Here is a 110,144-nt window from a genome sequence, read left to right on the forward strand (position 1 = left end):
CCCCCGCGGCCCGCCGGCCAGCCCGTTTCCGAGCGAGGCGGCTCTATACGGAGAGGCGGATTTGTCAGCAAGCGGATTCTGACACGACAGGGGAAGTTTCTCGCAGACTCATGATCGTCGATCAGGAATCGCAGTCCTCGAGCCTGTTCGGGGCCCGCAAATCCGGGCGTTTCGCCTTTTCAGGCCCCACCGAGACGCGACATCAGCTCTGGATCCTGCTCGGAGGCCGCGACCTCATCATCGAAGGCGCGTTGGGCGTCCGCCTCTTCCGAGAAAGTCGCCGGGTCGGACAGCCGCAGGCTTGAGACCCTATAGACATCGTCCTTCTGCTCGAGCGTGACGCCGCTGCGGGCGTGGAGGATGCGGGCGTCCATCGTCATTGGGCTGGTCTCCTGTTCCGATGCAGAACGCATCAATCGGCCGGATGGCTCTCCTCAATCGCCAGAAAGACCGTCGACGAGGCGCGAGCGCAGCTCTTCGTCATCCAGTCCCTGCACGACGATCATTTTCGAGCGCGACTGTCCGCCGCGTCCCACGCTGATCGACGACTTCGGCACGCCAAGGCTTTTGGCCAGCATCCGGATTAGGGCGTCGTTGGCCTCTCCCTCGATCGGACGGGCGCGGACGCGCACCTTGAGCACGGGTCGTCCCTCGGCGTCGGTCGCCCAGCCATCAATGCGATCGGCCGCAGCGCCAGGCTGCAGCCTTATGGGCAAGTTCGCCATGCCGTCCTCTACGGGCAAGAAAAAGGGCGCGGCTCCGATCGGCGCCGCGCCCCCTTCAGATCGATTCGACCTGGGCCTAGCCCAAGGCGGCCATCAGTTCCGGCACCACCGTCTTGTAGTCGCCGACCAGACCATAGTCCGCGACCTGGAAGATCGGGGCGTCCGCGTCCTTGTTGATGGCGACGATGGTCTTGGAGTCCTTCATCCCGGCCAGGTGCTGAATGGCGCCCGAGATGCCGATGGCGATGTAGAGCGCCGGGGCGACCACCTTGCCGGTCTGACCGACCTGATAGTCGTTGGGCGCATAGCCGGCGTCGACCGCCGCCCGCGAGGCGCCGATGGCGGCGCCCAGCTTGTCGGCGAGCGGCTCCATCACGGCATGGAACTCGTCCGCCGAGCCCAGGGCGCGACCGCCCGAGACGATGATCTTGGCGGCGCCCAGTTCGGGCCGGTCCGACTTGACCATTTCCTCGGACACGAAGGCCGTCTTGGGCGCATCGGCGCCGGCGACGCTCTCGACCGGGGCCGAACCGCCCTCAGCCGCGGCGGCGAAGGCGGTCGGGCGCACCGTGATCACCTTCTTGGCGTCGGCCGACTGGATCGTCTCCAGCGCATTGCCGGCATAGATGGGGCGCACGAAGGTGTCGGCCGACACCACCTCAATGATGTCCGAGATCGGCGCGACGTCCAGCTTGGCGGCCAGACGCGGGGCGAAGTTCTTTCCGTCCGTGGTGGCCGGCGTCAGGATGGCGTCGTAGCTCCCGGCCAGCGGCAGGACGGTCGCCTCGACCGCCTCAGCCAGCATCTTGCCCAGACCAGCGCTCTCGGCCAGCAGCACCTTGCGGACACCCGCGATCTTGGCGGCGCTATCGGCGGCGGCCTGCGCCCCCTGCCCCAGGACCAGGACGTCCACGTCGGACGACAGGCCCAGCGCGGCGGTCACGGTCTTGTGGGTGGTGTCGCGAACGGTCGAACCGTCGTGATCGGCGATGACGAGGACAGCCATATTACAGCGCTCCCGCAGACTTGAGCTTGGAAACCAGTTCGGCCGCATCGGCCACCTTGACGCCGGCCGACCGCTTGGGCGGCTCGGTGACCTTGATGACCTTGAGGCGGTCGGCGACATCGACGCCGTAGTGGGCAACCGCCTTCATGGCGATCTCCTTCTTCTTGGCCTTCATGATGTTCGGCAGGGAGGCATAGCGCGGCGTGTTCAGCCGCAGGTCCACCGTGACCACCGCCGGCAGTTCGGCAGCAATCGTCTGCAGGCCGCCGTCGACCTCGCGCGTGACCGTGGCCTTGCCGGCATCGATCACCAGCTTGCCGGCGAAAGTCGTCTGGGGCCAGTCCAGCAGGGCGGCCAGCATCTGGCCCACGGCATTGTTGTCGCCGTCGATCGACTGTTTGCCCATCAGGACCAGGTCGGGCTTTTCTTCCTCGACCACCGCCTTCAGCAGCTTGGCGACCGCCAGCGGCTCAAGATCCGTATCCGATTGGATCAGCAGCCCCCGATCCGCGCCCATAGCCAGCGCCGTGCGGATGGTTTCCTGGGCCTGGGTGACGCCGATGGAGACCACGACGATTTCCGTCGCGGTGCCGGCGGCATGGTGTTCCTTGCCTTCCTTCAGACGAACCGCCTCTTCGACGGCGATCTCGTCGAAGGGGTTCATGCTCATCTTGACGTTGGCCAGATCGACGCCCGACTGATCCGCCTTGACGCGGGCCTTGACGTTATAGTCGATCACCCGTTTGACGGGGACGAGTACCTTCATGGGTCTATCCGTGAAATCGCCTGAATGTGTGGGCAGGACATGGAGCGGTCGCGAAGGCCTGTCAACGTAACGTGGGGTCAAGCTGTGGCTTCGATCCCTATCCAACGGACCACGAGATGAAGCGTTTCCTGACCTTTCCCCGCCTGGCGATGATCTTCTTCGGCCTGTTCGGCATCACGGTCGTCGGGATTTTCGCCCTGCAGGACTACTGGGTCGCGCCCGGCAAACGCTGCGAGGCGGCGGGCAAATGGTACGACATGGAAAGCCGCATCTGCGCCCAGCCCATCTCCATCGCGCAGATCACCGGCCGCCCCAATGGCGTGTCGCGCGCCGAGGCTTCGGCCGAGAAGAACCGGGAGCTGGTTCGGATCGAACAGGATCTCGCCGCCCAGAGCCGCGCCCGCGCCGCAGAGGCCGAGCGTCAGAAAGCCGCACTGGCGGCGGCGCGTCCCGCCGCCTGACCGGTTTCGCCTAGCGGGTCGCGCCGGGCTTCCATTTGATGTCGCTAGCGCCGTTGGCGTTGGCGCGTCGCGCAGCCACGAACAGATGGTCGGACAGGCGGTTCAGATATTTGACCGCCTCGACGTTCACGGCCTCGCCGTTTTCGATCAGACGCACCGCCTCGCGTTCGGCCCGTCGGCAGACGGTGCGCGCGACATGCAAATGGGCCGACAAGGGCGCGCCGCCCGGCAGGATGAAGCTGTCGAGCGCCTTCAGGCTCTCGTTCATCCAGTCGATTTCCTGCTCAAGGCGCGCAACCTGGCTCTCGACGATGCGCAAGGCCTCCCAGGCCGGCGGCGGGTCTAGAGGCGTGGCCAGATCGGCGCCCAGATCGAACAGCTCATTCTGGATCCGGCCCAGCATGGCGTCGATCCGGTCGTTCTGGCCGCTGTTCAGCCGGGCGACCCCGATCACCGCGTTCAGCTCATCCACCGCGCCATAGGCCTCGACCCGGGCATCGCTCTTGGACACAGGCGCGCCGGACGCCAGCCGCGTGCGACCGTCATCGCCCGTGCGGGTGTAGATCTTGTTCAGCGTTACCATGATCAGGCTCCCTGCGTCGCCTTCCACATCATGCCGACGACCAGCAGAATGACGGCGACCGCCTGAAGCCCGACGCGCAGCCGCATCAGCTTGTTGGAATGGCTGCGCGCATAGTCCCCGCCCCGGAACAGCGAATAGAGGCCGAAGCCCAGAGTGATGGTCACGGCCAGGATCGCGAGGATGATCAGAATGTCGAAAATCTGCATGCCGTCGTTCTAGACCCGGATCGCCGTCACGCGCCAGCACAGCGCTCAAAGCCGTTGTCCGGCGCGCAGGATCGAACGGCAGAAATTCGCCGACCGCAGATATTTTATTTCCCGAGCTAAGCCATTTGGTGACGATTGTTGGCGTAACGTCAGCGCCATGACTGATCGCGCCGTCCGCAACCTGGAGCACCTCAAGAGCTCGGCCTCCACAGCTCGCGTGCTGAATCTGCTGCGCGTGTGGGAGGAGAACGGCGACAGCGCGCCCGACGGCGCCGTTCGCAATCCCGACTGGGCGGCGCGTCCGATCTTCCGTACAGTGGCGCTGAACCGCGCCCTCATCATCAAGCATCGTCTTCGACGCAATGAGACCGATCTGTTCACCGGCCGACGCCAGGTCGCGACCAAGGTCGTCATTCCCATCGACGATGGAGATTTGAAGACCGGCGGCCGATACGTCTTCGTCAATCAGATCGGCTTTGAGCGGATGATGATGGAGGCGTTCGGCGTTGCGCCCAACCATCCCGATATCGAGACCCTGCGCCTGATCGACAAACTGCCGTCGCTGGATCCCTTCCTGCTGCGCGAGCAGTTGCGGCGCGGCGGCCTGGACCCCTCGCCCTGCTACTTCTCGATCAGCGACAGTGATCTTCAGCGCATGCTGGCCTTCGTTCGCAGCGAGATCGAGCCGCTGGTGACGCTCAGCCTGGGCGCGGACACGATCGCAGTGAACTCGGATTCGGCCGGGCGGATGGCGTCAAAGATCCTGTCGAACACGCCCGGCGATCAGCTGGACGCCCTGCGACTGACGCTGCGCCTGGCGCCCGAACAGTATCAGGAGGGCGTCTTCTGCTGGAAAGGCTTCCTCTATTACAAGTGGACGCTCGCCGCCCTGCTGGGCGAAGTCGCCGGCGTCGCCGAGGCCGTGCGCACCATCAAGCCCGTCGGCAAGGTCGATCGCGCCGCCAAGGAATATCTGGCGCGCAGCCGCGATGTCCTGCGCGGCCGCATCATCAAGACGTGCGACGAGGTCAGTCGCACTCTGCGCGTCTATGACGACGCCTACGCCAAACTGACCCAGGAAGGCCGCCCGATCGCCTTCCGCGACTTCCTGCTGGACGCCCCCTCCATGTTCGCCAAGCTGGGCGACCAGCTGGGCGCCGTCCAGCACATCGTCAGCTACTGGCGTTTCCGCTTCGGTCCCTCCGCCGCTCCGGTGAACGTCGAGGAGTTGATGGACATCTTCATGGACTTCGAAACCGGCCTGCTCGGCCGCGGCGAACTCCCCGACGACATCGGCATGATCGCCGCCTAGCCCGTTCCTAGTGCGCCGCGTCCCAGTTCGACGCCGCGCGGGCATCCACTACGAGGGGTACGGTCAGGGCCACGGCTGGGTCCGACGCGTTTTCCATCACGCGTTTAATGACGGCGATGGCGCGGTCGGCCTCGGCTTCCGGCGCCTCGAACACCAGTTCGTCGTGGACCTGAAGCAGCATGCGCGTAGCAAGACCGGCTTCGGTCAGGGCGGCGGGCATGCGGATCATGGCGCGGCGGATGATGTCGGCGGCCGCGCCTTGGATCGGGGCGTTGATGGCGGCGCGCTCGCCGAACTGGCGCTCGGCTCCGGACTTGGAATGGATGGCCGGGATGTGGATTCGGCGGCCGAAGACGGTCGAGACGAAGCCGGTCTGGCGCACCTCGGCCTTGGTCTTGTCCATATAGGCGCGGATGCCGGGGAACCGTTCGAAATAGGTCTTGATATAGGCCCCCGCCTCGCCCTGATCGATGCCCAGCTGATTGGCCAGGCCGAAGGCCGAAATGCCGTAGACGATGCCGAAGTTGATCGCCTTGGCGCGGCGCCGCGTCTCGGACGGCATGCCCTCGACCGGCACGCCGAACATCTCCGAGGCCGTCGCCGCGTGAATATCCAGCCCCGCTTTGAAGGCGCGCTTCAGTTCGGGAATATCGCCGATATGGGCCAAAAGGCGCAGCTCAATCTGGCTGTAGTCGGCGCTGATCAGGACATTGCCCGGCGCAGCGATGAAGGCCTGGCGGATTTCGCGGCCCGTCTCGGTGCGGATGGGGATGTTCTGCAGGTTGGGATCGCTGGATGCCAGACGGCCCGTGGTGGCGGCGGCCAGTTGATAGCTGGTGTGAACGCGGTCCGTCTTGGGATCGGCCGCCGCGGTCAGGGCGTCCGTATAGGTGCCCTTCAGCTTCGACAGCTGGCGCCAGTCCAGGATGGCGCGCGGCAGATCGTGGCTGAGCGCCAGTTCCTCCAACACGCTGGCGTCGGTGCCCCACTGGCCCGAGGCGGTCTTCTTGCCGCCCGGCAGGTTCAGTTCGCCGAACAGGATCTCTCCGATCTGGCGCGGCGAACCGATGTTGAAGGGCCGCCCGGCGATCTCATGGGCCTGGGCCTCCAGCTCGGCCATGCGCAGGCCGAACTCGCTGGATAGGCGCTTCAGTCGGTCGGGATCGATGCGAACGCCGTTCAGCTCCATGTCCGCCAGCACCGTTGGCATGCCGCGCTCGAGCGTCTCATAGACGGTGGACAGGCCCTCACGCGCCAGACGGGGTTTCAGAATACGCCACAGCCGCAGCGTCACATCCGCATCCTCGGCAGCATATTCCGAGGCCGGTTTCAGCGCGACGTGCTTGAAAGATTTCTGGCTCTTGCCGGCGCCCGCCACGCTCTTGAATGCGATCGGCTCGTGGCCCAGGTGCAGGCGCGCCAGCTCGTCCATTCCGTGCCCGTGCAGTCCGCCCTCCAGCACATAGGAGACCAGCATGGTGTCGTCATAGGGCGCGACGCGGATGCCCCGACGCGCCATGACGGCGACGTCGTATTTGGCGTTCTGAAGCACCTTCAGGACCGACGGGTCTTCCAGAAGCGTCTTCAGCTTCGCCAGGGTCGTGGGCTTGTCCAGCTGATGGATCGGCTCGGGCGCCTCGCCCGTTTTGCCAAATAGTCCGCCCTCGCCGGACTGCGGCTCGTGCTCGTGCGTCAGGGGGATGTAGCAGGCCTCGTTCGGCCCCACCGCCAACGACACGCCGCACAGACCCGCGTGGGTCGCCGACAGCGTGTCGGTCTCGGTGTCGAAGCCGACTACGCCGACCTCGGTCGCGCGCGCGATCCAGCGATCCAGCGCCTCTTCGGTCTGGACGCATTCGTAAGCCGCGTGATCGAAGGTCTGAACCTCGGCCGGGCCTTCGACGACCTGGCCGTAGCGAGGGGTCGCGACCGGCGCGTTCAGGTTCGTCGCGCGCTTGGGCGCAAAGGCCGAGACGTCGCTGGGCCCGGCCTTGCCGTCGCCGACGCGGCGCTGCAGCGAGCGGAACTCCATCGTCTCCAGAAAGGCCGACAGGATCGCGGGATCGGGATCGCGCACAGCGAAATCGTCGATCGCCTCGGGCGCCGGCGCATCGCAGGTCAGGCGCACCAGCTCGCGCGACAGACGGATCTGGTCGGCGAAGTCGATCAGAGTCTGGCGGCGCTTGGGCTGTTTGATCTCACCGGCATTGGCCAACAGGGTGTCCAGATCGCCATATTCGTCCAGCAGCTGCGCCGCCGTCTTCGGTCCGATGCCTGGCGCGCCGGGGACGTTGTCCACGCTGTCGCCGATCAGGGCCTGCAGGTCGACCATCTTCTCAGGCGCAACCCCGAACTTTTCGAAGACCTCAGGCTCGGCCAGACGCCGGTCCTTCATTGGATCCCACATCACGACGCCGCCGCCGATCAGCTGCATCAGATCCTTGTCGGACGAGACGATTACCGCCTCGCCGCCTGCATCGCGCGCCTTGCAGGCGTAGGTGGCGATCAGGTCGTCGGCCTCGTAGCCGGGCAGTTCGACGCAATGCACGCCGAACGCCGCCGTCGCCTCGCGCACCAGCGGAAACTGCGGGACCAGATCCTCGGGCGGCGGCGGGCGATGGGCCTTGTACTGATCGTACAGGGTGTTGCGGAACGTCTTTTCCGAGTGGTCGAAGATGGCCACCAGATGCGTCGGGCCATCCGCGCCCTTCATGTCCTTCAGCAGCTTCCACAACATGTTGCAGTAGCCCTGGACCGCGCCGACCGGCAGGCCGTCGGACTTTCTCGTTAATGGCGGCAGGGCGTGATAGGCGCGAAAGATGTAGGCCGAGGCGTCGATCATCCACAGCCGCAGCGCAGGGCCGTCCTGCGTCATCTGGCGTTCGGTTTCTGGATTTTCGAGCGCAGTCGTGTCGGTCATGGCGGGAACATAGGGCTCCAAAGCCCCCGCGTCAGCGTCAGAATTCGGTCCAGCTCGATCCCGGATCGCGTTGACCCGGCTGGGCCTGCTGCTGGCCCCAGGACACGACCATGAAGGCCTTGTGGCTGCGGATGCGATAGGTGCCGATCATCGGCACCACCGCGCCCAGCGGCGCACCGGTCTTGGCTTCGTAGAGGAAGCCGGAAAACTCGGCGACCCCGACCCGGTCGCGGTGACTATAGACCGACAGTTCCGGCAGAGAGACGACGTTGAAGGTCTCGTTGATCGGAATCCGCATCTCGGGAATGCCGAAGACTCGCCGCATCTGTTCCAGCGACAGGGCGCCGGCGCGGATCTCGAACACGGCGTTCGCCTCGTCCTTGTTGCGGGCCAGGCTGAAACCGGCGTCCGAGATCGCGCCGCGGATCGCGCTGACGGCGTAGCGGGTGCCCTCTCCCTGGAAGTAGGCGTCGTCGATGAAGACCGAAGCGCCCGTCGGCAATGGCAGGACCAGGCCCTCGACCGCCCGGTCCGAGGCGCGCGCCAACAGCAGCTGCTCCGTCGCCGTGCGGCCTGTGTTGCTCTCGGTGGTCGAGGCGCAGGCTGACAGCACGACCGCCGCAACCGTCAGCAGAGCGGCCGTCCGCGCCGTCATCACCAGGCGCCGACGTTCGGCATGGAGGCCCAGGGCTCGGCCGGCGCCAACGGCGCGCCTTCCTGAAGCAGTTCGATGGAGATGCCGTCAGGCGAGCGGACGAAGGCCATGTTGCCGTCGCGCGGCGGACGGTTAATCGTCACCCCGCCGTCCATCAGCGTCTGGCAGGCGGCGTAGATGTCATCGACCTTATAGGCCAGGTGACCGAAGTTGCGGCCGCCTTGATACTCTTCCGGATCCCAGTTGAAGGTCAGCTCGACCTCGGGGCAGCGTTCCGCCGCCGACTGTTCCAGATTCTTGGGCGCGGCGAGAAACACGAGCGTGAACCGGCCCGCCTCGTTCTCGATGCGGCGCACCTCCTGCAGACCCAGAAGGTCGCAATAGAAGTGCAGCGAAGCGTCGATGTCCTTTACCCGGACCATGGTGTGCAGATATCGCAAGGCTCGTCTCCGTCCGAACAGCGTGTCAGCCGTCTATAGACCCAACCGCCGCAACACCGCGACTGAACTGAGGTTACGGTCTCAGTGGGCCTCGGGCGCGCGGGCCGCGGGGCTCAGATATTCGTTCTCGTCGTGGGACTGGGCCGACAGGACGAAACGCCGGTCGCAATAGCCGCACTCGATGAAGTCGTCCTCGCCCATGTCCATATAGACCAGCGGATGGCCCAGGGCCCCGCCGCCGCCGTCGCAGGCCACGCGTTTGGTCGAGACGACGATCTCTTCGGGCGGCGGGATGATGGCGTCGGAATGGCGGGGAGGCATGGTCCGGTCCGGGTCTGAAAGGCTTGCGCGCTTCCTAGGCGGCGCAGGCCGGAAGGTCAAACCTCGGCGATCCGGCGACCCAGCAGCCGGTTCAGCATCGCCTTGCGCTTCTTGAACAGGGTCAGGCCCAGACAGGCCGCGCCGACCCACAGACCGATCTCGCCGATCAGCAACAGGGCAGCGCCGGCGATGGCGGCATGCGTCATCTCGATCTGATCGGTCTTGCCCGCCAGCAGCGCCAGTCCGCCGCCGATGTAACCGATGGCGCAGACCGCCATCGCGACGAAGCCGATCAGGCGGGTGCGGGTCAGAGGCGTTTTGCCTTTTTGAACGGCGGTCACGTCGATCTCCATCAAGTTTGGTTGTCTTAATGACAAGCAAGCTAGACACGCGAAATGCTTAAGTCAAGCACCATTGACACATAGACAGGTCTGCTTGTCTGATGCTGTCGGCAAGACAGGTTGGCGATTGCGATCGTGCGCCCTACCTATGCCGCTCGCCGTCCCGTCCGAGTGAATAGCCGACCATGTCAGAGACCCCCGCCCTGCCCGACAACGCCATCGAGGTGCGGGGACTGAAGAAGACCTATGCCGGGTCCAAGAAGGCCGTCCCCAAGACGGCTCTGCGCGGCGTCGATCTGGTCATTCCGCGCGGCTCGGTCTTCGGCCTGCTGGGCCCGAACGGCGCCGGCAAATCGACCCTGATCAACATCCTGGCAGGGGTGGTGAAGAAGTCCGAGGGCTCGGTGACCATCTGGGGCCGCGACATCGACAAGGAGCCGCGCGACGCCGCCGCCGCTCTGGGCGTCGTGCCGCAGGAGATCGTCGCCGACGTCTTCTTCACCCCGCGCGAATCGCTGGAGGTGCAGGCGGGCTTTTACGGCGTGCCCAAGGACGAGCGCCGGTCCGACGAACTGCTGGCCGCGCTGGGCCTGTCGGACAAGGCCAACGCCTATGTCCGCGCCCTGTCCGGCGGCATGAAGCGCCGTCTGATGGTGGCCAAGGCCTTGGTCCACAATCCGCCCATCCTGATCCTGGACGAGCCGACGGCCGGCGTGGACGTCGAACTGCGTCGCCAGCTGTGGGCCTATGTCCGCCGCATCAACGAGGAGGGGGTGACGATCGTCCTGACCACCCACTATCTCGAAGAGGCCCAGGAGCTTTGCGACACCATCGCCATCGTCAACCGGGGCGAGGTGGTGGCCTGCGAGCCGACGCCGCAGCTTCTACGCCGTCTGGACAGCCGCAATGTCGTCGTGACCCCGGAAACGCCCCAGGCGACGCCGCCGGTGCTGGCCGGTTTCGAGGTTACGCCCCGTCCGGGCGGCGCCTTCGCGGTCGCCTATAAAAAGGGGCAGTCGTCGGTCGAGCAGGTCATCAACGCCGTGCGCGCCGCCGGCGTCACCATCGCCGACATCACCACCGAAGATCCGGACCTGGAGGACGTCTTCCTGGCCCTGACCTACGGCGATACGTCACGGGTCGACCCGACCAGGGACTAATCGACCTCGGCCAGGAATTCGAAGATCGCCGCCTTGGCCTCGGCCTCGTCCAACATGGGCGCGTGGCCGATGCCGGGAACCTCGACATAGGCCATGGTTGGAGCCGCCCTCTTCATCCGCGCGGCGATGTCGGCGCTCAGCAGATCCGAGGCAGCGCCCCGCACCAGCAGCGTCGGCTTCTTCTTCGCCAGCCGCCGGAACATGGGCCACAGGTTCGGAACCAGCGCCTTGGCCCCCGCCGCGCGGATCGGCACGGCGATGTCGGGATCGTAGTCCAGCGCGATCTCGCCGTCGGGCTGCTGGCGGAAAATGCGCCGCGCGAAGGCGTCCCAGTCCGCATCCATATAGTGCGGAAACGCCACCGCATTGATCCGCTTCGCATAGGCCGCCGCATCGGCCCAGGAGCCGATCTCCACCGGCTGACCGCTGTAGGCGGCGATGCGCGCCAGACCTTCCGGCGCCACCTCCGGCCCGATGTCGTTCAGGATCGCCGCGACAACCGCCTTCGGCCGCATCGCCGTCAGCGCCATGGTGATCAGCCCGCCCATCGAGGTGCCCACGAAGACCGCTTTATCGATCCCGGCCTGCTCCATCAGGGCCAGCACGTCGCGCGCATAGACGTCGGGCATATAGGTCATGGGGTCGGGCGCACGGTCCGACAGGCCACGTCCACGCACATCCACGGCCAGCACCCGACGCCCGCTCTGGGCCAAAAGCGGCGCGATGGCTTCAAAATCGGCGCTGTTGCGGGTCAGCCCGTGGATGGCGATCACCGGCGGCCGCGCGACACCGGGACCGGGCGCATAATCCCGCGCAAAGAGCGTGAGCCCATCCGGCGAGGTCCAGCGGCGTTCAACGAATGGATAGGGCGCGCTCATTGGCGATTTCCTCGGATTTTAGACCAGAGTAATTCACCAGGCGAGGAAATGCGACGCCCGGTCTTAGAGACCGACCACATCGCGTACGAAAGCGTCCAGATCGCCGCCTTCGAAGAGGTAGCCCGCCACCCCGGCCCGCTCTCCGGCCTGCAGATCGCGCTTCTGATCGCCGATGATGAAGGACTGCGTCGGGTCCAGATCGTGCTCTTTGATGGCGCGCAGCAACATGCCCGGATTGGGCTTGCGATCAGGGTGGTCGGGATGGCGGTAACGCGCCTCGATCGCCTCGGGGTGGAAGGGCGCGGAATAGACGGCGTCGATGATCGCGCCCTCTTCGGCCAGTCGCGCGACCAGCAGATCGTTGAAGGCGTTCATCGTCTCTTCGCTGAACAGGCCCCGCGCCACGCCCGACTGGTTCGTCACGATCACGGTGCGATAGCCGGCCTGATTCATCCGCCGCACCGCCGCCGCCGCGCCCGGAATCAGCTTCAGATGCTCCGGACGATGCGGATAACCTCTGTCCTCGATCAGCACCCCGTCTCGATCCAAAAAGGCGGCGGTCCGGCCGGTCATGCGTCGCTCCGAAGCAGTTCAGAAAAGGCGGTCATCAGGTGATAGAGGCTGGACGCAGGCGCCGCCGCATCGTGCGAGCGGCCTTGGGCATCGTAGCTGTCCACCCATAGGCCCGGCACAGCGGTCGCCAGATGCGTGTCGAACACGGCGGCGATCAGTGCCGAAACGCCGGCGTCGCCAAAACTTAACCCCGTGCGAATGGCCTCGGTTTGGGCCCACAGACGCCGCCCGCCATCCAGCACCTCTCCCGCCGGGCCGATCTCGCGGATGGCGAATCCGTCGCGATAACCCTGGGCTGCCGCTCGACGATGCAGCGCCGTGGCCAGATCTGAATCGTCCCCGCTCTGTTTCAACAGCCAGGCCCATTCTTCGAGGTGGCCCGGCTCGATCACATGACCCGTCGCTGGATCGGCGGACCAATCCTCGGTGAAATATTCGCGGATCGCGCCGTCGACCAGGAAGCGGCGTTTGCACAGGTCAAGCGACACCCGCGCCGCCACCTCGAACGCCGGATCGGGCGCAACCGCATGCCAGGCCAGCATCGCCTCCAGCATATGCATGTGGGGATTTTGACGCCGCGGCAGGCGTGGCGGCAGCGCCTCCTCCCATCCCCTATGCGAAGACGCCATCAACCGATCGATCGCAGCCAGCGTCTGTAGCGCCAAAGGCCGCGCTCGCGCATCACCCAGGACGCGGTGCGCCGCCGCGAGCGCGAACAGAACGAAGGCCAAATCATAGAGATCCGGCGTCTCATCGACCACCACGCCGTCGTCATCGGTTGCCGAGACCCAAAGGCCGTCATCACGTCGGCGGTCGGCTATCAGTTGATCCAGCCCGGCCTTGGCCACCGCGCGGCCCTGCGCCCATCCCAAGGCGGCCGCTTCGCAGAACACATAGACCTGACGCGCCTGAACCCGCGTGCGACGACGAAGACCAGTCACCGGACGGCCGTCGAAGTCCAGTTGCTCGAAGAAACGCCCATCGGCGTCCACGCCCCGCTCGGCCCACAGCGGCAGGGCATGGTCGAACAGCCAGTTCGAAACCCCGGTCCGGGCGGCGGAAAGCGTCGTCATGGCGCTGGCTTACGGCGCAAGCCGACGGGCGCCAAGACCTGTGTGCGGTAGCAAAGGGCAACGCGATGTGACGCCGCGCGATTTGGCCCGCGCGCCCGATCTTGCTAGGACGACCCGACATTCGCGGCCCGCCTGTCCGGCCGCCGCCCCCGATTCCCCCGTGGAGAGCGTCCCCCATGATCCCCTTCATCGACCTTCAGGCCCAGCGCCAACGCCTCGGCGGCAAGATCGAGGCCGCCGTTCAGGAAGCCGTCGTCGGCGGCGCCTGGGTCATGGGTCCGCAGGTCCGCCAGTTCGAGGCCGACCTCGCCGCCTTCGGTCAGGCCAAACACGCCTTGGGCTGCGGCAACGGCACCGACGCCCTGATCCTGCCGTTGATTGCCTGGGGCGTCCGCACCGGCGACGCCGTCTTCTGCCCCAGCTTCACCTTCACGGCCACGGCCGAGGTTGTGCCGTGGCTGGGCGCCTCGCCTGTGTTCGTGGACGTCGACGCCCACACTTACAATATGGACCCGGCCAAGCTTGAGGCGGCCATCGAAGCGGTCAAGGCCGAAGGTCGCCTGACGCCCAAGGTGGTCATCGCCGTCGATCTGTTTGGTCAGCCGGCCGACTATCCCGCCATCCGCGCGATCTGCGACCGCCACGGGCTCAAGCTGATCTCGGATTCGGCGCAGGGCTTCGGATGCACCCTGAACGGCGACCATCCGCTGAAGTGGGCCGATGTCACCACGACCAGCTTCTTCCCGGCCAAGCCTTTGGGCTGCTACGGCGACGGCGGGGCGGTGCTGACCGACGACGACGATCTGGCGCAGGAAATGGATTCCCTTCGCGTGCACGGCAAGGTCGTCGCCAAGGACCTGGAGGCCGGCGCCGCCGCCTTCGCCCACGACCCCAAATATCTGGCCATGCGCATCGGCATGAACAGCCGGCTGGACACCATCCAGGCCGCCATCCTGATCGAGAAGCTGAAGGTCTTCGGTCAGGAGATCGAGTGGCGCAACCGGATCGCCGCCCGCTACAACGAACACCTCGCGCCCCATGTCTCGGCCGTGCCCCACGTCATCGACGGCGGCGTTTCCATCTGGGCGCAATACACGATCGAGCATGAGGACCGCGACGGGCTGGCCGCGCACCTGAAGGATCAGGGCGTGCCCACCGCCGTCTATTATCCGGTGCCCATGCACATGCAGCCGGCCTATCAGCGCTTCCCTCAGGGTGCGGGCGGCCTGCCCGTCACCGAACGGCTGAGGGACCGGGTCCTCAGCCTGCCGATGCACGCCGATCTGGACGAGGCGACCCAGGACAAGGTCGTCGCCGCCGTCGCCAGCTACAAGGGCTAAGCCTATGCCGAACACCCCCGCCCTCAAGATCGGCGTCGCCGGCGTCGGCGTCATGGGCCGCAACCATGCGCGCGTCGCCTCCGAGATGCGCGAGTTCGACCTGACCACCGTCTTCGATCCCGATGCGGTGACGGCCGAGGGCGTCGCCGCCGCCTATGGCGCATCGCCTGTCACGACGGCCCAGGCCTTCGTCGACGCCGGCTTGGACGCCGCCATCGTCGCCACGCCCAACCGGTTCCACGCCGAGATTGGCGTCGCCCTGCTGGAAAAGGGCGTCCACGTCCTGGTGGAAAAGCCGATCGCCGCCAGCGTCGCCGACGCCCAGCGCATGATCGATGCAGCCAAGGCCAATGACCGCGTTCTGATGGTCGGTCAGGTCGAGCGCTTCAATCCGGCGGTCGAAACCGTCAAGCGGGCCGTGACTGACGACGACATCATCTCGATCCAGATCACCCGCGTCGGTCCGTTCCCGCCCCGCATGGGCGAGGTCGGCGTGGTCATCGATCTGGCCGTACACGACATCGATATCATCCGCCACCTGACGGGTTCCGAGATCGTCGAGGTCCAGCCGCAACTGGCCCGCACCCGCGCGGACCGCGAGGACACGGCCCTGCTTCAATTCCGCCTGGACAGCGGCGTGATCGCCCATATCACCACCAACTGGGTCACCCCCTACAAGACCCGCACCCTGCAGGTCGCGACCAAGACCAAGTTCATCGTCGCTGATCTGATCACGCGCCAGGTCACCGAATATTTCGGCCAGCAGCCGGACGGCTCCTATTCGACCCGGATGCTGAACAGCTGGCCGGCCGAACCGCTGAAGAAGGAGCTGGAGGCCTTCGCCCGCGCCATCACGACCGGCGAAACGCCGGCCGTCACCGGCGAAGACGGCCTGCGCAATCTCGAGGTCGCGCTGCGCTGCCTCGGCGAACGCTGATCGGATCAGGCCCCGTTCTCGCCGCAAAACCTGAGGAAGAGAAACGTATGCGCCGTATCACCGCCACCGCTCTCGCCCTGATCGCCGTCGGTTCGGCGGCGGCGCCCGCCCATGCGGACACCCGCTACCTGGCCTATAATGCGTCGGACCGGATCACCCAGGCGCTGACCAAGGGCGTCACCTTGCAGGTGCGGCGCGGCCTTTTCGGCGCGGTGCAGGTGGAGCGTCTGTTCTCCACCACCGCGCGCGGGACAGCAGGCTTCACGCGCGGCGGGCCGGACGCCGCGCGACGCGTCCTGCCCCAAGGCGCCGAGGAAAACGACATCTACGCCATCGATCAGGACGGCGACGGCCGCGGCCTGTCGCGCGCCCTGTGTCCCGGCGCCGACGAGGTCTGGCTGATCATGGGCCGCGTGCGTGCGCCCCGTCCCCTGACCATGCAGGCGGTGGGTCGGTGGTCGGACGGCGCCTATCGGCACTGCGTAACGCTCAGCTACGACTGGCGCGGCGAATGGGCGACGGCCCCGCAAGCGCAAACGCCGCGAGACTGATCCGCTGCCGGACTGTTTCATAATCAGCACGCGCAAGCGGGTAATTATGACGATTTGACTTTTATAATCGTTAGTGACACTTTTAGCACAGGAACGGCGGCGGCCGTTCTGCCGCCCTGGAATATCCCCTCCCCGGCGGCGAGAGAGACGAACCTCCCAAAGCCCGGCCCGTCGCGGCCGGGCTTTTTTTACGCGGCGCGCCTGCTAGACGGGGGCATGACCCTTCGCCTCGCCACCTGGAACATCAACTCCGTCCGCCTGCGCATCGATCAGGTGGCCCGCTTCGTCGCCGAACGCGCGCCCGATGTCCTGATGCTTCAGGAGATCAAATGCACCACGGACCAGTTCCCGCGCGGCGCCTTTGAGGACATGGGCATGCCCCACCTTCGCGTGGCGGGCCAGAAGGGCTGGCACGGCGTCGCCATCGCCAGTCGCCTGCCGCTTGAGGACAGTGACACCTTCCAGGTGTGCAAACTGGGTCACGCGCGCTGCGTCTCGGCCCGCGTGTCCGGCATCGACGTGCAGAACTTCTACATCCCGGCCGGCGGCGACGTTCCCGACCGGGCGCTGAACCCCAAGTTCGATCACAAGATGGACTTCTATGAACAGCTGACCGCCATCGTGGCCCATCAGGACAAGTCTCGTCCCCTGGTCATGGCCGGCGATTTCAATATCGCCCCCGGCGAAGGCGATGTTTGGAACCACCGCTACATGTCCAAGATCGTCAGCCACACGCCGATCGAGGTCGACACCCTGAACCGGCTTCAGGAGACGGGCGGTTTCGCCGATGTGCTGCGCGACCGCTTCCCCGAGCCCCAGAAACTGGCCAGCTGGTGGAGCTACCGCGCCGCGGACTTTCGCAAATCAAATCGCGGTCTGCGCCTGGATCACATCTGGACGTCGCCCGGCCTGACCCCCGCCGTGGTCAAGGACACCGCCCGCATCCACGACGACGTCCGCGAATGGGATCGTCCCAGCGACCACGCGCCGGTGACGGTCGATCTGGATGTCTGATCCTCAATAGACGGCGACCGGCTTGACCGACGCCGGCGCCTTTCGACCCCGGCCGACCTTTCTGGCCGCGCGCCCGAGCCGGACCACCGCCTCGTCCAGCTGATCTTCCGGCAGGGTATAGGGCAGGCGCAGCCGGCGTTCGAAGGCGCCGTCGACGCCGAATCGCGGACCGGCGGCGAGGCGCAGGCCTTCGGCCTCGGCCGCGATCGTGAGAGCGGAACTGATCGGCCCCGGCAGGCGCGCCCACAGGGACAATCCCCCAGCCGGGCGGGGACAGACCCAGTCAGGCAGTTTTTCAGCGAGCCGCGCCCGCAGATGATCCCGCCGGGCGCGCAAGAGGGGCCGGCGCGCCGCCAGGGCCTTGCCGCCGTCGTTCAACAGTTCGACCGCCGCCAGCTGCTCCAGGATCGGGACACCCAGATCAAAGCTGGCGCGACTTTGGGCCAGACGCTGGATCACCGCCCGGTCCGCGCGGATCCAGCCTATTCGCAAACCGCCCCAGACGCTCTTGGACATCGATCCCAATCTGACCATCCGCGGCGCATCGACGGCCGAGGCGCTGAGCGCCGGAGGTCCGCTCAAGGTCAGTTCGACCAGAGTCTCGTCCAGCACCAGTAAGGTTTCCGACCCCTTCAGCCCCGCCAGAAAGCGCGTCCGGTCCGCCGCCCGCATCATCCGTCCCGTAGGATTGTTGTGGTCCAGCACCAGATAGGCCATCGCCGCGTTGCTGCTGCGGCAGGCCGCAATCAGACCCTCGACATCCCAACCCTCCTCGCCCTCGCCGTCCGGCAAGGCGACGGGCACGGCGCGACCGCCCGCCGCCAGGATGGCGTCGATCGCCTGCGGATAGGTGGGATGGTCGAACACCACCGGGGCGCCGGGGCGCGTCGTCAGGCGCAGAAGATGAACCAGGCCGTTATGCGCGCCGTGCGTGATCAAAATCTGACCCGAAGAGGTCGCCAGGCCGCGCCGCCGATAGCCAGCCGCCACCGCTTCGCGCAACTCCTCCAGCCCCGCCGTCTCATAACCGTGTCCGGGCAGGTTCGCCGGCAATCGCTCCAGCGCCCGCACATAGGCTGCATGCACATTGGCATCGGCCGGCAGGACGGCGGCGGTCAGGTCGATTAGACCGGGCTTGTCCGTTTGCGTCGCCTCATGACGCGGCGCCGGTCCGTTCGGCAGGCTGGTGCGTGCGGCGGCGCCCTGCCCGCCGGTGAGAAACCCGTCATCCCGCAAGCGTCCGTAGGCGGCCGAGACGGTCGTTCGGCTCAGGCCCAGCGCCTGGGCCAGTTCCCGTTCGCCGGGCAAACGCGCCGCCAAGGGCAGTCGGCCATCCAGAATCAGCAGTCGTATCGCGCCTGAAAGCTGCCGATAGGCTGCGCCTGCGCCCGGCGACCGCCAGGCGCCGAGGTGGCGCGTCAGAGAAACAAGACCGATCGACCGCGACGACATGGGGCCAGAATGGCATAACTGGCTCTGTTTTTGATAGCCAGTTTGGCGCATCGGATCGATTTATGACCCGTCGCCTGATCCAGCTCTTCGCCGGCCTGTTTCTCTACGGCCTATCTATCGCCCTGATCGTCCGCGCCGATCTCGGTCTGGATCCATGGGACGTGCTGAACCAAGGGGTGTTCGAGCGGTTCGCGAAACCCGCCGGGATCAGCTTCGGTTTGGTGGTCAATCTGATCGGTATGGCCGTGTTGCTGCTATGGATTCCCCTGCGCCAGAAACCAGGGATCGGGACCTTCGCCAATGTTCTGGTCATCGGCACGGTCGCCAATTTTGGTCTGGACTGGATCCCGTCCGACCTGGGCCTACCGCTCCGGGCCGGCCTGCTCATCGCCGGCATCGTCCTGAACGGCGTGGCCAGCGGGGCCTATATCGGCGCCGGGCTCGGTCCCGGTCCCCGCGACGGCTTGATGACCGGCATCGTCGCGCGCACCGGCTGGCCGGTGAAATGGGTGCGGACGGCCATTGAACTGACCCTTATCGCCGTCGGCTGGCTGTTGGGCGGTTCGGTCGGTCTGGGCACGTTGCTCTACGCCCTGACCATCGGCCCGCTGGTCCACATCTTCCTGCCGCTATTCAAGGTCCGCCCGAAGACGGCCGACTGAGCTCTTAAGGCTGCAGCCGGTATCCGCCCGCGTCGGTCAGCAGCAGACGCGCATGGCCCGGTTCCGGCTCGATCTTCTGACGCAGACGGTAGATGTGGGTTTCCAACGTATGGGTCGTGACCCCGGCGTTGTAGCCCCAAACCTCGGTCAGCAACTCTTCGCGCGACACCGGCTTGGCCCCGGCGCGATAGAGGTATTTGAGGATATTGGTTTCCTTTTCGGTCAACCGCACTTTCTTGCCCTTGGCGTCCATCAGCACCTTGGCGGCGGGCCGGAACTCGTAGGGGCCGATGGTGAAGACGGCGTCCTCGGATTGTTCATGGCTGCGCAGATGGGCGCGGATGCGCGCCAGCAGCACGGCGAATCGGAAGGGCTTGGTGACATAGTCGTTGGCTCCGGCGTCCAGACCCAAGATGGCGTCGGCGTCCGCCGATTGCGCCGTCAGCATGATCACCGGTGTCGAAACCCCGTCCTTGCGCAACAGGCGACAGGCTTCGCGGCCATCCATGTCGGGCAGATCGACATCCAGCAGGATCAGGTCGGCGCGGATCTCGCGCCCCATTCGCACGCCATCGGTCGCGGTCGCGGCCTGCTGGGTCCTGAACTCCTCGTGCAGATTCAACTGCTCGGCCAAAGCCTCGCGCAGGTCGTCGTCGTCGTCAATGATCAGAATGGTCTTGGGCGTAGGCATGGGACAGACAATGGCGAGGCTTGGCCCCCGCGCCAAGGCTTGGGGGTGCGAATATTCACATCGGGTTACGAGCTAGAGGGCGTTTCGGGTCGATTTCGTTCCCCGAACAAGGCCGTTCCGACCCTGACGTGCGTCGCGCCGCATCGGATGGCAGTTTCATAATCGCCGCTCATGCCCATCGACAGGACCGGCAAACCGTTTCGTTCGGCCATGTCCCGCAACATCTGAAAATGCGGCCCTGCGTCCTGATCCGCCGGTGGAATGCACATCAGACCCTCGAGCGTCAGCCCATAGGTGTCGCGGGCCGCCGCAATCAGGGCGTCGGTGGCGTCGGGCAGGACCCCGGCTTTCTGAGGCTCCGCGCCCGTGTTCACCTGGACCAGGACGCGCGGCGATCGGCCGCGCTTTTCGCCCGCCTGCGCCAAGGCGCGCGCCAGTTTTTCACGGTCTAGGGTTTCGATCACGTCGAACAGGGCGACTGCATCCTCGGCCTTGTTGGTCTGCAACGGGCCGATCAGCCGCAGTTCCAGACCCGGCAGTTCCCCGCGACGGTCAGCCCAACGGCCCTGCGCCTCCTGCACCCGGTTCTCGCCGAAGATCCGCTGACCCGTCGCCAGTATGGCGTCGATGGCCTCGGGGGCTTGCGTCTTGGAGACGGCGGTCAGGGTCACATCCGCTGGATCCCGACCGGCCGCATGGCAGGCGGCATCGATACGCGCCTGCACCTCGGCGACCCTTTCGGCGATGGACGGGGCGGAAAAAGCGGAGGAAGAAGAGGTCATGATCCTGCCGGCCGGTTACAGCGACGATGCGCGCGCGCTCTGGAACGCCGCGACCGCTCTAAACCGCGCAGCCGCCGCTGTCAGCCCGGCCGCAGCGACCTTGCCGCCGATGCTGTTCTTCACCGACCCGGATCGCACGACCAGACCGTGGGAGACAGCGGCGCGCCTGCCCGCCGGCTCGGCCGTGGTCTATCGCGCCTTTGGCGCCTCCGACGCCGTCGAGACGGGGCATCGGCTTCGGGAAGCGACGGCCGGTCGGGGTGTGAAACTGCTGATCGGGCTGGACTTGGATCTTGCCGAGGCGATCGACGCCGACGGGCTCCACCTGCCCGAACGTGCTGTGGAGCATGCCCCGCGCATTCGCTCGGACCGACCCGGCTGGATTCTGACGGCGGCCTGGCATGGCGTATCCCCGCCGCTTGGCGATTTGGACGCCTTGATCCTGTCGCCGGTGTTTCCGGCGGGCGGCGCGTCAGCCGGCAAACCCGCTTTGGGCGTCGCGGCATTCGAACGGCATGTGAAAGCCGCCGGTCTGCCGGTCTATGCGCTGGGCGGCGTCACGCCGGAAAACGCCGCAACGCTCGCACACACAGGCGCCTGCGGCCTGGCGGCGGTGAATGCGATCCAGTCAGCGTTTCGCTGACCAGTCAAAATCAGAACTTGAAGATTGTTTCCAGACGGACGCGGGGCTGGGCCCGGCCGTTGGTTTCGGGTGCGCGGGCCGGATCGGCTTCCGGCGTGCTGACGGCGGCGGCGGCGCCGACACGCAGGCGGTCGTTCAGGCGATAATAGGCGCCGGCCTCGACATCACCCCAGTCGGTCTCGCGACCCACGGGCTGGTTCAGGTTGAAATCCAGACCCCAGCGGCCACGGTCGTTCAGGCGCAGGCCGCGACGCTGCGGCGCCGGCGCATTGCGCTGCGCCGCCTGAGCTTCCGAAAGGGAAACGGTGGACGTGCTTTGGGCAAGCGCCGACGTCGACGTGGCCATCGCCGTCGTCGCCATCACCACAGCCAGGAAACCACCGAACCGCATACCAAACCCTTCGAACCCCGCCATGAGGCGGCGTTTCAACCCTGAACCGACCTTATATGGTCGTGAGCCCCGCGATTAGACACCGGGTGTCTGCGCGGTCAACGCAATGAGCCGGCGATAACAAGGTTCCCGCACATTGTTGTCGGCGTATGTGGCTCAAGCGTCACGGGATTCGGGCGGATTCCGGCGAAATCTCACATGCCCTTCACAAAACACCGCGACGCGCGATGCGACGGGAAACCGACTTCGCCTTGTCATCGCCCCTTTTCGCCGTGTTATAGAGCCTGGTAATCGGCATTCCCCATGCCGTGCGCGCGTGCGGGCGAGGGCTCTCACGTCCCTGAGTTTACGGAGACTTCTCTTGATGAGCCTCAACAAGGCCCTGGTTCGGAACGTCGCGGTCGTGCTGGTCTCGGGTGTGGCCCTGGGCGCGTCCCTGTCGGCCTGCTCGAGCATTCCCTTCGTCGGCGGCAAGAAGTCTGCGCCCAAGACGAACGTGCAACAGGGCATCGGCGTCAACGCCTTCCTGTGGCGCGCCTCGCTGGACACCCTCAGCTTCATGCCGCTGCTGACCGCCGATCCGTGGGGCGGAGTCATCAACTATGACTGGTACATCAACCCCCAGACGCCGAACGAGCGCTTCAAGGCGACCGTCTTCATCCTGGACACCCGTCTGCGCGCCGACGCGCTGAACGTCACGGTGACCAAGGAAGTGAAGGGCGCCGATGGTCAGTGGACCGCCGCCCCGGTTGCCGCCCAGACCGAGGCCGATCTGGAAAACGCCATCCTGACCAAGGCGCGACAGCTGAACCTGTCGAACGCCGGCTAAAGCCGGCGCTCGCTTTATTTCTAGGCGCTACCGCCCTTCGGGCTGCTTGAGCGCGACGCGTCCAAGAGTTTTTAGGACGCATTACTTCTTGGGCGCTGTCGTCCTTCGGGCTAGTTGAGCCGGGAGGGCGTCAGCGCCCTTTCGACTTTCAGGACGACCGTGGCCCGTTACGAACCCAAGACCGCCGAACCCCGCCAGCAGGCCCGATGGGCTAAGGCGTCCGCCTTCGTCACGAAGGACACCGGCCGGCCGAAATACTATGTGCTGGAGATGTTCCCATATCCGTCGGGCAACATCCACATGGGTCACGCCCGCAACTATGTGATGGGTGATGTGGTGGCGCGGTCCAAGCGCGCGCAAGGGTACGACGTTCTGCACCCGATGGGCTGGGACGCCTTCGGCATGCCGGCCGAGAACGCGGCCATGGAGCGCGGCATCCATCCCAAGGGTTGGACCTATTCCAACATCGCCAACATGCGCGAGCAGCTCAAGCTGCTGGGCCTTTCGCTGGACTGGTCGCGTGAGTTCGCCACCTGCGACCCGGAATACTACGGCAAGCAGCAGGCCTGGTTCCTGGAGCTGTATCGGCGCGGTCTGGTCTATCGCAAGGATGCGGTGGTCAACTGGGATCCCGTCGACAACACGGTCCTGGCCAACGAACAGGTGATCGACGGCCGCGGCTGGCGTTCCGGCGCCGTCGTCGAGAAGCGCAAGCTGAACCAGTGGTTCCTGCGCATCACCGACTATGCGGACGACCTGATCGACGGCCTGAAGACCTTGGACCGCTGGCCCGAAAAGGTCCGGCTGATGCAGGAGAACTGGATCGGCAAGTCCAAGGGTGCGACCCTGTGGTGGGACATCGCCGAGGCGCCGGCCTTCCTGCCCGCCTCTCCCGAGGGCGAACCCAATCACGCCCGCGACCCCATCGAGGTCTATACGACCCGCCCCGACACCCTGTTCGGGGCCAGCTTCCTGGCCCTGGCCCCCGACCATCCCCTGGCCAAGGCCATCGCGGAGCACCGGCCGGACGTGGCGGACTTCATCAAGGCCTGCGCCCAAAGCGGCACCAGCGAAGCCGAGATCGAAAAGGCCGAGAAGCTGGGCGTCGATCTGGGCGTCCGCGTCCGCCACCCCTTCGATCCGGACAAGACCCTGCCGGTCTGGGCCGCTAACTTCGTGCTGTCGACCTATGGCTCGGGCGCCATCTTCGGCTGCCCGGCCCACGACCAGCGCGACCTGGATTTCGCCCGCAAATACGATCTGCCGGTGACGCCGGTGGTCAAGCCCGACGACGCCGAGACCATCGAGATCGGAACCGAGGCCTATGTCGGTCCCGGCCGCATCTTCAACTCCGACTTCCTGGACGGAATGGACGTCGAGGCCGCCAAGGCCGCCGCCATCGCCAAGGTCGAGGCCGCCGGCCAGGGTCGCGCCGAGACCATCTATCGCCTGCGCGACTGGGGCGTCTCGCGCCAGCGCTACTGGGGTTGCCCGATCCCGATCATCCACTGTCCGTCTTGCGGCGTCGTCGAGGTTCCCGCCGATCAGTTGCCGGTCATCCTGCCTGATGATGTGACCTTCGACGTGCCCGGCAACCCGTTGGCGCGTCACGCGACCTGGAAGCACGTCAAATGCCCCTCGTGCGGCGCGGATGCGACGCGCGAGACCGACACGCTCGACACCTTCGTCGATTCCAGCTGGTATTTTGCGCGGTTCACCGATCCGACGGCCGAGGCGCCGATCGACAAGGCCGCCGCCGACCGCTGGCTAGCTGTCGATCAATATATCGGCGGGGTCGAGCACGCGGTCCTGCACCTGCTGTACGCCCGCTTCATCACCCGCGCCCTGTCCGACGCCGGCATGTTGTCGGTGAAGGAGCCGTTCGCCGGCCTGTTCACCCAAGGCATGGTCGTCCACGAGACCTATCGCCGGGCCGACGGCGCCTGGGTCGAGCCGACTGACGTCGAGCTCAAGAACGACAACGGCGTCCGCTCGGCCCGCCAGCTGTCGACCGGCGAGACCTTGGTCATCGGCGACATCGAAAAGATGTCCAAATCCAAGAAGAACGTCGTCGCTCCGGCCGAGATACTGGAAAGCCACGGCGTGGACGCCGGTCGCCTGTTCGTCCTGTCCGACAGCCCGCCCGAGCGGGACGTGCAGTGGACCCCTGGCGGCGTGGAGGGCGCCAGCCGCTTCGTCCAGCGCGCCTGGACCCTGTTCGACACCTATGACGCCGGTTTCGCGGGCGAAGACAAGGCCAACGCCGATCTGCTGCGCGAGACGCACAAGGCCATCAAGGCCGTGTCCGAAGGGGTCGAAGGCTTCCGCTTCAACTCGGCTATCGCCAAGCTCTACGCCTTCGTCGCCACCATTCGCGACAACGCCCATGCCGGCGGCGACGCCAAGCGTCAGGCCCTTTCGGCGCTGGCCCGTCTGATCGCCCCATTCACCCCGCACCTGGCCGAAGAAGCCTGGATGCGGCTGGGTGAAGACGGGATGGTTCTGGACGCGCCTTGGCCCGTGTGGGACGCTGCGCTCGCGGCCGACGACGAGGTGGTCCTGCCCATCCAGATCAACGGCAAGCGTCGCGCGGAAATCCGCGTGCCGCGCGGCATGGAGCCGTCCGAGGTCGAAGCCCTGGTCCTGGCCGACGAAACGGTCAAGGCGCGGCTGGAGGGTCTGAGCGTGAAGAAGATCGTCGTGGTCAAAGACCGCATCGTCAATCTGGTGGCTGGCTGATGCGTATTGCGGCGACTTCTGCGGTTCTCGCGTCTCTGGCGGTTTCCGCCTGCGGCTTCACGCCCATGTACGCCGAGCCGGCCGTGGGTTCATCCCTGCGCCGGATCGCCGTCACGACCCAGGACGACCGCTTGGGCTATCGCCTGCGCGAGCAGCTGGAAGACGTCCTGGCCTGGGATCGCGGCGCGACGCCGCTTTATCGCCTGACGACAGAGGTCCAGCAGAACCGCCGCTCGCTGGGTCGCCGCATCGACGACACCGCCACCCGCTATGAACTGACGGTCAAGGCGACCTGGACCCTGACCCCGGCTGCCGGAGGAACGCCTGTCAGCGGCACGGAAACGGTCACCACGACCTACGCCACCGCCGACCAGCCCTATGCCGCCATCGCCGCCCAGCAGGACGGCGAGGAGCGCGCCGCAGCCGAACTGGCTCGCCTGATCCGACTGGATCTGATGCAGGCGCTGTCGAACCCGTGATCCTGGCCAAACGCCCCGAGATCGATCGCTTTCTGAAGGCGCCCGATCCGGCGATCCGGGCGGCGGTGATCCACGGCAAGGACCGGTCCGGCGTAGCCGAACGGGCCGAGGTGCTGTGCCGGACCGTCACCCCCGACCTGAACGACCCCTTCAACGTCACCGTCCTGACCGACAGCGACATCGACGGCGATGAGACGAAACTGGAAGAGGCCCTGACGGCCATGTCCCTGATGGGCGGCCGTCGTCTGGTGCGCATCCGTCTGTCGGCGCTGAAGCCCGGCGTGGACAAGGCTGTCGCCGCCGCGCTGAAGATCCACGCCGACGGCGGCTACAATCCCGACGCCATGATGGTGGTCGAGGCCGACCAACTGGGCCGCGAATCCGCGCTCAGAAAGGCGGCCGAGAAGGAAAACGGCGCGGTCGGCATCGTCTGCTACGAGGACGAGACCGGCGATGTCGCCCGCATGGTCCGTGAAGCCCTGGCCGCCGACAAGGTGGGCCTGACGTCCGACGCCCTGGACCGTTTCGTCGCGCGCTTGCCGCGCGAGCGGGGCTTGATGCGGCAGGAGATCGAGCGGCTGGCCCTGTTCATCGGCCCCGGCTCCGGCAAGACGCTGGATATGGATGTGCTGGAGCATCATCTTGGCGTCGAGCCGGACGCCTCCCTGTCGGACGCGGCGCTTCAGGCTTTCGGCGCGCGGCCCGGTCCGGCGCAAGCGGGACTCAGGCGCGCCTTCGCCGAGGGCGAATCGTCGGTGCTGGCCGTTCGCTCCGCTGCGATCCATCTTGGAAAGCTACGCCGGATCAATATCTTGCAGGCCAACGGCGCAAACGCCAAGGAGGCCGCCAAGGCCGCTGGCGTCTTCTGGAAACAGGAGGCGGAAATGCTGCGTCAGGCGCGCTCCTGGCGGCTCGAAGCCCTGGACGAGGTCTTGGACAGCATCAACACGGCCGATGTCGCCACCAAGACGACCGGAATGCCGGACCAACTGATCGCCGAACGCCTGCTGCTGGAAATCGCAGGTCGCGCCAGACGGCTGGGACTGTAGCCCTAGCCGCGCTTAGACGCCTTGCGGAAGGCGGGCTGGGCCATGGCGACGTTGCGCGCTGACACAGCCTTCTCTTCGGCCTTGGCGCCCGGCTGGGCGTTGAACCCATGACCCGCCTTGGCCTTCTTGGCGGCGAGCGCCTGTTTCAGCTTGTCGGCGGCGGTGGGTGTCGTGTCTTCAGTCATATCGACACCCTAGCACAGGCTAGCGGTCAGCCGCGCATCAAACGGCGGCACAGGTCGTCGAGCTGCTCCAGCGAGCCGTAGCCGATCGTCAGCTCGCCCTTGCCGCCCTTGTCCGACAACTGGACCTTCAGGCCCAGCGCATCGGCCAGATCCTGCTGCAGGGCGGCGACATCGGCCGCCCCTTCCCCGCCGACGGCCGCCGACGCCGACTTGGTCTTCGTCGGCTTCGGCCCCTCGACCGCACGGCGCGCCAGGGCCTCTGTCTCACGGACGCTGAGACCATCCACGAAGGCGATGTCCGCCAACTGACCCGGATCGGGCGTATTGATCAGGGCCCGGGCGTGACCCGCGGACAGTTTGCCTTCGCGCACATAGAACAGCACCCGCTCGGGCAGTTGCAGCAGGCGCATGGTGTTGGCCACATGGCTGCGGCTCTTGCCGACCACGCCCGCCACCGCATCCTGCGTCCGCCCGAAGCGCTCCATCAGAACGCGGTATGCCTCGGCCTCCTCCAGAGGATTCAGGTCCGCGCGCTGGACGTTTTCGACGATCGCGACTTCGAACACCTCCACATCGTCCATCTCGTGGACCACGATCGGCACTTCGGTCAAGCGCGCCGCCTGTGAGGCGCGCCAGCGGCGTTCGCCGGCGATGATCTGCCAGACGCCGTCCTCACCGGGTTGAGTCCGCACGAGGATCGGCTGCAGCACACCCTTGTCGCGGATCGAGGCGGTGAGCTCCTCCAGATCCTCTTGGCGGAAGGTCTTGCGGGGTTGGTCCGGATTCGGCTTCAGGCTTTCGATCGGTACGCGTTGCACACCGGCGGGCACGGGCGCGTCGGATGCGACCGGCGCCTCGGCGTCCTGTCCCATCAACGCCGACAGGCCGCGGCCCAGACCTCTTTGTCGTTCAGCCAAGATACTGTTCCGTTTCTAATAAACTCAGGCGGCCAGCTTCAGGCGCTGGCGTTCGCGCTTCACCACTTCCTTGGCCAGCCGCAGATAGGCCTGGCTGCCCGCGCACTTCAGATCATAGATCAGCGCGGGCTTGCCGAACGACGGCGCCTCCGCGACTCGGACGTTGCGCGGGATCACGCTCTCATAGACCTTGTCGCCGAAGTGGGCGCGGACGTCGTTCGCCACTTGGCCCGACAAGGCGCTGCGACGATCGAACATCGTCAGGACCAGGCCCTGGATTTCCAACGACGGGTTGAGGCTGTGCTTGACCATGTCGATGGTGCGCATCAGCTGGCTCAGGCCTTCCAAGGCGAAGAACTCGCATTGTAGCGGCACCAGCACCGCGTCCGCAGCCGCCATCGCATTCAGCGTCAGCAGGTTCAGCGACGGCGGACAGTCGATCAGCACATAGTCATACGCGGTAGGGCCGTCGTCATGTGCCCGCAGGGCATCGCGCAGCCGATAAGACCGGCGATCCGCTTGGCTGAGTTCGATCTCAACGCCCGACATATCGGCGTCGGCGGGCACGATCCACAGACCCGGGACCGTCGTCTGGACCGAGGCATCGGCGATGGAGCGCTGATCAACGACGACGTCATAGATGGTGACGCGTCGTGTTTCACGTGGAACACCCAGGCCCGTCGAGGCATTTCCCTGCGGGTCCATATCCACGATCAGCACCCGCTCACCAATGGCGGCCAGGGCAGTGCCCAGGTTAATCGCCGTTGTCGTCTTGCCGACCCCGCCCTTCTGGTTGGACACGGCGAGGACGCGGGCGGGCTTTCTAGCGCGTTGAGCGGGCACGGCGGAGGCTCCGGATTGTCACGATGCGGCCGCGCACGTCGCTTTGCGACGGGGCCAGTTCAGCCTCGAAATGCCAGGATTTGCGCGCTTCGATCAACTCGGATTCGGCACGCTCCCCCTTCAGGAACAGACCTTGTGCACCCCTTTGGAAGTAGGGCTGTGCATAACCCAGCAGTTTCTCCATTGGCGCGACGGCTCGGGCGGTGACGATGTCACACGTCACAGTCTGCGCCTCAGCCCGACCGACGATGACCGTCGCCGGCAATGACAATGCATTCACAACCTCCTGAAGGAATCGGCAGCGCTTGGCCAGGCTATCGATCAGCCAGACATGGGCCCCATCCCGCCCCTTCAGCATGGTGGAAAGCACTAGCCCGGGAAAGCCGGCCCCTGCCCCCAGATCCGCCCAGGTCTTCGCGTCCGGCGCCAGATCAAGCAGTTGCGCACTGTCCCAGACATGGCGGTTCCAGAAGTCTGGCAGACTGTCCGGGCCGACTAGATTCATCACCGCATTGGCCTCGACCAATCGCAGTCGAAAGGCTTCGAGGTCGGCGATCTGTTCCGCTGACGCATTGGCGCGTGCACGGAACGCCTCTTGTTCAGCCTCCAACATCAGGCCGCGACCGATGCCTTGGGCGCGCGCTTCACATAGGCCAGCAGCGCCGTCAAAGCGCCGGGCGTCATGCCCTCGATCCGGCCAGCCTGGCCCAGGGTCCGAGGTTGCACGCGAGCCAACTTCTCCTTCACCTCGTTCGACAGACCGCCGACGGCGCCGTAGTCGAGATCGGTCGGAAGCATCAGCCCCTCCTCCACCTTCAGAGCGTCCGCATCCTGCGATTGGCGATCCAAATAGTTGGCATAGGCCGCGTCGATCTGGACCTGCTCGCGGACTTCATTGGTCCAATCGGCAATGACGGGCACTGCCAAGAGGAATTGATCCAAAGTCACATCGGGGAAGGCCAACAGTTCGCGCATCGACCGTCGACGACCATCAGCATTTACAGATATGCCGAGTGCGCTGGCTTGGTTGGGGGTGAACAGTGTTTCACGTGAAACAGCACTCGCTGCCGCAAGCGCCGAGGCCTTGCCTTCAAAACGAATGCGCCGCTCGTCACCAACGATACCCAGCTCGATTGCAAGGGGTGTGAGCCGAAGGTCGGCATTGTCGGCTCGCAGCGTCAGCCGATATTCCGCCCGGCTGGTGAACATCCGGTACGGTTCGGTGACACCGCGTGTCACCAGATCGTCGATCATGACGCCGATATAGGCCTGATCACGCCCCAGGATCACCGGCTCCTGGCCGGCCGCTGAACGCGCGGCGTTCAGCCCCGCCATCAGCCCCTGCGCCGCGGCCTCCTCATAACCGGTCGTCCCGTTGATCTGTCCGGCCAAATACAGTCCGGGACGCTTCTTCACCTCCAGCGCCGCCGTCAGCTCGCGCGGGTCGACATAGTCGTATTCGATGGCGTAGCCGTATCGAAACACCTCGACCGCTTCCAATCCCGGGATAGTTCGCAGGAAGGCGAGCTGCGTCGGCTCCGATACCGAGGTCGAAATCCCATTTGGATAGACCGTGGGATCGTCCAGCCCTTCCGGCTCCAGGAAAATCTGATGGCTCGTCTTGTCGGCGAACCGAACGACCTTGTCCTCGATCGACGGACAATAGCGCGGCCCCCGGCCCGACAGCTTGCCGCCATAGACGGCGCTCTCGCCGAGATTCTCTGCGATGATCCGATGGGTCTCCTCTGTCGTGTGCGTCACGCCACAGGCGATCTGGGGCACGTCTATACGGTCAGTCAGGAAGGAAAAGGCCGACGGCGCCTCATCCGCCTGCTGCATTTCCAGACGATCCCAGTCAATGGTCCGCCCGTCCAGGCGTGCGGGCGTGCCCGTCTTCAAACGCCCCATCATCAGGTCGGCCGCATGAAGATCGGCGGCCAGACCGGTCGAGGGCTCCTCACCATGCCGCCCCGCCGGGATGCGTTCATCGCCGCGATGGATGACGCCGTTCAGGAAGGTGCCGGTCGTCAGGACGACTGCCCCAGCGCGAACCGTCTCTCCCGCGCCGGTCACGACGCCGACCACACGGTCGCCTTCGAGGACAAGCCGCTCGGCCGTCCCCGCCATCAGGGTCAGGTTGGGCGTCCCCTTCAGTTCGGCCTGCATGGCCTCGCGATAGAGGCGGCGGTCGATCTGGCTGCGCGGGCCCCGAACAGCGGCGCCCTTGGACCGGTTCAGGAGGCGGAATTGGATGCCGGACACATCGGCCAGCCGCCCCATCACGCCGTCCATGGCGTCGATCTCTCGAACCAGATGCCCCTTCCCCAGCCCCCCGATAGCTGGGTTGCACGACATCTCGCCGATCGTCTCCAGCTTCTGGGTCAGCAAGACGGTGCGGGCACCCGCCCGCGCGGAGGCCGCCGCCGCTTCACAGCCGGCGTGGCCGCCGCCGATGACAACGACGTCGAACACGAAATCTAAGGGAGAAATCATCGCCGCCACATAGGGCAAAACGGGTTTGACCGCCAGAGGCAGGCCAAGCCCGTCAGACTAAGATGGCCCTCCGTTTCACGTGAAACACCGGTATGGCTAGACCTACTTTCCGATGCAGAAGGTCGAAAAGACTTCGCCCAGAATGTCCTCAACACCGATCGCACCTGTCACGCGCGCCATAGCGTCGGCAGCCCGTCTCAGATCGTCGCCAGCCATTTCCGGCGCCACATTCAGTGCAGCCCGCGCCGCATCCACGCTTTCCAACGCCTCAAGCAAACGCAGCCGATGCCGTTCCTGAGTCACGGCGGGGAAGTCGGCGCCTGATAGATCCTGGGCAAGACGGGCAGCAATCCAGTCCCGAAGCTCGGCCAGGCCGGCGCCGGTCACGGTGCTCACCGCCAAAGTCTCATACTCGCCTTCGCCTAAGCCGGCGCCTAGGTCGGACTTGGTCGCCACGATCAGATCGCCATCCTTGACGTAAGCCGCAGCCACCCCGTCCGGGTCGTCAGGCGCGCGAACCCAAAGACGTAAGTCGGCTTGCTCGGCGCGCATCCGGGCGCGGCGCACGCCCTCGGCCTCGACCGGGTCGTCGCTGTCTCTCAAGCCGGCCGTATCCGACAATGTCACGGCATAGCCGCCGATTATCAGATCGGCGTCCAGCACATCCCGCGTGGTGCCGGCGATCGACGTGACGATGGCCGCCTCACGCGCAACGAGAGCATTGAACAGCGACGACTTCCCGGCGTTCGTCTCTCCGACCAGGACGATGCGGTAACCGTCCCTAACCCGTTCGCCACGCCGCCCGGTATCGACCGCGCGTCGCAGGTCGGCGCCAAGTCGGTCCAACACCGGCGCTGCCGTGCGAGCCAGATTATCCGGCACCTCTTCATCCGGAAAATCAATCTCGGCCTCGACCAGAGCCAAGGCGTGAAGAAGATCACGGCGGAAACCGGCATAGGTCTCGCTGAGCTTGCCGTCCAACTGACCCAAGGCCTGCTTGGCCTGGGCGCTGGTCTCCGCGTCTATCAGATCGGCGACCGCCTCGGCTTGCGCCAGATCCATGCGGCCATTCTGAAAGGCGCGGCGCGTGAACTCTCCAGGATCCGCCGGGCGCAAGTCCAATTCGATCAAGGCGCGGCTGGCGGCCTCAACGACCGCGCGACCGCCATGCAGATGTAATTCGGCGGCGTCCTCACCCGTGTAGCTGTTTGGCGCCACAAAACGCAGCACCAAGGCTTGATCGATGTGATCGCCGGCATGGCTGAGGTCACGCACCGAGGCCATGCGCGGCTTCAAGCGGGTTGCGCCCAGCGCCGTCAACGCGGCCTCGACGCCGGGGCCCGACAGACGGACAACCGCAATGGCGCCTCGGCCGGGCGGCGTCGCCAAGGCGAAGATGGTGTCGATCATCAACTCAGACCAAGCGGCTCCGGAGTGGGCGGATGCTCACTTTACCGCCGCTTCCATCAGGCGTCGGAACTGGTCCTGAGCCTGGAGGCCGAAGCTGGTCCAGGTCTTCATCAGTTCCTCGGGCTGCATCGCGGCGACATTAGCCTCCATCCGCTTCTGCATCTCCGCGACCATGGCCTCGTTCAGCGGCGTTACGTCCGGCAGGCCGAGAAAGGCGCGCGCCTCCGCCGGCGTGCAATCGACTTCAACATTGACCTTCATCGCATGGCTTCCTGTTTCACGTGAAACGTCCGAAGACAGATTACGTGTTCATCGACTGGAAGAAGTCCGAGTTGTTCTTGGACTGACGCAGCTTGTCGAGCAGGAACTCGATCGCGTCCTGCGGACCCATTGGATTCAGGATGCGGCGCAGGACATAAGTCTTGGCCAACTGATCCTTCGGCGTGATCAGGTCCTCCTTGCGGGTGCCGGACTTCAGCACGTCGATGGCGGGGAAGATGCGCTTGTCTGCGACCTTGCGGTCCAGCACGATTTCCGAGTTGCCGGTGCCCTTGAACTCTTCGAAGATGACCTCGTCCATGCGGCTGCCCGTGTCGATCAAGGCCGTGGCGATGATGGTAAGCGAACCGCCCTGCTCCACGTTACGCGCGGCGCCGAAGAAGCGCTTGGGCCGTTGCAGAGCGTTGGCGTCGACGCCGCCGGTCAGCACCTTGCCCGACGAGGGGACGGTGGCGTTGTAGGCCCGGCCCAGACGCGTGATGGAGTCCAGCAGGATCACCACATCCTTTTTGTGTTCGACCAAACGCTTGGCCTTTTCGATCACCATTTCGGCGACGGCGACGTGGCGGGTGGCGGGCTCGTCGAAGGTCGAGGCGACAACCTCGCCCTTCACCGTGCGCTGCATGTCCGTCACTTCTTCGGGGCGTTCGTCGATCAACAGGACGATCAGGAAGACCTCCGGGTGGTTCCGTTCGATCGACTTGGCGATGTTCTGCAACATCACCGTCTTACCGACGCGCGGCGGCGCCACGATCAGGCAGCGTTGGCCCTTGCCGAGCGGCGCGACGATATCGATGACCCGACCCGAGCGATCCTTCAGCGTCGGATCCTGAATTTCCATGTGCAGACGCTCTTCGGGATAGAGCGGCGTCAGGTTGTCGAACAGGACCTTAGTCTTGACCGCCTCTGGGTCTTCCAGATTGATCGTGTCGACCTTGAGCAGGGCGAAGTAACGCTCGCCCTCGCGCGGCGCCCGCACGGCGCCGTGGACGGTGTCGCCCGAGCGCAGGCCGAAGCGGCGGATCTGCGACGGCGAGACATAGACGTCGTCCGGACCCGGCAGATAGTTGGCGTCCGAGCTGCGCAGGAAGCCGAACCCGTCCGGCAGGATTTCCAGCACGCCGTCCGCAATGATCTCGACTTCTTCGTCGGCGAGGGCCTTCAGGATGGCGAACAGCAAATCCTGTTTGCGCAGGTTCGAGGCGTTCTCGACCTCCAGCTGTTCAGCGAAGGCGACCAGGTCGGCCGGGGTCTTCTCGTTCAGCTCGGCGAGCGTGATGCGTCCGTTGGCGACGACGGGCTCGCCGTCCTCTTCGTCATCCGCCGTCGTGTCCACGCCAGAATCGGCGCCCGCCGCCTCGCCCGCTTCATGCGCAGCGCCGTGATGGGTGGGGGCTTCAACCTCCACGCCTTCGTTCTCGGGGGTGTCGGGATTGGTGTCGCGGACGTCGGTCATGATGCAGGCTCGCGGGCGCACACGGCCAGACGGCTGCGGCGCGGGTCTCTGAAAATGTCTGGCCGGTAGGCCGAAGGGAGGTGCGACGGGCTCCCGCTGGCTCCAAGGCCTGCAGGCGTCACGAAAGAGAGGGACCGCCGGCGCAGGACGCCGAACGGTTCGCCGCCAGCGGAACCACAGGCGGCGGGTCAGGTCAAGCGGAGCCGCTTATCGGAACGTCCACTCCGTCGTCACCGACAGCACCATGATGATGGCCAGGACGAACGGAACCTCATTCGTCATGCGCCAGAACTTGCCTGAATATTTCGACGTGCCGGCGGCGATCTTCTTTCTTTGGGCCGCCAGGAAGCCGTGCCAGCCGCTGAGCAGGACGACACCAGCCAGCTTGGCGACCATCCACGGCTCGCCCAGGAAGGCGGCGCCGCGCGCCGAGACGTCGATGTGGATGAGCCACAGACCGAAGACCCAGGCCAGGATCATCGCCGGGTTCAGGATGATGCGCAGCAGCCGCGTTTGCCACAGGCGCAACAGCGTCTGCATCTCGCTTTTCAGCGGTTCGGGCTTGGCGTTCTGTTCGGCGTCATAGGCATAGAGCCGGGGCAGGAACAGCAGCCCCGCCATCCAGGCGATCACCGCCAGAATGTGCAGCCCGCGTGCGAGATCATAGGTGTTCATGCCGCCTGCCTTCCCTTGCGATGCGGACAGGCCTTCCAGTCCGCCTTGCACCCCTGGCCGAACGGCGCGACGCCCTTGTGCGACAATGCGCTCACGGCTGCGTCGGCCAAGGCGTCAATGAAAAGCGGCTCGATCCCGACCGCCGGCGCCCGCAAATACGGACTGGCCCCTTTTTCATGGGCCAGTTCGCCGTATTCGATATCCAGCTCGACCAGGGTCTCGATATGCTCCGAGACAAAGGCGATAGGCGTGACGACGACCCCGACGCCGTCTTTGGCGGCGGTTTCAATGGCTTCAGGCGTGGACGGGCCCAGCCATTTCATCGGCCCGACCCGGCTTTGGTAACAGATAGCGTGGTCGATCGGTCCGCGCTGGGCCTCGATGGCGGCGACCACGGCGGCGACCGTCGTCTCGATCTGCTCCTGATAGGGATCGCCCTTGCCGGTCACCAGCTTCTCGGGGATGCCGTGGGCGGAGAACAGCACCCGCACCGGCTGACCCACCGCCTCGTCCAGCTTCTCGCCGATCGCCTGGGCCTGGGCCTCGACCCAGCCTGTCGCGGCCGGATAGCAGCAGACGGCGCGGCTGACGCCGGGACCAGCATAGGCGGCGTTCCAAGCCTTCAACGAGGATTCCGTCGTCGTGGTCGAAAACTGCGGATAGAGCGGCAGCAGGACGACCTCGTCGGGTCCGAACGCGGCGACCTCGGCCGCCGTCTCTTCGGTCAACGGGTGCCAGTAGCGCATGGCGATGAAGACCTTGACGTCATCGCCGCCCAGCCGCGCGCCAAGCACCGCCTCCAGCGCCTCGGCTTGGCGACGGGTTTCGGGCAGCAGCGGGGATCCCCCGCCCATCAGGGCGTAGTTGGCCTGGGCGCTGGTCTCGCGCCGGTTGGAGATCAGCTTGGCCAGAGGCGAACGCAAAATCCCCGGAAGGCCGATGATGGCCGGATCGTTGAACAGGTTGAACAGGAACGGCTTGACCGAAGCCTGATCGTCCGGCCCGCCCAGATTGAACAGCACCACCGCAATGCGGCGGCCGGGGTTCGCATCGCTCATTGGGCGCCGATCCGTCTCAGAACCTGCTCGACATGGTCGATCGGCACGTCCGGCAGGATGCCGTGGCCGAGGTTGAACAGCCAAGGCCCCTGCCCCCAGGCCTCCATCAGTTGATCGACGCGTCGGTCCAGCAGATCGCCGCCGGCGCGCAGCAACAGCGGGTCGAGCGCCCCTTGGATCGGCTTGATCTGCTGCACGCGTTTGCCGACCTCGAGCGGGCAGGCGGTGTCCAAGGCGACGGCGTCAACCTCGACCGCCTCGGCATACCGCTCTGCGAGCGCTGCAGAGCCCCGTGGGAAGCCGATGAGGGGTAAGGTGACCCCCAGCTCCCGCGTGCGCTTCACCAGCGCCTGGTGGGGCTTCAGGACCAGTCTTTCGAACAGGTCGTCCGGCAAGCCCTCGGCCCAGCTCTCGAAGATCTTCAGAACCTGGGCTCCGGCGTCCGCCTGCATCTTCAGATATCGGGCGGTGGCCTCGACCAGAACCTCCAGCGTCTCATCGACGCGCTCGGGATCAGCATAGGCATTGGTGCGGGCCTGGGCGCGCTCGCCCTTGCCGATGCTGCGCGCCTGGCCGTCCAGCATATAGGTCGCCACGGTCCAGGGCGCGCCGGCGAAGCCGATCAGGGCCCGTTCCGGCTCCAGGGCCGCGCGCACGATCGACAGGGTCTCACCTACCGCCGACAGATGCTCGCCCGCCGCCGGGGCCAGTTCGGCCATCCGACCCGGGATCGGCATTTCGCCCAGGCGGGGCCCCTCCCCCGTCTCGAACCAGACGTCCTGGCCCAAGGCGCGCGGGATCAGCAGGATGTCGGCGAAGACGATCGCCGCATCGAAGCCGAACCGGCGCATGGGCTGAAGCGTCGCCTCGGCGGCCATTTCGGGGTTCAGACAGAAGGCGATGAAGTCGGGCGCCTCGGCCCTCAGCTTGCGATATTCCGGCAGATACCGACCGGCCTGGCGCATGAACCACACCGGCGGACGCTCCAACGTCTCCCCGCGGAGAGCCCGGAGCACCAAGGGTGTCGGATCGGCAGTCTGGGTCTGATCGGTCATCCCGGAGGATTAAGGTCACAGCCCCCCGCTCTCAATCCCTAATCAGATTAAGAATTAAAAGATTCGAAGTGGCAGGTAGGGCGGTGGAATGGCGGGGATGACTCGATCGGAGGCGGCGGAACAAAAGCGGATATCCACGCCTGGCGTGTCGTTAACGGGGATGTCGAAACGGCTGATCCCGCCGGTGGACAATCCCTAACGAAACCTTAACGGGCAAGGGTTTGTGGGGACTTGCGGCTGTGAACGCGGTTAAGCGCCGTTAACCTTTCATTAGGATTTTCCACAGCGGTTGGAAATTCGGTTTTCCGCCTTGGGATGATCCGGCGGCGGACGACCGATGCGATCCACCATCATCCCCGCTCGCGGGCGGATCGATCAGCGGCTAAGAAAAACGGCGCCCCGACGGTCCAACGCCGTCCCCCAACTTTCAACAGGGAGACAGACAGTCTCATGAGCCCTGCGAGACCCTCGGGACCGGCCCGTCTGGCCACCTATTTCCACGTTCACCTGGTGTCGGACTCCACCGGTGAGACCTTGAACGCCATGGCCAAGGCGGTGACCGCGCGCTTCGACGGCGTCATTCCGATCGAGCACATCTATTCGCTTGTTCGGTCAGAGAAGCAGATGGAGCGGGTGTTGCAGGAGGTGGAGTCCGCGCCGGGCGTCGTTCTCCACACCCTGGTCGACCGCGATCTGCGCGAGCAGCTGGAAGAAGGCTGCCGCCGTCTGGACATGCCCCAGATCGGGGCGCTGGATCCCCTGGTGGGGGCCATGTCGCGCTATCTCGGCGCCGCCCTGTCCACGCGCGTCGGGGCCCAACACGCCTTGGACCACGACTATTTCAACCGGATCGCGGCGCTAGATTACGCCATGGCCTATGACGACGGCCAGGGCTCGCTGGACCAGCTGGAGGGCGCGGACGTGGTGCTGTGCGGGGTCAGCCGGACATCCAAGACCCCGACCTGCATCTATCTGGCCCATCGCGGCATCCGGGCCGCGAACGTGCCCCTGGTGCCAGGTCAGGAAGATGGTGAGCGGCTGACGAAGCTGAAGAAGCCGCTGGTGATCGGCCTGACGGTTTCGCCCGACCGGCTGGTGCAGATCCGTCGCAATCGGATCGACAATCTGAACGCCAACCAGTCGTCCAACTACACGGATCAGGACGCCGTCCGCGACGAGACCATCAAGGCGCGACGGGCCTTCGAACGGCGCGGCTGGCCGACCATCGACGTAACCCGCCGCTCGGTCGAGGAAACGGCGGCGGCGATCACCAACCTGCTCAGCGAGCATCGCAACCACAAGATCGGGACGACCTGGTAGATGAATGAGACCCTCATTCTCGCGTCCAAGAGCGCCGCCCGTCGCGCCATGCTGGAAAACGCTGGCGTCGCCTTCGAGGTGCGGGTCGCCAATGTGGACGAAGACGCGATCAAGGCCGTGTCCGGCGATCTGGATGCGGCGGCCCTGGCGGTGCGCCTGGCGGAGGCCAAAGCCTTGGCCGTGTCGCGCGATGACGAAACCGCCTGGGTGCTGGGCTCGGACCAGACCCTGGCCTTCGATGGCGGCCTGGTGTCCAAGGCGAAATCGCTAGATGCGGCGCGCGAGCGGCTGAAAGCCATGCGCGGCAAGTCGCACCAGCTGCATTCCGGCGCCGCCCTGGCGACCAAGGGTCAGATCGTCTGGTCCGGCGTCGATACGGTCGAGATGCGAATGCGGGATTTCTCGGACGCCTTCCTCGACGCCTATCTGGCGGCGGAAGGCGAGGACCTGCTGTCCTGCGTTGGCTCCTACCGGCTGGAGGGCCTGGGGTCTCAGCTGTTCGAGGCCGTGGACGGCGACTATTTCACCGTCCTGGGCCTGCCCCTGTGGCCTGTGCTGGCCGAACTGCGGCGGGCGGGAGTGATCGCGGCATGAGCGTCCATCGCATTACCGGCGCCGCAATAGTCGCCGGGATCGCCGGCAATCCGGTGGCCCATTCGCTCAGTCCGGTGATCCACAATGCCTGGCTGGCGGCGGGCGACATCGACGGCGCCTATGTCCCCTTCGCCCCCGCCGATGCAGCCGGTTTCGAGGCCTTGGTCGCGGCCGGGCGCGCGGGCCTGATCATGGGCCTGAACGTCACCGCGCCTTTCAAGGAGCAGGCCTTCGCCCTGGCCGACACGGCGACGCCGGCGGCGCGGCTGACATCCTCGGCCAACATCCTCACGTTCGAAGCCGGGCGTGTGCTGGCCGACAGCTCCGACGGCGTCGGACTGATGCGGGGGCTGAAGGAACAGGCGCCGGATCTGGACGTCGCCGGCCGACCGGTGGTCATGCTGGGCGCCGGCGGTGCGGCGCGCGCTGGGTCGGGCGCCCTGGTCGAGGCGGGGGCCGAGGTCCGCATTGTCAATCGGTCGCTGGAACGGGCCCAGGCCCTGGCCGCCGATCTGGGGCCGTCGGTGAGGGTCATGGCGGCGGCGGAGGCGTTTGACGGCGCGGTCCTGGTCGTCAATGCGCTCAGCGTCCCGCCGCAGATCGATTTCGACCGGATCGCGCCGGGCACGGTGATGATGGACATGACCTACAAGCCGTTGGCCACTCCCTTCCTGACGGCGGCGCGTGCGCGCGGATTGCCGACGGTGGATGGTCTGGCCATGCTGATCGGCCAGGCGGCGCCATCGTTTCAGGCCCTGTTTCGTCGCCCGCCGCCGCCGCTGGACCTGCGCATCCTGCTAATGAGCCATCTGGGCGAGACGCCATGATCCTGCTCGGTCTCACCGGCTCCATCGGCATGGGCAAGTCCACGACGACGGCCATGTTCGCCGATCTAGGGGCCGTCGTCTGGAACGCCGACGACGCGGTGCATCGCCTCTATGCCCTTGGCGGCGCAGCGGTCGAGCCAGTGGGCGAGGCCTTTCCCGGCGTGGTGGAGGACGGCGCCGTGAACCGCACGCGGCTGGCCGAGGCCCTGGGTCGCGACGAGACCGCCTTTCGCCGGCTGGAAGCCATCGTCCATCCTCTGGTCGCCGAGGGGCGGGCGGCGGATCTTGAGGCGGCGCGCGCTGCGGGAACCCGGTTGGCGGTCCTCGACATCCCCCTGCTGTTCGAGACCGGGGGCGATGCGGCGGTTGACGCCGTGGTCGTCGTCACCGCCGATCCTGCGATCCAGGCCGAGCGTGTCCTGGCCCGTCCCGGCATGACGCGCGAACGGTTCGACGCCATCCTCGCGCGCCAGATGCCGGACGCCGAAAAGCGTGCGCGCGCGGATTTCGTGATCGACACCGGCCGGGGCCTCGATGCCGCGCGGGCGGATGTGGAGGCGATTGTCACCACCGTCCTGGACCCGTCGTGGATATCTCCCCGGCGCAGCGCGGCTGGCCTTTCGCACTGAGGCGAATGCCGCCATTAAGGGGACATGGCGCGCGAAATCGTTCTGGATACCGAGACCACCGGCTTCGATCCCAAGACGGGTGATCGACTGATCGAGGTCGGCTGTATCGAGATTCAGGATCTGCTGCCGACCGGCCGCACCTTCCACCGCTTCGTCAATCCCGAGCGGCTGATCCCGCCCGACGCCATCCGGGTTCACGGCATCACCGACGAAAAGGTCAAGGATGCGCCCAAGTTCGCCGAGATCGCCGACGACCTGATCGAATTTATCGGCGATGCACAGATGATCGCCCACAACGCCGCCTTCGACCGCAACTTCATCGACTTCGAATATGCGCGGTGCGGCCGGCCGATCACCGGCGAGGCGCGCTGGATCGATACGCTGAAACTGGCCCAGACGCGGTTTCCGGGCATGCCCAACTCGCTGGACGCCCTGTGCAAACGCTACAAGGTGTCGCTGGTCGAGCGGACGCTGCACGGCGCCCTGATCGACGCCCGTCTGCTGGCCGAGGTCTATCTGGAGCTTCGCGGCGGCAAGGAGCGGGTGCTGGACCTGTCGTCCGCGCCGGTCGGTCGTGGCCCCGGCGGCGTCATCGAAGCCGCCGCCTACGGCCAGCGCCCCCGCCCTCTGGCGCCGCGCTCCACGCCTGAGGAACAGGCCGCCCACGTCGCCTTCCTCGCCAAGGCGCTGAAGGACCGATCACTGTGGGACGCCTACGGCCTGCCGGCGCAGGAAGACGCGGCTTAGTCTCTTTTTAGCGCTCAAGTCGTGAGCGACCGCGTCGCGAACATAGCGCGGCGCGCAGCGCCCCAGGCTCAAGCCTGCCGGAAGCCCAGCACGTCCTGCATGTCATAGAGACCGGGCCCTCGCGTCCGCACCCAGGCGGCGGCGGCGACAGCGCCCTTTGCGAACAGCGACCGATCGATCGCCGAATGACTGAGGGTCAGCACCTCGTCTTCCGATGCGAACAGCACCGTGTGCTCGCCGATGATGCCGCCGGCGCGGATAGAGGAGAAACCGATCTTGCCGCTCTCGCGCTCGCCCTGGACCCCGTCGTAGGGTTTGGAGCGCAGGTCATCCAGATCCGCGAACCGGCCCTCGGCGGCGGCTTCGCCCAGCATCAGGGCCGTGCCCGACGGTGAATCCACTTTCCGGCGGTGGTGGGCCTCGGTGATCTCGATGTCCCAATCCTGGGCGTCCAGACGTTGGGCGGCGTGCTGGACCAGGCCGATCAGGATGTTCACGCCCAGGGAGAAGTTGCCGCTCTTGACGATGGCGACCTTCTCGGCGGCCTTCATCAGATCGCCCTCCTGCTCGTCCGTGAAGCCGGTCGAACCGATCACCAGAGCCGGGCCGCCGCGCTCGGCTGCACTCTGGGCAAGAGCCACCGAGGCGGCCGGGGTCGAGAAGTCGATGATCACGTCGCACAACGACAGGTCGGCGGTTTCGCCCCAATCGAAGCGGGCGGCGACCACCACGTCCTCGCGGGCGTCCAGAACCTGAGAGACCGCACGCCCCATCCGGCCGCGATAGCCGGAAATGCCGGCGTGGAAGATTGCGCTCAAACCGCGTTCTCTTTCGACCCGTCCGCGTCCTGACTGCCCAGGATGTCGGCCCAGAAACGCTTCGCCTTTCCGGCAAAGCTGGAATTCCTGGGGTTCTGCCCCTCCCCGAACGACAGGGCAAGCTCTTCCAGCAACTCACGCTGGCGCGCGGTCAGATCGGTGGGCGTCTCGACGAACAGTTCGACGACCAGATCGCCTCGATTGCGGCCGTTCAGATGGGGCATGCCCTTGCCCTTGATGCGCACGGTCTTGCCGGTCTGGGCGCCGGCCGGCACGGCGACGGAGGCCTTGCACTTGCCGTCACAGGCCGTGGAGACCAGGCAGGGGGCGTCGATCTCGCCGCCCAGGGCCGCCACTGTCATCGGCACCGGTACGGTGACCAGCAGGTCCAGGTTGTCGCGCTCGAACAGGTCGTGCGGCGTGACCGAGATGAAGACGTATAGATCGCCGCGCGGTCCGCCGCGCTGGCCCGCATCGCCCTCGCCCGATAGACGGATGCGCGAACCGTCGTCCACGCCGGCGGGGATTTTCAGGTTCAGGGTGCGGGTTTTGCGCACCTGGCCGTGCCCGTGGCAGGTGGTGCAGGGATCGGCGATCATCTGACCCTGGCCGTGGCAACGGGGGCAGGTGCGCTCGACCTGGAAGAAGCCGTTCGCTTGGCGCACGCGACCGGCGCCCTGGCAGGTGGTGCAGGTGACGGGCTTCGTGCCCGGCTTGGCGCCCGACCCCTCGCAGGTGTCGCAGGTCATGGTCGAGGGGATGTCGATCTCGACGTCCTCGCCCTTGTAGGCCTGCTCCAGGGTGATCTCCAGATCGTAGCGCAGGTCTGAGCCCCGGCGCGGTCCGCCCTGCTGACCCCGGCCCTGGCGTCCGCCGAACGCGTCGCCGAACGCATCGCCAAAGACCTGGGAGAAGATGTCGTTGATGTCCGAGAAACCCTGGCCGCCCTGGCCAAAGGGATTGCCGCCCCCGCCGCCGTTCACGCCCGCATGGCCGTAACGGTCATAGGCCGCGCGCTTGTTGTCATCCGACAGCACCGTATAGGCCTCGGACAGCTCCTTGAACTTGGCCATCGACTCTTCCGACCCGCCGTTGCGGTCCGGGTGGTGGATCATGGCCAGCTTGCGGTAGGCGGCTTTCAGGCCGGGGGCGTCGATCGTGCGTTCGACACCCAGAACTTCGTAATAATCACGCGCCATCGGGCGTTCGTCCTCATACTTCCCCGTTCGCTTTCGCCTCGCCTCTTATCGAGCGTTGGTCGAAATCGATGTCCCGGCTGACATGGGGTCCGGGACCAATGATGCAAGTTTCATGAAAAGGCCCCGCCTATCGCAAGACAAGCGGGGCCGTATCATTTCAGCGACCTGTGACGGATCAGGCGCTCTTCTTGTCGTCGCCGTCCGTGTCCGACACTTCCTCGAACTCGGCGTCGACCACGCCGTCGTCGGCCGGCTGGCCTTCGGCGGCGGCGTCGCCCTGCTGCTGGGCGTACATGGCCTCACCCAGCTTCATCGAGGCCTGGACCAGGGTGTTGGTCTTGGCGCGGATGTCTTCCGGGTCCGTGCCTTCGCGCGCGGTCTTCAGCTCGGCCAGGCCGGTCTCGATGGCCGTCTTCTCGTCCGCACCGACCTTGTCGCCGTGCTCGGCCAGGGCCTTTTCGGTCGAGTGGATCAGGCTGTCGGCGGCGTTCTGCGCCTCGACCAGATCCTTCTTGGCCTTGTCGGTCGCGGCGTTGGCTTCGGCTTCCTTGACCATCTTGTCGATGTCGGCGTCCGACAGGCCGCCGTTCGCCTGGATGCGGATCGACTGCTCCTTGTTGGTCGCCTTGTCCTTGGCCGAGACGTTGACGATGCCGTTGGCGTCGATGTCGAAGGCGACCTCGATCTGCGGCATGCCGCGCGGTGCGGGCGGAATGCCCATCAGGTCGAACTGGCCCAGCATCTTGTTGTCCGACGCCATCGGACGCTCGCCCTGGAAGACCCGGATCGTCACGGCCGACTGGTTGTCGTCGGCGGTCGAGAAGGTCTGGCTCTTCTTGGTCGGAATCGTCGTGTTGCGCTCGATCAGGGGCGTGAACACGCCGCCCAGGGTTTCGATGCCCAGGGTCAGCGGCGTCACGTCCAGCAGCAGCACGTCCTTGACGTCGCCTTGCAGAACGCCGGCCTGAACGGCGGCGCCCAGGGCCACGACTTCGTCAGGGTTCACGCCCTTGTGCGGCTCCTTGCCGAAGAAGGCCTTCACGGCTTCCACGACCTTGGGCATGCGGGTCATGCCGCCGACCAGAACCACTTCGTCGATGTCCGAAGCCTTCAGGCCGGCGTCGGCCAGGGCCTTCTTGCACGGCTCGATCGTGCGCTGGACCAGATCCTCGACCAGGCTTTCCAGCTTGGCGCGCGTCAGCTTGATGTTCAGGTGCAGCGGACCCGAGGCGTTCATGGTGATGAACGGCAGGTTGACCTCGTACTGGGTCGTGGTCGACAGCTCCTTCTTGGCCTTTTCGGCCTCTTCCTTCAGGCGCTGCAGGGCCAGCTTGTCCTGGCGCAGATCGACCGACTGCTCCTTCTTGAACTCGTCGGCCAGGTAGTCGACCAGACGCAGGTCGAAGTCTTCGCCGCCCAGGAAGGTATCGCCGTTGGTCGACTTCACCTCGAACACGCCGTCGCCGATCTCCAGGATCGAGACGTCGAAGGTGCCGCCGCCCAGGTCATAGACGGCGATCTTCTGGCCGTCGTTCTTTTCCAGACCATAGGCCAGGGCCGCCGCGGTCGGCTCGTTGATGATGCGCAGCACTTCCAGGCCGGCGATCTTGCCGGCATCCTTGGTCGCCTGACGCTGGCTGTCGTTGAAGTAGGCCGGCACGGTGATCACGGCCTGGGTGACCTTGTCGCCCAGATAGGCCTCGGCCGCTTCCTTCATCTTGGTCAGGGTGAAGGCCGAAATCTGCTGCGGGGAATAGTCCTTGCCGAAGGCGCGCACCCAGGCGTCGCCGTTCGGGCCCTTGACGATCTCATAGGGCACCATGCCTTTGTCCTTGGCGACGACGGGATCATCGAAGTTGCGGCCGATCAGGCGCTTGATCGCGAAGAAGGTGTTGGACGGATTGGTGACGGCCTGGCGCTTGGCGGGTTGGCCCACCAGCACTTCCGCGCCGTCCTGGATCGCCACGACCGATGGGGTCGTGCGGTTGCCCTCGGCGTTTTCGATCACCTTCGGCGTCTTGCCGTCCATGACGGCGACGCACGAATTGGTGGTGCCCAGGTCGATGCCGATAATCTTGGCCATGTGTTCTTCAGTCTCTCTGGTTCGGCGGGCGATGCGGCGGCCTTCGACGAAGCGCCGCGCGTGACCGCCCCCGGTTGGGTTGGCGTGGATCAGGCTGGATAGCCCCAAGTTTCGCGGGGTTTCTCCGAAGCTGGCCCCGATATGGGAAAATCCCCCCCGCCCGCAAGGGCGTTATGCGATTCAACGCTTTCGAAGAACGCCGAAATTCGAAGATGCAGGCGCGGCGATTACGGCGCATAAGATTTTGCATCGCGCTCTGAGGAACGCGATCGAGGAAGGGAGAGGAAACAATGATCAAGACTACGCTCAAGGCCGTCGTCGCCGCAGCCATTCTTGTCGGCTCCGCAGCGGCCGCCGCGCCGCCTGCTGCGACGCCGATGGTGCAGTCGAAGGACGGCTATGATCGGCACGTCACCATCAAGAACCGCACCGGCTGGACCATGTTGCGTTTCTACGCGTCGGATTCGCGCAGCGACGACTGGGAAGAGGACATCCTGGGTTCGGACGTTCTGGAAAGCGGGCAGGATGTGCGCATCAACATCGATGACGGCTCGGGCGCCTGCATCTATGACTTCAAGGCCGAGTTCACCAACGGTCAGGAGCTGACGCGGTCGCGCATCAATGTCTGTGAGGTCAGCGAATACACCTACACCCGTTGAGGTGAAGACCGCCGTCGAGGGCTTCCGGCTCTGGCCGGGGGCGCTCGATGCAGCGGCGCAGGCTGATCTGGTCAGCGAGGTGTTCGACCGGCTGAATGATGCGCCCCTCTATCGGCCGACCACGCCGGGCGGTCGGCCTTTCTCAGTTCAGATGAGCAACTTCGGGCCGCTGGGCTGGGTCTCCGACCGGGGCGGCTATCGCTACCAGTCGACCCATCCCGAGACCGTGCGACCCTGGCCCGCGATCCCGACTGTGCTGCTTGACCTGTGGGACGCCACGGTCGGCTGGCCCACGCCGCCGGACGCCTGTCTGGTAAATCTGTATCGCGATGCGGCGAAGATGGGCCTGCACCAGGACAAGGACGAGGCCGATCTCGGCGCGCCTGTCCTGTCGGTGTCCTTGGGAGACGCGGCGACGTTCCGCATCGGCGAGGCGGACGGCGGACGCACCACGACGCTGAGGCTGAACAGCGGCGACGTCTGCGCCCTGACCGGACCCGCCCGCCTGGCCCGTCACGGCGTCGACCGCGTGCTGGCCGGATCGTCGCGCCTGATTCCCGGCGGCGGCCGGCTGAACCTTACGCTGCGCTGCGCCGGTTGAGCGCCTGATTTTTGGACTGGCTTTCGACGGCAAGCTGCGGCGTAACTCGGGAATGGACGACCTGAAGCGCCGCTGGGCCCGCCTCAAACCCCACATCACCGTCGTAGGCCCCGACGACGACCGGCCCCGGCCAGCGGTGCTGCTGTTCCATGGCTGCGGGGGGCTGCGCGATCACCTGCCCCGCTATGCCGAGGTCGCCAAGGCGGCGGGCTGGCGCGCCTTCATCGTCGATTCCTACGGCCCGCGCGGCTGGGGCCGGGCCTTTACCCTGGCGGCGGTCTGCACCGGCCTGTCGTTCCGGGGCTATGAGCGGGTGGGCGACGTCCTGGCGGCGATCCAGGGCGTTTCGGCCCGCCCCGATGTCGACGCGACGAAGCTGGCCTTGGCCGGCTGGAGCCACGGCGGCTGGTCGATCATGGAGATGATGAGCGGCGCGCCGACGCCCGGCGCCTTTGGCGTGATCGATCCCGCCGAGGCCGACCTGTCCGGCGTCAAGGCGGTTTGGCTGGCCTATCCCTACATCGGCCCGTTCGCCTTCAACCGGTTAAAGCCCTGGCGGCATTGCCCGCGCGTCCTGGCCGTCACGTGCAAGCGCGACCACCTGACCACTGTGCGCAACGCCGAACAGGTCAACGCCATGATCCGCAACTGCGGCTCCGAGGTCGAAAGCTGGATCGCCGGGGGCACTCACGCCTTCGACGAACCGACCAACAACGGCCCCATGCGCCACGACCCGGAACTGACGACCGAGGCCCTGCGCCGCTTCGGCGCCTTCCTGACCGACGCCGTCCCACACGGCTGAGCCGCCTAGCCGATCGTCGCCTCGACCGTGATGGTCGCGCGGACCGAATGGGCCATTTCGCAATGGTCGTGCGCCTGATGATGCAGGGCGTCGATCTCGGCCTGATCGGGTTCGCGGCCGGTGAAGCTGGTGAAGGGGCGCAGCGTCACCTCGGCGAGGTAGCGCTTGCCGTTATCGTCCTTGCCCATCTTGCCTGACGCCTCGTCGACATAGGTGTCGACCACCAGGCCGGCGTTGGCGGCGAAGGCAAGGAACCACAGCATGTGACAGCTGGACAGAGAGGCGACCATCGCCTCTTCCGGATCGACGCCGGCCGGATCGGACATCGGCACGGGCACGCTGGAGGGCGCCGACGACCCCGGCACCACCGCCCCGCCGTCGAAGCTCCAGGAATGGGCACGGCTGTAGCGCTTGTCTTGGAAGGGCTGCTCGCCGCGGTTCCAGACGACCTTGGCTTCATAGACGCTCATTACGCCCTCCAGAAGCCGACGATTGTCTTGACCTCGTCCACCACGGGATCGGCGACATCGGCGGCGCGTTCGGCGCCGGCCTTCAGCACGCGGTCGATCTCGGCCGGATCGTCCATCAGACGGCGCATCTCGGCCGTCACGGGCGCCAGCGACGACACTGCCAGGTCCGCCAGCGCCGGCTTGAAGGCGCCAAAACCCTGGCCGCCAAACTGTGCGATCACCTGTTCGCGGGTCAGGCCCGCCAACGCCGCATAGATGGCGACCAGATTCTTGGCCTCGGGCCGTTCGTTCAGGCCCTCCAGCGTTTCCGGCAACGGCTCGGGATCGGTCTTGGCCTTCTTGATCTTGGAGGCGATCGTGTCGGCGTCGTCGGTCAGGTTGATGCGGCTGTTGTCGGACGGATCCGACTTGGACATTTTGGCCGCCCCGTCGCGCAGGGACATGACGCGGGTCGCCGGTCCCTGGATGATCGGCTCAGGCACGGGGAAGAAGCCGGGAACGCCGAAGTCGTTGTTGAACTTGGCGGCGATGTCGCGGGTCAGCTCCAGATGCTGCTTCTGGTCCTCTCCGACCGGCACTTCGGTGGCCTTGTACAGCAGGATGTCGGCCGCCTGGAGCACGGGATAGGTGTAGAGGCCGACCGAGGAGCGTTCCTTGTGCTTGCCCGACTTCTCCTTGAACTGGGTCATCCGGTCGAGCCAGCCGAGGCGGGCGACGCAGTTGAAGATCCAGGCCAGTTCCGCATGGGCGCGCACGGCCGACTGCGGGAAGATGATCGCCTTTTCCGGATCCAGGCCCGAGGCCAGATAGGCGGCGGCGATCTCGCGCGTCTGGGCGGTCAGTTTGGCGGGATCCTGCCACACGGTGATGGCGTGCATGTCGGCGACGAAGACATAGACCGGCGCGCCCTGGTCTTGCAGTTCCACGAACCGCTTCAAGGCGCCGAGGTAGTTGCCCAGGTGCAGCGCGCCTGAGGCCTGGATGCCGGACAGGATGCGGCGCGGGCCGTCATATGTCGCAACGGCGGGGGTTTGGTCGGTCATGGGATCGGGTCTCGGAAGGTCGAAAGGCAGGCGTGGCGAGGCAGGCGGCGGCTCAGCCGCGCCATCGCAGGTCATGGATCAGGCCCGAGGTCGTCATGGCCTCGCGCTTATCGGTTCGCCGCCTGTCAGTCCAGACCGGAGGCCGCGCCGCCGCCGGGCTCGCGCTTCAGCGTGGCCTTCAGTTCCGAGATCGTGACGGCCCGGAACGCCAGCAGGCAGAAGCCGTAAAGCCCGGCCCCGGCGCCGCAGACCACCAGGACGGCGATCTCCTTGGCCAGGAACAGGCGGCTAAGCTGCGGATAGAAGACGTCGGCGGCGAACAGCAGGGCGGCCATCATGGCGCTGGCGGCGATCACGCGGGCGATGCGCGACAAAAAGGCCGGCGACGGCCGCCAGCTGTTCTCGCGGATCAGGACCCCGCCCAGCAGGGCGACATTCACCCAGGCCGAGGTGCTGGTGGCGATGGCCAGGCCCAGCACTCCGTCCCAGCCCTGACGGCGGAACCAGAAGAACAGGGCCGAGCCCAGGATGACGGTGATGACCACGCTGGCCACGGCGAAGATCATCGGACGGCGCGTGTCCTGGCGCGCGAAGAAGGGCGGGGTCAGAACCTTGGCCAGGACGAAGGCCGGCACGCCCCAGGCGAACTGACGCAAAACGTCGGCGGTGCGGGCGGCGTCGGCCGAGGTGAAGGCGCCCCGCGTCACCGTCGCGTCGATGATGAAGAAGGGAATGACAAACAGGGCCACGGCCGCCGGCAGGGTGAAGGCCATGGCCAGGTTGATGCCGTCGTCCAGCGTGTTCTGCCCGCCCTCGTGATCGCCGTCGACGAAGGCCTTGGTCAGGCGCGGCACCAGGGCCAGGCCGATGGCGACCCCCACCAGGCCCAGCGGCAGTTGATACAGCCGGTCGGCGTTATACAGCACCGAACGCGCGCCCTCGTCCGACCCGGTCAGGAACTGCGACACCAGAGAGTTGATCTGCAGCGCCCCGCCCGCCAGGGCGCCGGGCACAGCGAGCGCCAGGGTGTGACGCACATTCGGCGTGATGCGCGGCAGGCCGATCTTGAGCCGCACGCCCAGACGCCGCACGCCCCACCACAAGAGGCCGGCCTGGATAAGCCCAGACACCGTCACCGCCGCCGTCACCATCAGCAGCACCGTCTCCTGCGGGATCGGCAGGATCAGCGGCGGCATCAGGGCGGCCAGGGTGCACAGGTTCAGAAACACCGGCACGGCCGCCGACAGGGCGAACCGACCCCCGGTGTTCAACACGCCCGACAGCAGCGAGGCCACGGTCATACAGGCCAGGTAGGGCATGGCCAGTTGGGTTGCGATCACGGCGGCGCGCAGCACCTCGGGCTGACCCTGATACGCCGACAGCAGCCACGGCATGATCCAGGGCATCACGACCTGCAGCAGGATGCAGAAGCCCGCGACCACGGCCAGCATGAAGCTGAGCGCCTCGGACGCCGTGACGGCGGCCGCTTCCTCGCCCTCGCGCGCCCGAACCCCGCCATAGACCGGCACGAAGGCTTGGGCGAAGGCGCCCTCGGCGAACAGGCGGCGGAACATGTTGGGCAGCATCAACGCCGTGGTGAAGGCGTCCATCATCGGCCCCTGGCCGAAGCGCGCCGCCAGCGCCATGTCGCGCACGAAGCCGAGAATTCGACTGCCCAGCGTCAGGGTCGACTGCACCAGGGTGTTTCGGGCGAGGCTCATGCGGACATTCGACAGGGCGCGGAGGAAGGTTGTCGCTTAGCGCGCTTGTTCGCCGGGCGATACGGGCTTTGCGCGCGGGCTGCGGCGGCCCAGGTCGGAGACGTCGCGTGCGCTGGCGCGGGCCGAGGCGACCTTGCGTCCGGCGGGCGCGGGCGCGCGGCTGTCCAGCACGGCCTCAAGCGCGGTGCGCAGTTCGGCGATCCGCTGTTCCGAGGTGATCTTTCGCCCCTTGCGATCCACGACGTAGAAGCTGTCCACCGCCCGCTCGCCATAGCTGGCGACATGGGCGGAGCGGATGCTCAGGCCTTCGTCGTTGAACACGCGCGACAGGTCCGCCAGCAGGCCCGGCCGGTCGGCGCAGGACACCTCGACCACGGTGGCGACCTCGCTGGCGTGGTGATCGACCATGACCACGGGCCGGACTTCGAAGGCCGCCTTGCGCGCATTGCCGGTCGGATCGGGGGCCTGGCCGATGCGGCCCTCGCCCCGCGCGGCCTTTTCCAGGGCCTCGACCAAAGCCTTCAGGCGACGCGGCTCGGCCTGGCCATAGGGCAGGCCCGCTCCGTCCTGAACACGAAACACGTCCAGAACGACACCGTCCTCTGTCGCCACGCGGGCGTCGGTCACGTCGGCGCCCAGGGCGGCCATGGTCTGGGCCAGATCGGCGAACAGGCCCGGTCGGTCGGCCGCTGCGATGGAGATTTCGGTGGTCTGCACCGTCAGCCCCTGCACCGGCGCGGTGGGCGCGCTCTCGGCCGCCGCGCCCGTCTCGCGCGCCCGCTGGACCAGGGCCGGATGCGCCGCCAGCGGATCCTCGCGCGTCACGTCCTCGCCCCGGAACAGGGCGGCGACCTGATTGTAGAGGGTGCGCATCAGCTGACCCTTCCAGCCGTTCCACACCCCCGGCCCCACGGCCCGGATGTCGGCGACGGTCAGGACCAGCAGCATCCGCAGTCGCTCGGGATCGCCGACCAGTTCGGCGAATGCGCGGATCGTCGCCGGGTCCGACAGGTCGCGCTTCTGGGCATAGTCCGACAGCGCCAGATGGCTGCGCACCAGCCAGACCACCAGTTCGATCCGGCGCGGATCGACGCCCAGCCGCTCACAGGCCCGACGCGCGGCGATGGCGCCGTCCTCCAACTGCCCCCGCTCGCCGCCCTTGCCCACGTCGTGCAGCAGCATTCCCAGCATCAGGGCTTCCATGTCCGAGATCAGATGCACGATCTCGCTGGCCATGGGGTGGTCGGTCTTCAGCTTGCCGCGCGCGATGTCGTTGATGATGCCGATGGCCTGAAGCGTGTGCTCGTCGACCGTATAGGCGTGGTACATGTTGAACTGGGTCTGGCCGACTATCCGCCCCCATTCAGGCAGGAACCGGCCCAGTAAACCCGTCTCGTTCATGATGGTCAGGACGCGATAGGGCCGCTGCCCGTGCGCCAGAACGTCCAGGAACGCCCGCGTCGCCGCCGGATCGCGCCTCAGCCGGGGCGTCACCAGCGACAGCGAGCGCGTCACCGCCGAAAAGGCGTCCGGATGCAGGTCCAGGTCGTGCTTGTCGGCGCAGACGAAAAGGGTCAGCAGCTTGACCGGATCGGCGGCGAACACCTCCGGCCCCTCGACCGACAGACGCCCCTGATCGATCCAGAACCCCTCGACCTCCAGCTTGCGCCGGGGGGCGGGCCGGAACGGCGCCATCAGACGCGACAGGCCGTGCGCCGTCTTCTGGTGGCGCGCCTCAAGCTTGGCCGACATGGCGCGGGTCAGGGCGCCGACGTCGCGGGCCACCAGAAAGTATCGCCGCATGAACCGCTCGACCGCCGGCTCGTCGCCGCGCCCGCGCCAGCCCATGCGCCGGGCGACCTCGGGCTGCATGTCGAAGGTCAGCTTCTCTTCGGCCCGGCCCGCGATCAGATGCAGATGGATGCGGACCCGCCACAGGAAGTCGAACGCCTCGTCCGACGTTCGTCGCTCGCGCGGGGTGAACAGTTCGTCCATCACCGTGGCGCCCAGCCGACTTTCGGGCGCCAGGGACCGGGCGATCCAGTACAGGGTGTTCAGGTCGCGCAAGCCCCCCTTGCCGTCCTTGACGTTGGGTTCGACCTTGTAGCGGGTCGAGCCGGCCTTTTCGTGCCGGGCGGCCCGCTCCTCCAGCTTGGCGGCGATGAAGGGGCGCGGATCGGATTTCGACACCATGTCGCGAAACCGGCCGATCATCAGCTGGGCCAGCGCCTCGTCCCCCGCCAGCGGACGCGCCTCCAGCAGGGTCGTCCGCACCGTCATGTCGGTGCGCGACAGGTTCAGACACTCTTCGACCGAGCGCACCGCCGACCCGACCTTGGCCCCCAGGTCCCACAGCACATAGAGGACGAACTGGATCACCTGCTCGCCGCGCGGCGTCGCTTTGGACGATCTCAGAAACAGCAGGTCGAGATCGGAATGGGGCGCCAGCACGCCCCGGCCGTAGCCCCCGACCGCGACCAGGGCCAGCCGCTCGGCCTCGACCGGCGAGGTCGGCCACAGCGTCTGGGTCGCCACCCGCCACAGGCCGGCCAGCATCTCGTCGGCGGCGGCGGCGTACAGACGCGCCACATCGCGGCCCTTCATGCCGCCGTCCAGCTTGCGCTCCGCCCGGGCGCGGGCGGCGTCATAGGTCTCGCGCAAAACGACAGAGACCGCCGCGCGCGGGTCTTCCGCGCGGGCGGCCTCGTCAAGGCGGTCATCCAGACTGGGCGAGGCGTTCATGTCAGCCGTCTATAGGCCGCATCCCACCGCACGTCAGTCAGGGATTGCTGACTACTCCGGGCGAACGCGCTTCTTGCGGAACGACGGGTTCAGCGTCTGCTTGCGCAGGCGGATGGACTTGGGCGTCACTTCAACCAGTTCATCGTCGTCGATATAGGCGATGGCCTGTTCCAGCGACATCTGGCGCGGCGGCGTCAGGCGAACGGCCTCATCCTTGCCGGAGGCGCGGACGTTGGTCAGCTGCTTGCCCTTGATCGGGTTGACGTCCAGGTCGTCCCAGCGCGCGTTCTCGCCGATGATCATGCCCTGATAGGTCTTCTCGCCGGCGCCGACGAACATGATGCCGCGGTCTTCCAGGTTCCACAGGGCGAAGGCGGCGGTTTCACCGTCAGAGTTCGAGATCAGAACGCCCTTCAGACGACCGGCGATGGCGCCCTTGTGCGGCTCATAGTGGCTGAACACGCGGTTCAGCACGCCCGAACCGCGCGTGTCGGTCAGGAATTCGCCTTGGTAACCGATCAGCGAACGCGACGGCGCCTTCAGGCTGATGCGGGTCTTGCCGGCGCCCGACGGGCCCATGTCGGTCATTTCGGCCTTACGGGCCGACAGCTTCTCAATGACGATGCCCGAGAACTCGTCGTCGACGTCGATCATGACGTCTTCGATCGGCTCCAGCTTCTCGCCGTTCTCGCCGGTCTGGAACACCACGCGCGGACGCGAGATCGAAACCTCGAAGCCTTCGCGGCGCATGTTCTCGATCAGAACGCCCAGCTGCAGTTCGCCACGGCCCGCGACTTCATAGGCGTCGCCGCCTTCGGTCGTGGTCACGCGGATGGCGACGTTGGCCTCGGCTTCCTTCAGCAGGCGATCACGGATGACGCGCGACTGGACCTTGTCGCCTTCGCGACCGGCCAGGGGGCTGTCGTTGACCGAGACGGTCATCGAGATGGTGGGCGGATCGATCGGCTGGGCGGGCAGAGGCTCGGTGACTTCCATGGCGCACAGGGTGTCGGCCACGGTCGCCTTGGACATGCCGGCGATGGCGACGATGTCGCCCGCTTCCGAACCCTCGTCCAGAGCCTGACGCTTCAGGCCGCGGAAGGCCAGCACCTTGGTGATGCGGCCGCGTTCGATTTCCTTGCCTTCACGGTCCAGGGCGTGGATCGCCATGCCGGGAACGGCCTTGCCGCTCTCGATGCGGCCGGTCAGCAGACGGCCCAGGAACGGATCGCTTTCGATCAGCACGTCCAGCATGCGGAACGGCTTGTCGCGGTTGGCCTGGACGGCGGGCGGCGGCACGTGGTCGACGATCAGGTCGAACAGCGGGGCCAGATTGTCGTTGGGCTGGTTCAGGTCCAGCGTCGCCCAGCCGTTGCGGCCCGAGGCGTAGATGTGCGGGAAGTCCAGCTGCTCGTCCGTCGCGCCGATGGCGGCGAACAGGTCGAAGGTCTCGTTGTGGACGCGGTCGGGATCAGCGTGGGCGCGGTCGACCTTGTTGATGCACAGGATCGGGCGCAGGCCCATCTTCAGCGCCTTGGTCAGCACGAACTTGGTCTGAGGCATGACGCCCTCTTCGGCGTCGACCAGGATGACGCAGCCGTCCACCATGCCCAGGATGCGCTCGACCTCGCCGCCGAAGTCGGCGTGGCCGGGGGTGTCGATGATGTTGATGCGGGTTTCACCCGCCTTGCCGTTCCAGAGCACCGAGGTGCACTTGGCCAGGATGGTGATGCCGCGCTCTTTTTCCTGGTCGTTGGAGTCCATCGCGCGCTCGGTCTGCGCCTCGTTGGCTCGGAAGACGCCGGACTGGGCGAGCAGTTGGTCCACCAGGGTCGTCTTGCCGTGGTCGACGTGGGCGATGATGGCGACGTTGCGCAGGTTCATTTGAGTATCGCGAAAAGGCGCGGCCGGCATACGGGCGGCCGCTGGTCATGAAAAGGCATGCGGGAGGCGCGCGCCTCTTACAGGCATGTGGACAGAAAGACCAGAGCGGGCGTTCGTCGCGCCGATCCCCGCCTTACCGATATTTCATACCCGACGCCGCATCCGACGCCGCTTACGGACGCCTCCTTCCCCCGACGGGCCTGACACAGGCCCATTCCGATGGGAGATGACGATGGGTTTGATGATCGCAGCGGCGCTTGCCGCCGCCTTGGCCTCGGGCGAAGCGCCGGACATGCATGTGAACGCCGAGGGGCTGAAAACATGGCCCGACCGGGCGAAGTCATGATCCTGGCCAGCCGGATCCGCGCCGCCAGCCGCGACTGGTGCGCCGTCCATCGCGCCGTCCTGACCCCCGACAGCCTTGGCGACGCCAGCGTCTGCGAGCGTGAAATGAGACGCCGGGCCTATGTCGCCCTGCCCCGTCCTCAACGCATGCATTTCGTGCGCGCGGGCGGCCAGACCGCGCTCAATCGGCGCTAGAGCGGTCGCAGCATATAGCGGGCGTCGGCGCCGTAGCTGGCCAGTTTGGCCGCCATGGCCTCCGCGGGTTGCTCGACGAAACCGTGTCGCGACCAGAAGCCGACAGCGTCATTGACCGCGACCAGGGCGATGGCGGGCCAGCCGTCTTCCGTCGCCTTTTCGGCCAGTCGCTCGACGATGGCGCCGGTCACGCCCCCGCCCCGCGCCTCGGGGTGCAGGGCCAGATCGTGCAGATAGATCAAACCCGGCTGAGCCGGCAGGCCCTCGATCACCGTGTTCAGCGGCGGCGCGCTCTCGGACTTCCACGGATAGGCGATCAGATAGCCCCGCGCGGCGCCGTCGCCCTCCCCCAGCACGAAACAGCCGCGCGGATAAAGCGCCAGCCGGTTTTCGAAACAGGCGCGATCCTCGAAGTGGTCGGGAAACGACAGCCGCGCTACCTCCACCACCGCATCGATGTCCGTAGGCCGCATGGGCCGCCATTGCAGGGTCATCAGTTCACCTTGGACGGGTCTGGCGGCGCGTCAGGCAGGGCGGATACCGGAACACCGTCGTCCTTCAGCTTCTTCACCTCGGCGGGCGTGGCCTCGCCATAGATTTCGCGCTTCTCGGATCGGCCCTCGTGGATGTCGCGCGCCTCGCGGGCGAATGTGTCGCCGACGTAGTCGAAGTTGGCCTCGACATGGGCGCGGACCTCGCGGGCGGCGGCCATCATCATCGTCTGCATCTTGGCGGCGGCGTCAGAGGCGGGATCGGCCTTGCGAGCGCCGCTGACGGCCGGGGCCATGATCGCCTTGTCGACCGCGTGCGAACCGCAGAACGGGCATTCCACCAGCCCCCGCGCCGCCTGGTCGTCATAGTCGGTCGAGGAGCCGAACCAGGCTTCGAAGGCGTGGGCCTGGTCGCATTTGAGGGCGTAGCGGATCATGGGGCGTCAAACAGCGGGCAGGAAATCGCGATCGTGGGTCAGGCAGGGCACGGCGGCGCGCGCCCTGGCCACGGCCTCCATGTCCAGTTTCGCACGCACGATGCAAGGCTCGTCGTGATCCGCCTTGGCGATGATCTCGCCCCACGGGCCGACGACGGTGGATCGCCCCCAGGTGCGGCGAGCATCCTCGTGCAGTCCGCCCTGCGCCGGCGCCAGGACGAAGGCCCCCGTCTCGATGGCGCGGGCGCGCAACAGGGTTTCCCAATGCGCCTCGCCCGTCGGCGCGGTGAAGGCGGCCGGCACGGCGATCATCGACGCTCCCGCCTTGGCCAACTGGCGATGCAGATGGGGAAAGCGGATGTCGTAGCAGATGGTCAGGCCCAGCCGACCCCAGGGCGTGTCCGCCACCGCCGCCCCGTCGCCGGGCCTCACCGTCGCGCTTTCGCGATAGGTCTCGCCATTGGGCAGGTTCACGTCGAAGACGTGCAGCTTATCGTATCGGGCCACGATCCCGCCCGACGCATCGATCAGCAGCGACCGATTGGCGGCGCGGCCGTCTCCCGCTTGGTCTGACCGGACGATGGCCGAACCGATCAGCAGCCAGACGCCCAGTTCCGCCGCCAGACGACGCAGACCCAGAACGGCGACGTCCTCGTTCTCGGTCGTGATCGCCGCATCGCGCCGGTCTCGGCGCTGCTCCAGGACATTGGTCCCCTCGGGCGTCAGGATGAACTTCGCTCCGCCCGACGCCGCCTCGCGGATCAGGGGCTCGACATGGGCCAGCGCCTCTCGCGCCGTCGCCGGCGTGCGCGTCTGGATCAGGGCGATGTCGAGCCCGCTGCTCATGGATCAGGCGGCCAGAAGTCCGTCCAGCTTGCCGTCGCGATCCAGCGCGTGGATGTCGTCGGAACCGCCGACGTGCTGGCCGTCGATGAAGATCTGCGGGAAGGTCATGCGGCCGCCCGACTTCTCGACCATCTCGGCCTTCTTGTCGGGATCGTTGGAGGCGACGATCTCGGTATAGTCCACGCCCTTTTTCTTCAGGAGCGACATGGCGCTGAAGCAGTAGGGGCAGCCAGGCTTGGTGTAGATGACGACGTCGGCCAAGTTCAGATCTCCAAAATAAAATCCAGCGCCCTCAAGCAGCGAGCCGCCGCGCGGCGAGCGATAGGGCGCTCTTCACATAGTCAGTTCACGGGCGTTTCGCACCCGCGCGATGACGGCGAGATCCACGGCGCGCGCTCCGGCGTCGATCAGGGCGCGCGCGCAGGCCTCTCCGGTCGCGCCAGTGGTCAACACATCGTCGATCAGAAGGATGCGTCGCCTCCGGATCCGACGCCGGCCCGCCTCGGTCACGGAGAAGGCCTGCTTGACGTTCAGCCGCCGCCCGCGCTGGCTCTTGCCGCCCTGGCTGGTCGTGTGGGTCGTGCGGACCAGACCGTCGGGCAAATAGTCGCGGCCGGCGTGCCGGGCCAGCGGCCGGGCGATTTCGGCGGCCTGATTGAAGCGCCGCGACAACAGGCGAAACCGATGCAGCGGCACGGGCAGGATCACGTCCGCGTCTTCGACCAGATCGGCGGCGGCGCGTCCGATCCAGCGCGCGAACAGGGGCGCGAACTGTTGCTGGTCCCCGTGCTTGAACCTCAGGATCAGGCCACGCGACGCCTCGTCATACAGGCAAGCCGCGCGCGCTCTCTCGAACGCATAGGGCTTGGCGATACAGGCGGCGCAGCGATCCTCGGCGAAGGCGCCGCCGTCAAAGTCGAAGGCCGCCCCGCAGCCGTCGCAGACCGGCGCTTCCAGAAATTTGATCCGGCTCCAGGCATCGGGCGTCAGGCCGGCCGCAGCCGTCGCCTCTCGGCTGTCATGCGCCATCGGCGGCAGGATCAGGTCGGCCAGTCCCCGCCCCGCTCCGCGCAAGTGACGGCCCGCCCCTTCCCAGGCGCGTCGCCAACCCCCATCCTGTGCGTCCATGACCGCCCCCCAATCCCCTTCCGACGGCCCCCCGCGCATCTTCGACGCCGTTCGACGTCAGGCGCGGTTGGCGCGGTCTGCCGCCCGGTTCCCCCAAGCCGACTTCCTGCACGCCCGCGCCGCCGCCAACGCCGCCGAGAGCCTGGAAGCCATACTGCGCGATTTTCCCGCTGCGGTCGATCTGTCCGCTCATCCAGGCGTGTTCGATGCGGCGGTGCGGTCCAGCGACGCCGCCGGACGCGTCGGTCCCATCCAGACGCCCGTCTCCCTGGCCCAGCGTGCAGCGCCGGGTGCGGACGCGCTGCCGCTGGCCGACGCCTCGACCGATCTGATCGTCTCCCTTTTGACCCTTCACTGGGCCAATGATCTGCCGGGCGCCTTGGCCCAGATCCGGCGCGCGTTGAAACCGGACGGCCTGTTCATCGGCACGCTGTTCGGCGCGGGCACCCTGAAAGAGCTACGCGCCGTCCTGACCGAGGTCGAACTGGAGGAGCGCGGCGGCGCCCAGGCGCGTGTCTCGCCCTTCGCTGACGGCTATGACGGGGCGGCCCTGTTGCAGCGCGCCGGGTTCGCCCTGCCGGTGTCGGACGTGGACCGCTTCACCGTCCGCTACACCGACCTGTTCGCCTTGATCCGCGACCTGCGCGCCATGGGCGAGACCAACGTGCTGCACGGACCCGTTCGGCCGCTAAGCCGCCGCATCGTGGCGCGCGCCGCCGCCCTCTATGCCGAGCGATACGGTCTCGACGACGGCCGCATCCCGGCGACGTTCGAGATCATCCATCTGGCCGGCTGGAAATCCCACGACAGCCAGCAGAAGCCCCTGCCGCGCGGCTCGGCCAAGACGCGGCTGGCCGATGCGCTGGGCGTCAAGGAAATGACGGGCGAAGAGCCGGACTAGCTGATCGCGGCCTGTATGGCGGCGCTCAGCTTGTTCACTGTGGCGGCCAGGCCGCCGTTCTGGCTGTTCGCCAAGGCGCTGATCGAGGTCACGATCGCCAGGAAGATCAGGGCGCAGAGCAGCCCGTATTCGATGGCTGTGGCCCCGCTCTCATTGCGTAGGAACCGGCCGATAAGACGTCGCATGGCCGGCCTCCCTGGTCGGCGGTGGTCAGAGCAGGTCGCGCAACCAGGCGACCAGAGGTTCGTCCGCCGGAGGCAAGGGATAGTCCGAAAGCTTGCTCGGCTTCACCCAGGCGAGGCCGTCGTGTTCACGCGCCGTGACCACGCCGTCCCACCGTCGGCACAGATACAATGGCATCAACAGGTGAAACGAATCGTAAGCGTGACTGGCGAAAACGAACGGCGACAGACAGTTTTCGCTAACGTCGATCCCCAGCTCTTCCTTCAGCTCGCGGATCAGCGCCTGTTCCGGCCGCTCTCCGGGCTCGACCTTGCCGCCCGGAAACTCCCACAGACCGGCCAGCTTCTTGCCCTCGGGACGCTTGGCGATCAGAACCCGCCCATCCACGTCAACCAGGGCGACGGCGACGACCAGGACGGTGGGAAGCGGCGCAGCGGTCACGAGCGATAGTCGCCGTTGATCTCGATGTAGCCCTTGGTCAGATCGCAGGTCCACACGGTCGCCGACGCCCGGCCCGAACCCACGTCGACGGTGATGTCGATCTCGGGGTTCTTCATATAGGCGGTCATCTTGGCCTCGTCGTAGGTCGGCGACGGGGCGCCGTCGATCGCGGCCTGGTGCGGGCCGAACTTGATGGCCAGACGGTCGCGGTCGACCGGTTCCTCGGTCTTGCCCACCGCCATGACGACCCGGCCCCAGTTGGCGTCCTGACCGGCGATGGCCGTCTTGACCAGGGGGCTGTCGGCGATGGACTTGGCCAGCTTGCGGGCCGAGGCGGGCGAGGCGGCGCCGTCCACCGTCACCTTGACGAACTTGGTCGCGCCCTCGCCGTCGCGCACCAGCTGGTGCGCCAGATCCAGCATCACCTTGTCCAGCGCGGCCGAGAAGCTTTTCAGGCGACGGTCCCCGACCCGCCCGATGCGCGGCGCACCCGAGGTTCCGGTGGCGAACAGCAGGGCCGTGTCGTTGGTCGAGGTGTCGCCGTCCACCGTCACGCTGTTGAAGGTCGTGCGGACGTGCAGGCCCAGCAGGGCCTGAAGCACGTTCGGATGGATGTCGGCGTCGGTGACGATGAAGGCCAGCATGGTCGCCATGTCCGGCGCGATCATGCCCGACCCCTTGGCGATACCGGCGATGCGGACCTTGTAGCCCTCGATCTCGGCCTCGGCGTAGGATCCCTTGGGGAAGGTGTCGGTGGTCATGATGCCGCGCCCGGCCCTGGCCCAGGCGTCGGCGTCCAGTCCTTGCTCGATCTCGGGCAGTTTGGCGACGATCTTCTTTTCGTCCAGCACCACCCCGATCACCCCGGTCGAGGCCAGCATGACGTCGCGCTGGCGACAACCGAACCGTTTGGCGACCTCCGAGGCCGTGCGCCGCGCCGCGTCCGCGCCGGCCTTGCCGGTGAAGGCGTTGGCGCATCCGGCGTTGATCACCAGGGCGCGCACATCCTTGCCGCCCTCGGCCCCGGCCAGATGCTTCTTGCACCAGTCCACGGGCGCCGAGCCGATCTTGTGGCGGGTGAAGACCCCGGCGCAGCTGGTCCCCCGCGCGAACCGGAACACCACCAGGTCGTCGCGCTCATGCTTGTAGAAGCCGGCGCGCGCGGTCGCGATCTCGACCCCGCCGATCGGCGGAATGGTCGGGAACGGCACGGCCAGGGGCGAGATGGCCAGACCCGGCTTGCCGGCGGCGGCCGGCGCAGGCGCGGCGGCTGGCGCCGCATCCGATCCCGGCGTGCGGGTTGCGCGCTTCAGCGCCGTGGCGAACGGGTCCAGCGCCTTTTCGAATGCATGCTCGATCTTCTGGCCGGTCGTAGAGGGAGGCTTGGTCATGTTAGGCGCCCGGAGAAGCGGAAGGAGCAGGCGATGCGGGCGGCGTCTGCGCGGGCAGGCGCACATCGACCTTGGCCTTGCCGCGCAGTTGCTCCAGCAACTGCCGCACGCCCTCATAGGTCAGATAGCGCACGATCTGCGGCCGCGCCTGCTCCAGCGTCGGCGGGTTCTCCTTGCGACGGTCCTCGACCCTCAGAACGGCCCAGCCGCCCTCGGTCTGGAACGGTCCGACGGTCGAGCCGGCCGGCTTGTCGCGCAGGGCGTCGGCATAGGCTTGGGGCATCACGTCCAGCGTCGAATAGCCCAAATCGCCGCCGGAAAACCGCGTCGCCTCGTCGATCGACCGCTCCGCCGCCACCGCCTCGAAGCCAGCGCCCTGACCCAGAATGCCGATCACGGCGTCCGCCTCGGGCTTGGTGCGCGACAGGATCAGCCGCACGCGGATCTCTTCCGAGGTCTTCGCCAGCCGCAGCTGCTCATTATACAGGGTCTGTACCGCCTGGTCCGAGACGGCCTTGTTGACCACGCTCTCGACCAGCATGTCGCCCAGGATACGCTCGCGCGTCGCTTCCAGACGCCGCTGCGCCAGGGGCGAGGAATCCAGTCGGCGCCGCTGCGCTTCGCCGGCCAGCAGTTTCTGGTCGATCACCTCGTCCAGCACGCGGCTGAAAAGGTCCGAGGTCGCATCCAGCGCCTCGCCCTCGCCGATCAAACCCTGGGCCACCGCCTCGCGCTTCACGTCCGAGGCCCAGATGGTCTCGTCCTGCACCGTCGCCACGGCCTGATCTCCCGGTTCGGGCGGCCGGTCGTCGCCGGATCGCGAACAGGCGGCGGTCGAAAGCGCCGCCGTCAGAAGCGCCGCGGTCAGGATGCGTGAAGATCGCCGGAATGGGGTCAAGGGGGCGCTCCGTCGAAGGCGGCCGAAAGCCCCTCGCGTTGACAGGGGTTAGGCCGGTGCTTAAGTCCCGCCTGCGCCCAAGTCGAGGGGTTTTGATCGTCTGCGCGGCCCTTCGCGCGCGCCTGATGCGGCGCTCCGGGGCCGCGATCGGTCAGGGCCTCTCTCGCGGCGTCCGTATCGCCGCCCCTCACGGGATTTCAGAGCCGCTCCTCTAATGACGCTCGACCTTTACCGGATCTGACATGCTCGGCTTCGCCAAGAAACTTTTCGGCTCTTCCAACGACCGCAAGGTCAAGGCCTTCCAGGACCACGCCCAGCGCATCAATGCGCTGGAGCCCAAGTTCGCGGCCCTGTCCGACGACGAACTGCGGATGATGACCGACGCCTTCCGCGACCGGCTGGCGAACGGCGACACGCTGGAGAAGATCCTGCCCGAGGCCTTCGCCGTCGTGCGCGAGGCCTCCAAACGGGTGCTGGGCCAGCGTCAGTATGACGTGCAGCTGGCCGGCGGCATGATCCTGAACGAAGGCGGCATCGCCGAGATGCGGACCGGCGAGGGCAAGACCTTGGTCGCCGTGGCGCCCGTCTATCTGAACGCCCTGCCCGGCAAGGGCGTCCACGTCATCACCGTCAACGACTACCTGGCCCGCCGCGACGCCGAAACGATGGGCAAGGTCTATCGCTTCCTGGGTCTGGAGGTCGGCGTCATCGTCAACGGCCTATCTCAGGGCCAGCGCCAGCAAGCCTACAACGCCGACGTCACCTACGGCACCAACAACGAGTTCGGCTTCGACTATCTGCGCGACAATCTGGTCTACGACCGACGCGAAATGGTGCAGCGTCCGCACAACTTCGCCATCGTCGACGAGGTCGACTCCATCCTGATCGACGAGGCGCGCACGCCTCTGATCATCTCGGGTCCGACCGAGGACCGATCGGACCTCTACAAAATCCTCGACGGCCTGATCAAGGAGCTGATCAAGGACAAGGAGTCCTTCGAGCTCGACGAGAAGCAGAAACAGGTCCTGCTGACCGAGCTGGGCTCCGAGCGGATGGAAGAGGCGCTGGAAGCCGGCGGTCACTTCGCCGCCGACACCACCGGCCTGTACGACGCCGCCAACATCAGCCTGGTCCACCACGCCAACCAGGCCCTGCGCGCCAATACCCTGTATCAGCGCGACAAGGACTATATCATCAAGGGCGGCGAGATCGTTCTGATCGACGAATTCACCGGCCGTATGATGACCGGCCGTCGCCTGTCCGAAGGCCTGCACCAGGCCATCGAGGCCAAGGAAGACGTCAAGATCCAGCCCGAGAACCAGACCCTGGCCTCGGTGACGATCCAGAACTATTTCCGCCTGTACCAGAAGCTGTCGGGCATGACCGGCACGGCCGCGACCGAGGCCCAGGAGTTCGGCGACATCTACAAAATGGACGTGCTGGAGGTGCCGACCAACCGGCCGATCCAGCGCAAGGACTATGACGACGAGGTCTATCGGACCCACGCCGAGAAGAACCAGGCCATCGCCAAACAGATCGCCGAATGCCACCTGGCCGGTCAGCCGATCCTGGTCGGCACCGTGTCGATCGAGCGTTCGGAACAGCTGTCGGACCTGCTGAGCAAGTTCGAGTACAAGGTCGAGGTCTCGCGCACGCTGAAGCCGGAATATGCCGGCAAGGCCAAGGAAGCCGAAAAGATCGGCGACGCCGCCTATGACATCACCTACGAAACCAAGCTGCGCGGCATTCCGCACAGCGTCCTGAACGCGCGCCAGCACGAGCAGGAGGCCTATATCGTCGCCGACGCCGGCCTACCGGGCGTGGTGACCATCGCCACCAACATGGCCGGCCGCGGCACCGACATTCAGCTCGGGGGCAACCTCGAAATGAAGATGCAGAAGTGGATGCTGGAACAGCGCAATATGGCTGTCGAAGTCTCCCACGAAATGGAAGTGGCCCAGGAGGCCCAGTTCAAGGCCGACATCGCCGTCCAGAAGAAGATCGCACTCGACGCCGGCGGTCTGTTCGTCCTGGGCACCGAACGCCACGAGAGCCGCCGGATCGACAACCAGCTGCGCGGCCGCACCGGCCGTCAGGGCGACCCCGGCACCTCGAAATTCTACCTATCCTGCGAGGACGACCTGCTGCGCATCTTCGCCGGCGACCGTCTTGACTCGATCATGAAGACCTTCGGCGTGGCGGAAGGCGAGGCCATCACCCACCCCTGGTTGAACCGCGCCATCGAGACCGCCCAGAAGCGCGTCGAGACCCGCAACTACGACATCCGCAAGAACCTGCTGAAATACGACGACGTCGTGAACGACCAGCGTAAGGCCGTGTTCGAGCAGCGCCAGGAGTTCATGGACTCCGAGGACCTGTCCGAACTGGTCGGCGACTTCCGCCGCGACGTGGTGTCCGACCTGGTCGAACGCTACATGCCGCCCAAGGCCTATGCCGAACAGTGGGACATCGACGGCCTGGACGAGCGCGTCCGCTCGACCCTGGGTCTGGAGCTGCCGCTGCACGACTGGGCCGCCGAGGAAGGCGTGTCGAACGAGGAGATCGAGGACCGGCTTCTGGCCGCCGCCGACGCCCGCGCTGCCGAACGCCTGGAGCAGATCGGCGCCGACCAGACGCGCGGTCTCGAAAAGCAGTTCATGCTGCAGATGATCGACATGCAGTGGCGCGAGCATCTGGTCCACCTGGACCATCTGCGCGGCGTCATCGGCCTGCGCGGCTATGGCCAGCGCGACCCGCTGAACGAATACAAGACCGAGGCCTTCTCCCTGTTCGAGAGCCTGCTCTACGACCTGCGCCACAACGTCACGCGCTGGCTGATGACGGTCGAGTTCCGCTTCCAGGCCCCGCCCGAACTGCCCGAGTTCCAGGAAATCCACCTGAACCCCGGCACCGGCGAGAACGAGATGGCTGATCCGTCGGCCCAGAACCCGGAAGGCACGCTGATCGGCGACGACCGTTCCAAGCTGCCGGTCGAGATGCTGCCGCCGGGCTGGGAAATGACCGGCCGCAACTCCCCCTGCCCCTGCGGCTCGGGCCGCAAGTTCAAACACTGCCACGGGTCTCTCGTTTAAGAGGCGCGCTACCCGGGGCGCTATCGCTCGCCGCGTGGCGGCTCGCTGCTTGAGCGCTGGGTGAGATGTCCTAAAAGAAGAGGGATGACCTACAAGTCCCTCTTCTCCCGCGCCCTGTCAGCGGCGCCCGGTCGGCTGCATTTCGCCGCGCACAGCCATCACCTGTGGCCCGACGCCAGTTTCGAGGCGCAGCAGCAGACCTGGCTCGACGCCAATCTGCATGCCGACCACAAGTGGGATCTCGTCTTCGGTCAGGTGATCCCCGAGGCCCAGGCCCATGTCGCGGCTGAGCTGGGCCTGCCCTCGCCCGACAGCATCGTCTTTTCGTCCAACACCCACGACTTCCTGCTGCGTCTGTTTTCGGGCGTGGAGACCAAGCCGGTCCGCATTCTGGCGACCGACGGCGAATTTCACTCCTTCCGTCGTCAGGCCGAACGGTGGGAAGAGGTCGGGGCGGCGCTGGTCACGCGCGTTCAGCTAGCCCCTTTCGACACCTTCGCTGACCGCTTTATCGCCGAGGCGTCCAAGGGCGGTTACGACTGGATTGTGGTCAGCCAGGTCTTCTTCCGCACCGGGGGCCTGTTCGACCGGATCGAGGAGCTTGCCGCCCTGGCGAGACCCGAAGGGCCTTGGGTGCTGATCGACGGCTATCACGGCTTCATGGCGACCCCGACCGACCTGTCGGCGGTGGCGGACCGGGTCTTCTATGTCTCCGGCGGCTACAAATACGCCATGTCGGGCGAGGGCGTCTGCTTCCTGCACGCCCCGCCCGGCTTCTGCCCGCGTCCTGTCGTCACCGGCTGGTTCGCGGAGTTCGGCGACCTGTCGGGGCCTCCCGGCGGCGTCCAGTACCGCAGCGACGGCGGTCGCTTCTGGGGCGCCACCTTCGACTGCACCCCGCTGTATCGCTTCAACGCCGTGCGCCGAATGCTGGATCAGCAGGGCTTGGACACCGCCGCCATCGCCGCCCATGCGCGCGATCTGGCGACCAGGTTCCAGCAGGCCGTTCAGGGTGGACAGGCCGGGGTGTTGTCGCAGGCCGAAATCCTCAATCCGGTCGAGGGCGACGCGCCGCGCGCCCGTTTCCTCGCCCTGCGTCATCCCGACGCCCAGGCTTGGTGCGCCGGTCTGCGGGCGGCGAACATCGTCACCGATGTGCGCGAGGACGTCATCCGCTTCGGCTTCGGCCTGTATCAGGACGCCGAGGACGTCGATCGCCTGATCGAGGCCTGCCGATCCCTCTGATCAGTAGAAGGGATCAGTAGAAGGTCGTGTCGTCCTGCTTGCTGGGCGCCGGGGCCGTGCGCGGCGGCGTCCTCGGTTGGTTCGATGCGGGCGGACTCGCCGGGCGGGCTTGAGGCGAGGGCGGCGTCGGCGTGGTCCCTCCCGCCGGCGCATTGACCGGAGGGATCGCCGGCAGGTCCGGATAGGGCATGGCCGAGGGGCGGGCGTCCTGCGCCGGCGCCGCTTCATCGGGCGCGATCGGTCCCGCATCGGAATGGCCCAACCGGTCGGGCGCGCCGACATCGTCCCGGATGAAGGCCCAGGCCTGCCGGTCCGAGCAGCCGCAGGCCTTCAGGAAGCCCTGCTTGTCACGCCACAGGATCAGCGGATAGCTGATATCCACGCCGGACTCCTTGAGCAGCTGGCTCAGCCGTTCGTTGAAGCGGCGGCCGGCCTCGACCACGGCGGTGCGCGCCAGATTGCCGTCCGCCTGCGGCACGCCGGCAGCGGTCCAGCTGTTCGCCGGCGTCGCCATCCAGCGTTGATACAGCGGCCAGTCCCGCGTCAGCCACAGCTCCGCAACCGTCGCCCGCTCCGCCGCCGTCGATTGCGCCGCGCCTTCCAGATCGGGGCGGGCGAACAGGATGTAGCGCGTCTCGATCCCCGCCGCCTTCAGCTTGGGCGCCTCGTCGCGCGCGTAACGCAGGGCCGAGGCGCTGTCGCGATAGGTGACGATATACAGGGCCTGTCCCCCACTGCCGTCCGACACCCAGGACGCCTCGTCCAGCAGTTGCTGCACTTCGGCCTGATTGCGGCTGATCGTGACCGGCTGGAACCGCGAATAGAAGTTCCAATAGGCCCAGTATCCGGCGCCGGCGAGCAGCAGGCCGACCACGGCCGCCACGATCGAACCCATCAAAAAGCGACGCATGTAATCGGGTGCTCCAGCTTCACCGTTGACCCATCCTAACGCATAGCATCGGAATCCGTTGTCGCCCGCATTCGCCGACGTCTTCATCGCCGCTCAGAGGCGCCAAAATGTCGCGAAAGATTCCGCCCGATCCGCTCTTGAACGGCGCAGGGGGCTTCCCATTTTCGATTTCGACGCTGCGGGACACTCCCCCTCCGAACCGCAGCGAAGCGAAGCCGGCGCCCTCCCCTCCCCTCCAGGCGCCGCTCGCGCAGGCCGCCGGACTCCCCCAGTCCGGCGGCTTTCTGCTTTGTGGCGCTGCACAATAATTCCAACCTGATCACTGATCATTACAATGAACGGTCGCCAGGGGCTTCCCGAGCGACCGGACCTGGCCTAGTCAGCGGGGGTGGCGCCTCGTCGCGCCGCATCCCTTGCGGCCCTGCCGCGTCGTTCGAGACTGCTCGTCCATGACCGCCCACGATCTGCGCCAACCCGTTCAGCCGATCACCAAGGCCGCGCTGGAGGCGGCCTTCGCCAAGATCGTGGGGACCGGGCCCGGCGCAGTCGAACAGACCTATCTGACCCAGGCGCACGAAGACTATTCCGCCGATGAGACGCCTGAGCTGAGCGGCGAGGATCTGGCCGCCCTGCTCGCCGCCTCTTGGACCGCCGCCAAGTCCTATCCGACCGACGCGGCCGCTCCCGCCATCACCGTCGGCCCGCTGCACGGCGCATCGGACAAGGTGCTGGATTACGATCTGGTGCGCATCGTCCAGTCCGACGCTCCCTTCCTGGTCGACAGCGTCATGGGCGCCCTGGCCGAGGCCGCCGTGTCCGTGCGCGCCCTGTTCCACCCGGTGGTCGAGCTGGACGGCCGCCGCCTGTCGATCATCATGCTGGTCATCGACAGCGTGCCTCAGGAGCGTCGCGACGCCCTGGGCGAAGGCCTGGCCCAGAGCCTGTCGGACGTTCACGCCGCCGTCGCCGATCACGACGCCATGACGTCTCTGATGCGCCAGGCCGTGCAGCGTCTGGAAGAGACCCCGCCCCCGGTCGATCCCGCCGTCCTGGCCGAGAACATCGCCTTCCTGAGATGGCTGAAGAGCGACCATTTCGTCTTCCTGGGCGCGCGCGACTACGACTACCCTCTGAACGCCGACGGCGACTATGAGGCCGAGGCGCCGCTGGGCCTGTCCACTGACGGCCTGGGCATTCTGGCCGATCCCGAGCGCACCGTGCTGCGTCGCGCGTCGGAACCCGCCGTACTGACGCGCCAGATGCGCCGCCAGCTGGATCTCAGCGAACCGGTAACGGTGGCCAAGGCCAACGCCCGCTCGCGCGTCCACCGCCGCGCCTACATGGACTATGTCGGGGTCAAGCGTTACGGCTCGGACGGCAAGGCGACGGGCGAGACCCGTTTTGTCGGCCTGTTCACGTCGGAAGCCTACGACCAGCTGGCGACCGAGGTGCCTCTGCTGCGTCGCAAGGTGGCCAACGCCCTGGCCCGCGCCGACAAGGCGCCTGGCAGCCACAATGAGAAACGCCTCAAGAACATCCTTGAGAATTATCCGCGCGACGAGCTGTTCCAGGTCAGCGAGGACGAGCTGCTGTCCATCGCCCTGGGCATCCTTCACCTCTACGACCGGCCGCGCATCCGCCTGTTCTCGCGCCAGGACCCGTTCGACCGCTTCGTCTCGGTCCTGTGCTTCATCCCGCGCGAGAAGTTCGATTCCGCCGTGCGCGAACGCATCGGCCAGATCGTCGCCCGCGCCTGGGGCGGCCGCATCTCGGCCTGGTATCCGCAACTGTCGGACGCGCCCCTGGTGCGCATCCATTACATCATCGGCGTAGAGCCCGGCGCCCACCCGATCCCGGACGCCGCCCAGCTGGAGGCCGACGTCGCCGAGGCCGGTCGCGGCTGGGTCGATCGTTTCGAAGGCGCCCTGCGCCGCTCGGGCGTCGAGGAAGTCGCCGTCGGTCCGCTCAGCGCCCAGTGGGCCAAGGCTTTCGGCGCCGCCTATCGCGATCGCTATGACGCCGACGAGGCCGCAACCGACCTGCAATACGTGAACCGGCTGAACGAGACGGGTCTGCCGGGCGAGGGCAAGGCCGTCGCCGTGCGCGCCTTCCGCACGCCGGACGACAGCCGTCTGCAGTTCCGCTTCAAACTCTATCGTCGCGGTCCGGCCGTGCCCCTGTCCGATGTCTTGCCGATCCTGGCCGATATGGGTCTGAAGACGCTGGAGGAATACGGCTATCCGATCCGTCCGATGGGCGAGGAGGAGATCCACGTCCACGAGTTCCTGATGGAGGATCCGCGTGGCGAGGCGCTGGTCTTCGACGATGTGAAGGGCCCGTTCGAGGATGCCTTCGCCGCTGTCTGGACCGGCCGCAACGAAAGCGACGGCTTCAACCGTCTGGTGATCGAACTGGGCGTGGAATGGCGCGACGCCGCCCTGATCCGCACCCTGGCCCACTATCGTCAGCAGACGGGTCTCGACCCCTCCCAAACGGTGCAGGAAGAGGCCCTGCGCGAATATCCCGACGTGGCGCGCGCTTTGCTGTCGCTGTTCAAGGCCAAGTTCGCGCCCGAAGGGGGCTCGGCTGACGACCGCGCGCCGGCTGTCGCCGAGCTGGACGCCAAGATCGTCACTCTGCTGCAGGACGTGAAGAGCCTGGATCACGACCGGGCCCTGCGCCGCATCGCCGCCCTGATCGGCGCGATCAAGCGCACCAACTATTTCCAGCTGGACGCCGACGGTCAGCCCAAGCCGCACATCTCGATCAAGATCGCCTCGCGCGAGCTGGACGACCTGCCGCTGCCCAAACCCTATCGCGAAATCTTCGTCTGGGCGCCGCATGTCGAGGGCGTGCACCTGCGCTTTGGTCCCGTCGCCCGCGGCGGTCTGCGCTGGTCGGACCGTCGCGACGACTTCCGCACCGAGGTCCTGGGCCTGGTCAAGGCGCAGCAGGTCAAGAACGCGGTCATCGTGCCGGTCGGCTCCAAGGGCGGCTTCTATCCCAAGCAACTGCCCCGCACGACGGACCGCGAGGCCATCCAGGGCGAGGCCATCCGCGCCTATCGCACCTTCCTGTCCGGCCTTCTGGACATCACCGACAACATCGCCGCCGACGGTTCGGTGACCCATCCGGCCAATGTCATCGCCTGGGAAGGCGACGACCCCTATCTGGTCGTGGCCGCCGACAAGGGCACGGCGACCTTTTCCGACATCGCCAACGGCGTCTCGGCGTCATACGGCTTCTGGCTGGGCGACGCCTTCGCCTCGGGCGGCTCCATCGGTTATGACCACAAGGCCATGGGCATCACCGCGCGCGGCGCGTGGGAGGCGGTCAAGCGCCACTTCCGCGAAATGGGCAAGGACATCCAGACCCAGCCCTTCACCATGGTCGGCGTCGGCGACATGTCCGGCGACGTCTTCGGCAACGGCGTCCTGCTGTCCAAGGCGACGCGTCTGGTCGCCGCCTTCGATCACCGCGACATCTTCATTGATCCGAACCCGGATCATGTGACCAGCTGGGTCGAGCGCAAGCGTCTGTTCGACCTGCCGCGCTCGTCCTGGCAGGACTATGACAAGGCGCTGATCTCGGAGGGCGGCGGCGTCTTCTCTCGCTCGGCCAAGTCGATCCAGCTGACGCCGCAGATTAAGGCGGCCCTGGACATCGCCGAGGACGAACTGGACCCCGTCAGCTTGATCCGCGCCATCCTGAAGGCGCCGGTCGAACTGCTCTATCTGGGCGGCATCGGCACCTATGTGAAATCGGCGGCCGAAACCGACGCCCAGGTCGGGGACAAGGGCACCGACGCCCTGCGCATCAACGCCGACGAACTGCGGGTCAAGGTGGTGGGCGAGGGCGCAAACCTCGGCTTCACCCAGGCGGGACGCATCGCCTTCGGTCAGGCCGGCGGCCGCATCAACACCGACGCCATCGACAACTCCGCCGGCGTCGACACCTCCGACCACGAGGTCAACATCAAGATCCTGGTCGGCTCGGCCGTGACCAACGGCGTCCTGCCGGCCGAGGAGCGCACGCCGCTTCTGGCCTCCATGACCGACGAGGTCGGCCTCAAGGTGCTGGCTCACAACTACGACCAGACCCTGGCCCTGACCCTGCAACAGGCCGAAGGCGTCGGCGCCCTGGACGCCCAGCAGCGGTTCATGCAGAGCCTGTCGGCGCGTGGAAAGCTGGACCGCAAGGTCGAGGGCCTGCCCAACGACGCCCGCGTCAAGGAGCTGATGACGGCGGGCATTCCGCTGGCCCGGCCGGAGCTGGCCGTCCTGATGGCCTACGCCAAGCTGGAGCTGTCGGACGATATCGTCGCCTCTCAGGCGCCCGAGGATCCCTTCTTCGAACAGATCCTGGTCCGCTACTTCCCAGAGGCCCTGGCCCGGTTCGAGCCGGAGATGAAGAGCCACCGTCTGCGGCGCGAGATCATCGCCACCGTCATGGCCAACGAAGTCGTCAACATGTGCGGCCCGACCTTCCCCGACCGCCTGCGCGGCTCGGCGGAATGCGACACCACCGCCCTGATCATCGCCTTCGAGGCGGCCCGCCGCGTCTTCCGTCTGGACGAAGCCTGGGACGCCGTTTCGGCCCTGGACCTGAAGATCTCGGCCGAGGCCCAGATCGCCCTTTATCAGGAGATCGCCGTCGTCCTGCGTCGTCAGACCTTCTGGCTGGCCCGCCGCGCAAAGGGCGGTCTGTCGGTTCAGGCCCTGATCGACCGCTATCGTCCGATCGCCGACGCCTTGCAGGCCGAGGGCGCGCCGGTCCTGTCGCGCTTCGAACAGGGGCGCCTGGATGCGCGCGTCAAACGTTTCGCCGACCATGGCGCGCCTGAGGATTTGACCCGCAGCATCGCCATCATGCGCCCCCTCGTCGCCGCCTCCGACATCGGGGATCTGGCGCAGGAGGCGAACTGGCCGGTCGCAGCCATGGCGCGCCTGTATCATCAGGTCGGGGCCGCCTTCGACTTCGACCGTCTGCGCGCCGCCGCCGGCTCCATTCCGTCTGCGGATCATTTCGATCGTCTCGCCGTCCGTCGTCTGATCGAGGATCTGATGAACGAGCAGGCGGCCCTGACCCGCGCCGTCGCCCGCGCCTCCGATCCGTCGGTCGGAGTCAGCGAGGACGCGGCCGAGGCCGCCGTGGACGCCTGGATCGGCTCCAAACAGGCGACGGTCGAGGGCGTGCGCGCTTCGGTGGACGAGATCGAACAGTCGGGCTCGGGCTGGACCTTCGCCAAACTGACGATCGCCAACGCGACGATCCGCGATCTGGCGACGGCGGCCGTGAATGGCTGAGCAGCGGGTCTTCGCTTGACGAAGCCGTCGTCGCACGGCCTCTTCAGGCGCTGATCAGGCTGGGGAGGCCGCAATGCCGAGAAAGTTCCTCGTCGTCGTCGATGACAGTCCGGAGTTCGAGGCCGCCCTGCGGTTCGCCTCGCGCCGGGCGAAATCGACGGGCGGGCGCGTGGTCATGCTGCGCGTCCTGCCGACCGACAGCGACGCCCACTGGTCGGGCGTGCGCGAGGAAATCGAACGCCAGCAGCGCCAGGAGGCGGAAATCCTGCTGAACCGCTTGGGCGAGGAGGCGCAGACCCGCTCCGGCGCCGCGCCGGTCTTCCTGATCGAAAAGGGCGACGCCCAGGCCGCGATCAAGAAGGTCGTCGCCGCCGATCCCGACATCAAGATCCTGGTGCTGGCCGCGGGAACCAGCTCGCGCGGCCCCGGCCCGCTGGTCTCGGCCATCATCAAACAGGGCGCGCAGATCGGCGGCCGAAAACTGCCCGTCACCATCGTCCCCGGCGAACTGACCGAAGACGAGATCGAAGACCTGGCCTAGCCCTCGGCCGGCGGCTGGGCGGCCCGCAGCTTGTCGCGCAGCGCCCCCAGGCCTTGGCGCAGGTCGGTCAGCGCTTCGGGCGTCATCTCGGTGGCGTCCAGCACCGACTGCGGCAGGCAGGCGGCTTCGACAGCCAACGCGCGTCCTGCATCGGTCAGGCTGACGCGCACCACCCGCTCATCCGCCCTGTCGCGCGCCCGCGTCACCAGCCCGGCCGCCTCCAGCCGTTTGATCAGCGGGGTCAGGGTATTGGATTCGAGAAACAGCTGCTCGCCCAGCCGGCCGACCGTCTGTTCGTCCTCACGCCAGAGCAGGGCCATGGCCAGGAACTGCGGATAGGTCAGGCCCATCCGGTCCAGCAACGGCTTGTAGAACCGGTTAAACGCCAGGTTCGCCGAATAGGCGGCGAAACACAGCATGTCATCGACAGCCATGGCAGCGGAGGAGGGGGCGGGTGAGGTCATAGGCAGATAATAATCGCACGCGATACAATCGCAAGCTTGACGCCTCCTACCGGGCGCACTAAATCACGTCACGCGATTAAATCGCGCACGATATTTACGCCCTCCCGGAGCTGATCCCCATGTCCATCAACACCCTGTACCGCACCACCGCCGTCGCCACGGGCGGCCGCGACGGCCGCGCCGCCACCACTGACGGCTCCCTGGATGTCGCCCTGGGCACGCCCAAGGAGCTGGGCGGCGCCGGCGTCGGCAATAACCCCGAACAGCTGTTCGCGGCTGGCTACGCGGCATGCTTCCTCGGCGCCATGAAGTTCGTCGCCTCTCAGGGCGGTCACGCCAAGGTGCCTGCCGACGCCGCCGTCAACGCCACGGTCGGCATCGGTCCGCGCAGCGACAAGGGCTTCGGCCTGGAGGTGGCGCTGGAGGTCAGCCTGCCGGGCGTGGATCGCGCCGAGGCCGAAGCCCTGGTCGCCGAGGCGGATACCGTCTGCCCCTATTCGCACGCCACGCGGGGCAATATCGCGGTGACCCTGACCGTCGCCTAACCCTTCGGGACCAGGCGCCACATTCGCAAGGGGTGGCGCACGGTCCCGGCTTCAGCCCCTGCGCGGTCGCCGCGACCCATATAGAGGTCGGCGCGCACCGGTCCGCGAATGGCCGATCCCGTGTCCAGCGCCATGGCCAGACCGCGATAGCTGGCCGTGGCGCCGCGCAGATTGCCCCCGTCGGCCTCCAGCCAGACCAGTTCGCCATAACGCCAGTGGGCCGGGTCGACCGCGATGGCCCGCCGCTCAGTCAGGGGCACGCCCGCCGCCCCCGCCGGGTGGCCGTCATCGTCCGGGTCCAGCCGGAAGAAGATGTAGCGTGGGTTCAGCACCATGACCGCCTGCGCCTCATAGCCCCGGTGGCTGGCCAGCCAGTCCCGGATCGCATCGCCGGAGGTGCCGTTCTGCGGCAACAATCCCTGCTGCGCCATCGGTCGGGCGATGCCCACGAACGGCTTGCCGTTGTCGGCGGCATAGGCGGCGCGGCCGCGCGTGCCGTCCTCGAACGTCAGATAGCCCGACCCCTGGATCTGCAGAAAGAACAGGTCCTCGGCCCGCATCCAGGCCAGGGCCTGCTCGGGCCGAGCGGCGGATTCGATATAGGCCCGGTCGCCGGCCGCGCGTGGATTGGCGGGCTTGGGCAGGACGGGGGCCGAGAACTCGGCGTCCGGTCGTCGCCGCGCCGGATATTCGGGCGCGAAATAGGAGGTCAGCAGGCCCGGTCGCCCGTCCGGCGTCTGAGCCGGGATCGCGCTGAAGCTGGCCTCGAAGAAGGCGCGCGCCTGCGACGGCGTGATCGTCATCGTCGTCGCCATGGCCTTAGCGCGTCCACAGACCCGGCGTGCGACCTCGTCACGCGCCGCGCCGCACCCGTCCACATAGGCCCGGAAGGCGGCCAGATGGTCCTCCTGGCTCCAGCCCGGCAGCACAGCGGGGCTCAGGGCGTCGGACGGCGCGGAAGGCGCGGTCGGATTGGGCGAGGGCGTATAGGGAACCGGCCCCGTCTGCGGCCCTGTCGTCCCCGTCGCGCCCGTCGGCGTCATCGGCCCGGTCGAACAGGCGGCGACAGCCAGGGCGGCCGTCAGCGTCGCCAGCGCGCCCGACCGGCCGCGAACCGCCATCAGGCGTTGGCCGGCTCGACGCGCGCCAGGACCCAGTTCGGGTCCGTCGCGCCCAGGGTGCGTTCGAAGGTCCAATGCTCGGCCGTGCGGCGTTCCTCGACCAGCGGCTCGCCCGTCGTCGCGTCCGCCGTTTCGCCAGAAGCCTTGGTCACCCGACTGCGCAGTTCGGCCAGGAAGCGCACCTTGGCCACGGCCTTGTCGCCCTCGGCCACTGCGCCTTCCAGATCGGCCCGGGGCGGATACAGGAACTCGACCGTCTCGGTCTCGCCACGCGTCTCGCGCGCTGCGATGCCGGTCTCGAACGAGGCGAAGACGTTGGGCTTCAGCAACGGCTTCAGCGCGGCCCGGTCGCCGGCGGCGTAGCCGCGCACGATGGTCTCATAGGCCTGACGCGCGCCGTCCAGGAAACGGGCCGGGTCGAACGCGGGATCGCGCGCCTTCAGGCTGGCGATGGAGGCCAGGGTCGCCGGGTCGATCGCCGCGACCTTGGGCGTTTCGGCCTGGGCCGGGCCGGGCGGCGCGATCTTGGCGTCTTCCTGCGGCTGACGGCCCACCCGCTTGCCCAGCACATTGTAGAGCTGGAACAGCACAAAGGCTGCGATGAAGGCGAAGACGACGACCTGGAACTGAACCGGCATGTTCAAGAGGAGATTCCTGTAGCGAACGACGGGTGCGCCAAACACTTAGTCTAGCGTGATTACGGGCTCATATAGGGTGAGGCAAGGCGAAGCGCGCCCCCAATCGCGCGCGCGACGTTGCGGCCAAGCGTCCCGGCATGGTAGTCGCGGCGCCTCATTCCGGCCTCATCGGCCCCAAACTGCGCCAAAGACCGTTTCATGACCGACGCCGCTCCTCCCGCCGAACAGCCCCAGCAAGGCGACGCCCAGCAGGGCCAGCCCGCCGGTCCCGGCTTCCGCATCCTGGCGCAATACGTTCGCGACTTCTCGTTCGAGAACCCGCGCGCCCCGGAATCCCTGCGCATCGACGGCAAGCCCGCAATCGACCTCGGCGTCGAAATGGCCGCCCAGGGCCGCCCCGACGGCCTGTTCGAACTGGACCTGAAGCTGTCGATCAAGGCGACGCACGAGAACCAGCCCGTCTTCCACGTCGAACTGGTCTATGGCGGCCTGTTCCAACTGGCCAATGTCCAGGAGCAGGACATCGAGCCGCTGCTGCTTATCGAATGCCCGCGCTACCTGTTCCCGTTCGCGCGCGAGATCATCTCGGGCGCCACGGCCGACGGCGGCTTTTATCCCCCGTTCCAGCTGGACCCGATCGACTTCGCCGCCATCTACATCGCGCGCCAACAGCAGATCGCCCAGCAGCCGGTCGAAACCGGCCAGGCCTAAGCGCGCGACATGGTCGCCGCCGCGCGGCCTTCGCCTGATCCATCGAAAGCCGCGGGCGAGGATGTCGTCCGCGGCATTCTTCTGCGCATCGCCGCCGCCGGCTGTTTCTCGATCATGACGGCGACGTTGAAGCTGGCGTCGCAGGACGGTGTCGCGGCGCCGGAAATGCTGTTCTACCGCGCCTTCTTCGGCCTGCCGGTCGTGCTGGCCTGGGTGCTGACCCAGCCGGGCGGGCTGTCGGCCCTGTCGACACGCCGCCCCCTGGCCCATCTGGGACGCAGCGCCCTGGGCGTCGCGGCCATCCTGTGCCTATTTCAGACGCTGACGCTGCTGCCCCTCGCCGACGCGACGACCCTCAGCTTCACCGCTCCGATCTTCGCCACCATCCTGTCCTTCTTCGTGCTGAAGGAGGCGGTCGGCCCGCGCCGCTGGGCCGCCGTTGCGGTCGGTTTCATCGGCGTGATCGTCGTCATGCGACCGGGCGTCGGCCATTCGCTCCTGCCGCTGGCGGGCGTGGCCTTCGCCCTGATCGGGGCGGTGCTGACGGCCGGCGTGACCATCACCCTGCGCCAGCTGCGCGACACCGAACACGTCGCCGCCATCGTCTTCTGGTTCTTCGTCGCCTGTTCGGTCGTGGGGGCGATCCTGCTGCCCTTCGTCGGCCATTGGCACGCGCTCGCCACCTTCGGCCTGCTGATCGGATCGGGCATCGCCGGCGGCCTGGCCCAGCTGTTCATGACCGCCTCGCTGCAAAAGGCCCCGGTCGCCGTGGTCGCGCCCTTCGACTATCTCCAGATCGTCGGCGCCATCGTCTTCGGCTGGTGGCTGATGTCCACGACGCCCACCCTCACCACCCTGGCCGGCGCCGCCCTGATCGCCAGCAGCGGCCTCTACACCGCCTGGCGCGAACATATTCGCCGTAAGGCCAGCCTCATCCAGCCGACCGGGCCGCTGGTTTAGGGCGTCAGCGCCCCGTCGATCCGAAACCGCCAGTCCCGCGCGCGGTCTCGTCCAGCGTCTCGACCTCGATCCAGTCCGCGCGCTCATGCCGGGCGATCACCAGCTGGGCGATGCGTTCGCCGCGACGGATGACGAAGGGCTCAGCGCCGATGTTGGCCAGGATCACGCCGCACTCGCCGCGATAGTCGCTGTCGATGGTGCCCGGCGCATTGGGGCAGATGATGCCGTGTTTCAAAGCCAGTCCCGAGCGCGCCCGCACCTGGGCCTCATACCCCAGCGGCAGGGCGATCTTCAGCCCCGTGGGCACCAGCATCCGTTGACCCGGGGCCAGGGTCATCGGCTGATCCTCGGGCACGGCGGCGCGCAGATCCATGCCCGCCGAACCGGCCGTTTCATAGGCGGGCAGGGGCAGACCTTCGGAATGTGACAGACGCAGGATCTGGATCGGGGTCTCGGTCATTCGGGGGCCTTGAAATGATCGGCGATGCGGGCGGCGACAGCCCGGGCGATGGCGGTCTTGGACTGGCGCGGCCAGGTCTCGGTCTTGTCGGCAGTGACCAGCAGGACGGCGTTGCCGTCCGATCCGAACACGTCGTCGGACACGTCATTGCCCAGGATCCAGTCGCAGCCCTTTCGCGACAGCTTGGCGCGCGCATTGGCTTCCAGATCCGTCGTTTCGGCGGCGAAGCCGATGACCAGGGCCGGGCGGTTCGGACCGGGCGCGGCAACGCCGGCCAGGATGTCGGGGTTCTCGATCAGGGCCAGGGTCGGCGGGCCGCCCGGTCCCTTCTTGATCTTGCCGCCGGCGATGGTGTCCACGCGCCAGTCGGCTACGGCGGCCGACAGCACGGCGATGTCGGCGGGAAGGGCGCTCTGCGTCGCCGCCTGCATCTCCAGCGCGCTCTCCACATCGATCCGCGTCACGCCGGTCGGCGCCGCCAGCGCCGTCGGCCCCGACACTAGCGTCACCTCGGCCCCAAGTTCGGCCAAAGCGGCGGCTATGGCGTAGCCCTGTTTGCCGCTGGAGCGGTTGGTCAGGCCCCGCACCGGGTCGATCGGTTCGAACGTCGGCCCGGCCGTGACCACGGCCTTGCGTCCCTTGAGCGGTTGTCCGGCCGCGCCTGCCAGCAGGCCCGAAATGGCGTCCAGGATCGCGGCGGGCTCCGCCATCCGACCCGGCCCATATTCGCCGCAGGCCATCTCTCCGTCATCCGGCCCCACCACCGCCACGCCATGGAAGCCGGGAAAGGCCTTCAACCGCTCCGTATTGGCCTGAACCGCCGGATGCTCCCACATCCGCACATTCATCGCCGGCGCCAACAGCACCCGTTTGTCCGTGGCGATCAGGGTCGTCGAGGCCAGGTCGTCGGCCAAACCGTTCGCCGCCTTGGCGATCAGCCCGGCCGTCGCAGGCGCCACCACCACCAGATCGGCCCAGCGCGACAGCTCGATATGGCCCATGCTGGTCTCGTCGTCCGGGTGGAACAGGCCCGACCTAACCGGATGGCCGCTCAGCGCCGTCAGCGACAGGGGCGTGACGAACTCGGCCCCGGATTCGGTCAGAATGACCCGCGTCTGCCCGCCCGCCTTGGCGATCAGCCGCACCAGCTCCAACGCCTTATAGGCCGCGATGCCGCCGCCCACGATCAGCAGGATCTTGCGGTTCGAAAGGAGGCGATTGTCCATGCCCACGGTCTAGCCGCCGCGCGTGACGGCGTCGAGACGAGAACATTGCACGAACAATAAAGTTGTGCTTTCGTCGCGCCCAGCGAGTATCTGGAGGGAAGAATGAGAACGCTGACGAGGGGAGGGGCCGCGCTGGTCCTGTGCGGTCTGCTGGCGCTTGCCGGCTGCGACAACAGCTCGGCGGTCGAGACGCGGGAAAGAACCACGACCACGCCCATCGCCTCGGCCGGGCCAGTGGGTGTCTCGGTCTCCACAACGACGACCGAGGAGGTCAAACCCGTCCTGACCGCCAATCGGCGCGAAACCGTCGACGCCAAGATCGCCCGTCTCTACGACCGCAACGGCGCAGACTTCGGCGCACGCTCGGCCGAGGATTATCTGACGAAGGTCACGGCTTTCACGACAAAGCCTCCGCGCGACGCCGAGACCGTCAAACGGCCCAATGGCGACACCCTGATCTATCAGGCCTCGACCAACACCTTCGCCGTGGTGGCCCGCAACGGGTCGCCCCGCACCATGTTCAAGCCGACGACGGGCGCCGACTACTGGGCCGAGCAGAAGGCGGCGGCGCCCACCTTCGGTCAGCGGCGCCAATCGACGGGCGCGGCGGGCTGATATAGAGGGCGGGTTCCACCAAGGATCTCGCCCCCATGTCCGATACGGCCGAACCCAAGACCCCGCTGCTGAAGACCGCCCTGATCTATGATTTCGACGGCACCCTGGCGCGCGGCAATATGCAGGAGGTGTCCTTCATCCCCTCCGTCGGCATGGGCATCGGCGCCTTCTGGGAAGAGGCCGAGCGCCTGACCAAGGACGCCGACGGCGACGGCATCCTGATGTACATGCAGCTGATGCTTCATCACGCGCGCCAGAACGGCGCCCCGGTGACGCGCGAGACCCTGCGCCAGCACGGCGAGGCGGTGGCTTTGTTCGAGGGTCTGAAGGATCTCAGCTGGTTCGACCGGATGAACGCCTTCGGGGCCAAATACGGGCTGGAGATCGAGCATTACATCATCTCCGCCGGGCTGGAGGAGATGATCGACGGCACGCCGATCCGCCCCGCCCTGACCCACGTCTTCGCCTCCCACTATGTCTATGACGACAGGGGCGAGGCGGCCTGGCCGGCGGTCGGCGTCAACTACACCACCAAGACCCAGTATCTGTTCCGCATCAACAAGGGCGTGAAGAACCACTGGGAGCACGAACGCATCAACCACTTCATCCCCGACGACGAGCGCGCCGTGCCGTTCGACCGGATGATCTTCATCGGCGACGGCGACACCGACGTGCCGACCATGAAGATGATGCACACCAAGGGCGGCTTCTCGATCGCCGTCTATGATCCGCGCTCGAACGAGCGGGATCAGAAGAAGGTCTATTCCCTGATCTCGGAGGACCGGGTGAACTTCGTCGCCGCCGCCGACTATCGTGAGGGATCGGCGCTGGACCTGATCGTCAAGGGGCTGGTGGGCCGCATCGCCATCAACGCCGGCTCCATGCCCGCCGATACGACGGACTAACCGGGCCGGTCAGCGCCCGCCGGCCCTCAGCCAGGCGTCGCGCGCGGGCATCAGCCTCGCCGGCGCCAAGCCTCTCAGCGACTTGGCCCCGGTCTGCTTCAGCCCGGCCTCCTGCCCACGCTGCCAGACGACGGTGGCGGGATAGGCGACGCCCGCGGCCACATCGACCACGACCACCTCGCGCGGCAAGGCCCCGCCCCGGTCCAGCCGCAGCTTCATCCCCGCGTCCGACAGATCGACGATCAGACACGCCGTCTCCAGGCCGGGCGCGCAGATGACGCCGCGCGCGTTTGCGGGTCGGCGCGCGCCCATGCGGCGGTCGGGCTCGACGGCGGGCTTGGATCCAAACAGGCTCATGGTCCGATAACGCACAGATGCGGCTCAGGCGCCAAGCCCGCCTTCAAGGCTGCGAAACCCCGCGGTCCCGGTCCAAGGCGACGATCAGGTTCGCCTCCACGCCGCCCGTCATCATATGCCGGCTCAGGCGCTCATAATGCTGGATGAAGACCGCCAGGGCCGCGCGTCGCTCGGGCGATACGGCGTCCTGCCCCATCAATCCCGCCTCCTGCTCGCAGCGCCAGTCCATCACGACATCGAACCCCGGCGCTTTCAGAAAGATCAGGGCGTCCAGCCGCCCGCGCAGGTGGGCATAGGGCTGACCCAGCGCACCATTGACCGCCCTGCGCCATTCGGCCCCGACGTCCTGCCGGGCTTCCAGGGCGTTGATCGGCGCAACCAGGTCCGCCTCGGCCTGCGGCGTCGCGCCTAAGCACCATCCCTCCAGCACGATGACGCGCGGCCGACCTTTCACGACTGGCCAGTCCGCCACGGCCGCCCGGTCGTCGGCCAATTTGTCGAAACGCGGCAGAGGCGTCAGATCGGCCGGCCCGGCCGCCTGCAACCGATCCAGCAGACGGTTCAGAAGGCCCAGGTCATGCGTCCCCGGCGGCCCGCGCGTGGCGAACAGCGGATGCACCCGCGCCGCCATGGCCGCCCGCTCCGCCTTGGTCAGATAGACGTCGTCCAGCGACAAGCTCGCCCCGCCGAACCGGTCGGCGACGGCCTTGGCCAGGGTCGATTTTCCCGAACCTTGCGAACCTGCGATCCCCAGGACCGGCGGCGGACTGTCTCGGCCCATCGCCTCGGTGCGCTGCTCGATCCATCGGCCGATCCTGTCGATCAGCCGCGCGTCGATCATCTCAGTGCTGGTTTTCCGGCAACCGCACGATCAGGCCGTTCAGCGCCTCCGACACCCGGATCTGGCACGACAGGCGGCTGTTCGGCTCGACCTCTTCGGCGAAGTCCAGCATCGACTCTTCCATGGCCGACGGCTTGCCCGTCGCCTCGCGCCAGGCGTCATCGACATAGACATGGCAGGTCGCGCAGGCGCAGGCCCCGCCGCAGTCCGCGTCGATGCCCGGCACATTGTTGCGGATCGCGCCTTCCATGACGCTCAGCCCTGGCTTCACGTCGACGACGTGCTCGGTTCCGTCATGCTCGATATAGGTGATGCTGGCCATGCGCCGCTCTTAAACGAGGCGGCGCCGGAGGCAAGGCCCCCGGCGCCGGATACTCAGGCCGCCTTCTTGCGGCTCGGCGCGACCATCAGCTTCTTGGTCTCGGCGATGGCCTTGGCCGGGTTCAGACCCTTGGGGCAGACCTGGGCGCAGTTCATGATCGTGTGGCAGCGATACAGTTTGAACGGGTCTTCCAGGTCGTCCAGACGCTTCTGGGTCGCGTCGTCGCGGCTGTCGGAAATCCAGCGATAGGATTGCAGCAGCGCCGCCGGGCCCAGGTACTCTTCCTGGTTCCACCAGTAGCTGGGGCACGAGGTCGAGCAGCAGGCGCACAGGATGCACTCGTACAGGCCGTCCAGCTTCTCGCGCTCGGCCGGGGTCTGCAGACGTTCCTTTTCGGGGTCCGGCTCGTCCGATTGCAGATACGGCTGGATCGAGTCGTACTGGGCGTAGAACAGGCTCAGGTCCGTCACCAGGTCCTTGACCACCGGCTGGTGGGGCAGGGGGGAGATGGTGATGTTGTTGGACGCGCATTCGTCCCAGCCCTTGGTGCAGGCCAGGGCGTTGCGCCCGTCGATGTTCATCGAGCACGAGCCGCAGATGCCCTCGCGGCACGAGCGCCGGAACGACAGGGTCGGATCGATGGTGTTCTTGATGTGGATCAGGGCGTCCAGCAGCATCGGGCCGTGGTCGCCGGTCGGCACCTCATAGGTGTCCCAGCGCGGATCGGCGTCGGTTTCCGGATCGTAGCGATAGACCTTGTAGGTCTTCACGTCCTTGGAGCCCGGCGCGGCCTTGTGGACCTTGCCGGTCGTCGGCTTGGAGCCTCTGGGGAGAGTAAGCTGGACCATCTTAGTAAACCCGCGCCTTCGGTTCGATATACGCGATGTCGTCGGACATGGTGTAGTTGTGGACCGGACGATAATCGATCTGGACCTGCTCGCCCGGACGCTTCCACGCCAGGGTGTGCTTCATCCAGTTGACGTCGTCGCGATCGGGATAGTCCTCGCGGGCGTGGGCGCCGCGCGATTCCGTGCGGTTCAGACCGCCCTCGATCGTCACCATCGCCTGGGCGATCAGGTTGTCGTACTCCAGCGTCTCGACCAGGTCCGTATTCCAGATCAGGCCGCGATCGGTGGTCTTGATATCGGCGCCGGCCGCCTCGATGGCGCGCAGCTTGTCGGTGCCCTGCTGCAGGGTCTCGCCGGTGCGGAACACCGCCGCATCGGCCTGCATCGCGCGCTGCATCGACAGACGCAGTTCGGCGGTCGGAGTCGAGCCGTCGGCGTAGCGGAAGCGATCCAGGCGGGCCAGGTGCTGGTCGGTCTGGCTCTTGGAGGCCGATGGCACGGCCGAGGCCTTGTCGACGACTTCACCGCAGCGAAGGCCGACGGCGCGGCCGAACACCACCAGGTCGGTCAGGGAGTTGGAGCCCAGGCGGTTGGCGCCGTGCACCGAAACGCACGCCGCCTCGCCCACGGCCATCAGGCCCGGAACCACGCTGTCGGGGTTGCCGTCGCGCAGCGTCAGGACTTCGCCGTGATAGTTCGTGGGGATGCCGCCCATGTTGTAGTGGACGGTCGGCAGGACCGGGATCGGCTCCTTGGTCACATCCACGCCGGCGAAGATCTTGGCCGACTCCGAGATGCCCGGCAGGCGCTGGTGCAGGATCTTGGGATCCAGGTGGTCCAGGTGCAGGAAGATGTGGTCCTTGTTCGGACCCACGCCACGGCCTTCACGGATTTCGATAGTCATGGAGCGCGAGACCATGTCGCGCGGGGCCAGGTCCTTCACGGTCGGCGCATAGCGCTCCATGAAGCGCTCGCCTTCCGAGTTGGTCAGATAGCCACCCTCGCCACGCGCACCCTCGGTGATCAGGCAGCCGGCGCCATAGATGCCGGTCGGGTGGAACTGCACGAACTCCATGTCCTGCAACGGCAGGCCGGCGCGCAGCACCATGGCATTGCCGTCGCCGGTGCAGGTGTGGGCCGAGGTGGCGCTGAAATAGGCCCGGCCGTATCCGCCGGTCGCCAGAACCACCATCTTGGCGCGGAACTGGTGAAGCTGACCGTTGTCGAGCTGCAGGGCCGTCACGCCGGTGCAGGCGCCGTCCTGCATGATCAGGTCCAGCGCGAAATATTCGACGAAGAACTTCACCTCGCGGCGCACCGACTGGCCGTACAGGGTGTGCAGGATGGCGTGGCCGGTGCGGTCGGCGGCGGCGCAGGTGCGCTGCACCGGACCTTCGCCAAAGTTGCGGGTCATGCCGCCGAAGGCGCGCTGATAGATCTTGCCTTCTTCGGTGCGGCTGAAGGGCACGCCCCAGTGTTCCAGCTCATAGACGGCCTTGGGCGCGTTACGGACCAGATATTCGATCGAGTCCTGGTCGCCCAGCCAGTCCGACCCCTTGACGGTGTCGTACATGTGCCACTGCCAGCTGTCCTCGCCCATGTTGCCGAGCGAGGCGGAGATGCCGCCCTGGGCCGCGACGGTGTGCGAGCGGGTGGGGAAGACCTTGGTCACGCAGGCGACCTTCAGCCCCTGCTGGGCGGCGCCGAGCGCGGCGCGAAGGCCCGAGCCCCCGGCGCCGACGACGACGACGTCGTATTCGTGATCGGTCAGTTCGTAAGCGGCCATCAGGTAATCAGGCTCCGAAACCAGCGGGCAGCGGCGCCGAACCCAGCGCCAGCCGCACGATGAAGAAGACGCTGGCGGCGGCCAGCACCAGGAAGACGACGTTCAGCAGCAGGACCAGAAGGCCGCGCGTTCCGACGTTGGGCACGTAGTCTTCCAGAATGACTTTCCAAGCCAGGCTGACGTAGCCGAAGAAGATCACCGAGGTGATCGCCATCAGGGCCGCGTTCAGCGGATTGGCGAACCACGCCATCGCCGCGTCATAGCCGGCGCCCGCCAGGGTGAAGCCGGTCGAGGCGACCCACAGACCCAGCGGCAGCAGGGCCACCAGCAGGATGCGCTCGATCAGCCATTCGCCGGCGCCGTGACGCTCGGAGACCTTGACGTTGTTCTTGAACTTTGCGGCGCCGCTCACAGCGAAACCCTCCCCGTGGCGAACAGCACGACCCAGAACAGCACGGCCAGCGGGATCGGCCCCCACACGGCGATGTTCGACAGGGCGGTCGCCGACTTCACCGTCAGCCCGTTGCCGGTGTCGTTATAGGTGTGGCGCGCGCCGTTCAGGATGAAGGAGAACAGCACGACCGTCAGACCGAAGAAGACCAGCAGGCCCAGCGGCGATCCGGCCAGATCGAGCGCGCTCTGGAACGCCTCGGGCCCGAACGCCAGCGCGCCCAGCCAGGCCAGGACGAACAGCACGCCGACCGTGGCGGCAATGATCGTCGCGCGGAACAGGATCGAGGCCGTCATGGTGACGTGCCAGCGCCAGACGCCCATGTGGGGCGACAGCGGCGCGATATGTCCGTTCGGTTGAGTGACGAAGCGACCCGTCCGGTCGCTTGAGGCGCCACCCGGCGTCGGGTTGGGCTGGTTCATGCGAATGGTTCTCAAAAGCGAATGAATTCAATCGCCGTGTGCGGTTGCGAAGGCTTTTGTGACCCTGTGGGGCCGGTGTCAACGCACAGACCCCCAGATCGACGGATTGTGCGGTTTACGTCGGTTCCATCACGACGGATCACGTTTGCGTTCCGCGTCCGTTCGACGGCTAGGCGACGCGCCCGGCGATTTGGCAGGGTGGGCTCATGTTGCTGCTCGCCTTGATTTCCGCCGTCGCCCTGGAGCCCGCCATTCAGACGACGGGTCTTCTGGAAGCGACGCCTGAGACCTATCGCGCGCCGGCCGTTCGCCCCTATCAGCCGCCATCCCGGTTCGGGCGCGAAACGGCCGAGGGGGACGCCGCGACCGACCTGCATCGCCGCCCCCTGACGGCTCCGGTCGCGGTCGACGACTACGCCGGCGACTATGAGTTCAGCCCCTCCGACAGCCAGACAACCTATGATCAGGGCGTGGCCCAGGCCGCGATCGACGCCGAAGCCGCAATGGGCCCGCTGGACGGCCGCTGGCGCATCGCCCAGCCGGACGGAAAACCCTTGCTGTCGCTGTCCCTGACCGACCGGGGCGAGGGCCGTCGGGTAGAGGGCGCCTGGCGACGTCTGGATGCGCCGGCCGGGGTCGACCGAACGGGCTTCGCCGGCCCGGTCTCGACCCAGGGCGAGGTCGTCGTCATTCCTCTGTCCGAAGGTGAACTGCATCTGCATCCGGCGGCGGACAGCTGGGCCGGCGAATGGATCCGGGACGGACGCGCCCGTCGCGTCACGGCGACCCGTCCAGGCTGATCTCGCCACCGCCGATCCGCCACCCTATATGTAGCGAATGACCCGGCCCCGTTCCGTCCTTCGCCTGCACCCCGCCCATCGCGACGACATCGGCGACCTGACCACCCGCCGTCCGGTGCCCGGCCCCGGCCTGGACCAGGTCGATCCCTTCCTGTTCCTGAACCACCACGGGCCCCAGACCTATGCGCCGGGCAACGCCGGCCTGCCGTTCGGCCCGCACCCGCACCGGGGCTTCGAGACCGTCACCTTCATCCTGGACGGCGAGCTCGCCCACAACGATTCCGGCGGCGGCGAGAGCATCATCAAGGCGGGCGGGATCCAGTGGATGACCGCCGGCTCGGGCCTGATCCACGCTGAGCTGTCGCCGGCCGCGTTCAAGCGCGACGGCGGGCCGATGGAGATCCTGCAGCTGTGGGTCAACCTGCCGTCGCGGCTGAAGATGACCAAGCCGGACTATGTGGGCCTGCAGAAGATCGACATCCCGACCTTCACCACCGAGGCCGGCGTCACGGTCGAGCCCGTCTCCGGCGACTGGCTGGGCGTCAAGGCGCCGATCCAGTCCCTGATCGACATCCATCTGGCGGTCGTGCGCCTGCCCGCCGGCGCGACGTTCGAGACGCCCGTCGCCCCCGGCCGCAACGTCTTCCTCTATGGCGTCAAGGGCGAGATCGCCGTCGCCGGAACCCCGGTGCCGCAATGGAACGTCGCCGCCCTGACCGATGGCGACACGGTCCAGATCACGGCGACCACCGACGCCGTCGTCCTTCTGGGCCACGCCAATCCCATCGGCGAGCCGGTCTTCAGCCACGGCCCTTTCGTCATGAACACCCGCGACGAGATCATCCAGGCGATCCAGGACTACCAGTCCGGCAAGTTCGGCCCGCCGCCGAGGGTGTGAAGCGGGCGCTTTCGTCTCCTCCCTGCTTTGCGGGGAGGTGGCGCGGCGCTCCTTCAGCGCCGTGACGGAGGGGCTCTTCGGAGCGTCACCGATCCAAGGGACGTGAGGCGGCACAACCCCTCCACCGCTCCGCGGTCCCCCTCCCCGCAAAGCGGGGAGGAGACATCGTCTTCTCTGGGGCGCGCGCCTCTCCCCGCGCAGATGATGCGCTCCCCGCCAAAACCCTATATGACGCCGGTTCCTAGCGACCGCCCCAGCCGAAGACACGCCGAATGCCCAGCCTGAACGAGATCCGCGCCACCTACCTCGACTATTTCGCGGCGGACGGCCACGCCAAGGTCCATTCGGCCCCGCTGGTGCCGCAAAACGACCCGTCGCTGCTCTTCGTCAACGCGGGCATGGTGCCGTTCAAGGACTATTTCACCGGCGCCGCCAAGCCGCCCTATCCGCGCGCCACATCGTCGCAGAAATGCGTTCGCGCCGGGGGCAAGCACAACGATCTGGACAACGTCGGCTACACCGCCCGTCACCTGACCTTCTTCGAGATGCTGGGCAACTTCTCCTTCGGCGACTACTTCAAGGAGCACGCCATCGAGAAGGCGTGGAACCTGGTCACCCAGGACTTCGACCTGGACCCCAAACGCCTGCTGGTCACCGTCTATATCGACGACGACGAGGCCGCCGCGATCTGGAAGAAGGTCACCGGCTTCTCCGACGACAAGATCATCCGCATCGCCGGCTCGGACAACTTCTGGGCCATGGGCGACTCCGGTCCCTGCGGCCCCTGCACCGAAATCTTCTGGGACCACGGCGACAAGATCGCGGGCGGCCCTCCCGGCTCGCCGGACGAGGACGGCGACCGCTACGTGGAGATCTGGAACAACGTCTTCATGCAGTATGAGAAGGAGAACGATCAGATCGTTCGCAACCTTCCCAAGCCCAGCGTGGACACCGGCATGGGTCTGGAACGGATGACCACCGTGCTCCAGGGCGTGCATTCGGTCTTCGAAACCGATCTGTTCAAGACGCTGATCGCCGCGTCCGAAGACGCCACCGCGACCAAGTCGGACGGCGACCAGGCCGCCAGCCACCGGGTTATCGCCGACCACCTTCGCTCGTCGTCCTTCCTGATCGCGGACGGCGTCACGCCGTCGAACGAAGGCCGGGGCTATGTGCTGCGCCGCATCATGCGCCGCGCCATGCGCCACGCCCACCTGCTGGGCGCAGCCGATCCCCTGATGCACCGTCTGGTCCCGACCCTGGTCGCCGAGATGGGCGACGCCTATCCCGAACTGGCCCGCGCCCAGCCCTTCATCGAAGACACGCTGAAGCAGGAAGAGGTCCGCTTCCGCACCACGCTCGGCCGCGGCATGGCCCTGTTTGACACGGCGGTTCAGGGCTTCCGTCCCGGCGACATGCTGGACGGCCAGACGGCCTTCACCCTGTCCGACACCTACGGCTTCCCGCTGGACCTGACCCAGGACGAGGCGCGTCGTCGGGGCTTCTCGGTCAATGTCGACGGCTTCGAGGCCGCCATGGCCGAACAGCGCCAGCGGTCGCGCGAGAACTGGAAGGGCTCGGGCCAGACCGCCAACACCAACGAATGGCTGGCGATCCGCGACCGGATGGGGCCGACCGTCTTCACCGGCTATGACAATATCGAAGGCTCGGGCGAGGTCCTGGCCCTGATGAACGCCGGCGCGCCGGTCGAGACGGCCGAGGCCGGCGACATCGTCGAGGTTCTGTTCGACACCACCCCCTTCTATGCCGAAAGCGGCGGCCAGGCCGGCGATCACGGAACCCTGGAATGGCCGGGCGGAGAGGCCGAGGTCATCGACGTGCGCAAACACGCCGGCGACCTGCACGTCCTGGTGGCCCAGGTCACGGCCGGCAAGCTGGAGATCGGGACCCGCGCGGCCCAGTTGGTGGACGCCGAGAAGCGCCGCACCAGCCGCGCCAACCACTCCGCCGCCCACCTGCTGCATACGGCGCTGAAGAATGTGCTCGGCCCCGCAGTCGCCCAGAAGGGTCAGCTGGTCGACGCCGAGCGCGCCCGTTTCGACTTCAGCCACGGCGCCCCGCTCACCGAGGCCGAACTGTCCGCCATCGAGACCGAGGTCAATGCCGTCATCCGCCAGAACGTCCCGGCGGAAACCAAACTGATGGCGCCGCAGGAGGCGATCGAGGCCGGCGCCATCGCCCTGTTCGGCGAGAAATACGGCGACGAGGTCCGCGTCCTGACGCTGGGTCGCTCGCTGGTCAGCGACAACGCCCCCTATTCGGTCGAACTGTGCGGCGGCACCCACGTCGCCCGCACCGGCGACATCGCCCTGTTCAAGATCGTTCAGGAAACCGGCGTCGCCGCCGGCGTGCGCCGCATCGAGGCCCTGACCGGCGAGGCCGCGCGGCAGTATCTGCTGGCCCAGGCTGGCGTCGCCCGTTCGCTGGCCCAAAGCTTCAAGGTCCAGACCGCCGACGTCCCCGCCCGCGTCGACAGCCTGACCGCCTCGGTCAAGTCGCTGGAGAAACAGGTTGCCGAGCTGAAGAAACAGCTGGCCCTGGGCGGCGGCTCGGGCGCCGCGTCCGCGCCTGAGGAGATCAACGGCGTCAAGCTGATGGCCCGCGTGCTGGACGGCGTGGACGGCAAGGGTCTGCGCGGCGTCGCCGAGGACTTCAGAAAGCAGGTCGGAACCGGCGTCGTCGCCCTGATCGGCGTCACCGAGGGCAAGGCGGCGGTCACCGTCGCCGTCACGTCTGACCTGACCGACCGCGTCAACGCCGCCGACCTCGCCCGCGCCGCCGTCATCGCCATGGGCGGCCAGGGCGCCGGCGGCAAACCCGACTTCGCCCAAGGCGGCGCCCCGGATGGGTCGAAGGCCGAAGACGGTCTGGCGGCGGTCCGAGCGGCGCTGGCGTAAAAATACGATGACCTTCTCCCGTTGGGAGAAGGTGGCCCAAAGGGCCGGATGAGGGTCGGCCGGCGGACCATGTCGCACCAGCCGACCCTCACCCTTTCGCGCAAGTACGATCGCTGCGCGCTCGTGCGCTCAAGCCCTCTCCCAAAGGGGGGTAATCCATCGCAATTTCGAACCTGACAGCCTTGCAACTCAGCGGCTTGCCCGGTCGCAGCGTCTGCTTCCTGAGCATGCCTCGGGGACGGCCTATATTCTTCGCTCACCACAGAGGAGGCCGCACACCCAAGGCGAAAGTGCGCTAACTGCACCCCCTTTCTGATCGGCGCCCCGCCGTCCAATCAGACGAATTAGACACTTTAGACGGTGTTTTTGTCCCCGACCGTCTCAACCCATCGGGTCGGGCGTCAGATCGACCCCGGCCAGCTTCCAGGTGAAGGGCGTCCGGCGTTCCATGATCAGCACCAGCGCATCGTCCGGCCGGTCGTCGCGCGTCAGGGTGACGGCGAAGGTGTTGAGCCCGCGATAGGCCCAGGATTGGCGGATCTTGTCCTTGTCGACGGCCGGCGTGTCGTCGGCGGGCACGGGCCGTTCCGGCTCGGGCGTCTCGCCTGAGCGGACCATGGCGGCGATGCCTTGCGGCGTGACGAAGTTGTCGACCGCCCCCTCGACCAGCGACGGGGCCAGCAGCATCCCCAGCGCCGCCAGGCCCGTGTCGCCCTTGGTCCGGTTGCGGATTTCCAGCGCCGCGCGCGCGTTCAGCTCGCTCTTCAGGCTGGTGCGGAACGCCGGGAAGTCCACCTGCCGCTCCAGCCCGGCCGCATCTCCCGTGCGCGCGGCCCGCACCAGCGCTTGGGCGGCGATGAAGGGCGAGACGAACAGGGCGACGACCACGCCGATGACGACGGCGATCAGGATTCCGGTGATGATCTTGCGGCTCATGTCGTCTCCTTGGAAAGCCAACGCAGGCTGGGCGGCGTCGGTTGCCGGGTTTATCGCGGGGTGACGGTGACGGCGGGCGTCGCCGGGGCCGTCCCGTCGGGCAGGCCGATGTGAACCAGCTTCCACTCGAACGGCCCGCGCCGCTCGAAGGTAAACAGGGTGCGCGACCCGCCCTGATCCGTCACCGCCATCCGCGCCCGGTTGACGCTCCAGTAGGCGGGGCTGGGCCAGGGCTTGCGGCTGCGTTCCGAGGCCGGCGCCACGCCCGCCGACGTGCGCTGGCTGGCGTATCGGCCCTCGCCCTTCAGCAGGGCGTTGAGGGCGGCGGGCGTCAGATAGGCGTCGACGTCCGGCTGGCGCAGGATCGGGTTCTGCTCGATCTGACGCCGGAAGGCGCCGATGGGGTCTTCCAGGAAGGACGGCGCGGGCGCCATCGCCTCGGGCCGTCCCGCCAGCTGCGGCCGCAACGATTGGCGCACGGCGTTGAAGTCGATCAGCCGCGCCAGCCCCGCCACATCGTTCGCCTCAGCCGCCGACCGAATGGCGAAGAAGGCCACTGCGGGCGCCGCGAAGAAGGACAGCACCGCCACGACCACCGCCGCCAGCACCAGGTTTCCGAACAGCCGCTTCACGAACGCACCCTCATTACCGCCGATCATGCACGCCCCGGCCGATCCCACAACGAAAAGCCCCGCCGGATCGCTCCGACGGGGCTGGTATTCTTGCGTTCCTCCCCAGCGCAGCGGGGGAGGAACGTCGTCCTCAGCCCACGTCCGGCAGAGCGGTTTTCAGGTTCTCGGCGACCTTGTCGAGGAAGCCCTCGGTGGTCAGCCAGCCCTGTTGGTCGCCGACCAGCAGCGCCAGATCCTTGGTCATGTGGCCGCTCTCGACGGTGTCCACGACCACCTTCTCCAGCGTGTCGGCGAAGGTCGCCAGCGCCGCGTTGTCATCCAGTTTGGCGCGGTGCTTGAAGCCGCGCGTCCAGGCGAAGATCGAGGCGATCGAGTTGGTCGAGGTGGCCTCGCCCTTCTGGTGCTGGCGATAGTGGCGGGTCACGGTGCCGTGGGCGGCTTCCGTCTCCAGCACCTTGCCGTCCGGCGTCATCAGGACCGAGGTCATCAGGCCCAGCGAGCCGAACCCTTGAGCCACCACGTCCGACTGCACGTCGCCGTCGTAGTTCTTGCACGCCCAGACGAAGCCGCCCGACCACTTCATCGCGGCCGCGACCATGTCGTCGATCAGGCGGTGCTCATAGGTCAGGCCGCGGGCCTTGAACTCGGCGGCGTAGTGTTCGTCGAACACTTCCTGGAACAGGTCCTTGAAGCGGCCGTCATAGGCTTTGAGGATCGTGTTCTTGGTCGACAGATAGACCGGATAGTTGCGCTGCAGGCCATAGGCAAAGCTGGCGTGGGCGAACTCGCGGATCGAGGCGTCCTGGTTGTACATGGCCATGGCCACGCCGGCGCCCGGGGCCTTGTAGACCTCGTGCTCGATGACTTCGCCGTCCTCGCCGACGAACTTGATCGTCAGGGTGCCGGGGCCGGGCATCAGGAAGTCGGTGGCCTTGTACTGGTCGCCGAAGGCGTGGCGGCCGACGACGATCGGCTGGGTCCAGCCCGGAACCAGGCGCGGCACGTTCGAGCAGATGATCGGCTCGCGGAAGACCACGCCGCCCAGAATGTTGCGGATGGTGCCGTTCGGCGACTTCCACATCTTCTTCAGGCCGAACTCCTGCACGCGGGCTTCGTCCGGGGTGATGGTGGCGCACTTCACGCCGACGCCGTGCTTCTGGATCGCGTGGGCCGCGTCGATCGTCACCTGGTCGTCGGTGGCGTCGCGGTGCTCCATGCCGAGGTCGTAGTAGTCCAGCTCGAGATCCAGGAACGGGAAGACCAGCTTGTCCTTGATCATCTGCCAGATGATGCGGGTCATTTCGTCGCCGTCGATGTCGACGATGGGGTTTTCGACCTTGATCTTGGCCATGCGTGCGGTCCGCCTGTGACTGTGGGGAAGGGAATGTCGTGGCGGCGGTATAGCGAGGCCGCGCGCCCGCGCAAACCCCGCCGCCCGTCGTCGCCGCCCGGAATAACGCAGATCCATCCTGAACCCTTTGGCGGGTGCGGACTTCTCTTTGGCTTGGCAACAGTGACGGACGGCAGGATGACGGAGGAAGAGCGCCAGCTGGTGGATCGTTGGATCGTCACCTTCTGCGAGGCGCCGCCCGTGGTCGACGCGGAACTGATGCGCAGGCTGATCGCTGAACAGGAAGCGACACAGCAGGAGTCATCGTCATGTCAGAAAAGACGTTCAAGGCCGGCGACAAGGTGAAGTGGGACCACAGCCAGGGCACCACGACCGGCAAGGTGGTCAAGAAGGTCACCTCGGAAACCAAGATCAAGGGCCACAAGGTTGCGGCTTCCAAGGATAATCCGGAGTATATCGTCGAAAGCGCCAAGACCGGCGCACGCGCGGCGCACAAGCCGTCGGAGTTGAAGAAGGCATGACCCCGAACGGCCTGTGGCGCGGCGTCGCCCTTTCGGCCCTTGTCCTGTCTGCGCTGTCCATCGCCGGATGCGGAGACAAGGATGCGGCCAAGACGCCTGCCGCGACCAAGGCCGCCGGTCCGTCTGCACCGGCCGCCGCTGCGCCGGTGCTGCAGATCCGCCCTGAAACCAAGACCTTCCGGGACTGGAGCGCCACCTGCGGCAACGACGGGACCTGTTGGGCCTTCGGCTTCGCGCCCGAGTACGCCGCCGGCTGGGTCCGTATCATTTTGGCGCCCGGCCCGGACGCCCAGCCGCAAATCCTCTTCGGCTATTGGCCCGACGGCGACGCCAAGGGCGCCGGCCCCCTCAGCCTGACCATCGACGGCCGCGCCTATCCGGCCGTGCTCGGCGAGGCGAGCGACGCAGAGGCGCCCGTCGGTGAAATCCGCGACGGCGCCCGCGCCGCCCTCGCCGCCTTGGCCCAAGGCAAGGTCATGATCATTCGCGGCGCCTCGACCCAGGAGGTCTCGCTGCACGGCGCAGCCGCCGCCCTGTTGTGGATCGACGAGAAGCAGGGACGTCTGGATACGCCAACCGCCCTGATCCGACGCGGCGACCGCCCGGCCGCCCTTGTGCCGATCGCGCCGTCGCTGCCGACGGTGACGCCCGCTCCGGCCGTCGATCAGGCCGGTTTCGGCGATCAGAACCAGCGCCTGCCCGCCGCGCTGCGCGCTCGCACCGAGGTCGGCGACTGCCTCAAGGCGTCGGCCATGCCGGCCGTCAGCGACATGGTCATGTCCGCCCGGCTGGACGCCCGCACCGAGCTGTGGGCCGTGCCCTGCGGATCGGGGGCCTATAACGTCACCCACAATTGGTATCTGACAGGACCGGGCGGTCGCGACCCCCGGCCCGCAATCCTCGCCGGATCGGCAGGTCCGGGCTCCGATCCCGTCATGCCGGACAACGCGACCGTCAACGGCGCCTATGATCCCAAGACCCGAACCCTGTCGGCCTTCGCCAAGGCGCGGGGCATCGGGGATTGCGGCGCGGCGCAGACCTGGGCCTGGACGGGACAGGGCTTCACCCTGACGCAGGAAAGCGTGATGGGCGAATGCGCCGGCGTGCCGTCCGACCTTTGGCCTGTCACCTGGCGAACGCGGTGACCGATCCGGAGGTTCTGATCATCGGCGCGGGTCCGGCCGGCCTGACGGCGGCGACCTATCTGGGGCGCTTTCGTCGGCGGAGCCTGGTGGTGGATGGCGGGGCGCCCCGCGCCTGCTGGATCCCGCTCAGCCACAATATGCCGGGCTTTCCGGCCGGCATCACCGGCGCCGACATCCTGAAGCGGATGCGCGAACAGGCCGAGGAATATGGCGCGGTCGTCGAACCGGGTCGCGTCCGGAGCCTGACCCACGACGGCGACGGCTTCGTTGCTGAGATGGATGGCCGCGCTATCCGCGCCCGCGCCGTCCTGCTGGCGACCGGGGTCGTCGATCATCATCCGGATCTGCCCGGTGTCGAAGCGGCGGTGCAAAAGGCGCTGGTCCGCATCTGTCCCATCTGCGACGGCTATGAGGCGACCGACAAGGCTGTCGCCATCATCGGCCAGAGCGACAAGGGCGCGCGCGAGGCCGCCTTCATGCGCACCTATTCCGACCGTGTGACCTTGATCCATATCGGCGCGCCCGACGCGCTCAGCCGGCGTGACGAACTGGAACGGTTGGGCGTCGAACTGATCCTGGCGCCGCTGGACGCGATCGATATCGAGAACGACCGCGTGACGGCCCTGAGTTACGCCGGCCAGAGCCGCGCGTTCGACCTTGTCTATTCGGCGCTGGGCACATCGCCGAACGCCGAACTGGCCCGGGGGCTGGGCGCGCGTCTGGCCGACGACGGCCGGTTGGAGGTCGATCTGCATCAGGCCACCAGCGTGCCGGGCCTGTATGCCGCCGGCGACGTCGTGCGCGGCCTCAACCAGATCGCCGTCGCGACCGCGGAAGCCGCCGTCGCCGCCACCGACATCCACAATCGCTTGCGCCAAGCGGACGGCCTGACCCTCGCCGACTGAGCGCGGCAACTAGGCCTGGGTCGCGACCCAGCCGTCGACGATCCGTTCCAGCACCGACAGGGGCACGCCGCCGGCAGCGAGCGCCGTGTCGTGGAAGCCCTTGATGTCGAACTTGGGCCCCAGGATCGTCTTGGCCTTTTCGCGCAGGCGAACCCATTCGTTGTGACCGACCTTGTAGGCGCAGGCCTGGCCCGGCCAGCCGCAGTAGCGCTCAACCTCGGACGTCGCCGCGCCTTCCTGATCGCCATAGGCCTCCATCATGTACCGGATGCCCTGTTCGCGGCTCCAGCCCTTGGAATGGATGCCGGTGTCGACCACCAGGCGCGCGGCGCGGAACATCAGCGATTGCAGGTAGCCGATCTGACCCACCGGATCGTTCTCATAGGCGCCCAGTTCGTCGGCCAGCTGTTCGGCGTACAGGCCCCAGCCCTCGACGTAGCTGGAGAAGCCCAGCAGGTTCATCAGCAGAGGTGCGGACTCGCTCTCCTGCTGCAGGCTGATCTGCAAGTGGTGGCCCGGCGTCGCCTCGTGATAGGTCAGGGTCGGCAGGGTCCAGGACGGCCATTCCGCCGTGTCCTTCAGATTGATCCAGTATATGCCGGGCCGCGTCCCATCCAGGCTGGGCGAGTTGTAATAGCCCATCGGCGCGCCGGCCTCGATCTCGGGCGGGACGCGCTTGATCTCGACCTTGGCCTTGGGCAGACGGCCGAAGGCGTTGGGCAGGCGGGCCTGCATGTCGGCCATTTGGGCGTTCAGCTTGGCGATCAGCTCGGCCTTGCCGGCGTCGGTGTTGGCGTAGACGTATTTGGGATCGTCCCCCAGGGCCTTGATCCGCTCGGCGACCGAACCCTGCGTCAGGCCTTGCGCCTTCAGCAACACATCGGCGCGCGCCGTCAGATCGGCCATCTGTTCCACGCCGGTGCTGTGGATCTCGTCGGCGGTCAGCCGGGTCGTGGTGATGTAGCGTAGGCTATTGGCGTAATACTGCTCGCCCTGCGGCAGGCGGCGCACCGAGGCCTCGTGCACGGCGTTCGGCTGGGCCGCCTTCAGGACGGCGTTCTGGGCGGCCAGGGCGGGATAGACCCGCTCGTTCACAAGCCGTTCGACCTGGGCGCCCCAGTCGCCGGTCAGGCCCTTGGCGCGGGCCCGATCCACGACCGACTGGGTCAGGGGCGAGGTCGCCGCCGGCGTCGCCAGGACGCCATCCTGCTGGCGGATCGCCTTGGCCAGGATGAAGTCGGGCGGGATGACGCCCAGCGCATAGTCTTCCTTCAGTCGATCCGTCTCGGCCAGCAGCACGTCGGCGAAGGCGTTGACGCGGGCGACATAGGCGTCGGCGTCGGCGGCCGTCTCGATGGTGTGCTGGTTGGCCAGGAAGTCGGGCGTGGACTGATAGGCGCCGCCCTGCTGGCTGACGCGGTACGGATTGGGCCAGCCGCCCTGGCCGTAGGGAATGTCGTAGGTGGCGATCACCCCGTCCAGATTCTGGGTCAGGCTGTCGTAGTAGTTGGCGTTGCGGGCATCGAGTTTAGAGCGGTCGATGCGGGCCAGTTCGGCGCGCTGGCGACGCGTGAAGGCGCGCTGGTCGTCTTCCTCGGCGCGTGTCGGAACGGTCAGTTTGGACTTGGCGGCGGCGCGGTCGCCCTTGTCCAGGCCGAACATGGTGACGACCTCGGGGCTCTTATCCAGCGTCTGCTCGAACGTCGCGTCCATGAAGGTCTTCAGCTGGGCGGCGTCGTCGCCCTGCGATGCCCCGGCCTGACGAGCCAAGGCGGGGCCGCCCACGGCGACGAGGCCGGCGCCCAGGGCGGCGGACTGAAGAAGACGACGACGATCGAACATGGAGCGGCCCCTCGAAATTTGGATGCGGCAATGGAGACCGCAGGCGCGGGCGCGGCAAGTGAAATCGCGGACAGCTGTTGCGCGGCCCCAAAGAAAAAGCCCGGCGGATCGCTCCGCCGGGCCTCATCAGTCTTGGATGCCAGGTCGCTTAGTCACGACGACGACGTCCGCGATCGCCACCGCGATCCCCGCCGTCACGTTTCGGACGACCGCCGGTGTCTTCCGACAGGGGCTCTTCGCCGCGCTCGGCGCGCTCGGCGTTGATCTTGGCCGTCAGGTCTTCACCGGTGGCCTGATCGACGACCTTCATCGACAGCTTGGTCTTGCCGCGATCGTCGAAGCCCAGGAACTTGACCTTGACCTCTTGGCCTTCCGACAGGACGTCGGCCGGATTGGCGACGCGTTCCAGTGCGATCTGGGACACGTGGACCAGGCCGTCCTTGGCGCCGAAGAAGTTCACGAAGGCGCCGAAATCGACGACCTTGACGACCTTGCCGGAGTAAATGGTTCCGACTTCCGGCTCCGAGGCGATAGACTGGATCCAGGCCTTGGCGGCGTCGATCTTCTCCTGGTCGTTGGCGGCGACCTTGATGGTGCCGTCATCGCCGATGTCGATCTTGGCGCCGGTCTTCTCGACGATCTCGCGGATAACCTTGCCGCCCGAGCCGATCACTTCACGGATCTTGTCGACGGGGATCTTGACCGTTTCGATCTTGGGCGCGTGTTCACCCAGTTCGGCGCGCGGCGCATCCATGGCCTTGGACATCTCGTCCAGGATGTGCAGGCGACCGGCCGAAGCCTGGGTCAGGGCCTGCTTCATGATCTCCTTGGTGATGCCAGCGACCTTGATGTCCATCTGAAGGCTGGTGATGCCTTCCGACGTGCCGGCGACCTTGAAGTCCATGTCGCCCAAGTGGTCTTCGTCACCCAGGATGTCCGACAGGATGGCGAACTCACCCGACGGCTCCAGGATCAGGCCCATGGCGATGCCCGAGACCGGACGGATCAGCGGCACGCCGGCGTCCATCAGGGCCAGCGACGAACCGCAGACCGTGGCCATCGAGGACGAGCCGTTCGACTCGGTGATCTCGGAGACCAGACGGATGGTGTAGGGGAAATCTTCCTTGGTCGGCAGCATCGGACGGATCGCGCGCCAGGCCAGCTTGCCGTGACCGATTTCGCGACGGCCGGGCGAACCCATGCGGCCCGCTTCACCCACCGAATAGGGGGGGAAGTTGTAGTGCAGCAGGAAGTTCTCTTTGTAGGTGCCCTGCAGGCTGTCGATGTACTGCTCGTCCTCGCCGGTGCCGAGGGTGGCGACGACCAGGGCCTGGGTTTCCCCACGCGTGAACAGGGCCGAACCGTGGGTGCGCGGCAGGACGCCGACTTCCGACACGATGGCGCGGACCTTGTCGAGGGCGCGGCCGTCGACGCGGTGCGCGTTCTCGATGATGTCGCGACGCAGGACCTCGGCTTCGCATTCCTTGAAGGCGGCCGAGAACTTGGAACCGTCGACGCCGTCGGGGTTCTCGTCGGTCTTCACCAGCTTGGCGGCGGCGGCCTTCTTGGCGGCGTCGACGCCCGAACGGCGCTCGTATTTGCCGGCGTGGGTGTAGGCGCTCTTGATGTCTTCGCCGACCAGAGACTTGATCGAGGCGACAACGTCGGAGTGGTCTTCGGCCTGGAAGTCGAAGGGCTCCTTGGCGGCGTGTTCAGCCAGTTCGATGATGGCGTCGATCACCGGCTGCATGCCCGCATGCGCGAACATCAGGGCCTCGAGCATCTTCTCTTCCGACAGCTCCTTGGCTTCGGATTCGACCATCATCAGGGCGTCTTGCGTACCGGCGACCACCAGGTCGAGGTCCGAGGACGGGATCAGGTCGATGGCGGGGTTCAGCACCAGCTCGCCGTCGATCAGGCCGACGCGCGCGGCGCCGATGGGGCCCATGAAGGGCACGCCCGAGATAGTCAGGGCGGCCGAGGCGGCGACCATGCCCAGAACGTCGGGGTCGTTTTCCATGTCGTGCTGCAGCACGGTCACGACGACCTGGGTCTCGTTCTTGAAGCCCTTGACGAACAGCGGGCGGATCGGACGGTCGATCAGGCGGGAAACCAGGGTTTCCTTCTCGGACGGACGGCCTTCACGCTTGAAATAGCCGCCCGGGATCTTGCCGGCGGCGAAGGTCTTTTCCTGATAGTTGACCGTCAGGGGGAAGAAATCCAGACCGGGCTTGGGCGCGCGGCCATAGACGACGGTGGCCAGAACCACGGTCTCGCCGTAGGTCGCCAGCACGGCGCCGTCGGCCTGGCGGGCGATGCGGCCCGTTTCCAGGGTCAGCGGGCGGCCGGCCCAGTCGATCGTCTTGCGTTTGATGTCGAACATATTTCGTCTTTCGTATCCCGGACGGCGTATTCCGTGCGGGGTCCCATCATGGGGCGGATGCGTCGGCGTTCAGTCCTTCGATCCAGAGGCCGCCGCGCCATCGCGACGACCGGGAGAGGACCGTCATGGCCCTCGCAGCTGCGCCGGTAAGTCCTGCGGCGCACAGGTCGTATTTTTGTAGTCACGCTTCCCGGGCGGCCAACCGGCAGCCACTTGGCCTGGAAGCGCTTAGTTGCACAACGAGGCGCGGACGTGACCGCCCGCGCCTCGAAAGCGTATTCTACACTGTTCCGACGCCTTAGCGGCGCAGGCCCAGTTTGGAGATGAGCGCCTGGTAGCGACCGGCGTCGACCTTGTTCAGGTGGTCGAGCAGGCGGCGACGTTGCGACACCATCTTCAGAAGGCCACGACGCGAGTGGTTGTCCTTCTTGTGGGTCTTGAAGTGTTCGGTGAGGTTGGCGATGCGCTCCGACAGGATCGCGACCTGAACCTCGGCCGAGCCGGTGTCGCCGGCGGAGCGGGCGTTATCGGCGATGATCTCGTGCTTGCGTTCAGCAGTAACCGACATCGTAAGAGTCCTTTCTTGGCCTATCGCGCTACGCGCTACTTGAGGCCGTGGGGTCTCGGCCCTTGCCGGATGGCGCGGGCCTAGAGGTTGAAAACGCGGTCGGGTTCTAGCCGGCCGGCCCGCAACTGACACAGAGCGACGAGGGTCTGGCCCTGAAAGGCTGAAACCGTGCGCGAACCGCTGGTGAGACGATCCTTGAGGGTTTCCACCTGACGGGGGAGCAGAACGATCGGGCGTCCCTGCCGAAGCGAGAAGGCGTCCTGTTCATTCACGGCCAATTCCGGGATGTCGTCCAGAGCGGTCGCGACGGCAAGCAAGCCTTCCGAGGCGGCGCCCCTATGCACCATTTCCTCCAGAGAATCCAGAGTGACGGCGTTTTGCGTGCTGAACGGCCCGACCCGCTCGCGTCTCAGGGCGCTGACATGACCCTCGGCGCCCAGAACCGCAGCCAGATCGCGCGCCAGCGACCGCACATAGACGCCCTTGCCGGTGCGGATTGTGATTTCAACGTGGTCGGCGTCGGGCGCGTCGCTGACCTCGGCGGAATGGATGGTCACGCGGCGAGCCTGGAGCTCGAACTCGACGCCGTCACGCGCCAAGTCATAGGCTCGGGCGCCGTCCACCTTGATGGCGGAAAAGCGCGGCGGGGTCTGATCGATCTCGCCGACGAAGGCGGGCAGGGCGGCCTTCACTTGATCGACCGTGGGTCGCACGTCGGAGCGGCCGATGATCTCGCCCTCGCGGTCCACGCTGTCGGTCGAGACGCCCCAGTTGATGGTGAAGCGATAGACCTTCTGCGCCTCCATCATCATCGGCACGGTCTTGGTCGCCTCGCCCAGCGCGATGGGCAGGATGCCGCTGGCCAGCGGGTCCAGCGTTCCGGCGTGACCGGCCTTCTGGGCGTTGAAAAGGCGACGGATGCGGCTGACGGCCTCGGTCGATCCCATCTCGAACGGCTTGTCCAGGCAGACCCAACCGTCGACGATGTCGCCCTTCTTCTTGCGGGCCATCGTCAGATCCTCCCCTGCGAAGCGGGGGAGGGGGACCACGAAGTGGTGGAGGGGGCGGACGCAAGGCCGGTGTCTGGGGTCGCCCCCTCCACCACGCTGCGCGCGGTCCCCCTCCCCCGTGAAGGACGGGGGAGGATCGCCAGCATCACTCTTCGCCCTCGTCGTCGCGGCGCTCCAGGTCGGCGCGGACGCGGGGGTCGTCGAACAGGCGGTCGATGTGGCTGGCGGCGTCGAAGCTTTCGTCGTGGCGGAACTTCAGGTCGGGTGTGAACTTCATGTCCAGGCGACGGCCCAGCTGGCCGCGCACGAATTTGGCGTGGACGTTCAGCGCCTTGATGATTTCGCTCTCATGGCCATTGGTCGGCGCGGCCTCGACGCCGGCGCCCAGGGGCTCGACGAAACAGGTGGCGTGTTTCAGGTCCGGCGACAGGCGCACTTCGGTCACGGTGATGGACACCCCGGCCAGGGCCTCGTCGCGGATATCCTCCTCGCGCAGGATGTCGACCAGGGCGTGACGGATCAGCTCGCCGGCGCGCAGCTGGCGCTGGCTGGGTCCGGAGGGGCCGGAGGCGTTTCGGGTGTGTTGCTTGTGGGCCATCGGCCTCTCCTTCTTGTTCGCCCGCTGGGGATCGGACCCGGCCGGATAGGCGAAAGTCGGGCGGTCTAGTCCCGCAGCGGGGGTCTGTCCAGTTTTCGCGCCCGTTCGGCGGCCCGAACCGAGCGCATCACCTCGCCCGAGGTGATGGCCGGCACTGGACGAATGGCCACGCCACCGGCGTTCAGGACGCCGGCCGTCCAGTGATTGCACAGATGCAGGATGGAGAAGGTCTCGCGGCTGGCGAAGAAGCGCGCGTCGTCGCCTGGACGCAGGGCTGCGATGTGCGGCCGGCCGTTCGACAGATCGAGCGAAGCCTCGACTCGCGCGGCCAGATGATTGAACGCGGCACGGCTCAGGATCAGGGCGGCGCTGTCTTCGCCATAGGCCAGCCGCGGATCGTCGCCTCGAGGGGCCAGCATCAGCACCGATCGATTGCCGGGATGCAGGAAGGCGCGCGCCCCGTCGGGCAGCCGATCTGAAATGGGGCGCTGATCGACGTAGAATTTCGCATCGCCCCAGCCGATCAGTATCCAGTCGCCGGGCGCCAAGGCCTCAACCGCAAGCGCCAGAGGACCGCCCCGGCGTTCCAGCGCGGCGCGCGGGACGGCGATATCGGTGTGAAAGCCGTTGTCGAGCACCTGAATGACGACAGAATCCGTCGCTCCGCGATCCTCCGCGCCGGGCCGGGTCCAGGTCAGAAGCGCCGCCGCCAGGCCGATCAGCGCCGCCAGCATCAGGGCTCGCATCATCGGCTGAGGTCCAGCACGGCGCACAGGCGGTCGTCGCCCAGCAGGGCGCCCGGCGGCGGCCCCTGTCGCACCGGCATCAGGACGAAACCGTCGCGCCGCACGGCCAGGGCCAGCCATCCGACCGGATGACCGGCGCACAGCCGCGAGTCTTCGTCAGCCGTGATGCGCCGCACCTCAATCTGGGCCGTCGGCGGCACGGCCATGGCGTCGGTGAAACTTCTGGAGACGCTGGCCGGCTGATCCGCCTGAACCAGCCGATGCGGCGCCGAAGTCAGGCGGCCGCCCGTGATCGTGCTCAGCGCGCCGCCGTCCACGTCCAGCACCATGTCGGAATTGGTCGCGACGTAGCGCCCGGATAGCACGACCTCCCCGATCACGACCTGTCCATGCACACGAGGTCCGACAGGCGCGTCGATCGGCGCGATCAGGCGGTTCAGCGCGGGTTCGATCACCAATGCGCCTAGCAGGAACAGAGCAAAGGCGCCCGCGCCGACCGCCGCGATCCATTTCAGCGATGGGACGCCGGATGGCGGGGCAGTCGCGCTCATGCGGCCAGTCTAGGGGAACAGGGGTTGAGGAATGGTCACCCGCCCCCCAAAGCCCTTAGTTGCGGCCGGGCCGGCGGGTCGGGTCGCTGAGCTGGAACAGGCGCGCCGACAGGCCGGACGCCGGTTGCAGCGAGGTCAGCTGGGTCCGGGTGCGGGCGCCCTGCGGATCGGTGATGGTCCACTCTTGCAGACGCATCGGATTGCCGGCGAAGGCCAGCACGACCTGACCGTCATTCGGGCGGTTGGAATCCCGCGCCGTGATGGCGAAGGCGCCCGAGGCCATCCGGGTCACGCGCTCGATGCGGACGCCCTGGTCAAGGCGCACGTTGCGCGCCAGGAAGGTCGACAGGGGGGTGCGACCCAACGGCACCTGCTGGAAGCTGTTCAGACGCGGGTCGTAGCGTTTGACGTTATAGCCGTCCGACACCACCAGCAGACCGGCCGGGTTGGTGTATTCGAACCGCATCTTGCCGGGACGTTGCAGATAGAAGCGGCCCTGACGCGTCTGACCGTTCGGGCCCGTTTCGGTGAAGGTGCCTTGCGCCGAGGTCAGGGCCTGAAGATAGCCCTGCGCCTGCTGCACCACGGCGCGATCCTCAGCCGACAGGTTGGACTGGGCGTGGGCGGCGTCGAAGGCGCCCAGCGCGATCAGGCCGGTCGTCAGGCCGGCGCCCAGCAGTAGGCTGCGGCGGTGCAGGTCGGGGGTGGCCATAGCCACTGTCTTGGCGCGCGAGGTCATGAAGTTCGTCTCCCGTTCGGGATGGTTGTCGATCCTGCCGTCTTGCCCGGTCGGCTTGGCGTCGGAATGACGCGAGCCTGACCATATTCCGGCGCTGCGATGAAGCCCTGTTCATCGAAATGCTGAAGCTTGGACGCGATAGCGGGTCAGACAACGGCTCCGAGCCGCAGCCGTTCCTCGATTTTCGTCACACCATCGGCGGCGGGCCGGCCAGGACGTCGCGCTTGCCCGCGTGGTTGGCGGGGCTGACCACGCCTTCCTGCTCCATCCGCTCGATCAGGGAGGCGGCGCGGTTGTAGCCGATCTGGAGCCGACGCTGGACGTAGCTGGTCGAGGCCTTGCGGTCGCGGGTGACCACGGCGACGGCGCGATCGTACAGGTCGTCGCCCGAGCCTCCGCCGCCACCTTCGTCATAGCCGTTGTCGCCGTCGCCGTCCGGCTCGTCAGTGATCAAATCCAGATAGTCGGGCTCGGCCTGGGCCTTCAGGTGTTTGCAGACGTCCTCGACTTCCTTGTCGTCGACGAACGGGCCGTGCAGGCGGGTGATCCGGCCGCCGCCGGCCATATAGAGCATGTCGCCCTGGCCCAGCAGCTGTTCGCCGCCCTGCTCGCCCAGGATGGTGCGGCTGTCGATTTTGGACGTGACCTGGAAGGAGATGCGGGTCGGGAAGTTGGCCTTGATGGTGCCGGTGATGACGTCCACCGACGGGCGCTGGGTGGCCATGATCAGGTGGATGCCGGCGGCGCGGGCCATCTGGGCCAGACGCTGAACCGCGCCCTCGACGTCCTTTCCGGCGACCAACATCAGGTCGGCCATCTCGTCCATGACGACGACCAGGAAGGGCAGGGGTTCGGGGCGGATCTTCTCGGACTCATAGACCGGGCGGCCTTGGTCGTCGAAGCCCGTCTGGACCGTGCGTTCGAAATGCTCGCCCTTGGTCTGGGCCTCTCGGGCGCGCTCGTTGTAGCTGGCGATGTTGCGCACCCCCAGCTTGGACATGCGGCGATAGCGATCCTCCATTTCGCGCACCGTCCACTTCAGGGCGACGACGGCCTTCTTCGGATCGGTCACGACGGGCGCCAGCAGGTGCGGGATACCGTCATAGACCGACAGCTCCAGCATCTTGGGGTCGATCATGATGAAGCGGCATTCGGCCGGGCTGTGGCGATACAGGATCGACAGGATCATGGCGTTGACCCCGACCGACTTGCCCGAGCCCGTGGTGCCCGCGATCAAGAGGTGAGGCATCCGCGCCAAGTCGGCGACATAGGGTTCTCCGCCGATGGTCTCACCCAGGGCCAAGGGCAGCAGATGCCCCTTCTTGTCGTATTCGGCGCTGGCCAGAAGGTCGCGCAGATAGACGGTCTCGCGCTTGGCGTTGGGCAGTTCGATGCCTATGGCGTTGCGGCCCTGGACCACGGAGATACGACAGGCGCGGGCGGACATCGACCGGGCGATATCGTCGGCCAGGGCGACCACGCGGCCGTGCTTCACGCCCGGCGCAGGCACCAATTCGTACAGCGTCACGACAGGGCCGGGGCGGATCTGGTCGATCACGCCGCGCACGCCGAACTCCTGCAGCACGCCCTCCAGCATCTTGGCGTTCTGTTTCAGGGAGTCCTCGTCCACCGATCCGACGCGCTGGGCCGGCTTTGTCAGTATGCCCAGCGGCGGCAGGTCGAAGTCACCCTCGGGCCGCACGAAGTCGAAGGCCTGCTGGTCCACGTCGTCCTTGCGAGCCTTGGGCGCCTTCACGGCAGCGACACGCGGCTCGACCGGGCGGGCGGCCGACGGCCGGGGCGCGGGCTGGACGGCGTCGTCCTCCCAAGGCGGCAGGTCGTCATAGGCGGTCTGAGGCGGCTCTTCTGCATAGGTCGGGGCCAGCGGCGCCTCTTCCGGTGGGGCGGCGCGGGGCGCTCGGGCCTTGGCGGGCGCCTTTTCGCGGGCGGCCTGGGGCTTCGGCTGAGGCGGCGCGGGTGCGCGCAGCGACTTGCCCCAGTGCAGGGCGTCCAGGAAATCCATGGCGCGCAGACCGATGGCGAAACCGACAAGCCACAGCCCGGCGATCAGGAAGATGAGGCCCGCAATGATGCGGCCGCCGGGGACATGCAGGGCGCCGAGACCGCGTGCCGCCAGGCCTGTCACCGCATCGCCCCACAGACCGCCCAGACCGGCGGCGAGCGGCCAGGCGGCGGGCGCGGCCAGGGCGGCGAGCGCGCTGGACAGCAACAGCACCCCGCCGGTCGCGGCCAGGGCCTTCAACGGCGTGGGCTTGAGCCTTTGCTGGATCGCATCGCCGACCGCGCGCGCCAGGCCGAAGGCGACCAGCAGCAGGGCGGCGGGCCAGGCCGCAAGTCCCAGCGATTGCATGAACAGATCGGCGAACAGGGCCCCGTTCGCGCCCAACCAGTTGGTCGTCGGCAGGCTTGAGGCCGCATTCAGGCTGGCGTCCGCCGGATTCCATGACACCAGGGCGACCAACAGCAGGGTCGCCAATAGGGCCTGCAGCACACCTCTGAACCGCACTACGAAGGGCGCGTCCCACAGGATGCGGGCGCTGATCCAGGCCTGACGGCCGATGACGAGGGCGGTGGACATGAAGGGTCGAACCTTCCGGCGGCTGACGTTCGACCGCCCTTGTCGCACCCACAGGGTTAAGGGGCTGTTTACCAGCTTGGCCTTGGCGATGGACAAACCGTCCTCTGGACCTTTGGCCGCGACGGCGCGACAAGCCTCGGATGGCTGACACCGAACGCTACGACATCGTCATCGCCGGCGCGGGGCTGACCGGGGCGGCCTTCGCTCTGGCGGCGGCGCAAGCGCAGTTGAAGGTCGTGATGGTCGATCCGCAGCCTTTCAGCGACCAGTTGGCGCCGACCTTCGACGGGCGTTCGACCGCCGTCGCCTTTTCGACCTTCCGCATGCTGGACGCGCTGGGCTTGGGCGAAACCCTGCGTCCCCACGCCTGCCGGATGGATCATATTCTGGTGACGGCCGGGCGTCGGCCGGGCGCGGCCAGCCGGTCCGCCTCGCCCGCCTTCCTGCGCTTCGACGCCGACGAAATCGGCGGGCGCACCGGGGGCGAGCCGCTGGGATACATGGTCGAGAACCGTCGCATCCGTGCGGCCCTGGCCGAGGCGGTGACGCGCGCGGGGATCGCGGTGCGGGCCCCGGCTTCTGTCGCCAGCGTCGCGACCGATGCGGGCAAGGCGACCGTGACCCTGGCCGATGGATCGACCCTGATCGCGCCCCTGGTTGTCGGCGCCGAGGGGCGAGGCTCGACCGTGCGTCGCGCCGCCGGAATCGAAACCGTCGGTTGGGGCTATGGCCAGAGCGGGGTCGTGGCCACGGTGCGGTTGGGTCGCGACCACGGCAATGTCGCGCACGAATATTTCCTGCCAAGCGGCCCCTTCGCCATCCTGCCCCTGACCGATCAGCGCGCCAGCCTGGTCTGGACCGAGACGACGCGGCGGGGCGAGGCGTTGCGCGACGCCTCGGACGACGCCTTCCACGCCCATCTGATGCGGCGGTTCGGTGAGTTTCTTGATGGGGCGACGGTCGAGGGCCCACGCTTCGTCTATCCGCTGTCGCTGAGCCTGGCCGAGAAACTGATCGCGCCGCGCATCGCCCTGATCGGGGATGCGGCGCACGGCGTTCACCCCGTTGCGGGCCAGGGTCTGAACATGGGGCTGAAGGATGCGGCGGCTCTGGCCGAGGTTTTGGCCGAGGCCGCGCGTCTGGGCGAAGACATCGGGTCGGAAACCGTTCTGGAGCGTTACGCCCGCTGGCGCCGGTTTGACAATGCGGCCCTAGCGGCGGGCTTCGACGCCTTCGTGCGTCTGTTCTCCAACGACATCGCGCCGGTGCGTCTGGCGCGCGATTTGGGCATGGCGGCGGTCAACCGCATCGGCCCTCTGCGCCGCGCCTTCATGCAGGAGGCGGGCGGCGCGACAGGCGACTTGCCCCGGCTGTTGCGCGGCGAGGCTGTCGTCTAGTTCAACTGCATCCGCACGCGTTCGAAGGTCGTGAACCGCCGCGCCTCCTCGACGCCGTCCAGACCCTGAGCGCGCGCCAAGGCTTGCAGCGAGCCGGCAAGCGCGCCCTGTTTCTCGCGCGCCGAGGCCACGTCGAGCCACGGTCGGTGGTCCTCGGGATCCAGCAGGGCGCGACGCAGGGCCGACCGCTCGGCGCCCTCATAATCCCGACCGCGAATGGCGCGGCTGAACAGCACGTTCTGCAGCCGGATCAGCGACTGACGATCCGTGACTGGCACCATCAGAAGATCCAGCCGATCCGCGACGTGCGGCATCAGACCGGCGCGAAGCGCGCGCCGGGTCAGTTCGCTGGGCAGGATCAGCCGCCCCTGGCTGAATGGATCCAAGGCGACGGGACCTTCGGGCGTCTCGACGCGAACCATGAAATGGCCGGGAAAATCGACGCCGGCCGCCGTGATGCCGGCCGCGCGCGCCGCGTGCAGATAGAAGACCGCCAGGACGGCGGACAGGCCGCGCCGCCGCTCGGCGACCGCGATGATGTCGGTGTTGTCGGGATGGTCGTAATGGATCAGGTCGCCGTTCAGCCGCAGGTCGGCGCACAGGGTTTCGGCCAGGGCCTCGTCAGGGCCTTCGCCGCCGATCCGCTCCTTCAGCCGCTCGCAGGCGTTGCGGGCCAGCGCGCGTACAGGCTCGGGATCACGCAACGGATGGTCATGGATGGCGCAGGCGATCGCCGCCTCCAGCAGGGGGAAGGCGTCGTCTTCGGCCTGACCGGCGGCGGTCAGGACGGCCTCGGCCTCCTCGCGCGTCATGCGATCCCCTCGTCAGCGCCTTTCGACGCCGCGAAGATGACGTGGAACGCGCCAAGGAGCCAGCGCCACCATATCAATTCTCAATTCCAGACGTTGCAGGCCTGGCCGATTGCGCCGGATCGCCTCGCCCGCCGCGATCAGTCGATCGTATTGGACCGGCTTCAGCGCCAGGAGGGCCGCCTCCATCGTCGCGCGGCGTTTGACCTCGACGACCGCCAACACCCGACCGCGACAGACCAGCAGATCGATCTCGCCGGCCCGGCTCTTCAGACGGAACCCCAG

Annotated in this window: 112 protein-coding genes (1 of these 112 running past the window's edge); 39 read left to right on the forward strand and 73 right to left on the reverse strand. The window is 67.0% G+C overall.

Going from position 1 to position 110,144, the window contains the following annotated elements; translation table 11 throughout:
- Window positions 1–179: 179 nt before the first annotated feature.
- From ASF31_RS13030 to ASF31_RS13045, 4 genes are all read right to left on the reverse strand, one after another.
- Window positions 180–380: a hypothetical protein gene (locus ASF31_RS13030; RefSeq protein WP_055755043.1), complete on the reverse strand. Its 201-nt coding sequence runs from the start codon at window positions 378–380 to the stop codon at window positions 180–182.
- Between the two features lie 54 nt (window positions 381–434).
- Entirely contained in the window at window positions 435–725 is a 291-nt protein-coding gene (locus ASF31_RS13035) for a DUF167 domain-containing protein (protein ID WP_055755044.1), read from the reverse strand.
- A gap of 76 nt (window positions 726–801) precedes the next feature.
- Entirely contained in the window at window positions 802–1,731 is a 930-nt protein-coding gene (locus tag ASF31_RS13040) for an electron transfer flavoprotein subunit alpha/FixB family protein (RefSeq protein WP_055755045.1), read from the reverse strand.
- 1 nt (window position 1,732) lies between these two features.
- A complete protein-coding gene (locus ASF31_RS13045) occupies window positions 1,733–2,497 on the reverse strand; it encodes an electron transfer flavoprotein subunit beta/FixA family protein (protein WP_055755046.1) in 765 nt (254 codons plus the stop codon).
- A gap of 116 nt (window positions 2,498–2,613) precedes the next feature.
- Here ASF31_RS13045 and ASF31_RS13050 point away from each other — a divergent pair, with 116 nt between their 5' ends.
- The gene (locus tag ASF31_RS13050; RefSeq protein WP_055755047.1) at window positions 2,614–2,958 is read left to right on the forward strand and encodes a hypothetical protein; all 345 of its coding nucleotides are present in this window, start codon (window positions 2,614–2,616) and stop codon (window positions 2,956–2,958) included.
- A 10-nt stretch (window positions 2,959–2,968) separates the two neighbouring features.
- On the opposite strand, the gene ASF31_RS13055 is transcribed toward ASF31_RS13050, so the two are convergent.
- Both ASF31_RS13055 and ASF31_RS13060 read right to left on the reverse strand, forming a co-directional pair.
- A complete protein-coding gene (locus tag ASF31_RS13055; RefSeq protein WP_039246607.1) occupies window positions 2,969–3,541 on the reverse strand; it encodes a cob(I)yrinic acid a,c-diamide adenosyltransferase in 573 nt (190 codons plus the stop codon).
- Between the two features lie 2 nt (window positions 3,542–3,543).
- A complete protein-coding gene (locus ASF31_RS13060) occupies window positions 3,544–3,747 on the reverse strand; it encodes a twin transmembrane helix small protein (RefSeq protein WP_055755048.1) in 204 nt (67 codons plus the stop codon).
- A gap of 157 nt (window positions 3,748–3,904) precedes the next feature.
- Here ASF31_RS13060 and ASF31_RS13065 point away from each other — a divergent pair, with 157 nt between their 5' ends.
- The gene (locus tag ASF31_RS13065) at window positions 3,905–5,059 is read left to right on the forward strand and encodes a hypothetical protein (RefSeq protein ID WP_055755049.1); all 1,155 of its coding nucleotides are present in this window, start codon (window positions 3,905–3,907) and stop codon (window positions 5,057–5,059) included.
- A 7-nt stretch (window positions 5,060–5,066) separates the two neighbouring features.
- Here ASF31_RS13065 and polA read toward each other — a convergent pair whose 3' ends face one another.
- From polA to ASF31_RS13090, 5 genes are all read right to left on the reverse strand, one after another.
- Window positions 5,067–7,979 (reverse strand): DNA polymerase I, encoded by a 2,913-nt coding sequence (gene polA / locus ASF31_RS13070; RefSeq protein WP_055755144.1) that lies wholly within the window; start codon window positions 7,977–7,979, stop codon window positions 5,067–5,069.
- Between the two features lie 37 nt (window positions 7,980–8,016).
- Window positions 8,017–8,634, reverse strand: a complete 618-nt coding sequence (locus ASF31_RS13075) for a DUF6655 family protein (RefSeq protein WP_017505427.1) — start codon at window positions 8,632–8,634, stop codon at window positions 8,017–8,019.
- Window positions 8,634–9,074, reverse strand: coding sequence for a VOC family protein (locus ASF31_RS13080; protein WP_055755050.1), 441 nt, complete (start codon window positions 9,072–9,074; stop codon window positions 8,634–8,636). Before ASF31_RS13080 ends, ASF31_RS13075 begins: the two co-directional genes overlap by 1 nt.
- An 81-nt stretch (window positions 9,075–9,155) precedes the next feature.
- The gene (locus ASF31_RS13085) at window positions 9,156–9,395 is read right to left on the reverse strand and encodes a zinc-finger domain-containing protein (protein ID WP_055755051.1); all 240 of its coding nucleotides are present in this window, start codon (window positions 9,393–9,395) and stop codon (window positions 9,156–9,158) included.
- 56 nt (window positions 9,396–9,451) lie between these two features.
- Window positions 9,452–9,736, reverse strand: a complete 285-nt coding sequence (locus ASF31_RS13090; RefSeq protein WP_235551339.1) for a hypothetical protein — start codon at window positions 9,734–9,736, stop codon at window positions 9,452–9,454.
- 185 nt (window positions 9,737–9,921) lie between these two features.
- On the opposite strand from ASF31_RS13090, the gene ASF31_RS13095 reads away from it, so the two are divergent.
- Window positions 9,922–10,896, forward strand: coding sequence for an ABC transporter ATP-binding protein (locus ASF31_RS13095; protein WP_055755053.1), 975 nt, complete (start codon window positions 9,922–9,924; stop codon window positions 10,894–10,896).
- Here the strand turns inward: ASF31_RS13095 and ASF31_RS13100 are convergent.
- The 3 genes from ASF31_RS13100 to ASF31_RS13110 form a co-directional block, all read right to left on the reverse strand.
- Window positions 10,893–11,774: an alpha/beta fold hydrolase gene (locus ASF31_RS13100; RefSeq protein ID WP_055755054.1), complete on the reverse strand. Its 882-nt coding sequence runs from the start codon at window positions 11,772–11,774 to the stop codon at window positions 10,893–10,895. The two genes, ASF31_RS13095 and ASF31_RS13100, sit on opposite strands and share 4 nt — an antisense overlap.
- 63 nt (window positions 11,775–11,837) lie before the next feature.
- The gene (locus ASF31_RS13105) at window positions 11,838–12,347 is read right to left on the reverse strand and encodes an HAD-IIIA family hydrolase (protein WP_055755055.1); all 510 of its coding nucleotides are present in this window, start codon (window positions 12,345–12,347) and stop codon (window positions 11,838–11,840) included.
- Window positions 12,344–13,420 carry an AGE family epimerase/isomerase gene (locus ASF31_RS13110; RefSeq protein ID WP_055755056.1) on the reverse strand — a complete coding sequence of 359 codons (1,077 nt, stop codon included), beginning with the start codon at window positions 13,418–13,420 and terminating at the stop codon, window positions 12,344–12,346. The genes ASF31_RS13105 and ASF31_RS13110 overlap by 4 nt, the downstream gene beginning before the upstream one ends.
- Window positions 13,421–13,596: 176 nt before the next feature.
- Between ASF31_RS13110 and ASF31_RS13115 the strand changes: the two genes are divergently transcribed.
- From ASF31_RS13115 to ASF31_RS13130, 4 genes are all read left to right on the forward strand, one after another.
- Window positions 13,597–14,760: a DegT/DnrJ/EryC1/StrS aminotransferase family protein gene (locus ASF31_RS13115; RefSeq protein WP_055755057.1), complete on the forward strand. Its 1,164-nt coding sequence runs from the start codon at window positions 13,597–13,599 to the stop codon at window positions 14,758–14,760.
- Window positions 14,761–14,764: 4 nt separating this feature from the next.
- The gene (locus tag ASF31_RS13120; protein WP_055755058.1) at window positions 14,765–15,697 is read left to right on the forward strand and encodes a Gfo/Idh/MocA family protein; all 933 of its coding nucleotides are present in this window, start codon (window positions 14,765–14,767) and stop codon (window positions 15,695–15,697) included.
- Between the two features lie 47 nt (window positions 15,698–15,744).
- Window positions 15,745–16,248 carry a hypothetical protein gene (locus ASF31_RS13125; RefSeq protein WP_045810938.1) on the forward strand — a complete coding sequence of 168 codons (504 nt, stop codon included), beginning with the start codon at window positions 15,745–15,747 and terminating at the stop codon, window positions 16,246–16,248.
- Between the two features lie 216 nt (window positions 16,249–16,464).
- Window positions 16,465–17,262 (forward strand): exodeoxyribonuclease III, encoded by a 798-nt coding sequence (locus ASF31_RS13130; protein WP_055755059.1) that lies wholly within the window; start codon window positions 16,465–16,467, stop codon window positions 17,260–17,262.
- Between the two features lie 3 nt (window positions 17,263–17,265).
- On the opposite strand, the gene ASF31_RS13135 is transcribed toward ASF31_RS13130, so the two are convergent.
- Window positions 17,266–18,714, reverse strand: coding sequence for a PLP-dependent aminotransferase family protein (locus ASF31_RS13135; RefSeq protein WP_055755060.1), 1,449 nt, complete (start codon window positions 18,712–18,714; stop codon window positions 17,266–17,268).
- Between the two features lie 62 nt (window positions 18,715–18,776).
- Between ASF31_RS13135 and ASF31_RS13140 the strand changes: the two genes are divergently transcribed.
- The gene (locus tag ASF31_RS13140) at window positions 18,777–19,376 is read left to right on the forward strand and encodes a YitT family protein (RefSeq protein WP_055755061.1); all 600 of its coding nucleotides are present in this window, start codon (window positions 18,777–18,779) and stop codon (window positions 19,374–19,376) included.
- A gap of 4 nt (window positions 19,377–19,380) precedes the next feature.
- Here the strand turns inward: ASF31_RS13140 and ASF31_RS13145 are convergent, their stop codons facing one another.
- Both ASF31_RS13145 and ASF31_RS13150 read right to left on the reverse strand, forming a co-directional pair.
- On the reverse strand, window positions 19,381–20,067 hold the full coding sequence (locus ASF31_RS13145; RefSeq protein ID WP_055755062.1) for a response regulator transcription factor: 687 nt from the start codon (window positions 20,065–20,067) through the stop codon (window positions 19,381–19,383).
- Window positions 20,068–20,132: 65 nt separating this feature from the next.
- Window positions 20,133–20,849 (reverse strand): YggS family pyridoxal phosphate-dependent enzyme, encoded by a 717-nt coding sequence (locus ASF31_RS13150; RefSeq protein WP_055755063.1) that lies wholly within the window; start codon window positions 20,847–20,849, stop codon window positions 20,133–20,135.
- On the opposite strand from ASF31_RS13150, the gene ASF31_RS13155 reads away from it, so the two are divergent.
- Complete coding sequence (locus ASF31_RS13155) at window positions 20,848–21,492, forward strand: thiamine phosphate synthase (protein ID WP_055755064.1); 645 nt, start codon at window positions 20,848–20,850, stop codon at window positions 21,490–21,492. The two genes, ASF31_RS13150 and ASF31_RS13155, sit on opposite strands and share 2 nt — an antisense overlap.
- Window positions 21,493–21,502: 10 nt before the next feature.
- Here ASF31_RS13155 and ASF31_RS13160 read toward each other — a convergent pair whose 3' ends face one another.
- Window positions 21,503–21,922 carry an NtrZ family periplasmic regulatory protein gene (locus tag ASF31_RS13160; protein WP_235551340.1) on the reverse strand — a complete coding sequence of 140 codons (420 nt, stop codon included), beginning with the start codon at window positions 21,920–21,922 and terminating at the stop codon, window positions 21,503–21,505.
- 325 nt (window positions 21,923–22,247) lie between these two features.
- On the opposite strand from ASF31_RS13160, the gene ASF31_RS13165 reads away from it, so the two are divergent.
- The 4 genes from ASF31_RS13165 (at window position 22,248) to holA (ending at window position 26,979) form a co-directional block, all read left to right on the forward strand.
- Window positions 22,248–22,712: a DUF3576 domain-containing protein gene (locus ASF31_RS13165; RefSeq protein WP_017505409.1), complete on the forward strand. Its 465-nt coding sequence runs from the start codon at window positions 22,248–22,250 to the stop codon at window positions 22,710–22,712.
- Window positions 22,713–22,871: 159 nt separating this feature from the next.
- Window positions 22,872–25,451, forward strand: coding sequence for a leucine--tRNA ligase (leuS, locus tag ASF31_RS13170; protein WP_055755066.1), 2,580 nt, complete (start codon window positions 22,872–22,874; stop codon window positions 25,449–25,451).
- Window positions 25,451–25,930: an LPS assembly lipoprotein LptE gene (lptE, locus tag ASF31_RS13175; RefSeq protein ID WP_055755067.1), complete on the forward strand. Its 480-nt coding sequence runs from the start codon at window positions 25,451–25,453 to the stop codon at window positions 25,928–25,930. Before leuS ends, lptE begins: the two co-directional genes overlap by 1 nt.
- Complete coding sequence (gene holA / locus ASF31_RS13180; RefSeq protein WP_055755068.1) at window positions 25,927–26,979, forward strand: DNA polymerase III subunit delta; 1,053 nt, start codon at window positions 25,927–25,929, stop codon at window positions 26,977–26,979. The genes lptE and holA overlap by 4 nt, the downstream gene beginning before the upstream one ends.
- A 2-nt stretch (window positions 26,980–26,981) precedes the next feature.
- Here the strand turns inward: holA and ASF31_RS13185 are convergent, their stop codons facing one another.
- The 11 genes from ASF31_RS13185 to hemE form a co-directional block, all read right to left on the reverse strand.
- Entirely contained in the window at window positions 26,982–27,164 is a 183-nt protein-coding gene (locus ASF31_RS13185) for a hypothetical protein (RefSeq protein WP_055755069.1), read from the reverse strand.
- Window positions 27,165–27,190: 26 nt separating this feature from the next.
- Window positions 27,191–28,081 carry a ParB/RepB/Spo0J family partition protein gene (locus ASF31_RS13190; RefSeq protein WP_055755070.1) on the reverse strand — a complete coding sequence of 297 codons (891 nt, stop codon included), beginning with the start codon at window positions 28,079–28,081 and terminating at the stop codon, window positions 27,191–27,193.
- Between the two features lie 24 nt (window positions 28,082–28,105).
- Complete coding sequence (locus tag ASF31_RS13195) at window positions 28,106–28,924, reverse strand: ParA family protein (protein ID WP_039246649.1); 819 nt, start codon at window positions 28,922–28,924, stop codon at window positions 28,106–28,108.
- Window positions 28,905–29,537 carry a 16S rRNA (guanine(527)-N(7))-methyltransferase RsmG gene (rsmG, locus tag ASF31_RS13200; RefSeq protein ID WP_055755071.1) on the reverse strand — a complete coding sequence of 211 codons (633 nt, stop codon included), beginning with the start codon at window positions 29,535–29,537 and terminating at the stop codon, window positions 28,905–28,907. The genes ASF31_RS13195 and rsmG overlap by 20 nt, the downstream gene beginning before the upstream one ends.
- Window positions 29,537–31,417, reverse strand: a complete 1,881-nt coding sequence (gene mnmG / locus ASF31_RS13205) for a tRNA uridine-5-carboxymethylaminomethyl(34) synthesis enzyme MnmG (protein WP_055755145.1) — start codon at window positions 31,415–31,417, stop codon at window positions 29,537–29,539. Before mnmG ends, rsmG begins: the two co-directional genes overlap by 1 nt.
- Before the next feature lie 102 nt (window positions 31,418–31,519).
- Window positions 31,520–32,827: a tRNA uridine-5-carboxymethylaminomethyl(34) synthesis GTPase MnmE gene (gene mnmE / locus ASF31_RS13210; RefSeq protein WP_055755072.1), complete on the reverse strand. Its 1,308-nt coding sequence runs from the start codon at window positions 32,825–32,827 to the stop codon at window positions 31,520–31,522.
- A gap of 36 nt (window positions 32,828–32,863) precedes the next feature.
- Window positions 32,864–33,088: a DUF6489 family protein gene (locus ASF31_RS13215; RefSeq protein ID WP_055755073.1), complete on the reverse strand. Its 225-nt coding sequence runs from the start codon at window positions 33,086–33,088 to the stop codon at window positions 32,864–32,866.
- Window positions 33,089–33,128: 40 nt separating this feature from the next.
- Window positions 33,129–34,562 (reverse strand): transcription termination factor Rho, encoded by a 1,434-nt coding sequence (gene rho, locus ASF31_RS13220; RefSeq protein WP_055755074.1) that lies wholly within the window; start codon window positions 34,560–34,562, stop codon window positions 33,129–33,131.
- 207 nt (window positions 34,563–34,769) lie between these two features.
- Entirely contained in the window at window positions 34,770–35,237 is a 468-nt protein-coding gene (locus ASF31_RS13225) for a CopD family protein (protein ID WP_055755075.1), read from the reverse strand.
- Window positions 35,234–36,295: a ferrochelatase gene (hemH, locus tag ASF31_RS13230; RefSeq protein WP_055755076.1), complete on the reverse strand. Its 1,062-nt coding sequence runs from the start codon at window positions 36,293–36,295 to the stop codon at window positions 35,234–35,236. The genes ASF31_RS13225 and hemH overlap by 4 nt, the downstream gene beginning before the upstream one ends.
- A complete protein-coding gene (hemE, locus tag ASF31_RS13235; protein WP_055755077.1) occupies window positions 36,292–37,350 on the reverse strand; it encodes a uroporphyrinogen decarboxylase in 1,059 nt (352 codons plus the stop codon). Before hemE ends, hemH begins: the two co-directional genes overlap by 4 nt.
- Before the next feature lie 450 nt (window positions 37,351–37,800).
- Here hemE and ASF31_RS13240 point away from each other — a divergent pair, with 450 nt between their 5' ends.
- The 5 genes from ASF31_RS13240 to dnaQ are packed head-to-tail and all read left to right on the forward strand — an operon-like array spanning window position 37,801 to window position 41,467.
- On the forward strand, window positions 37,801–38,670 hold the full coding sequence (locus ASF31_RS13240) for a pyruvate, water dikinase regulatory protein (RefSeq protein WP_055755078.1): 870 nt from the start codon (window positions 37,801–37,803) through the stop codon (window positions 38,668–38,670).
- The gene (locus tag ASF31_RS13245; protein ID WP_055755079.1) at window positions 38,671–39,264 is read left to right on the forward strand and encodes a nucleoside triphosphate pyrophosphatase; all 594 of its coding nucleotides are present in this window, start codon (window positions 38,671–38,673) and stop codon (window positions 39,262–39,264) included.
- Window positions 39,261–40,091, forward strand: a complete 831-nt coding sequence (locus tag ASF31_RS13250; RefSeq protein ID WP_055755080.1) for a shikimate dehydrogenase — start codon at window positions 39,261–39,263, stop codon at window positions 40,089–40,091. The genes ASF31_RS13245 and ASF31_RS13250 overlap by 4 nt, the downstream gene beginning before the upstream one ends.
- Window positions 40,088–40,720, forward strand: a complete 633-nt coding sequence (gene coaE / locus ASF31_RS13255) for a dephospho-CoA kinase (protein WP_055755081.1) — start codon at window positions 40,088–40,090, stop codon at window positions 40,718–40,720. The genes ASF31_RS13250 and coaE overlap by 4 nt, the downstream gene beginning before the upstream one ends.
- Window positions 40,721–40,744: 24 nt before the next feature.
- Window positions 40,745–41,467 carry a DNA polymerase III subunit epsilon gene (gene dnaQ / locus ASF31_RS13260; RefSeq protein WP_055755082.1) on the forward strand — a complete coding sequence of 241 codons (723 nt, stop codon included), beginning with the start codon at window positions 40,745–40,747 and terminating at the stop codon, window positions 41,465–41,467.
- A gap of 68 nt (window positions 41,468–41,535) precedes the next feature.
- On the opposite strand, the gene dapB is transcribed toward dnaQ, so the two are convergent.
- From dapB to dnaK, 3 genes are all read right to left on the reverse strand, one after another.
- The gene (gene dapB / locus ASF31_RS13265) at window positions 41,536–42,285 is read right to left on the reverse strand and encodes a 4-hydroxy-tetrahydrodipicolinate reductase (RefSeq protein WP_055755083.1); all 750 of its coding nucleotides are present in this window, start codon (window positions 42,283–42,285) and stop codon (window positions 41,536–41,538) included.
- Entirely contained in the window at window positions 42,282–43,484 is a 1,203-nt protein-coding gene (gene dnaJ, locus ASF31_RS13270) for a molecular chaperone DnaJ (protein ID WP_055755084.1), read from the reverse strand. Before dnaJ ends, dapB begins: the two co-directional genes overlap by 4 nt.
- Before the next feature lie 175 nt (window positions 43,485–43,659).
- Window positions 43,660–45,600 (reverse strand): molecular chaperone DnaK, encoded by a 1,941-nt coding sequence (dnaK, locus tag ASF31_RS13275; RefSeq protein ID WP_255353582.1) that lies wholly within the window; start codon window positions 45,598–45,600, stop codon window positions 43,660–43,662.
- A gap of 257 nt (window positions 45,601–45,857) precedes the next feature.
- Here dnaK and ASF31_RS13280 point away from each other — a divergent pair, with 257 nt between their 5' ends.
- From ASF31_RS13280 to ASF31_RS13290, 3 genes are read left to right on the forward strand one after another with little or no spacing between them, the layout of a single operon-like run.
- A complete protein-coding gene (locus tag ASF31_RS13280) occupies window positions 45,858–46,226 on the forward strand; it encodes a hypothetical protein (RefSeq protein ID WP_055755085.1) in 369 nt (122 codons plus the stop codon).
- Window positions 46,189–46,827 carry an alpha-ketoglutarate-dependent dioxygenase AlkB gene (locus tag ASF31_RS13285; RefSeq protein WP_055755086.1) on the forward strand — a complete coding sequence of 213 codons (639 nt, stop codon included), beginning with the start codon at window positions 46,189–46,191 and terminating at the stop codon, window positions 46,825–46,827. Before ASF31_RS13280 ends, ASF31_RS13285 begins: the two co-directional genes overlap by 38 nt.
- A gap of 52 nt (window positions 46,828–46,879) precedes the next feature.
- Window positions 46,880–47,629: a dienelactone hydrolase family protein gene (locus tag ASF31_RS13290; RefSeq protein WP_055755087.1), complete on the forward strand. Its 750-nt coding sequence runs from the start codon at window positions 46,880–46,882 to the stop codon at window positions 47,627–47,629.
- Between the two features lie 5 nt (window positions 47,630–47,634).
- On the opposite strand, the gene ASF31_RS13295 is transcribed toward ASF31_RS13290, so the two are convergent.
- The 5 genes from ASF31_RS13295 to typA form a co-directional block, all read right to left on the reverse strand.
- The gene (locus ASF31_RS13295) at window positions 47,635–48,099 is read right to left on the reverse strand and encodes an OsmC family protein (protein WP_055755088.1); all 465 of its coding nucleotides are present in this window, start codon (window positions 48,097–48,099) and stop codon (window positions 47,635–47,637) included.
- Complete coding sequence (gene trpS, locus ASF31_RS13300) at window positions 48,099–49,142, reverse strand: tryptophan--tRNA ligase (protein WP_055755146.1); 1,044 nt, start codon at window positions 49,140–49,142, stop codon at window positions 48,099–48,101. The genes ASF31_RS13295 and trpS overlap by 1 nt, the downstream gene beginning before the upstream one ends.
- A 125-nt stretch (window positions 49,143–49,267) precedes the next feature.
- Window positions 49,268–50,863 (reverse strand): murein biosynthesis integral membrane protein MurJ, encoded by a 1,596-nt coding sequence (murJ, locus tag ASF31_RS13305; protein ID WP_055755089.1) that lies wholly within the window; start codon window positions 50,861–50,863, stop codon window positions 49,268–49,270.
- Window positions 50,864–50,899: 36 nt separating this feature from the next.
- Window positions 50,900–53,605 (reverse strand): [protein-PII] uridylyltransferase, encoded by a 2,706-nt coding sequence (gene glnD, locus ASF31_RS13310; RefSeq protein WP_055755090.1) that lies wholly within the window; start codon window positions 53,603–53,605, stop codon window positions 50,900–50,902.
- Between the two features lie 51 nt (window positions 53,606–53,656).
- Entirely contained in the window at window positions 53,657–55,489 is a 1,833-nt protein-coding gene (typA, locus tag ASF31_RS13315; RefSeq protein WP_055755091.1) for a translational GTPase TypA, read from the reverse strand.
- 321 nt (window positions 55,490–55,810) lie between these two features.
- Here typA and ASF31_RS13320 point away from each other — a divergent pair, with 321 nt between their 5' ends.
- Complete coding sequence (locus ASF31_RS13320; protein WP_156356060.1) at window positions 55,811–56,029, forward strand: hypothetical protein; 219 nt, start codon at window positions 55,811–55,813, stop codon at window positions 56,027–56,029.
- Here the strand turns inward: ASF31_RS13320 and ASF31_RS13325 are convergent.
- From ASF31_RS13325 to ASF31_RS13345, 5 genes are all read right to left on the reverse strand, one after another.
- Window positions 56,026–56,523 (reverse strand): GNAT family N-acetyltransferase, encoded by a 498-nt coding sequence (locus tag ASF31_RS13325; RefSeq protein WP_055755093.1) that lies wholly within the window; start codon window positions 56,521–56,523, stop codon window positions 56,026–56,028. The genes ASF31_RS13320 and ASF31_RS13325 overlap by 4 nt on opposite strands.
- The gene (locus ASF31_RS13330) at window positions 56,523–56,957 is read right to left on the reverse strand and encodes a DUF1178 family protein (protein ID WP_055755094.1); all 435 of its coding nucleotides are present in this window, start codon (window positions 56,955–56,957) and stop codon (window positions 56,523–56,525) included. Before ASF31_RS13330 ends, ASF31_RS13325 begins: the two co-directional genes overlap by 1 nt.
- Before the next feature lie 6 nt (window positions 56,958–56,963).
- Window positions 56,964–57,803, reverse strand: a complete 840-nt coding sequence (locus ASF31_RS13335; protein WP_055755095.1) for a carbon-nitrogen hydrolase family protein — start codon at window positions 57,801–57,803, stop codon at window positions 56,964–56,966.
- Between the two features lie 3 nt (window positions 57,804–57,806).
- Complete coding sequence (grxC, locus tag ASF31_RS13340) at window positions 57,807–58,064, reverse strand: glutaredoxin 3 (protein ID WP_055755096.1); 258 nt, start codon at window positions 58,062–58,064, stop codon at window positions 57,807–57,809.
- A gap of 72 nt (window positions 58,065–58,136) precedes the next feature.
- On the reverse strand, window positions 58,137–58,931 hold the full coding sequence (locus tag ASF31_RS13345; protein ID WP_055755097.1) for a ComF family protein: 795 nt from the start codon (window positions 58,929–58,931) through the stop codon (window positions 58,137–58,139).
- Here ASF31_RS13345 and ASF31_RS13350 point away from each other — a divergent pair.
- A complete protein-coding gene (locus ASF31_RS13350; protein ID WP_055755098.1) occupies window positions 58,930–59,832 on the forward strand; it encodes a methyltransferase domain-containing protein in 903 nt (300 codons plus the stop codon). The two genes, ASF31_RS13345 and ASF31_RS13350, sit on opposite strands and share 2 nt — an antisense overlap.
- On the opposite strand, the gene ASF31_RS13355 is transcribed toward ASF31_RS13350, so the two are convergent.
- From ASF31_RS13355 to ASF31_RS13370, 4 genes are read right to left on the reverse strand one after another with little or no spacing between them, the layout of a single operon-like run.
- Window positions 59,829–60,017, reverse strand: a complete 189-nt coding sequence (locus ASF31_RS13355; RefSeq protein ID WP_039246696.1) for a Flp family type IVb pilin — start codon at window positions 60,015–60,017, stop codon at window positions 59,829–59,831. The genes ASF31_RS13350 and ASF31_RS13355 overlap by 4 nt on opposite strands.
- A gap of 25 nt (window positions 60,018–60,042) precedes the next feature.
- The gene (locus ASF31_RS13360; protein WP_055755099.1) at window positions 60,043–60,456 is read right to left on the reverse strand and encodes a (deoxy)nucleoside triphosphate pyrophosphohydrolase; all 414 of its coding nucleotides are present in this window, start codon (window positions 60,454–60,456) and stop codon (window positions 60,043–60,045) included.
- Window positions 60,453–61,847: a bifunctional glutamate N-acetyltransferase/amino-acid acetyltransferase ArgJ gene (argJ, locus tag ASF31_RS13365; RefSeq protein WP_055755100.1), complete on the reverse strand. Its 1,395-nt coding sequence runs from the start codon at window positions 61,845–61,847 to the stop codon at window positions 60,453–60,455. Before argJ ends, ASF31_RS13360 begins: the two co-directional genes overlap by 4 nt.
- A 1-nt stretch (window position 61,848) precedes the next feature.
- On the reverse strand, window positions 61,849–62,745 hold the full coding sequence (locus tag ASF31_RS13370; RefSeq protein WP_235551341.1) for a peptidylprolyl isomerase: 897 nt from the start codon (window positions 62,743–62,745) through the stop codon (window positions 61,849–61,851).
- 242 nt (window positions 62,746–62,987) lie between these two features.
- Between ASF31_RS13370 and secA the strand changes: the two genes are divergently transcribed.
- Together secA and ASF31_RS13380 are read left to right on the forward strand one after the other, a co-directional pair.
- Window positions 62,988–65,837 (forward strand): preprotein translocase subunit SecA, encoded by a 2,850-nt coding sequence (secA, locus tag ASF31_RS13375; protein ID WP_055755101.1) that lies wholly within the window; start codon window positions 62,988–62,990, stop codon window positions 65,835–65,837.
- 84 nt (window positions 65,838–65,921) lie between these two features.
- The gene (locus tag ASF31_RS13380) at window positions 65,922–67,082 is read left to right on the forward strand and encodes an aminotransferase class V-fold PLP-dependent enzyme (protein ID WP_055755102.1); all 1,161 of its coding nucleotides are present in this window, start codon (window positions 65,922–65,924) and stop codon (window positions 67,080–67,082) included.
- Window positions 67,083–67,095: 13 nt separating this feature from the next.
- Here ASF31_RS13380 and ASF31_RS13385 read toward each other — a convergent pair whose 3' ends face one another.
- Entirely contained in the window at window positions 67,096–67,992 is an 897-nt protein-coding gene (locus ASF31_RS13385; protein WP_055755103.1) for a hypothetical protein, read from the reverse strand.
- Between the two features lie 449 nt (window positions 67,993–68,441).
- Here ASF31_RS13385 and ASF31_RS13390 point away from each other — a divergent pair, with 449 nt between their 5' ends.
- Together ASF31_RS13390 and ASF31_RS13395 are read left to right on the forward strand one after the other, a co-directional pair.
- On the forward strand, window positions 68,442–73,298 hold the full coding sequence (locus ASF31_RS13390; protein WP_055755104.1) for an NAD-glutamate dehydrogenase: 4,857 nt from the start codon (window positions 68,442–68,444) through the stop codon (window positions 73,296–73,298).
- Between the two features lie 73 nt (window positions 73,299–73,371).
- Window positions 73,372–73,839 (forward strand): universal stress protein, encoded by a 468-nt coding sequence (locus tag ASF31_RS13395; RefSeq protein ID WP_055755105.1) that lies wholly within the window; start codon window positions 73,372–73,374, stop codon window positions 73,837–73,839.
- Here ASF31_RS13395 and ASF31_RS13400 read toward each other — a convergent pair.
- Window positions 73,836–74,303, reverse strand: coding sequence for a MarR family winged helix-turn-helix transcriptional regulator (locus ASF31_RS13400; RefSeq protein WP_055755106.1), 468 nt, complete (start codon window positions 74,301–74,303; stop codon window positions 73,836–73,838). The two genes, ASF31_RS13395 and ASF31_RS13400, sit on opposite strands and share 4 nt — an antisense overlap.
- 125 nt (window positions 74,304–74,428) lie before the next feature.
- Between ASF31_RS13400 and ASF31_RS13405 the strand changes: the two genes are divergently transcribed.
- Window positions 74,429–74,848 (forward strand): organic hydroperoxide resistance protein, encoded by a 420-nt coding sequence (locus ASF31_RS13405; RefSeq protein WP_369814644.1) that lies wholly within the window; start codon window positions 74,429–74,431, stop codon window positions 74,846–74,848.
- On the opposite strand, the gene ASF31_RS13410 is transcribed toward ASF31_RS13405, so the two are convergent.
- Together ASF31_RS13410 and timA are read right to left on the reverse strand one after the other, a co-directional pair.
- Window positions 74,845–75,969 (reverse strand): MltA domain-containing protein, encoded by a 1,125-nt coding sequence (locus ASF31_RS13410; protein WP_055755108.1) that lies wholly within the window; start codon window positions 75,967–75,969, stop codon window positions 74,845–74,847. The genes ASF31_RS13405 and ASF31_RS13410 overlap by 4 nt on opposite strands.
- A complete protein-coding gene (gene timA / locus ASF31_RS13415) occupies window positions 75,969–76,607 on the reverse strand; it encodes a TIM44-related membrane protein TimA (RefSeq protein ID WP_039246722.1) in 639 nt (212 codons plus the stop codon). The genes ASF31_RS13410 and timA overlap by 1 nt, the downstream gene beginning before the upstream one ends.
- Window positions 76,608–76,805: 198 nt before the next feature.
- On the opposite strand from timA, the gene secB reads away from it, so the two are divergent.
- Window positions 76,806–77,318 (forward strand): protein-export chaperone SecB, encoded by a 513-nt coding sequence (secB, locus tag ASF31_RS13420; RefSeq protein ID WP_017505358.1) that lies wholly within the window; start codon window positions 76,806–76,808, stop codon window positions 77,316–77,318.
- Between the two features lie 9 nt (window positions 77,319–77,327).
- Complete coding sequence (locus ASF31_RS13425) at window positions 77,328–78,278, forward strand: DMT family transporter (RefSeq protein WP_055755109.1); 951 nt, start codon at window positions 77,328–77,330, stop codon at window positions 78,276–78,278.
- A gap of 4 nt (window positions 78,279–78,282) precedes the next feature.
- Here ASF31_RS13425 and dut read toward each other — a convergent pair whose 3' ends face one another.
- Both dut and coaBC read right to left on the reverse strand, forming a co-directional pair.
- Entirely contained in the window at window positions 78,283–78,738 is a 456-nt protein-coding gene (gene dut, locus ASF31_RS13430) for a dUTP diphosphatase (protein WP_055755110.1), read from the reverse strand.
- A complete protein-coding gene (gene coaBC / locus ASF31_RS13435) occupies window positions 78,735–79,964 on the reverse strand; it encodes a bifunctional phosphopantothenoylcysteine decarboxylase/phosphopantothenate--cysteine ligase CoaBC (protein ID WP_055755111.1) in 1,230 nt (409 codons plus the stop codon). The genes dut and coaBC overlap by 4 nt, the downstream gene beginning before the upstream one ends.
- A 102-nt stretch (window positions 79,965–80,066) precedes the next feature.
- On the opposite strand from coaBC, the gene ASF31_RS13440 reads away from it, so the two are divergent.
- Entirely contained in the window at window positions 80,067–80,579 is a 513-nt protein-coding gene (locus ASF31_RS13440; RefSeq protein ID WP_055755112.1) for a hypothetical protein, read from the forward strand.
- 35 nt (window positions 80,580–80,614) lie between these two features.
- Window positions 80,615–81,484: an HAD family hydrolase gene (locus tag ASF31_RS13445; protein ID WP_055755113.1), complete on the forward strand. Its 870-nt coding sequence runs from the start codon at window positions 80,615–80,617 to the stop codon at window positions 81,482–81,484.
- A 9-nt stretch (window positions 81,485–81,493) separates the two neighbouring features.
- Here ASF31_RS13445 and ASF31_RS13450 read toward each other — a convergent pair whose 3' ends face one another.
- From ASF31_RS13450 to sdhC, 7 genes are read right to left on the reverse strand one after another with little or no spacing between them, the layout of a single operon-like run.
- Window positions 81,494–81,841, reverse strand: coding sequence for a PilZ domain-containing protein (locus ASF31_RS13450; RefSeq protein WP_055755148.1), 348 nt, complete (start codon window positions 81,839–81,841; stop codon window positions 81,494–81,496).
- Between the two features lie 43 nt (window positions 81,842–81,884).
- On the reverse strand, window positions 81,885–82,682 hold the full coding sequence (locus ASF31_RS13455) for a kinase (protein WP_055755114.1): 798 nt from the start codon (window positions 82,680–82,682) through the stop codon (window positions 81,885–81,887).
- A 1-nt stretch (window position 82,683) separates the two neighbouring features.
- Window positions 82,684–83,004: a 2Fe-2S iron-sulfur cluster-binding protein gene (locus ASF31_RS13460; protein ID WP_055755115.1), complete on the reverse strand. Its 321-nt coding sequence runs from the start codon at window positions 83,002–83,004 to the stop codon at window positions 82,684–82,686.
- A gap of 53 nt (window positions 83,005–83,057) precedes the next feature.
- A complete protein-coding gene (locus ASF31_RS13465; RefSeq protein ID WP_055755116.1) occupies window positions 83,058–83,852 on the reverse strand; it encodes a succinate dehydrogenase iron-sulfur subunit in 795 nt (264 codons plus the stop codon).
- A 1-nt stretch (window position 83,853) separates the two neighbouring features.
- Complete coding sequence (sdhA, locus tag ASF31_RS13470) at window positions 83,854–85,638, reverse strand: succinate dehydrogenase flavoprotein subunit (protein ID WP_055755117.1); 1,785 nt, start codon at window positions 85,636–85,638, stop codon at window positions 83,854–83,856.
- Between the two features lie 7 nt (window positions 85,639–85,645).
- A complete protein-coding gene (gene sdhD / locus ASF31_RS13475) occupies window positions 85,646–86,050 on the reverse strand; it encodes a succinate dehydrogenase, hydrophobic membrane anchor protein (RefSeq protein WP_055755118.1) in 405 nt (134 codons plus the stop codon).
- Window positions 86,047–86,511, reverse strand: a complete 465-nt coding sequence (sdhC, locus tag ASF31_RS13480; RefSeq protein ID WP_017506653.1) for a succinate dehydrogenase, cytochrome b556 subunit — start codon at window positions 86,509–86,511, stop codon at window positions 86,047–86,049. Before sdhC ends, sdhD begins: the two co-directional genes overlap by 4 nt.
- A gap of 206 nt (window positions 86,512–86,717) precedes the next feature.
- Here sdhC and ASF31_RS13485 point away from each other — a divergent pair, with 206 nt between their 5' ends.
- The 3 genes from ASF31_RS13485 to alaS all read left to right on the forward strand — a co-directional run bounded on the left by ASF31_RS13485 (window position 86,718) and on the right by alaS (window position 91,127).
- Window positions 86,718–87,311, forward strand: a complete 594-nt coding sequence (locus tag ASF31_RS13485; protein WP_055755119.1) for a hypothetical protein — start codon at window positions 86,718–86,720, stop codon at window positions 87,309–87,311.
- Between the two features lie 37 nt (window positions 87,312–87,348).
- Window positions 87,349–88,209 carry a pirin family protein gene (locus tag ASF31_RS13490; protein ID WP_055755120.1) on the forward strand — a complete coding sequence of 287 codons (861 nt, stop codon included), beginning with the start codon at window positions 87,349–87,351 and terminating at the stop codon, window positions 88,207–88,209.
- A 272-nt stretch (window positions 88,210–88,481) separates the two neighbouring features.
- On the forward strand, window positions 88,482–91,127 hold the full coding sequence (gene alaS, locus ASF31_RS13495; RefSeq protein ID WP_055755121.1) for an alanine--tRNA ligase: 2,646 nt from the start codon (window positions 88,482–88,484) through the stop codon (window positions 91,125–91,127).
- Between the two features lie 381 nt (window positions 91,128–91,508).
- Here the strand turns inward: alaS and ASF31_RS13500 are convergent, their stop codons facing one another.
- From ASF31_RS13500 to ASF31_RS13510, 3 genes are all read right to left on the reverse strand, one after another.
- Window positions 91,509–92,063, reverse strand: coding sequence for a DUF2939 domain-containing protein (locus ASF31_RS13500; RefSeq protein ID WP_055755122.1), 555 nt, complete (start codon window positions 92,061–92,063; stop codon window positions 91,509–91,511).
- Between the two features lie 50 nt (window positions 92,064–92,113).
- Window positions 92,114–92,695, reverse strand: coding sequence for a DUF2939 domain-containing protein (locus tag ASF31_RS13505; protein ID WP_200918644.1), 582 nt, complete (start codon window positions 92,693–92,695; stop codon window positions 92,114–92,116).
- A 130-nt stretch (window positions 92,696–92,825) separates the two neighbouring features.
- Window positions 92,826–94,046: an NADP-dependent isocitrate dehydrogenase gene (locus tag ASF31_RS13510; RefSeq protein WP_055755124.1), complete on the reverse strand. Its 1,221-nt coding sequence runs from the start codon at window positions 94,044–94,046 to the stop codon at window positions 92,826–92,828.
- Window positions 94,047–94,354: 308 nt separating this feature from the next.
- On the opposite strand from ASF31_RS13510, the gene ASF31_RS13515 reads away from it, so the two are divergent.
- From ASF31_RS13515 to ASF31_RS13525, 3 genes are read left to right on the forward strand one after another with little or no spacing between them, the layout of a single operon-like run.
- Complete coding sequence (locus ASF31_RS13515; protein ID WP_017506660.1) at window positions 94,355–94,567, forward strand: DUF2945 domain-containing protein; 213 nt, start codon at window positions 94,355–94,357, stop codon at window positions 94,565–94,567.
- A complete protein-coding gene (locus ASF31_RS13520) occupies window positions 94,564–95,712 on the forward strand; it encodes a DUF1176 domain-containing protein (RefSeq protein WP_055755125.1) in 1,149 nt (382 codons plus the stop codon). Before ASF31_RS13515 ends, ASF31_RS13520 begins: the two co-directional genes overlap by 4 nt.
- Complete coding sequence (locus tag ASF31_RS13525) at window positions 95,709–96,617, forward strand: NAD(P)/FAD-dependent oxidoreductase (protein ID WP_255353581.1); 909 nt, start codon at window positions 95,709–95,711, stop codon at window positions 96,615–96,617. The genes ASF31_RS13520 and ASF31_RS13525 overlap by 4 nt, the downstream gene beginning before the upstream one ends.
- A 9-nt stretch (window positions 96,618–96,626) precedes the next feature.
- Here ASF31_RS13525 and ASF31_RS13530 read toward each other — a convergent pair whose 3' ends face one another.
- The 9 genes from ASF31_RS13530 to ASF31_RS13570 all read right to left on the reverse strand — a co-directional run bounded on the left by ASF31_RS13530 (window position 96,627) and on the right by ASF31_RS13570 (window position 107,653).
- Window positions 96,627–98,459 (reverse strand): DUF885 family protein, encoded by a 1,833-nt coding sequence (locus ASF31_RS13530; RefSeq protein ID WP_055755127.1) that lies wholly within the window; start codon window positions 98,457–98,459, stop codon window positions 96,627–96,629.
- A gap of 148 nt (window positions 98,460–98,607) precedes the next feature.
- Window positions 98,608–100,842, reverse strand: a complete 2,235-nt coding sequence (gene pnp / locus ASF31_RS13535; protein ID WP_055755128.1) for a polyribonucleotide nucleotidyltransferase — start codon at window positions 100,840–100,842, stop codon at window positions 98,608–98,610.
- Window positions 100,843–101,140: 298 nt separating this feature from the next.
- The gene (gene rpsO / locus ASF31_RS13540; RefSeq protein ID WP_017506665.1) at window positions 101,141–101,410 is read right to left on the reverse strand and encodes a 30S ribosomal protein S15; all 270 of its coding nucleotides are present in this window, start codon (window positions 101,408–101,410) and stop codon (window positions 101,141–101,143) included.
- 80 nt (window positions 101,411–101,490) lie between these two features.
- Entirely contained in the window at window positions 101,491–102,420 is a 930-nt protein-coding gene (truB, locus tag ASF31_RS13545; protein ID WP_055755129.1) for a tRNA pseudouridine(55) synthase TruB, read from the reverse strand.
- 145 nt (window positions 102,421–102,565) lie between these two features.
- Window positions 102,566–103,018: a 30S ribosome-binding factor RbfA gene (gene rbfA, locus ASF31_RS13550; RefSeq protein ID WP_055755130.1), complete on the reverse strand. Its 453-nt coding sequence runs from the start codon at window positions 103,016–103,018 to the stop codon at window positions 102,566–102,568.
- 65 nt (window positions 103,019–103,083) lie between these two features.
- Window positions 103,084–103,767 carry a DUF2459 domain-containing protein gene (locus ASF31_RS13555; RefSeq protein ID WP_055755131.1) on the reverse strand — a complete coding sequence of 228 codons (684 nt, stop codon included), beginning with the start codon at window positions 103,765–103,767 and terminating at the stop codon, window positions 103,084–103,086.
- Window positions 103,764–104,315, reverse strand: coding sequence for a hypothetical protein (locus ASF31_RS13560; protein WP_055755132.1), 552 nt, complete (start codon window positions 104,313–104,315; stop codon window positions 103,764–103,766). Before ASF31_RS13560 ends, ASF31_RS13555 begins: the two co-directional genes overlap by 4 nt.
- A 55-nt stretch (window positions 104,316–104,370) precedes the next feature.
- Entirely contained in the window at window positions 104,371–105,054 is a 684-nt protein-coding gene (locus ASF31_RS13565; protein WP_017506682.1) for an outer membrane lipoprotein carrier protein LolA, read from the reverse strand.
- A gap of 187 nt (window positions 105,055–105,241) precedes the next feature.
- Window positions 105,242–107,653, reverse strand: a complete 2,412-nt coding sequence (locus ASF31_RS13570) for a DNA translocase FtsK (protein ID WP_055755149.1) — start codon at window positions 107,651–107,653, stop codon at window positions 105,242–105,244.
- Window positions 107,654–107,793: 140 nt separating this feature from the next.
- Between ASF31_RS13570 and ASF31_RS13575 the strand changes: the two genes are divergently transcribed.
- A complete protein-coding gene (locus tag ASF31_RS13575; RefSeq protein WP_055755133.1) occupies window positions 107,794–109,050 on the forward strand; it encodes a UbiH/UbiF/VisC/COQ6 family ubiquinone biosynthesis hydroxylase in 1,257 nt (418 codons plus the stop codon).
- Here the strand turns inward: ASF31_RS13575 and ASF31_RS13580 are convergent.
- Together ASF31_RS13580 and ASF31_RS13585 are read right to left on the reverse strand one after the other, a co-directional pair.
- Window positions 109,047–109,862 carry a transglutaminase family protein gene (locus tag ASF31_RS13580; protein WP_055755134.1) on the reverse strand — a complete coding sequence of 272 codons (816 nt, stop codon included), beginning with the start codon at window positions 109,860–109,862 and terminating at the stop codon, window positions 109,047–109,049. The two genes, ASF31_RS13575 and ASF31_RS13580, sit on opposite strands and share 4 nt — an antisense overlap.
- A gap of 12 nt (window positions 109,863–109,874) precedes the next feature.
- Window positions 109,875–110,144 carry the 3' portion of a YraN family protein gene (locus tag ASF31_RS13585; protein WP_055755150.1) on the reverse strand. It continues 132 nt past the right edge of the window, so only the last 270 of its 402 coding nucleotides appear in the window; the start codon falls outside the window, past its right edge; it ends in the stop codon at window positions 109,875–109,877.

The sequence above is a fragment of the Brevundimonas sp. Leaf280 genome (genome assembly GCF_001422455.1).
GTDB lineage: Bacteria > Pseudomonadota > Alphaproteobacteria > Caulobacterales > Caulobacteraceae > Brevundimonas.

Excerpts from the sequence above, each read along its gene's own strand:
- ASF31_RS13185 (WP_055755069.1), bottom strand. The coding sequence starts at position 27,164 with ATGACTGAAGACACGACACCCACCGCCGCCGACAAGCTGAAACAGGCG.
- argJ (WP_055755100.1), bottom strand. The coding sequence starts at position 61,847 with ATGACCAAGCCTCCCTCTACGACCGGCCAGAAGATCGAGCATGCATTC.
- rho (WP_055755074.1), bottom strand. The coding sequence starts at position 34,562 with ATGACCGACGTCCGCGACACCAATCCCGACACCCCCGAGAACGAAGGC.
- ASF31_RS13395 (WP_055755105.1), top strand. The coding sequence starts at position 73,372 with ATGCCGAGAAAGTTCCTCGTCGTCGTCGATGACAGTCCGGAGTTCGAG.
- typA (WP_055755091.1), bottom strand. The coding sequence starts at position 55,489 with ATGAACCTGCGCAACGTCGCCATCATCGCCCACGTCGACCACGGCAAG.
- ASF31_RS13215 (WP_055755073.1), bottom strand. The coding sequence starts at position 33,088 with ATGAAGGTCAATGTTGAAGTCGATTGCACGCCGGCGGAGGCGCGCGCC.
- coaE (WP_055755081.1), top strand. The coding sequence starts at position 40,088 with ATGATCCTGCTCGGTCTCACCGGCTCCATCGGCATGGGCAAGTCCACG.
- ASF31_RS13045 (WP_055755046.1), bottom strand. The coding sequence starts at position 2,497 with ATGAAGGTACTCGTCCCCGTCAAACGGGTGATCGACTATAACGTCAAG.
- secB (WP_017505358.1), top strand. The coding sequence starts at position 76,806 with ATGACCGACGCCGCTCCTCCCGCCGAACAGCCCCAGCAAGGCGACGCC.
- ASF31_RS13440 (WP_055755112.1), top strand. The coding sequence starts at position 80,067 with ATGAGAACGCTGACGAGGGGAGGGGCCGCGCTGGTCCTGTGCGGTCTG.
- dnaQ (WP_055755082.1), top strand. The coding sequence starts at position 40,745 with ATGGCGCGCGAAATCGTTCTGGATACCGAGACCACCGGCTTCGATCCC.
- ASF31_RS13450 (WP_055755148.1), bottom strand. The coding sequence starts at position 81,841 with ATGAGCCTGTTTGGATCCAAGCCCGCCGTCGAGCCCGACCGCCGCATG.
- ASF31_RS13345 (WP_055755097.1), bottom strand. The coding sequence starts at position 58,931 with ATGGACGCACAGGATGGGGGTTGGCGACGCGCCTGGGAAGGGGCGGGC.
- dnaJ (WP_055755084.1), bottom strand. The coding sequence starts at position 43,484 with ATGGCGCGTGATTATTACGAAGTTCTGGGTGTCGAACGCACGATCGAC.
- ASF31_RS13330 (WP_055755094.1), bottom strand. The coding sequence starts at position 56,957 with ATGATCCGCTACGCCCTCAAATGCGACCAGGCCCACGCCTTCGAAGCC.
- ASF31_RS13530 (WP_055755127.1), bottom strand. The coding sequence starts at position 98,459 with ATGTTCGATCGTCGTCGTCTTCTTCAGTCCGCCGCCCTGGGCGCCGGC.
- ASF31_RS13250 (WP_055755080.1), top strand. The coding sequence starts at position 39,261 with ATGAGCGTCCATCGCATTACCGGCGCCGCAATAGTCGCCGGGATCGCC.
- ASF31_RS13130 (WP_055755059.1), top strand. The coding sequence starts at position 16,465 with ATGACCCTTCGCCTCGCCACCTGGAACATCAACTCCGTCCGCCTGCGC.
- glnD (WP_055755090.1), bottom strand. The coding sequence starts at position 53,605 with ATGAACGCCTCGCCCAGTCTGGATGACCGCCTTGACGAGGCCGCCCGC.
- ASF31_RS13490 (WP_055755120.1), top strand. The coding sequence starts at position 87,349 with ATGACCCGGCCCCGTTCCGTCCTTCGCCTGCACCCCGCCCATCGCGAC.
- ASF31_RS13110 (WP_055755056.1), bottom strand. The coding sequence starts at position 13,420 with ATGACGACGCTTTCCGCCGCCCGGACCGGGGTTTCGAACTGGCTGTTC.
- trpS (WP_055755146.1), bottom strand. The coding sequence starts at position 49,142 with ATGACCGACCAAACCCCCGCCGTTGCGACATATGACGGCCCGCGCCGC.
- ASF31_RS13125 (WP_045810938.1), top strand. The coding sequence starts at position 15,745 with ATGCGCCGTATCACCGCCACCGCTCTCGCCCTGATCGCCGTCGGTTCG.
- ASF31_RS13565 (WP_017506682.1), bottom strand. The coding sequence starts at position 105,054 with ATGACCTCGCGCGCCAAGACAGTGGCTATGGCCACCCCCGACCTGCAC.
- hemE (WP_055755077.1), bottom strand. The coding sequence starts at position 37,350 with ATGACCGATCAGACCCAGACTGCCGATCCGACACCCTTGGTGCTCCGG.
- ASF31_RS13135 (WP_055755060.1), bottom strand. The coding sequence starts at position 18,714 with ATGTCGTCGCGGTCGATCGGTCTTGTTTCTCTGACGCGCCACCTCGGC.
- ASF31_RS13390 (WP_055755104.1), top strand. The coding sequence starts at position 68,442 with ATGACCGCCCACGATCTGCGCCAACCCGTTCAGCCGATCACCAAGGCC.
- ASF31_RS13580 (WP_055755134.1), bottom strand. The coding sequence starts at position 109,862 with ATGACGCGCGAGGAGGCCGAGGCCGTCCTGACCGCCGCCGGTCAGGCC.
- ASF31_RS13455 (WP_055755114.1), bottom strand. The coding sequence starts at position 82,682 with ATGATCGACGCGCGGCTGATCGACAGGATCGGCCGATGGATCGAGCAG.
- ASF31_RS13400 (WP_055755106.1), bottom strand. The coding sequence starts at position 74,303 with ATGACCTCACCCGCCCCCTCCTCCGCTGCCATGGCTGTCGATGACATG.
- ASF31_RS13095 (WP_055755053.1), top strand. The coding sequence starts at position 9,922 with ATGTCAGAGACCCCCGCCCTGCCCGACAACGCCATCGAGGTGCGGGGA.
- ASF31_RS13040 (WP_055755045.1), bottom strand. The coding sequence starts at position 1,731 with ATGGCTGTCCTCGTCATCGCCGATCACGACGGTTCGACCGTTCGCGAC.
- ASF31_RS13150 (WP_055755063.1), bottom strand. The coding sequence starts at position 20,849 with ATGACCTCTTCTTCCTCCGCTTTTTCCGCCCCGTCCATCGCCGAAAGG.
- pnp (WP_055755128.1), bottom strand. The coding sequence starts at position 100,842 with ATGTTCGACATCAAACGCAAGACGATCGACTGGGCCGGCCGCCCGCTG.
- sdhA (WP_055755117.1), bottom strand. The coding sequence starts at position 85,638 with ATGGCCGCTTACGAACTGACCGATCACGAATACGACGTCGTCGTCGTC.
- ASF31_RS13380 (WP_055755102.1), top strand. The coding sequence starts at position 65,922 with ATGACCTACAAGTCCCTCTTCTCCCGCGCCCTGTCAGCGGCGCCCGGT.
- rsmG (WP_055755071.1), bottom strand. The coding sequence starts at position 29,537 with ATGTTGGAGGCTGAACAAGAGGCGTTCCGTGCACGCGCCAATGCGTCA.
- ASF31_RS13155 (WP_055755064.1), top strand. The coding sequence starts at position 20,848 with ATGATCCTGCCGGCCGGTTACAGCGACGATGCGCGCGCGCTCTGGAAC.
- ASF31_RS13240 (WP_055755078.1), top strand. The coding sequence starts at position 37,801 with ATGAGCCCTGCGAGACCCTCGGGACCGGCCCGTCTGGCCACCTATTTC.
- ASF31_RS13465 (WP_055755116.1), bottom strand. The coding sequence starts at position 83,852 with ATGGTCCAGCTTACTCTCCCCAGAGGCTCCAAGCCGACGACCGGCAAG.
- ASF31_RS13515 (WP_017506660.1), top strand. The coding sequence starts at position 94,355 with ATGTCAGAAAAGACGTTCAAGGCCGGCGACAAGGTGAAGTGGGACCAC.
- ASF31_RS13570 (WP_055755149.1), bottom strand. The coding sequence starts at position 107,653 with ATGTCCACCGCCCTCGTCATCGGCCGTCAGGCCTGGATCAGCGCCCGC.
- ASF31_RS13325 (WP_055755093.1), bottom strand. The coding sequence starts at position 56,523 with ATGACCCTGCAATGGCGGCCCATGCGGCCTACGGACATCGATGCGGTG.
- ASF31_RS13285 (WP_055755086.1), top strand. The coding sequence starts at position 46,189 with ATGTCTGTGAGGTCAGCGAATACACCTACACCCGTTGAGGTGAAGACC.
- ASF31_RS13055 (WP_039246607.1), bottom strand. The coding sequence starts at position 3,541 with ATGGTAACGCTGAACAAGATCTACACCCGCACGGGCGATGACGGTCGC.
- ASF31_RS13295 (WP_055755088.1), bottom strand. The coding sequence starts at position 48,099 with ATGAGCGTCTATGAAGCCAAGGTCGTCTGGAACCGCGGCGAGCAGCCC.
- ASF31_RS13075 (WP_017505427.1), bottom strand. The coding sequence starts at position 8,634 with ATGACGGCGCGGACGGCCGCTCTGCTGACGGTTGCGGCGGTCGTGCTG.
- secA (WP_055755101.1), top strand. The coding sequence starts at position 62,988 with ATGCTCGGCTTCGCCAAGAAACTTTTCGGCTCTTCCAACGACCGCAAG.
- timA (WP_039246722.1), bottom strand. The coding sequence starts at position 76,607 with ATGCCGGTTCAGTTCCAGGTCGTCGTCTTCGCCTTCATCGCAGCCTTT.
- ASF31_RS13500 (WP_055755122.1), bottom strand. The coding sequence starts at position 92,063 with ATGAGCCGCAAGATCATCACCGGAATCCTGATCGCCGTCGTCATCGGC.
- murJ (WP_055755089.1), bottom strand. The coding sequence starts at position 50,863 with ATGAGCCTCGCCCGAAACACCCTGGTGCAGTCGACCCTGACGCTGGGC.
- ASF31_RS13050 (WP_055755047.1), top strand. The coding sequence starts at position 2,614 with ATGAAGCGTTTCCTGACCTTTCCCCGCCTGGCGATGATCTTCTTCGGC.
- ASF31_RS13060 (WP_055755048.1), bottom strand. The coding sequence starts at position 3,747 with ATGCAGATTTTCGACATTCTGATCATCCTCGCGATCCTGGCCGTGACC.
- ASF31_RS13225 (WP_055755075.1), bottom strand. The coding sequence starts at position 35,237 with ATGAACACCTATGATCTCGCACGCGGGCTGCACATTCTGGCGGTGATC.
- mnmG (WP_055755145.1), bottom strand. The coding sequence starts at position 31,417 with ATGATTTCTCCCTTAGATTTCGTGTTCGACGTCGTTGTCATCGGCGGC.
- hemH (WP_055755076.1), bottom strand. The coding sequence starts at position 36,295 with ATGAGCGATGCGAACCCCGGCCGCCGCATTGCGGTGGTGCTGTTCAAT.
- ASF31_RS13140 (WP_055755061.1), top strand. The coding sequence starts at position 18,777 with ATGACCCGTCGCCTGATCCAGCTCTTCGCCGGCCTGTTTCTCTACGGC.
- ASF31_RS13425 (WP_055755109.1), top strand. The coding sequence starts at position 77,328 with ATGGTCGCCGCCGCGCGGCCTTCGCCTGATCCATCGAAAGCCGCGGGC.
- ASF31_RS13105 (WP_055755055.1), bottom strand. The coding sequence starts at position 12,347 with ATGACCGGCCGGACCGCCGCCTTTTTGGATCGAGACGGGGTGCTGATC.
- ASF31_RS13445 (WP_055755113.1), top strand. The coding sequence starts at position 80,615 with ATGTCCGATACGGCCGAACCCAAGACCCCGCTGCTGAAGACCGCCCTG.
- sdhC (WP_017506653.1), bottom strand. The coding sequence starts at position 86,511 with ATGAACCAGCCCAACCCGACGCCGGGTGGCGCCTCAAGCGACCGGACG.
- ASF31_RS13520 (WP_055755125.1), top strand. The coding sequence starts at position 94,564 with ATGACCCCGAACGGCCTGTGGCGCGGCGTCGCCCTTTCGGCCCTTGTC.
- coaBC (WP_055755111.1), bottom strand. The coding sequence starts at position 79,964 with ATGGACAATCGCCTCCTTTCGAACCGCAAGATCCTGCTGATCGTGGGC.
- ASF31_RS13280 (WP_055755085.1), top strand. The coding sequence starts at position 45,858 with ATGATCAAGACTACGCTCAAGGCCGTCGTCGCCGCAGCCATTCTTGTC.
- ASF31_RS13085 (WP_055755051.1), bottom strand. The coding sequence starts at position 9,395 with ATGCCTCCCCGCCATTCCGACGCCATCATCCCGCCGCCCGAAGAGATC.
- ASF31_RS13485 (WP_055755119.1), top strand. The coding sequence starts at position 86,718 with ATGTTGCTGCTCGCCTTGATTTCCGCCGTCGCCCTGGAGCCCGCCATT.
- lptE (WP_055755067.1), top strand. The coding sequence starts at position 25,451 with ATGCGTATTGCGGCGACTTCTGCGGTTCTCGCGTCTCTGGCGGTTTCC.
- truB (WP_055755129.1), bottom strand. The coding sequence starts at position 102,420 with ATGGCCCGCAAGAAGAAGGGCGACATCGTCGACGGTTGGGTCTGCCTG.
- rpsO (WP_017506665.1), bottom strand. The coding sequence starts at position 101,410 with ATGTCGGTTACTGCTGAACGCAAGCACGAGATCATCGCCGATAACGCC.
- ASF31_RS13555 (WP_055755131.1), bottom strand. The coding sequence starts at position 103,767 with ATGATGCGAGCCCTGATGCTGGCGGCGCTGATCGGCCTGGCGGCGGCG.
- mnmE (WP_055755072.1), bottom strand. The coding sequence starts at position 32,827 with ATGATCGACACCATCTTCGCCTTGGCGACGCCGCCCGGCCGAGGCGCC.
- ASF31_RS13165 (WP_017505409.1), top strand. The coding sequence starts at position 22,248 with ATGAGCCTCAACAAGGCCCTGGTTCGGAACGTCGCGGTCGTGCTGGTC.
- ASF31_RS13410 (WP_055755108.1), bottom strand. The coding sequence starts at position 75,969 with ATGGCGGTTCGCGGCCGGTCGGGCGCGCTGGCGACGCTGACGGCCGCC.
- ASF31_RS13065 (WP_055755049.1), top strand. The coding sequence starts at position 3,905 with ATGACTGATCGCGCCGTCCGCAACCTGGAGCACCTCAAGAGCTCGGCC.
- rbfA (WP_055755130.1), bottom strand. The coding sequence starts at position 103,018 with ATGGCCCACAAGCAACACACCCGAAACGCCTCCGGCCCCTCCGGACCC.
- ASF31_RS13115 (WP_055755057.1), top strand. The coding sequence starts at position 13,597 with ATGATCCCCTTCATCGACCTTCAGGCCCAGCGCCAACGCCTCGGCGGC.
- ASF31_RS13560 (WP_055755132.1), bottom strand. The coding sequence starts at position 104,315 with ATGAGCGCGACTGCCCCGCCATCCGGCGTCCCATCGCTGAAATGGATC.
- ASF31_RS13100 (WP_055755054.1), bottom strand. The coding sequence starts at position 11,774 with ATGAGCGCGCCCTATCCATTCGTTGAACGCCGCTGGACCTCGCCGGAT.
- ASF31_RS13575 (WP_055755133.1), top strand. The coding sequence starts at position 107,794 with ATGGCTGACACCGAACGCTACGACATCGTCATCGCCGGCGCGGGGCTG.
- ASF31_RS13460 (WP_055755115.1), bottom strand. The coding sequence starts at position 83,004 with ATGGCCAGCATCACCTATATCGAGCATGACGGAACCGAGCACGTCGTC.
- ASF31_RS13355 (WP_039246696.1), bottom strand. The coding sequence starts at position 60,017 with ATGCGACGTCTTATCGGCCGGTTCCTACGCAATGAGAGCGGGGCCACA.
- alaS (WP_055755121.1), top strand. The coding sequence starts at position 88,482 with ATGCCCAGCCTGAACGAGATCCGCGCCACCTACCTCGACTATTTCGCG.
- ASF31_RS13245 (WP_055755079.1), top strand. The coding sequence starts at position 38,671 with ATGAATGAGACCCTCATTCTCGCGTCCAAGAGCGCCGCCCGTCGCGCC.
- ASF31_RS13145 (WP_055755062.1), bottom strand. The coding sequence starts at position 20,067 with ATGCCTACGCCCAAGACCATTCTGATCATTGACGACGACGACGACCTG.
- dut (WP_055755110.1), bottom strand. The coding sequence starts at position 78,738 with ATGACCGAGACCCCGATCCAGATCCTGCGTCTGTCACATTCCGAAGGT.
- ASF31_RS13385 (WP_055755103.1), bottom strand. The coding sequence starts at position 67,992 with ATGCGTCGCTTTTTGATGGGTTCGATCGTGGCGGCCGTGGTCGGCCTG.
- ASF31_RS13335 (WP_055755095.1), bottom strand. The coding sequence starts at position 57,803 with ATGAGCAGCGGGCTCGACATCGCCCTGATCCAGACGCGCACGCCGGCG.
- ASF31_RS13510 (WP_055755124.1), bottom strand. The coding sequence starts at position 94,046 with ATGGCCAAGATCAAGGTCGAAAACCCCATCGTCGACATCGACGGCGAC.
- ASF31_RS13320 (WP_156356060.1), top strand. The coding sequence starts at position 55,811 with ATGGCCCGACCGGGCGAAGTCATGATCCTGGCCAGCCGGATCCGCGCC.
- ASF31_RS13030 (WP_055755043.1), bottom strand. The coding sequence starts at position 380 with ATGACGATGGACGCCCGCATCCTCCACGCCCGCAGCGGCGTCACGCTC.
- ASF31_RS13035 (WP_055755044.1), bottom strand. The coding sequence starts at position 725 with ATGGCGAACTTGCCCATAAGGCTGCAGCCTGGCGCTGCGGCCGATCGC.
- polA (WP_055755144.1), bottom strand. The coding sequence starts at position 7,979 with ATGACCGACACGACTGCGCTCGAAAATCCAGAAACCGAACGCCAGATG.
- ASF31_RS13350 (WP_055755098.1), top strand. The coding sequence starts at position 58,930 with ATGACCGCCCCCCAATCCCCTTCCGACGGCCCCCCGCGCATCTTCGAC.
- ASF31_RS13290 (WP_055755087.1), top strand. The coding sequence starts at position 46,880 with ATGGACGACCTGAAGCGCCGCTGGGCCCGCCTCAAACCCCACATCACC.
- ASF31_RS13120 (WP_055755058.1), top strand. The coding sequence starts at position 14,765 with ATGCCGAACACCCCCGCCCTCAAGATCGGCGTCGCCGGCGTCGGCGTC.